Below are 108,644 nucleotides of genomic sequence, written 5' to 3'. Positions count from 1 at the left end.
TTTGCCAGATCGATGCCTATCGTCGTAATCTGCATGATGACGCTCCCCTCGGTTCAAGTGGTTGCTCGACACTTCCACTTTGGCACATTGATGCCGTTACGAGTGGGGGCGTCCATCCCATTGGGTAAGAGCGCACTCCTTCATCGCACAACCGCCGCATTTACGCTGCTTCGCCTTGGTCACGAGAGCTTCGCGGTGCGTTGCCCGCTCGCCCTGCACGGCAGCGCCTTCTATGCAGTTCTTGTCCATCGGCTCACGATTTACGCTCCACGCTTCCTCTCCACATTCGGTCGCCCTCATGCAGTTGCGCTTCACTTCATTCGCTGTGACCAGCTTATGGCGGGACTTGCACCCGCAGGAGTGCGCCCATGCTGGGCGCACAACGACAACGCGGCATGACATCGCTGTCATGCCGCGTTGCGCGACCCGTATTGCACGTCCGTTTCGCACGACGGCCGATGCAGCGCCGTCGTGCAGGTTCGGCCGGTTTCGGCCGCTTACCTCGGCAACGCGCCGGTCAGCGACTGGAGCAGCGTCGTCACCGGTGCGAGCGGGTTGTTCGGCGAGCTGTTGCCCGAATGCGGCGTCACCGACAGGCTCGGCGCGGAACCGAGCGCCGTGCCCACCGACGTGCCGACCGCGTTGACGACCGTCGCCGTCGAGTTGGCCCCCGTCGTCAGCAGCGAACCGACCGCGCCGGCCGTACCGCCGGCCGCGTTCGCGCCCGCGCCGAGCAGGCTGCCGCCCGCCGCTGCCGTCGAACCGGCCGCCCCCGACAGCGCGCCGGCCGCCTGGCCGAGTGCCGCCGGGCCGGATCCGAGTGCGCCCGTCACCGAACCGAGCGCACCGGTCAGTGCGCCGGCCGGGTTGCCGCCGCCCGTCAGGCCGCTCACGAGGTTCGTGATCGGCGCGATCGGGCTGTTGCCCGTGGCGCCGGACAGCGTGCCGACCATCTGGTTCACGACGCCTTGCACCGGCGCCAGCGGGTTGGAGCCGCCGAGATTGCCGAGGGCACCCGTCACCGAGTTCAGCGCGCCCGTCAGTGCACCGGCCGGATTGCCGCCGCCGAGCGTGCCGACGACCTGGTTCACGACACCCTGCACCGGCGCCAGCGGGTTGGTGCCGCCCAGTGCGCCGAGCGCGCCCGCCGCCGAGCCGACCGCGTTGCCGAGGGCGCCCGTGGCCGTGCCGATCGCGTTGCTCAGCGTGCCGGCCGGGTTGCTGCCGCCCAGTGTGCCGACGACCTGGTTCACGACGCCTTGCACCGGCGCCAGCGGGTTGGAGCCGCCGAGATTGCCGAGCGCGCCCGTCACCGAACCGAGTGCGCCGGTCAGCGCGCCGGCCGGATTACCGCCCGGCAGCGCATTCTGCAGACCGTTGACGAGGTTCGTGATCGGCGTGATCGGGCTGCCGCCGCCGGCACCGGACAGCGTGCCGACGACCTGGTTGACGACACCCTGCACCGGCGCCAGCGGGTTCGCGCCGCTGAGCGCGCCCGTCACCGAGTTCAGCGCGTTCGTCAGCGCACCGGCAGGATCGCCGTTGCCGAGCGTGCCGGCGAGCTGCGTGACGGCACCTTGCACCGGCGCGAGCGGGCTCCCGGCGCCGCCGACGTTGCCAAGCGTGCCCGTGATCGTGTTGACCGCGTTGCTCAGTGCGCCGGCCGGGTTGCCGCTGCCGAGCGTGCCCGTGACCTGGTTCACGACGTTCTGGATCGGGGTGATCGGGTTTGCGCCGCCGCCGAGGTTGCCCAGTGCGCCGGTTACCGTGCCGAGGGCACCGGTCAAGGCGCCTGCCGGATTACCGCCGCCAACGCCGCCCAGTGCGCCGGTTACCGTACCGAGGGCACCGGTCAAGGCGCCTGCCGGATTGCCGCCGCCAACACCGCCCAGTGCGCCGGTTACCGTACCGAGGGCACCGGTCAGTGCGCCTGCCGGGTTGCCGCCGCCAACGCCGCCCAATGCACCGGCTACCGTACCGAGGGCACCGGTCAAGGCACCTGCCGGGTTGCCGCCGCCAACGCCACCCAGTGCGCCGGTTACCGTGCCGAGCGCGCCGGTCAGTGCGCCTGCGGGATTGCTGCCGCCAAGTGCACCCGTCACGCCGTTCACTACGCCTTGCACCGGCGCCAGCGGGTTCGAGCCGCCGCCAAGGTTGCCCAACGCCCCGGTGACCGTGCCCACGGCGCCGGTCAGCGCACCGGCCGGATCGCCACCGCCGATCGTGCCCGTGAGCCCGTTCACGACACCCTGAACCGGTGCCAGCGGGTTCCCGCCACCGCCCAGATTGCCGAGCGCGCCGGTGACCGTACCCACGGCGCCGCTCAGTGCACCTGCCGGATTACCGCCACCGAGTGCACCTGTTACTTGGTTCACGACGCCTTGCACCGGTGCCAGCGGGTTCGAGCCGCCGCCGATGCCGCCCAGCGCGCCCGTTGCGGCGCCGAGCGCGTTGCTCAGCGTGCCGGTTGCCGTATTCACCGCGCCGGTCAATGCACCGGCCGGGTTGCCGCCGCTCAGGGCACCCGTTACTTGATTCACCACACCCTGAACCGGCGCCAGCGGGTTCGAGCCCCCACCGATGCCGCCCAGCGCACCCGTTGCCGTACCGAGCGCGTTGCTCAACGTACCGGTTGCCGTGTTCAGCGCGCCGGTCAGCGCGCCAGCCGGGTTGCCGCCGCTCAACGCACCCGTTACTTGATTCACCACACCCTGAACCGGCGCCAGCGGATTCGCGCCGCCACCGATGCCGCCCAGCGCGCCGGTGACCGTACCCACGGCACCGCTCAGCGCACCTGCTGGGTTGCCGCCACCGAGCGCACCCGTCACCTGATTCACCACACCCTGAACCGGCGCCAGCGGATTCGCGCCGCCGCCGATGCCGCCCAGCGCACCCGTTGCCGTGCCAACCGCATTGCTCAGCGCGCCCGTCGCCGTATTCAGCACCCCGGTCAGCGCGCCTGCCGGGTTGCCACCGCCGAGCGCCCCGGTCACCTGATTCACCACGCCTTGCACCGGCGCCAGCGGCTGCAGCCCGCCGCCACCGCCGAGTGCACCTGTCACCGCCCCCACGGCGCCGGACAGCACGTGTCCCGGATCACCGAGCGACGTCTGAATCGCCCCCGACCCGCCCGCCGTCACGGTGACCGAGCCCAGCGGCGACGTGCCCGTCGCGACCAGCCCGACCGACACGCTGTTCGTCGGCGGATTGACGATCACTTGCGGGATCGGCAGCGAGTCGAGCGCCCCCGCCATCGCGGAACCCGAAGCCAGCACCCCGAACACCGTCGCGACCGACAGCGCCACACCCGTCAATTTAAAATTCTGTCCCATCTTTATTTTCCCCATCTCGGTTGGCACTACGTTGACAAAGCATGGGGACGGATTGCACGAAGCGTGCCAATTCCAAAAAACGGGATTGATTCGTCTGCCCAATGACCGGCAATAACGTTTTTTAATCGATTTCAGGCGAAATTCCTGAATTGCGGAGCCTGAATCGTCTGATGAAAAAGGTCGCCGGAGCGCGGATGTAACGTAACGTTTGCGAGCCCCGTAGTAACGTGTTCCGGTACATTCCGCGTAACGTCGAAACACGCGGGCACGATGAGACCCCATACCGCCACGACGGACTGCCCATTACGCATTTCAGCAATATGAAAATGCATTGATAAATCGCGAATTTGCTGATTTTCTTTTATCGCGCGATTTTCTTTCTTATCGATTACGCAGATCATTTACGATTGCGTGGATTTCGATAATCCGGATAGCAGAATGAAAAACTGTGAAGCGTGCGCATGGCCACCGGCGCGTGCCGGCGGCCGAAGCCGCATCTGCGCGCCGCAGGCTCAGCCGAAGCGTGCGGGCCGGTACGGATGGGGATCGATATAGGTCGGCGCGCCCGTCATCATTTCGGCGAGCAGGCGGCCGGTCGCGGGCCCGAGCGTGAGTCCGTGATGGCAATGACCGAACGCGAACCACAAATGCCGGTGGCGCGGCGCGGGCCCGATCACCGGGCGCATGTCGGGCGTGCACGGCCGCATCCCGAGCCACGGCTCCGGGTCGAGCCGCTCGCCGATGCCGAACGCGTCGCGCGCCAGCGGCTCGGCGCGCGCAAGCTGCACGCCGGTCGGCGGCGCGTCGCGCGGCGCGATCTCGACGCCCGTCGTGAGCCGCAGGCGGCCGCCCTCCATCGGCGCGACGACGAAGCCTGCCTCGGTATCGCACACGGGCACGTTCAGCGGCGTGCGCGTCGGCCGGTAATGCATGTGATAGCCGCGCTTCGCGCGCAGCGGAATCCGGTAACCGAGCGGCGCGAACACCTGATCGGACCACGGGCCCAGCGCGACCACGGCCGAGCGTGCCGCGAGCGGCCCGTGTTCGGTCCGGACCTGCCAGCTGTCATCCACCTGCACGAGCGTCGTCGCGTCGCCGCGCACGAACGTGCCGCCGTCACGCTCGAACAGCCGCGCATAGGCCTTGGTCAGCCCGCCCGGGCTCGACACGGTCTTCGGGTCCTGCCAGTGAAAGGCGCCGCAGAAGGCGTCGCCGATACCGGGCTCGCGCGCGCGCAGCGCATGCGCGTCGAGCACGGTCATCCGCAGCCCGTGCGCATCGGCCACGCGCTGCTGCGCGCGCGCTTCCGCGTCGAACAACGCGGGCAAACGAAACGCCTCGATCCAGCCGCCGTCGTGCACGAGCGGCTGCGCGTCGGTGCGCGCGAGCAGCGCATCGTGCTCGACGACGCTCGCCGCAACGAGCGGCAGCAGGTCGCGCGCGGCGGCCGCGAGCCGCTGCGGCGACGATTCGCGCCAGAAGCGTGCGAGCCAGCCCGCATACGCGGGCAGCGCGCGGTAGTCCCAATAGAGATCGACCGAGCGGTTGCGCGCATAGCGCAGCAGCGTGCCGAGCCGGCGCGGAAACGCATACGGCACGACCGACGAGCGCTCGATCAGTCCCGCATTGCCGTGGCTGGTTTCCTCGCCGGGCGCGCGCCGGTCGACGAGCGCGACGCGCAGCCCGCGATCCTGCAGATGCAGCGCCGACGACACGCCGACGATGCCGGCCCCCAGAACGATCACGTCGAAATCCATGGTTCCCCGCACTGCGTCGAGATGGGATGCGCCGTGCGCCGGCCCCGCGGCCGGCACGCGGCGGCGCTTACTTCGCGATGATGTCGCGCTTGAAGTACTTCTGCGACAGCACGCTCAGCGTGCCGTCCTTCTTCAGCGCGTCGAGCGCGCTGACGATCTTCGCCTGCAGCGCCTTGTCGTTCTTGCGCATCCCGAAGCCGGTGCCTTCGCCGAGCGTCGCCGGATCCTTCAGCGGTTCGCCGACGATCTGGTAGTCGCGGCCGGCCGGCTTGTCGAGGAACCCGTCCTGCGCGGTCTGCGCTTCCTGCACGGCCGCGTCGAGACGCCCCGCGACGAGATCGGCATAGATCTGGTCCTGATCCTGGTACGACACGACGGCCACGCCCGCATTGGCCCAGTGCGCCTTCAGGAAATCCTCCTGCGACGAGCCCTGCAGCACGCCGACGTGCTTGCCGCGCAGGCTCGCGACGTCGGGCTTCAGCGGCGAGCCGTGCTTCGCGACCATCACGATCGGCACCACGTAGATCGCCGGCGTGAAATCGATGCTCTGCTTGCGCTTCGCGGTGATGTTCATCGCCGAGTTGATCGCGTCGAACTTGCGCGCCTGCAGCGCCGGGATCAGCCCGTCGAATGAATTCTCGACCCACACGCACTTCATGTTCAGCTTCGCGCATACCGCGTTGCCGACGTCGACGTCGAAACCCTGCAACTGGCCGGCCGGCGTCTTGCTCTCGAACGGCGGATAGGCGGCTTCGATCCCGAAGCGCAACGTGGTTTCCGCATGGGCCGTGACGGCCGCGCACGCGAGCGCCGCAGCGGCGCAGAGGGAAAGTTTCCAGTTCATGACGGTCCTTCTGTTCTGGAGTGTGGCGATGAAGATCGGGTCGTACGGCGCGCCGGGTCGGGCGCCGGGTCGGCATTCGACACAGGTGGCCGCCGCATGGCGACGTGTCGGGTCCCGCACGCAGAAATATAGACTTAAAGTCTACTATAGACCATAGGGGATACGAGGAGATCGCGCTGCTGCTTCACGTCGAAATTTCGTCACCCGCTCTGAATACCGTTGATTTCATGGCGTTTTTCATGACGACGGCAAAGAATCTCTGTCCCGAAAATAAAAATCCTCCCGATTTCATTTGTCTATATTAGACTTTTCATCCATAACAAACCCCACCGGACGCCGTCTTTCGAGACTTTCTGTCCAGCCCGAACCGGAGATGTCCTCATGACGCAAACCGTCCCTACCCTGCCGCTGACCGTCGACGAGGCCGCGGTGCGCGCGGCGCTGCCGTCGCTCGACGTGCTCGGCACGCTGCGCCGCATGTTCGCGTCGCTCGCCGCGGCGCGCGCGGTGCAGCCGCCGCAGACGCTCACGCTGTTTCCCGACCAGGCCGGCGACTTCATCACGTATCTCGGCGCGCTCGCCGACGCACAGGTATTCGGCGCGAAGCTGTCGCCGTACGTCGTGACGGGCGGCAAGCCCGACGGCAAACCGATCGTCACCGCGTGGACCGCGCTGATGTCGATGCAAACCGGCCAGCCGCTGATGTGGTGCGACGCCGGGTTGCTGACCGTCGAGCGCACGGCCGGCACGACGGCGCTCGCGGTCGACTGCCTCGCGCCGCGCGACGCGCGCCATCTCGCGATCGTCGGCGCGGGCGCGGTCGGCCTCGCGCACCTGAAGCACACGGCGGCGCTGCGCGACTGGGACACGATCCGCGTGTACTCGCCCGCGCTGGCCGGCAACGCGGCGCTGCAGGCGGGCCTCGCCGCGCTCGACCCGCGCACACGCGCGGCGGCGAGCGTCGAGGCTTGCGTGCGCGACGCGGACGTGGTGATGCTGTGCACGTCGTCGGGCACGCCCGTGCTCGGCGAGGGAATGCTCACGCGCCCCGCGCTCGTCACGTCGATCAGCACGAACGTCGCGCGCGCGCACGAAATCCCGCCCGCGTGGCTGCCGGACATGGACGTCTACTGCGACTACCGGCACACGACGCCCGCGAGCGCCGGCGAGATGCAGATCGCCGCGGCCGAGCACGGCTGGGATGCCGGCCGGATCGTCGGCGACCTGCCCGCGCTCGTCGCCGGCAGTTGCGCCGCGCCATCGCGCACGCGTCACGCGTTCTTTCGCTCGATCGGCCTCGGGCTCGAGGACATCGCGATCGCGCACGCGCTGTACACGCATCTGACGCGCGCATGAGCGGCACGCGCACGCGGGGCCGATACAATGGCGCAACCGCCGCGGCGGCCGCGCGCGCGCGCACGGGCATGCCGACCGACGGTACGCCGGCTCGCCGGCCCGGCACGCTGCCCGGCGCCCGCCCACCCGAGATCGCGACACCGATGCGCAAGAAGAAATCTCCCGTCAAAGACCTGCTGCTCACCCGCTATGCGCCGATCGCCGACGGTATCGCCGCGCTGTTCTTCCCGTACGCGGAAGTCGTGATCCACGACCTGCACGACCAAACCGTGCTGTATCTCGCGAACAACCTGTCCAAGCGCGAGGTCGGCGACGATTCGGCGCTCGAGGAAATCGATCATTCGGCGCGCGAGCGCGTGATCGGGCCGTACGAGAAGCTGAACTGGGACGGCCGGCGCATGCGCTGCGTCAGCAACGTGCTGTTCGACGACGAAGGCCGGGCGGCCGGGATGATGTGCATCAACTTCAACATCGCGGTGTTCGACGAGGTACGCGCGACGCTCGACCTCTTCATCAAGGGCGCGGGCGTCGTCGCGCAGCCCGACGAGCTGTTCCGCGACGACTGGCAGGAGCGCATCAACACGTTCCTGCACGGCTGGCTGCGCGAGCGCCAGGTCGGGCTGAACGGGCTCACGCGCGAACACCGGCGCGAGCTCGTCGAGGCGCTGTATGCGGAAGGCGCGTTCCGCGGCAAGAGCGCGGCGAACTACGTCGCGAACGTGCTCGGGATGGGGCGCGCGACGGTCTATAAGCACCTCAAGCATCTGAAGGAAACCCAAGGCGACGCCTGAACGCGACGCGGCGAGCGTAATGACGGCCGGCCCGGTCATCGGTACCGGGCTGGACTGCCGGTTTCGCGTCCATGCTTCGCGACAGGCGGGCGCGGCCCCTTCCGCACGGTCCCCCGGACGACGAAACGTCGAAACATAAAGTGATATAGTCTCGGTTACACTTTTTGCCGCCCCGGACCGCCCATGACGACCGCTCCTGCCCCGACTGCCCGCCCGACCCTGACCGTCGAAATCTGGTCCGACCTGATCTGCCCGTGGTGCTGGATCGGCAAGCGCCGCTTCGACGAGGCGCTGGCCGCGTTCGCGCATGCCGACCGCGTCGACGTCGCGCTGCGCGCATACCGGCTGATGCCCGGCCAGCCCGTCGAGCCGGTCGAGGCGATGTTGGCGGGCAAGTACCGGATGTCGCCCGCGCAGGTCGACCAGATGCTGCGCCAGGTGACCGAGGCGGCAGCGAGCGTCGGGCTGCGCTACGACCTGCCCGGCACGCTCGTCGGCGACACGCTCGACGGCCACCGGCTCGTCAAGCTCGCGGAAGCCACGGGTCGCGCGCATGCGCTGACCGAGCGGCTCTATCGCGCGTATTTCTGCGAACACGGCTCGCTGTTCGATCATGCCGCGCTGACCGAATTTGCGGTCGAAGCCGGGCTCGAGCGCTCGGCCGTCGAAGCGGTGCTGCACAGCGACGCGCACCGCGACGAAGTCGAGGCCGACATCGCGCGGGCCGCGCAGATCGGCGGGCGCGGCGTGCCGCTGTTCGTGTTCGGCGGCCGCTACGCGGTGTCCGGCGCGCAGCCGGCCGACGCGTTCGCGCAGGCGCTCGACCAGGCGTGGCGCGACGGCATCGTCGAACTCGGCGGCAGCGACGCGGCCGCCTGCGGCCCCGACGGCTGCGAACTGCCCCGGTCGTAACGCGCCTCCCGCTGCACGCGCGCCGGGCCGGGCGCCACTACGCGACGCTCCTGCCACAAACCGGCAGGAAGCCCGCGCCGTCGACGTCTACAATGCATCCTTTCAAATAACTATCAGAAGGCTGCAGGCCCATGACCCACGGGATTCACGGCGAGAAGCGCTGGTACGCGCTGATCGTGCTCTGTCTCGGCGTGCTGATGATCGTGCTCGACAGCACGATCGTGAACGTTGCGCTGCCGTCGATCAGCACCGACCTCCACTTCACCGAAACGGCCCTCGTGTGGGTCGTCAACGCATACCTGCTGACGTTCGGCGGCTGCCTGCTGCTCGGCGGCCGGCTCGGCGACCTGTACGGCCAGCGACGCATGTTCCTCGCGGGCCTCGTCGTGTTCACGCTCGCGTCGCTCGCCTGCGGCCTCGCGCAATCGCAGGCGATGCTGATCGCCGCGCGCGCGGTGCAGGGGCTCGGCGGCGCGGTCGTGTCGGCCGTCTCGCTGTCGCTGATCATGAACCTCTTCACGGCACCCGGCGAACGCGCCCGCGCGATGGGCGTCTACGGCTTCGTGTGCGCGGGCGGCGGCAGCATCGGCGTGCTGCTCGGCGGGCTGCTGACGAGCTCGCTGTCGTGGCACTGGATCTTTCTCGTCAACCTGCCGATCGGCGTCGCGGTCTACGCGATGTGCGTCGCGCTGCTGCCGCGCACGCGTGCGCCGGCCGGCACGGCGCGGCTCGACGTCGCCGGCGCGATCACCGTGACCGCGTCGCTGATGCTGGCCGTCTACGGGATCGTCGGCGGCAACGAGGCCGGCTGGCTGTCGACGCAGACCGTCGCACTGATCGGCGCGGCCGTCGTGCTGCTCGCGCTGTTCATCGCGATCGAGTCGCGCGCCGCGCATCCGTTGATGCCGCTCACGCTGTTCGCCGCGCGCAACGTCGCGCTCGCGAACACGATCGCCGTGCTGTGGGCGGCGGCGATGTTCGCGTGGTTCTTCCTGTCCGCGCTGTACATGCAGCGCGTGCTCGGCTACGGGCCGCTGCAGGTCGGCCTCGCGTTCCTGCCGGCGAACCTGATCATGGCCGCGTTCTCGCTCGGGCTGTCGGCCCGGATCGTGATGCGTTTCGGGATCCGCGGCCCGATCGCCGCCGGCCTGCTGATCGCGGCATGCGGCCTCGCGCTGTTCTCGCGCGCGCCGGTCGACGGCGGTTTCGTGTGGCACGTGCTGCCCGGCATGACGCTGCTCGGCATCGGCGCGGGCGTCGCGTTCAATCCGATGCTGCTCGCCGCGATGAGCGACGTCGACCCGGCCGATTCCGGGCTCGCGTCGGGCATCGTCAACACCGCGTTCATGATGGGCGGCGCGCTCGGGCTCGCGGTCCTCGCGAGTCTCGCCGGCGCGCGCACCGACGCGCTCGCGGCAGCGCGGGCCGCGCCGCTCGACGCGCTGAACGGCGGCTACCACGCGGCCTTCGCATTCGGCGCGGCGTTCGCGGCCGTGGCCGCGCTGATCGGGTTCGCGCTGCGGATCCGGCCGCCACGCGCGGTCGAAGGCGCCGGCCCGGCGCTGCACTGACCGTCGGCAGCCGAACCGGGAGCCTGCATCGAATCAGGGCGCGCAGTGTCGCGCCCTTTTTTGCGCGCGGCGGAGGCGCGCGGTTCGTCATACCTGTCAGGCTGACGACGATCCTCGCCCCCCGGCTCAAACGCCCGTTTCACATCCCGCCGGCCGCCGCCCGCGCGAGCCTTCCCGGCCGATTTTTAACGCGGTCGTACATTGACGCGCCACTTTTGCGACAATGGCGGACTTTGATGCGCGCCGCCGCGGCCGCGCGCCGTCGCCGAACGCCGCATAACCGCCTGCTTCCGATGTCGCTTCCCCATATCGATCTGCTGTACTCCCTGTCCGGCCTGTTCGTCGGCATTCTCGTCGGCCTGACGGGCGTCGGCGGCGGTTCGTTGATGACGCCGATTCTCGTGCTGCTGTTCGGCGTCCACCCCGCGACGGCGGTCGGCACCGACCTGCTGTACGCGGCCGCGACCAAGGCCACCGGCACGCTGGTCCACGGCCTGAAAGGCTCGATCGACTGGCGCATCACCGGCCGGCTCGCGGCGGGCAGCGTGCCGGCCGCGGCGCTCACGCTGTGGTGGCTGCACACGCACGGGATGAACACGCCGGGCACCGCGCGGATGATCCAGCTCGTGCTCGGGGTCGCGCTGCTGCTCACGTCGCTCGCGTTGATCTTCCGGCCGCAGCTCACGGCATTCGCCGCGCGCAACCCACTCGCGCCGAGCCCCGCACGCACGCTGTGGTCGACCGTGCTGACGGGCGCCGTGCTCGGCGTGCTCGTGTCGATGACGTCGGTCGGCGCCGGCGCGATCGGCGTGACCGTGCTCCTGCTGCTGTATCCGCTGCTCGCGACGACCCGCATCGTCGGTTCCGACATCGCGCATGCGGTGCCGCTCACGCTGGTCGCGGGCATGGGCCACTGGCTGCTCGGCTCGGTCGACTGGTCGATGCTGCTGTCGCTGCTGCTCGGTTCGCTGCCCGGCATCGTGCTCGGCAGCCTGCTGTCGGCGCGCGCGCCCGAGCGGCTGCTGCGCAACCTGCTCGCCGCGACGCTCGTCGCGGTCGGCGTGCGGCTCGTGCTGGCGTAACCAGCCTCTCACGCCTGCCGAAAAACGCCGCCTCAGTGAGTACCCCCCACAACCATCTGTCGCCTGTCTTGACGGACGACCAAGCGGTTTCACGACATACCGGTCAGCGCACGTGCAATAGGCAGGTATTTCTCCAGGATGCCCAGCATGGTGGCGGCCTCGGCTTTCGACACCGGCGGAAACGGCGAAACGTACGACGTGCCGTTGCGTCGCTCGTGGGCCTTCGTGATGAAGGCGAATTCCGGGGGGCTCACACCCAACGAGGTGGAAACGCGCTGGATAGCCAGATTGCGGCCGGCATCTTTGGCCCTCACCTCGTAGAACTCGAGAACAGCCTGTACGAGCTGGAAGTAGCCTTCGTAGGCCAAGGTAAATACCTGCAAATGCCGGGTGGGATCCAGTTCGTCGGCAGTGGCCTTGTAGTCCTCCGCATTGCGCAGGAAGCCCGCGATTGCCCCGGGCGTCGGCGCAACCGCCTCGAAGGCTCTCGTCTTGACGAGGTTTTCGTATTCGGTCGGACGCGGCATCACAGAATCCTCAAAGTCGGGCCCTGGGCGATCTGCGCGATAACGGGATCGCTATCGACCAGCGCGGCCCATTCGGCAGGTTCGTACAACGAGAAGTTGATGGGACGCCGCAGATCATGCTCGGCCGCGTGCAAGGCTTCGGATAGCTCGAGAAGTTGGGCGTCGCCGATGACGATCAGGTCGATGTCGCTTCGGCTGCTGTCGGTACCCTTGGCCACCGAGCCAAACACGAAGGCCGTGGAAATATGCCCGGCAAAAGGCAACAAGGCGTCCTTCAACGGCTCCGCGACAGCGAACGTCTTTCGCGCGATCTCGACGAGTTCCGGATAGAGGACGAAGTCCGTATTTGCGCGGATGCTCCGCTGCCGGCCTCGGCGCGCGTCCTCCTTGAGTACGCCGGCCTCAATCAGCCGGTCTATCTGCTTTTGAGCGCTGCCGTGTCCACTGCTTGCCAGACGCAGCAATTCCTGCAGCGTAAAGCAGCAGTCGGGTTCTAGCAGCGTGGCACCCAGCACACGTTGCATACCGGGTGTGAGGAGAAAGTCGGCGACGCCCACAAAAATCCTTGGATCGGGGATGACTGTCCTCATTATGAGGATTTTTCACCTAATCCTCAATAGAGGGATATCAATCCCTATTTCGAGGATTAAGTGTGCCATCACCCGCAACTTCCGGGGCGACGCCCGTCGAACACAAAAACCGATGCCCCGGGAGTCCATGACTCACGGGGCATCTGGAACAACAGCGACGCCACCAACGCACGAGACCGGAAGCACCGGCCCGCATTGCGCGAGTGCACTTTTTCGTCGCGTCGCGGCGGGCACCACCCGCCGCCCGCCGCGCTTACTGCCCCTGCTGCTGCAGTTTCTGCTGCTTCAACTGCTGCGTGCGCGCCTGCAGCTTCAGCACGCGCTGCAGCGCGGTGCGGTTCGCGAGGATGCCGTCGTAGAAGCTGGCGAGATCGCCCTTCAGCGCGGTCCGCGACGCGTCGTTCAGGTAGATCATGTGGCCCGACGGGTAGTTCTTGATCGTCAGGTTCTGCGCCTTGAGCGTCGGATCGAGCGGCATCTGCGCGAGCGTCAGCTCCGTCTGGTGGAACGGCGTGACGGCGTCGAAATAGCCGTTCGCCGACAGCACCTTCAGGTCCGGGTTCACGCTCATCGTCGACGCCAGGTCGCCGGCCGTGTACAGCGTATTGCCACCGCCCTTGTTCGCGCCGGTCGGGTCGATATGGCTGAAGTCCCAGTTGTTGAAGACCTGGTCGTTCAGGTCCACGAACGACGACGTCGACGTGTACTTGAGGTCGGTGTTGATGTAGCTGTTCCACAGCACCGTATAAGCGCCGCCGACGTTCGTGATCGACGGATCGTTGCTGCCGGAGTTCGGCAGGATGTACGGCGCGATGCCCTTGCCCGTGAAGTTCGCGCGACCGTCGTACTGGCCGATCTGCGTGCCCGGCACGAGCGTCAGGAAGAACGTGTACGGCGGGTTGTCGTCCGACGACGGCACGTTGCCGAGCGCGGCCGGGTTGCCGAAGGTCTGGATCAGCGACGTCGGGTCCGTGCCGATGTAAGCGCCCATCTGCTGCGCGGTCGCGAGCTTCAGGTTCAGCCGCACGTTCACGAAGCCGCCGTCCTGCGGGTTCGGCTTCTGCGCGAGCGGCGCGAGCGTGTTGTCCGCGTAGTTGCGGGCCTGGACCATGTACGCGTCGAGATCGGTCGGCGTCGGGTTCAGCGTCGTCTTCTTCCAGTAGAACGCGTCGGCCGCGAGCGTCGGGAACGTGCCCGGCGCGGACAGCGCGTTCGCATAGTCGAGGATCGACGACTGCAACGTGATCCCGTTCAGGTCGATGCCGTCCTCGTGCAGCACCCACGACACGACCGCGCTGCGCGCGGTGCCATACGACTCGCCGTACAGGAACTTCGGCGAATTCCAGCGCGAATACTTGGTCAGGTAGCGCTGGATGAAACGGTCGATCGAGCGCGCGTCCTGGTCGGTGCCCCAGAAGTCCTTGTTCTTCGCCGGGGCGATCGCCGTCGAGTAACCGGTGCCGACCGGGTTGATGAACACGAGATCGGTGCGGTCGAGCAGGCTGTCCGGGTTGTCGAGCAGCTTGTACGGCGCGGGCGGCGTGAAGTTGGGGAACGACGACTGCAGGCGCTTCGGCCCGTACGAGCCGAGCAGCAGGTAGACCGACGACGAGCCGGGGCCGCCATTGTAGAAGAACGTGACCGGGCGCGGCTTCGACGGGTCCGGATTGTCCTGCGTGTACGCGACGTAGAACATCTTCGCGTTCGGCGCCGACGTGATCGGATCGATCGTCGTCAGGTGGCCGGTGGTGGCCGTGTACTTGATCGTCTTGCCGCCGATCGCGACCTGCCGGTGCACGACCGCCGCGCCTTCCGTCGAGTCGGTGACCGCGTCGTTCGGCCCGGTGCCGTACACGTCGGTGTCGACGTACGGCTGGTCGGCCGCGGTGGCGGTCGTGGCGTCGGCGGTGGCCGACGTGCTGCCGCTGGACGTCGCGGCCGCGGTGGCGGCCGCCGCGCTCGGGCTCGGCCCGTCGTCGCCGCCACACCCCGTGACGAGCAGCGCCGCGGCCGCCGCGGCGGCGAGCGGTACGCTCAAGGTCGTTCCGAATAGCGCGAAACCGTCTTTCAAGGACTTCCGTGTCGTCATTATTGCCTCTCGAACAGAACGATAAATACCGCCGGTCGCAAAGGATCATTTGCGCCGGCGCTCCGCACCAGGAATGCATTCGTTATGCGACGCACTCCGAGTTTTTTACCGGATCGGCGCATACCGACCGGCACGATTTACCCCACCCATGCTTTTGCAACCGCACAATGGAATCAATTCCATTGCAAACGACCATTCAACGGTTCGCGGCAATATGAATTCATTTCTCGAATTCGCACGCGCACGAAATCGATGACAAAGAATCACCCCGTGAAGCCCGCCCACTGGGGCGCCTTCACTTCGAACGGACGAACGATTCCCGTCGGCGAGACACCGATTAATCGCGAAACGGCGATCAATCGCGACTCGAGCAGATTGAATAAAACCGAAAGGATCGATTAACTAAACGGAAAGGAATATTCTCGTATCAGTAATTTATTAAATTAAGTGAAAATACCGGCGCATATTAGGTTCCGGATTTATCGCCGTAAAGTAATAATTTGTTACAGCGCTCGCCATTCGGATGGAAGGCAGTACGGGACCGATTCCAGGCGACGTCGATAAAAAAGCCGGACGACTGTCCGGCTGGCGGGAGGGGGCGCGACGGCCCGGCCGTCAGAGCGGCACGTCGATCGTGCCGGCGCCGACGGAAATCGCGTTCGCGCCCGGCGCGGCCGAGATCGGCGGCAGGTTCGCGCTCGTCAGCGCGGGCGCGGCGCCCGGCGTGCCGCCGCGCGGCACCGTGCGGATCACCTGCGACGGCGGCAGCGGCGCGCCGTTCTTCAGGTGCTGCCACATCAGGTTCAACGCCTGCACGTTGTAGTAGTGAACCGGCACGAAGCGCGTGTCGAAGCCCGGCACCGACAGGAACGCGTCGAAGTGCTGGCCGTTGGTCACCTCGTAGAACACCAGCTGGCTGCGCCCGGCTTCGCTGATGCCGTTCTGCGCGACGTACGCACGCGACGCGTGGTTCACCGGCACGAGCGCGTCGCTGCGGCCCTGCACGATGATCGCCGGCTTGCCGTGCAGGTTCGCGTTCACGCGCACTGCATCGACGTTCGCGGGCATCCCGAGCATCCCGTTGGTCCACAGCTGGCGCAGGCACAGCGCGCCCGCGAAGCTCGCATCGGGCGTCGCGAGCCGGTGGTCGACACTGGCGCCGTTGTTGAACACGAGATTGATGCCGGCCGTCGGCGGCACGCCGTTGCCGGCGCCGAACACGGCCGGCATCGGCGACGCGGCGGGTGGCGCGACCGCGCCCGTCGCCGGGTTCGTCGTCGCGAAGCTGAAGTTGCACAGGTTGTCGGTGACGCGCGAGCGCGTGTACGCGTTCGCATAGGTGACCGCGATCGCGGGAATCGCCTGCGAATCCCACATCGACGCCTGCAACAGGTCGGAATCGGCCAGATAGCCGGCCGCGTGGAGCTGCGCGAGCGCGTCGGCCGCCTGGCTCTGCGTGTCGGCGCCCGCCACCAGCCCGGCCGCGGCGAGCGTCGCGCAGCGCTGCGTGCGGATCGACTGCGTGGTCGCGGCCGGCAGCGCGCTCAGGTACGGCGCGCCGGCGAGCGACGCCGACGCGGCCGCGCACGGTTCCAGCAGGTTCGCGAGCGTCGCGTAATCGGCCAGCGGCCGGCCGAACGACGGCACCGGCTGGCCACCCGCGCGGACCACCGCATTCGGCGCCATCCGCACGTTGATCTGCGGCTCGCCGACCACGACCGCGGTAATCCAGCCGCGGCTGTCCTGCTCGGCCGCCGCGAGCGACGCGCCGCCGCCGTTGCTGACCGACGCGGCGATCGTCGTGATGTCGCCCGCGCGATAGCGCACGCCGTGATGCGTACCGTCGATCACCGGTCCGAACTGCTCGTTGAGCGCCCAGTACGCAAATTCGACCGACTGCAGCGTCGCGCGCCCCCAGTCCTGCTCCGGGTTCTGCTGCGAATGCGCGTGCTTGAACGCGTAGCGGTTCGGGAAACGGCTGTTGAACGCGGCGAGATCGCCGCTCGTCACGTTCGCGGTGAACAGGCTCGCGGTGCCGGCCAGCACCGCGTTGGCGAGCGTGCCGTCGATCAGCGTGACGGTGTCGGAGCCGAGCTCATGCGCGCCGTTGCCGCCGCCCTTGTCGTTGTAGGCCACCGCGCAGCCGCGCTTGAGCGCCCACTCGCCGGCCGCGGAAATCGCGCCGTACACGCCGCGCGAGCCGGACGACGTCGCGGTGACGACGCAGGGCTGCGCGGGATCGAAGCGGGCGGGTACCTGCACGAGCAGCGTCACGTTCTTCGTGCCGCTGCCGTCATCGGCGTACGCGAGATATTCGGCGCCGGCGATCTTGCCTTCGCCGAGCGTATCGTTGCCGTCGAGGTCGACGTTCGGCCCCCAGAAGCGGCCGTAGCCGCCGTTCGCGCTCATGTCGACGAGCGCGCGGTAGTTCGACCAGATCGCGAGGCGGCGCAATTCCGCGCTGGTCGGCCGCGCCGGGTTCGCGAAGCCGGGCGCGCTCGCCGCGGCGAGGCCCGTCTTGCCGAGGCCGGCCGTCAGCAGGTCGTCGCTCGCGCCGTCGTAGGCCGTCGTGCGCACGCTGCCGGCCACGAAGCCGGGCAACCGGTTGCGCTCGGCCGAATCGTCGCCGTTGCAGGCGCCGAGCATCGCGACCGCGGCCAGCGCCGCCCCCCACACCACCCGCCTGCCCCACCCGAGCTTCGTCATCGCCGCCCTCTCGATATCGTTATCGGTCCGCCGCCGCGTCACGCGGCTTTCGGCCTCTGAAGCGCAAACGGGCCCCGGCATGCCGGGGCCCGCCTGGAACGGGCGTGCGCGGCGCTCGCGCGCCGCCGCCCGGCGTTACTGCTGCTGCACCGTCAGCTTGTTCGAGACCGACGTCACGCCCTTCACGCTCTTGGCCGCCTCTTCCGCCTTGTCGATCTGTGCCTGGTCGGGCACCGTGCCCTCCAGCGAGATCGCGCCGCCCTTCGAGCGCACGACGATGTTCGCCACGTCGATGCCGCCGGCCTTCGTAATGGCCTTGCGCACCGCGTAGCCGAGCTTGCGGTTCGCCTTCTTCGCGGTTTTCGCGGCGGCCTTCGGCGCGCTCGTCGCGGCCGCCGGCGCTTCCGTTGCCGCTGCGTCGCTCGACTGCGCATACACGCTGCCCGACAGACAGGCCGCCACGACGGCGACGCCCAACGCTCTCAACACGATCGACTTCATGCTATCTCCTTATCACTCCGGAACGGCCGTGCACAGTACGGCCGGATACCCCCAAAAACAGCCGGCCCGCGCGCGAACGGGCGGGACAGCCGGTGTTTTCCACGGCGATACGAGAGAGGCGTCACGGGCCGGCGGCCGGCGCACGCGAAAGCGGGCCGGCCGGGCCGGACAGCCGCCGGCCGGACGCGCCCGGTCTCATCACGTGCCGGGTCGCGCGCGAATCGGGCGCGGCTGCGTCGCACAATGTAATCCAGCGCCCGCGGAAGCGCAAAGTTTTTGACGCGGCGGCGCCCGCCGCCGTCGCCGCGCAGCCGCGCGAGCCCGCCCGACTCGCGCATGCGCGGAGAAACCGGTTACCATCGCCGCGAGAATCCGCGTCGTCCCGCGACGACCGTCACCGATGCGTCACGCCAGCGTCATCCGCCGATCCCATGAAGCCTGCCCGCCCTCGCCCGCCGCGCCGCATCCTCGCCCGCTTCGTCGCCGTCTCGTGGCGCGACCTCGCGCTGTCGATCGGCCCGACCGTGCTGCTCGCCGGCGCGGCCGTCTGGCTCGCGGTCAAGCTGATCCAGCCGGCGCCGCCGTCCACGCTCGTGATCTCGTCCGGGCCGCCCGGCAGCACGTACTGGAACGCCGCGCAGAAATACAAGGCGATCCTCGCAAAAAACGGCGTCACGCTCGACGTTCAATCGTCCGAAGGTTCCGCGCAGAACCTCGCGCGGCTGTCGAACCCGAACGCGCCGGTCGACGTCGGTTTCGTGCAGAGCGGCATCGGCCCGAAGGAGCGCGACGAGCATCTCGTGTCGCTCGGCAGCATCGGTTACGTGCCGCTCGCGATCATGTACCGCGGCCCGGTCGTCGCGCGCCTGTCCGACTTCAAGGGCAAGCGGCTCGCGCTCGGCGCGGAAGGCAGCGGCGCGCGCGAACTGAGCCTCGCGCTGCTGAAGATGAACGGCATCGTGCCGGGCGGCCCGACCGAGCTGTTGCCGACCGCCGGCGAAGACGCCGCGACCGCGCTGCTCGACGGCAAGATCGACGCGGCCTTCCTGTCCGGCGACTCGACGCAGATCCCGGTGATGGCGAAGCTGTTCCGCGCGCCGGGCGTGCACGTGTATTCGTTCACGCAGGCCGAGGCCTATGCGCGGCGCTTTCCGTACCTGACGGCGATCACGCTGCCGATGGGCGTCTACGACCTCGGCCGCAACCTGCCGCCCGCCGACATCCACACGGTCGCGCCGACGATCGAACTCGTCGCGCGCGACTCGCTGCACCCCGCGCTGTCCGACCTGCTGATCGAGGCCGCGCGCGAAGTGCACGGCCACGCGACGATCCTGCAGCATGCCGGTGAATTCCCGTCGTCCGTCACGCGCGGCTTCCCGCTGTCGGACGATGCCGCGCGCTACTACAAGTCGGGCAAGACCTTCCTGTACCGGCGGCTGCCGTTCTGGGTCGCGAGCCTCGTCGACCGGCTGCTGGTGGTGGTCGTGCCGCTGATCGTCGTGCTGATCCCGGGGCTGCGGCTCGTGCCGTCGCTGTACGGCTGGCGCGTGCGCTCGCGCATCTACCGGTGGTACGGCGCGCTGATCGCGCTCGAGCGCAGCGCGCTCGGCGAACATACGGCGGAGGAGCGCGTCCAGCTGCTCGACGAGCTCGACGACATCGAGGAAGCCGTGAACCGGATGAAGATGCCGCTCGCGTACGCCGGACAGTTCTACGTGCTGCGCGAGCACATCGGCTTCGTGCGCGAACGGCTCACCGCGCACGACCACGACGCGCCGGCGGGCCCGCCCGGCGCCGGCAGCGCGCCACAGGGGCGCACCGACCCCGCGCCGCCGGCCGGCGACGCCCCCCGGGCGACTCCCGGTTCCGCGTGAGCGGACGATCCGCGATCATTGCTGCATGCGCGTGCCGCCGCGTAACATGGAGGCCGCCGCCAGGCGCCGCACGCCCCACCTTCTGGAGAACGACATGACAACCGGCCTCGATACCGCCCAACCCGCCTGGTTCTTCGACTTCGTGTCGCCGTTCTCGTATCTGCTGCTCGAGCAGCACGACAAATGGCCGGACGTGCCGTTCGACCCGGTGGCCGTGTCGCTGCCCGACCTGCAGCGCCACTGGGGCCAGCGCTCGAGCGCCGACGTGCCGGCCAAGCGCGTGTTCACGTACCGCCACGCGCTGTTCCGCGCGGAACAGCTCGGCATCCGCTTCAAGATGCCGCCCGCGCACCCGTTCGATTCCGACAAGGTGCTGCGCCTCGCGATCGCGCTGCGCGCCGATATCGTCACGGTGCTGGAAATGTTCCGTTTCATCTGGCGCGAAGGCAACGATCCGTCGACGCCGGAAGGCTTCGCGGCGCTGTGCGAACGCGTCGGCGTCGGCCACGGCGACGAGCTGATCGAATTCGAGGAAACCGCTGCGCAGCTGTCGCGCAACACGGCCGACGCGATCGCGCTCGGCGTGTTCGGCGTGCCGACGTTCTGGATGAACCAGCAATTGTTCTGGGGCGAGGACGCGCTGCCGATGGTGCTGTACTGCGCACGCACGCCGAACTGGCTCGAATCGCGCGAGGTCAAGCGGATCAGCACGCTGCCGAAGGGACGTGCGTGATGGCCGGTATCACGCACGGCAACGCGCGGCTGCGGTAAGGTTACGCGTCACCCGAATCACCCTCCACGAATGGACGACGACCGTACCGCCTCGCTCGACATCTGGCTCGTGCGCGTGTTGCGCACGCTGCTGCTCGAGCGCAGCGTCACGCAGGCCGCGCTGCGGCTGAACCAGACCCAGCCCGCGATCAGCACCGCGCTGCGCAAGCTGCGCGAGACGCTGAACGACCCGATCCTCGTGCGCGGCAAGTCGGGCATGGTGCCGACCGAATACGGCGCATCGCTGCTCGAAGCCGCGTCGCGCGCGCTGCGCGAGGTCGACTTCATCGCGACGCCGCACGGCGACTTCGATCCGTCGTCCGCGCGGCGCACGTTCCGCGTCGCCGCGCCCGACTACCTGAACGATTTCTTCATGCCGACGCTGATCGAGCGTTTTCGCGACGCGGCGCCGCATGCCCATCTGGAAATCGATTCGCTGAATCCCGCGCTCGACCACGCGGGCGCGCTCGAATCGGGCGCGCTCGATCTCGTGATCGGCAACTGGCCGAAGCCCGACCCGCAGTTCGCACGCCAGGACCTGTTCTCCGACACGATCGTGTGCCTGATGCGCGACGCGCATCCGCTCGCCCGCGCACCGCTCACACGCGAAGCGTACGCGTCGGCCGCGCACGTCGCGCCGACGCCGTACACCGGCGACAAGCGCAACGCGATCGAGATCGGCCTGGCACGCGCGCGCCTCACGCGGCGCATCGTGACGACGCTGCCGTACTTCGGCATCGTGCCGCAGGTGCTGCTGCAGTCGGACCTGATCTTCACGACGACGCGCCGCTTCGCGACCCACTATGCGCAACTGCTGCCGCTCGTCGTCGCCACGCCGCCCGTGCCGTTCCCGCGCATCAAGAGCTACCTGCTCACGCACCCGCAACCCGATCGGCCGACCGACATCGCGTGGCTGTGCGCGCTGATGCAGAGCGTGTCCGACGAGCTGACGGTCGTCCGCACGCGCAAGCGCTGACGCCGCGGCCGGCGTGAAGCGCGGCTGGTCAGGCAGCGCGGCCGCTCAGGCCGTGCAGAAGGTTTCCTGCAGATGGGACCAGCGCACGACGCCCGCCGCATCACGCGTGAACACGGCGGTCGCGCGGCGCGCGGGCAGCTCGCCCGCTGCCGCGTGCTGCGCTTCGAGATAGGTGAGCACCGCATGCGCTGCGTCGGCCGCGAGCACGCGAATCTCCGACAGCGTGATGCGCAGCCCCGGCTTCGCGCCCGCCAGCTTCGCGAACAGCGCGCGCGTGCCGTCGTGGTCGACCACGCGGCCGTCGGTCAGGATCATCGTGAATTCACTGGAAAACGCCGCGAGCAGCGCGTCGAGCGCCGCCGGCGCGGTATCGACGCCGGACAGCCAGCGCTCGATGGCGACGAGGCTCGCGTCGAGCGCGTCGAGATAGACGGAGTGATCGGACATGGGCGCGTGCACGTTGAGATGAAGCGCGGCCCGCTGCCGCGCGTTGCCGTGCAGTGTAGGCAAAAACGCGCGGCCGTGCGCCGGCCGCGCGGGGTCGGCGTCTTATCGCATGCAACTCACATCGTCGCGTGCGCGCCCGGCCGCGACTGCCTTCGCAGCGGCCACCGGCATGCCCGAGCGGGCCTGCAGCAGCTCCGCGCAGACGGCCACCGCGATCGCGCCCGGCGCCTTGTCGACGATGCCCGCGACGCCGATCGGGCACACCATCTCCACGAGCCGCGCGGGATCGACGCCGCGCGCGGCGAGCCGGCGCTCGAACTTCACGCGCTTGGTGCGCGAGCCGATCATCCCGAAGTACGCATAGTCGCGCCGCCGCATGATCTGCGCGGCGAGCGAGAAGTCGAGCGCGTGGTTGTGCGTCATCACGAGGAAGTACGCGCCGGGCGGCGCCGCGTCGACGACGGCCTCCGGCGTGTCGGTCGGCTCCGGCTGCACGTTCGGCGGACATTCGTCCGGGAACAGCTCGTCGCGCGTGTCGACCCACTGCACGACGCACGGCAGCGCGCCGAGCAACGTGACGAGCGCGTGGCCGACGTGTCCCGCGCCGAACAGCACGACGTGCATCGGCGCCGGCGCGCCGGTCGCGCGGTTGCGCTGGCCGGTGCCTTGCGCGAACGGCGGGTTCGACGGCCGCGCGTTGCCGCACGCGCCGTCGCAGCCAGCGGCGAACGCGTGGGACGCGGGATGCGGTGGACGAGCGGGCCCGTTCACGTCAGCCTGCCCGCGTGGCGCTCGCCGCCCGCACCGCGCCGATCGCGCGCAGGATCGACTCGCCGGTGGCCGGCGCGTCGAGCGGCGGATTCACCCGGTAGTCGCCGACCGCGGCCACGGCGTCGCGCACCGCGAAGAACACCGAGAACGGCAGCAGCAGCGGCGGTTCGCCGACGGCCTTCGAACGGTGGATGCTGTCCTCGACGTTGCGGTTCTGGAACAGCCGCACGTTGAACTCGGGCGGCGTGTCGTTCACCGTCGGGATCTTGTACGTCGACGGCGCATGCGTCATCAGCTTGCCGCCCTGGTTCCACCACAGCTCCTCGGTCGTGAGCCAGCCCATCCCCTGGATGAACGCGCCTTCGACCTGGCCGATGTCGAGCGCCGGGTTCAGCGACGCGCCCACGTCGTGCAGCGCGTCGACGCGCAGCGTGCGCATCTCGCCCGTCAGCGTGTCGATCACCACTTCCGACACGGCCGCGCCGTACGAGTAGTAGTAGAACGGCCGGCCCTGCAGCTTCGACTGGTCCCAGTACAGCTTCGGCGTCGCATAGAAGCCGTCGGACCACAGCTGCACGCGCGCGAGGTACGCCTTCGCGATCACTTCGCCGAACGGCACGCCATGGCCGCCGACCCACACGACGTCGTTGCCGAACTTCACGTCGGCCGCATCGACCTTGCCGTCGCCGAACTGCTTCGCCGCGAACACCGCGAGCCGCTCGCGCAACTGGCGCGCCGCATCCTGCGCGGCCTTGCCGTTCAGGTCCGACCCGGTCGACGCGGCGGTCGCGGACGTGTTCGCGACCTTGCTGGTATCGGTCGCCGTCACGCGGATCCGGCCGAAACGGATGCCGAGCTCGTGCGCGACCACCTGCGCGACCTTCGTGTTGAGCCCCTGCCCCATCTCCGTGCCGCCGTGGTTCACGAGCACCGAGCCGTCGGTGTAGATGTGCACCAGCGCGCCGGCCTGGTTGAAGTGCGTGACGTTGAACGCGATGCCGAATTTCACCGGCGTGAGCGCGATGCCCTTCTTCAGCACCGTGTTGCGTGCGTTGAAGGCGCGCACGCCCGCGCGCCGCGCACGGTAGTCGCTCGTCGTCTCGAGTTCGCCGAGCAGCTCCTGCAGCACGTTGTCCTCGACCGTCTGCCCGTACGGCGTCACGTTGCGTTCGGTCTTGCCGTACAGGTTCGCGTAGCGCACGTCGAGCGGATCGCGGCCGAGCGAACGCGCGATGTCGTCGAGGATGTATTCGATCGCGAACGCGCCCTGCGGGCCGCCGAAGCCGCGGAACGCGGTGTTCGACTGCGTGTTGGTCCTGCCGCAGTAGCCGGCGATGTCGACGTCGCCGAGCCAGTACGCGTTGTCGAAGTGGCACACGGCGCGCGTCATCACCGGGCCGGACAGGTCGGCCGAGAAGCCGCAGCGCGACGTCATGTCGAGCGCGACGCCGTCGATGCGGCCGTCGTCGTCGTAGCCGACGTCGAAGCGGTAATGGAAGTCGTGCCGCTTGCCGGTGATCATCATGTCGTCGTCGCGGTCCGGGCGCAGCTTCACCGGGCACAGCAGCTTCCACGCGGCGAGCGCCGCGCAGCACGCGAACAGGCCCGACTGCGATTCCTTGCCGCCGAACCCGCCGCCCATCCGGCGGCATTCGACCAGCACGTTGTGCGACGCGACGCCGAGCACGTGCGCGACGAGGTGCTGCATCTCGCTCGGGTGCTGCGTCGAGCAATACACGTGCATGCCGTCGTCGTCCTTCGGCACCGCGTACGCGATCTGCCCTTCCAGATAGAACTGTTCCTGCCCGCCGAGCAGCATCTCGCCCGACTCGCGGTGCGGCGCGACCGCGAGCCGCGCGGCCGCATCGCCGCGTGCGAGCTTCAGCGGCGGGATCACGTAGGTTTCGGCCGCGCGCGCTTCCTGCGCGGTCAGGATCGCCGGCAGCTCCTCGTAGTCGACCTGCGCACGGCGCGCGGCGAGCCGCGCGATGTCGTGCGACGTCGCGACGACGATGAACATCGGCTGGCCGACGAACTGCACGACGCCCTTCGCGAGCACCGGATCGTCGTGGATGATCGGACCGCAATCGTTGACGCCCGGAATGTCGTCGGCCGTGAACACGGCGACCACGCCCGGCGTCGCGCGCACCGCGTCGAAGTTCATCGACACGATCTTCGCGTGCGGCTTCGCCGACAACCCGAGCGCCGCGTGCAGCGTGCCGGCGACGATCGGAATGTCGTCGGTGTAGGTGGCGCGCCCGCTCACGTGCAGATGGGCGGATTCGTGGGCGCGCGACACGTGCACCTGCGCGGCGTCGGCTTGCGGGTCGAGGGTGCTCAGGAACGGTTCTGCTTGCTGGTTCATGTTCGGTGTTCTCCGTCTTCAGACGCGCGCCGATGCATCGGCAACGTCGGCGCCGGCTTCGGCGGCCACTTCACGCACGTTCAGGGCTTGCGGCGGCAGCGGGTCGTGCGGACGCGTCTCCAGCCAGAACCGGTACACCAGGTTCTTCGCGGTATCGAGCCGATACGCGCTCGTCGCGCGCATGTCCGACAGCGGCTGGTAGTCGCGCTCGAGCGCCTGCATCGCGGCCTGCGCGGTGGCTTCGTGCCACTGCGCGCCGTCGAGCACCGCCTCCGTGTGGGTCGCGCGCTTGGGCGTCGCGGCCATCCCGCCGAACGCGATGCGCGGCTCGCGGATCGTGTCGCCGTCCGCGATGAACGCGAATGCCGCGCACACGGCCGAGATGTCGGAGTCGAAGCGCTTCGACAGCTTGTAGGTGCGGAACTGCAGCTGTTCGCGCGCGCCGGTGCGGGTCGGCACCTTCAGGCCGACGACGAATTCGTGCGGCGCCATGTCCTTCTGCTGGTAGCCCGTGTAGAGCGCCTCGAGCGGCAGCTCGCGCACCGTGTCGCCGCCGCGCAGCACCACGCGCGCGCCGAGCGCGATCAGTCCCGGCATCGAATCGCCGATCGGCGAGCCGTTCGCGACGTTGCCGCCGATCGTGCCCGCGTTGCGGATCGGCAGCGACGCGAAGCGCTTCCACATCTCGGTCAGCTCCGGATACGTGCCGGCCAGCGCCGCATAGGCCTTCTCGACCGTCACGCCCGCGCCGATCTCGATCCAGTCGCCACGCTCCGCGAGCCGCTGCAGTTCGGCGATCTGGCCGACGTAGATCAGATCGTCGAGCCGGCGCATCTGCTTGGTGACCCACAGGCCGATGTCGGTGCTGCCGGCGAGAATGCGCGCGTCGGGACGCTCGGCCTTCAGCGCGGCCAGCGCGTCGAGCGTGCGCGGCGCCGCGAAGCGTGCACCGTCGACCGTCGTGTAGTCGAACGTGTCGTCGCGCTTGAGCGACGCGAGCGTGCGGGCCAGCGCGGCCGTGTCGACCGGCGCCGACGGGGCCGGCGCGCCTTCGCCGGCCGCACCTTCGCCGGTCACACCTTCGCCGGCCGCGTCGAACATCCGCACCGCCGCATCGACGATCGGACGATAGCCGGTGCAGCGGCACAGGTTCCCGGTCAACGCGTCGGCGATCTCGGTACGCGTCGGCACGTCCTTCGCCTTCGCGCACGCGCTGCCGCAGCCTTCGTGGCCGTGCTTCTCGTACAGCGCCCACATCGACATCACGAAGCCGGGCGTGCAGAACCCGCATTGCGAGCCGTGGCAGTCGACCATCGCCTGCTGCACCGGATGCAGCGTGCCGTCCGGCTGGCGCAGGTCCTCGACCGTCAGCAGCGCCTTGCCGTCGAGCGTCGGCAGGAACTGGATGCACGCGTTGACGGCCTTGAACTCGACCGCGCCGGCGTCGGTCAGCTCGCCGACGACGACCGTGCACGCGCCGCAGTCGCCTTCCGCGCAGCCTTCCTTGGTGCCGGTGCAATGCGCGTCCTCGCGCAGGTATTGCAGCACGGTGCGGGTCACGTCCGCGCCGCTGACTTCGCGGATCGCGTGACGATGGTAGAAGCGAATCGGCTCACTCATGTCTCGATGGTTCTTCAAATGGGGGGCAAGGCGGCCTGCGCGGAGCGCTCGACCGACGTTTTTCTGACAGTTTGCACGCTATCACCGTCAAATTCCGCAACCCATAGCCCATCACGCATGCGGCCCATATAACTGCCGCGATATGCGCGCCGCGCCGGCCGACAGCCTTGTCGCACGGTGCGCCCGGGCCCGCCCTGGTCGCCCGCGACCGTCCGTGATCCGCCAGAACAAGGTTCGATTAACTAAATGGTACCTGCGGGAAAACCGGTTCCATGGGAAAATCCCGATTCCCTTTTCCGCCGTTTTCCGTTCGTTTCACCATTCGTTCCGACCCCATGTCAACCGATTCCGCCACACCGCCGCGCAGCGGGCTCGCGGTCACGCTGCAAATCGTGTCCGTCGTCTGCTTCACGTTCATCTGCTACCTGACCATCGGCCTGCCGCTCGCGGTGCTGCCGAGCTTCGTCCACGACGACCTCGGCTTTTCCGCGATCGTCGCGGGCGGCGCGATCAGCGTCCAGTACTTCGCGACGCTCGCGTCGCGGCCGCTCGCCGGGCGCCTCGCCGATACGCTCGGGCCGAAGCAGACGGTGCTGCGCGGGCTGATCGGCTGCGGCGTGTCGGGCGTGCTGCTGCTCGTCGCGCTGCTGCTCGCGCACTGGCCGGTCGCGAGCCTCGTGCTGCTGGTCGCGAGCCGGCTCGTGCTGGGCGTCGGCGAAAGCCTGTGCGGCACCGGCGCGATCCTGTGGGGCATCGGCCGGGTCGGCGTCGCGCACAACGCGAAGGTGATCTCGTGGAACGGCATCGCGACCTACGGCGCGCTCGCGCTCGGCGCGCCGGTCGGCGTCGCGATCGCGCATACGCTGAATCCGGCGCTGATCGGCGTGATCGTCATCGCGCTGGCCGCGCTCGGCTTCTACCTCGCCCGCCTGATCGATCCGGTGCCGCTCGTGCACGGCGAACGGATGTCGTACGCGAGCGTGTTCACGCGCGTGCTGCCGCACGGCCTCGGCCTCGCGCTCGGGTCGGCCGGCTTCGGCTCGATCGCCACCTTCGTCACGCTGTACTACGCGGCGCGCCACTGGCCGAACGCCGCACTGTCGCTGACGGTATTCGGCACGCTGTTCATCGGCGCGCGCCTGCTGTTCGCGAACACGATCAAGACCTACGGCGGCTTCCGCGTCGCGATCGTGTCGTTCGCGTTCGAATGCTCGGGCCTCGTGCTGCTGTGGCTCGCGCCGGTGCCGCACGTCGCGCTCGTCGGCGCGGCGCTCACGGGCTTCGGCTTCGCGCTGATCTTCCCGGCGCTCGGCGTCGAAGCCGTCGCGCTCGTGCCACCCGCGAGCCGCGGTGCGGCGCTGTCCGCGTACTCGGTGTTCCTCGACCTGTCGCTCGGCATCACCGGCCCGCTCGCCGGCTATGTCGCGGGCGCGTTCGGCTATCCGCAGGTGTTCCTGTTCGCGGCGGTGGCCGCCGCCGCGGGCGTCGCGCTGTCGATGATGCTGTACCAGCGGCAGGCGCGCGTGGCGGGCAGCGGCGCGGCGGCCTGATCCCGCCGGCACCGTGCCCGGCAGCCCGGCGGCCGGTCGCGAACGTCGCACCGCCGCCGGGCCAAAAGAAAACGCCCGCGCGATGCGGGCGTTTCGTCATCCGTCGACCGGGTACGGCGGCCGCGCGGCCCGATCAGGCCGTGCGCAGAAACAGCCGGCGCGTGAGGTCGAACGCGACGAGATTGCCGGCCACCACGAGCAGCAGCCCGATCACCGCCAGCGGCGACCACTGGTAGCCCTCGAACACCGTCGATACGGCCAGCGCGACGATCGGGAACAGCACCGTGCAGTACGCGGCGCGCTCCGGCCCGATCCGGCCGACGAGGGTCAGGTACGCGGTGAAGCCGATCACCGAGCCCGGCACGGCCAGGTACACGAGCGCGCCGAGATAGCGCGGGCTCATGTCCGGCGTGAACGGCATCCCGGCCAGCGCGCTGCCGCCGGTCAGGATCGCCGCGCCGATCAGCATCGCCCAGCCGTTGGTCGCGAGCGGGTGCAGCCCCATCGACTGCATCCGGCTCGACAGCAGGTTGCCCGCCGAGAAGCACATCGTGCCGGCGAACGCGATCGCGAGCCCCGTCCAGGTCGCGTGGTCGTCGAGATGGCCGGCCATCTGCTGCCAGAACAGGCACGCGATGCCGGTCAGGCCGAGCAGCGCGCCGGCGATCGCCGACGGCCGCAGCGGGCGGCCCATGAACAGCCGCCCGTTGATCGAGTTCAGCAGCGGCGCGGTCGAGAAGATCACCGCGACGAGCCCGCTCGGCACGACCTGCTCCGCGTAGTAGAAACACAGGAAGTTCAGGCAGAACAGCGCGAAGCCCTGCGCGACGAGAAAGCGCCACGCTTCGCGCGGCGGGCGCGCCGGCCGGCGCATCACGCGCAGCGGCGCGAACAACACGGCGGCCGCGAGCCAGAAGCGCCACGCGATCGATACGGGCGGCGGCACCGAGCCGAGCTGCCACTTGATCGCGATCCAGGTGGTGCCCCAGATCAGCACGGTGACGAAATAAAGCGACAGGTTCATGGCGGCAATCCGGAAAATCGGGTGAATCGGGATCCCGACTATGCCGCCGCACGGCGCGTGCCGATTGTCCGGAATTGCGGTCTTTTTCGGCGCGCCGCACGCGCCGCCGCGCGCCCGCTTATACTCGGCGCATCATGAGTTTCTCCCTCTGCGCCCCGCCCATCGACCGCGCCGCCGCCCTGGCCGGCGGCGATCTGCCGTTCGGCCTGCAATCGGTCTGCCGCACGCTCGCCGACGCCAACGCGACGCTCGAGCGCTTCGCGTGGCTCGGCGACCATCTCGCGATCGCCGAATGGACGCGGATCACCGACGAAAGCGAGACGGTCTACGAGCAGCCCGGCCACCACACGCTGTCGTGCTATCTCGACGGCGGCTACCGGACCGAGCGCCAGCGCGTGCCGCGCTACGGCGCGCCGAGCCTGCTGTGCGCGCTGCCGGGCGACCATGAATCGCGCTGGTGGGTGCGCGGCGAAATGCATTTCGTCCACCTGTATTTCCTGCCCGAGCACTTCACGCAGCGCGCGATCCGCGAGCTCGATCGCGAGCCACGCGAGCTGAAGCTCGCCGATCGCACCTACTTCGAGGATGCCCGGGTCGCCGCGCTGCTGCGCTCGCTCGCGCTGGAGGGCTGGGACGATGCCGACGAGCGGCTGCGCGTGAACGAGACCGCGCACGACGTGCTGAGCCTGCTGTTGCGCGGGCAGAGCACGACGCGCACCGATACGTCGTTCCGCGGCGGGCTCGCGCCGGCCGTGCGCCGCCGCGTGCGCGACTACATCGACACGTATCTCACGCAGCCGCTGACGCTCGGTGAACTCGCCGAGGTTGCCGCGCTGTCCGAATACCATTTCTCGCGAATGTTCCGGCTGTCGTTCGGCCGCGCGCCGCACGCGTGGGTGGCCGAGCAACGGCTCGCCCGCGCCCGCGAGCTGCTGCGCACGACGGCGCTGCCGCTCGCACAGATCGCGGCCGCCTGCGGCTACGCGAACGCCGGTCACTTCAGCCATCGCTTTCGCGACGCGCACGGCACGACGCCGAATACGTACCGGCGCGCGATGCAGGGCCGCTGAGCGCGGCCCGCTTCCTCGTTTCGTCGCGGCGTCGCGCTTACGCGCCGCGCCGCGACAGTTCCTGTTCGAGCGCCGCGACGCCGGCCGGCAGGTCGACCGGCACCTTCAGGTCGACCATCGTGCGGCCGAACGCATGCAGCGTGCGGAACAGGTTGTGTTCGCGGCACTGCTCGCCCATCTGGCCGATCCGCACGATCGGCAACCCGAACGAACCCGAGATCTCGACCTGGTACTGCTTCGAGATATGGCCGCAGACCATCCCGGGCGTGAGCCCTTCCGGCGTCTCGATCCCGACCACCGAATTGAGCCGGCAGTCCTTCGGCGCATAGAGCTTGAGCCCCATCGATTCGACGCCCGCCTGGAGCGCCAGCGAGCAGCGCAGATGGCGCGCGAAGCGGCTCTCGAGCGTCTCCGCGCAGACGAGCCGCAGCGCCTCGTGCAGCGCGAGCACGCCCGACACGGGCGCCGTGTAGTGATAGCCGGCGTTGTGCCAGAAGTTCTCCGCGAGCGCCATGTCGAGGCACCAGTGCGCATTCGGCTCGGGGCGATTCTTCATGCGCTCCCACGCGGCGTCGGAGAACGCGATCAGCGACACGCCCGGGATCGACGACAGCCCCTTCTGGCCGCCGGTGATCACCGCGTCGATGCCCCATGCGTCCATCTCGAGCGGCATCGTCGACAGCGTGCACACCGCGTCGACGACGACCAGCGCGCCGACCGCCTTCGCGAGCGCCGCGATGTCGCGCAGGTCGCGGTTCCACACGGTGTTCGACGTCTCGCCCTGCACGATCGTGACGATCTCGGGCCGCTCGCGCGCGATCGCGTCGGCGATCTCGTCGAGGCTCGCGACCGCGCGATCGGCCACTTCGAGCGTCGCGACGTCGGCGCCGACGCGCGTGGCCATCTCGGCCATCCGCGCGCTGAAGAAGCCGTTGCGGATCGACAGCACGCGCGTGCCGCGCCATGCGAGGTTCGAGATCGCCATTTCCATCGCGGCCGAACCGGGGCCCGCGACACCGAGCACCCACTTCGTGCGGGTCTGGAACACGTAACGCGCCATCTCCTTCACCTGCTCGATGATCTTCGCCATCGTCGCGCCGAGGTGGTTGATCACGATCGTGTTCGCCTTGGCCACCGCGGCCGGGATCGGGACCGGGCCGGCCCCCATCATCAGCAGCGGTTCTTCGGGCAGGATCGCGTCGAGCGGCACGACGACGGGACAGGGAATCGGCGAGTAATCGATGGACATGGCTGGAAAAAGATGAGGAAAGGAAGTGCCCGGACGCGCCGCGGCACTGCGCCCGCAGCACGGCGCCCGTGGCACGGCGCCCGTGGCACGGCGCAGCGAACTGATCGATCATTCCGCGTTCCGCCGTCTCGCGCAAGAGGCACGCACGTGCGGACAGCGCGACGCTGGCCCGGTCGCCGGACCGGGCCAGCCGGCCGCGCACCGCGCGCGCGATGGCCTTCCGGATTGAAAAAACGATTGGCTGCCGGGTGCGAAACGGTTCCATTCGGGTTCCGGACGCGCGATTTTCTCGGCCAATATCGAAACGATTCTTCGAAACCGATGGTTCAGCGCCTTTCGTGGATCGAACGAAATACACCGACCACCTGATACAAATCGCGGAGCGAATTCGATACACAAAATCCGAACGTGGAAAAAACATCCACCATTGCGGTATGTATTGGGGAACGACTCCCGAATTCGCCGTGCCCCGGCGCGCCGCAATTTACCCCAACCCATTGATTGGAATATGGAATCCTCGAAACATCGACGCATATTCGAATACCGCGACGGTTTTCCAGCGCACGTCCTTGCTGCATTGCAACCTTAAACCGGTACCCGCGATTTCGATTTTACGCAAGCCGCCCGTTTTCTCAGGTTGACGGATATCGGTTCCGCATTTAACAATTGTCTGCGGAATCGAAAAATCTCATTTTCGATACGAGAGCGAACTGGGGCCGCGCGATGCGTTTTCGACGTTGCGTGGCAAAAAATCACAACCAAAATCAATCAACCGGGCCAGAAATACGCAAGCCATGAACCAGATTCAGACCATGCGTGTATTCGTCTGCGTCGCCGAGCAGCAAAGCTTCCGGCGCGCGGCGCACCATCTCGGCGTGTCCAATGCGCTCGTCACGCGTTCGATCGCGATGCTCGAGGGCCACCTGAACACACGGCTGATCCATCGCACCACGCGCAACCTGTCGCTCACCGAGGCCGGCGTGCGCTACCTCGATGGTTGCCGCGCGCTGCTCGAGGAATTCGACCACCTCGAATCGTCCGTCGCGCATGCCGTGCGCGAGCCGGCCGGCACGCTGCGCGTCGTCGCGTCGGGGCTGCTGTCGCCGCTGGCGCTGACGCCGCTCGTCAGCAGCTTCCGGCACCGCTACCCGGAGCTGCGCGTGCAGTTGACCGTCGCCGAAGGGCCGCTCGACGTGCTCGATTCGGGCTACGACGTCGGCATCGTCACCGGCACCCGGCTCGACGGCAACCCGTCGCTGATCGGCCATGCCCTCGCGCCGAACCCGTTCGTCGCGTGCGCGGCGCCGGCCTATCTCGACCGCCGCGGCGAGCCGCGCGTGCCCGACGACCTCCCGGGCCACGACTGGGTCACGCTCGCGCCGCACCAGCACGCGCCGACGTGGCAACTGGTCGGCCACGACGGCGTCGCCCATTCGGTCACGGTGCGCCCCGCCTGCACGGTCAACCAGCTCGCGCTCGTCCAGGCGGCGGCCGTGGCCGGCGCCGGCATCGCGATCCTGCCCGAGCCGTGCGTGGCCGATGCCCTCAACCACGGCACGCTCGTGCGGCTGATGGCCGGCTACCGGATCGACGATCCCGACGCGCAGTTGTCGCTCGTCTATCCGAACCGCCAGTACGTGCCGGCCCGCACGCGCAGCTTCGTCGAGCACGCGCTCGAGCACTTCAGCGCGCCGTCCGCCCGCGACCACACCGACTACGGCTTCCTGCGGCCGGTGCGCGGCCCCGAACGTTCCGACATCGTCACGGGCCTGCAGTAAACTGCGCGCGTCAGCCATCGGAGGTGCAGCGTGCGCGTGATCCTGTTCAGCAGCCGGCAGTACGACGACGATTCGTTCACCGCCGCCAACCGGCCGTTCGGCTATCGGCTGCACTTCCAGCCGTCGCACCTCGACGCGGAAACCGCGATCCTCGCGCACGGCTATGACGTCGTCTGCCCGTTCGTCAACGACACCGTCGACGCGGCCGTGCTCGAACGGCTCGCCGACGGCGGCACGCGGCTGATCGCGCTGCGCTCGGCGGGCTTCAACCATGTCGACCTCGCCGCCGCCGAGCGGCTCGGCATCGCGGTCGTGCGGGTGCCCGCGTATTCGCCGCACGCGGTCGCCGAGCACGCGGTCGCACTGATCCTCGCGCTCAACCGCCGCCTGCCGCGCGCCGTCGCCCGCACCCGCGAAGGCGACTTCTCGCTGAACGGCCTGCTCGGCTTCGACCTGCACGGCAAGACCGTCGGCGTGATCGGCACCGGCATCATCGGCAGCGTGTTCGCGAAGATCATGATGGGCTTCGGGATGCACGTGCTCGCGCACTCGGTGCCGCCGTACAACGACGAGCTGATCGCGTTCGGCGCGCGCTACGTCGAGCTCGACGAACTGCTGCATCGTGCCGACATCGTCAGCCTGCATTGCCCGCTGCTGCCGTCGACACACCACCTGATCAACGAGCGGACGCTCGCGCGAATGAAGCACGGCGCGATGCTGATCAACACCGGGCGCGGCGGCCTCGTCGATGCGCAGGCGCTGGTCGACGCGCTCAAGAGCGGCCAGCTCGGCCATCTCGGGCTCGACGTGTACGAGGAGGAAAGCGGGCTGTTCTTCGAGGATCATTCCGACCTGCCGCTGCAGGACGACGTGCTCGCGCGCCTGCTGACGTTCCCGAACGTGATCGTCACGTCGCACCAGGCGTTCTTCACGCGCGAGGCGCTGGCCGAGATCGCGCACACGACGCTGCTGAACATCGAGGCGTGGCATGCGGGCGCGCCGCAGAACGTCGTGACGGCAAGTCGCTGAGAAACAGCCAATTCGACGGCCCGCAGCACATCCGCAATCGTTTGCTTGCGCCCCATGCCGCGCACCACCCCTTTCTTCGTCAACAATTCCGCGCATTGTTTCGAATGAAGTAACGTTTCGCGCGCGCCGTCTGCTATCGTTGCGCCGACGTCATCCCTGCCTTCGCCGCTCATGCGTTTCGACGATTCCGACATCGCCGCCGTCTACCGCGCCATCTTCGAACGGCGCGACATGCGCCACTTCACGCCGGCGCCCGTCGATCCGGCCGTGCTCGCGCGCCTGCTGCGCGCGGCGCACCACGCGCCGAGCGTCGGCTTCATGCAGCCGTGGCGCTTCATCCGCATCACCGATCCCGCCTTGCGCACCGCGATTCACGCGCTGGTCGAGGCCGAGCGCCGCGCGACGGCCGACGCGCTCGGCGAGCGCCAGGACGAATTCATGCGACTGAAGGTCGAGGGCGTGCGCGAATGCGGCGAGCTGCTGGTCGTCGCGCTCGCCGACGGCCGCGAACGCCACGTGTTCGGCCGCCGCACGCTGCCGGAGATGGATCTGGCCTCCGCCGCGTGCGCGATCCAGAACATGTGGCTCGCCGCGCGCGCGGAAGGGCTCGGCATGGGCTGGGTATCGTTGTTCGACGTCGATGCGGTGCGCACGCTGCTGCGGATGCCCGACGGCGCGAAGCCGATCGCCGTGCTGTGCGTCGGGCACGTCGATGCGTTCTATGCGAAGCCGATGCTCGAGGAAGAACGCTGGGCCGCGCGGATGCCGATCGAAGCGTGTCTGTTCGAGAACGGCTGGGACGCTCCGGCGGCCATCGATGGGGCCGATTCGGCTGCGTCGCCCGCAGGCCCGGACAGCGAAACGAAGCACACCCCGGACGCGATGCCCGACCGGTCGTCCGAACGCATCGCGTGATCGACGGCCGGCGGTCGCCATCATCCCGGCCCTGACACCGCCCAAATCCCACACTGTGAGCTTCCCGGTCGCCGCCTCGTCGCACGCCGGCAACAAGCATTCTGGCCCCAAGCATAGGGGTTTTCACTGAAGTAGAATCGCGGCTGACCTTCGCCTCATCCCGCCCGTCCCGCGCATCCTGCGCCTGGCTCGAGCGGCATCTTTTCCCGAGCCTACCGCGATGCCCCTGCCTCTTTTCGCCCTTGCCGTCGCCGCATTTGGAATCGGTACCACCGAATTCGTGATCATGGGCCTGCTGCCCAATGTCGCGCGCGACCTCGGCGTGTCGATCCCGGCCGCCGGGATGCTCGTGTCGGGCTACGCGCTCGGCGTGACGATCGGCGCGCCGATCCTCGCGATCGTCACCGCGAAGATGCCGCGCAAGCGTGCGCTGATGGCCCTGATCGGGCTGTTCATCGCCGGCAACCTGTTCTGCGCGATCGCGCCCGGCTATGCGGTGCTGATGGCCGCGCGCGTCGTCACCGCGTTCTGCCACGGTGCGTTCTTCGGCATCGGCTCGGTGGTGGCCAGCAACCTCGTCGCGCCGAACCGCCGCGCGCAGGCGATCGCGCTGATGTTCACCGGGCTCACGCTCGCGAACGTGCTCGGCGTGCCGCTCGGCACCGCGCTCGGCCAGGCGTTCGGCTGGCGCGCGACGTTCTGGGCCGTCACCGGCATCGGCATCGCCGCGGCCGCCGCGCTCGCGGTGTGCCTGCCGAAAAACCTCGCGATGCCCGATACCAGCATCACGCGCGAATTCAGCGTGCTGAAGCACCCGCAGGTGCTGATGGTGCTCGGCATCAGCGTGCTCGCGTCCGCGAGCCTGTTCAGCGTGTTCACGTACATCACGCCGATCCTCGAGGACGTGACGGGCTTCTCGCCGCGCCAGGTCACCTACGTGCTGCTGCTGTTCGGCCTCGGCCTGACGGTCGGCGGCACGCTGGGCGGCAAGCTCGCCGACTGGCGGCGGATGCCGTCGCTGATCGCGACGCTCGCGCTGATCGGCATCGTCCTCGCGCTGTTCGCGGGCACGATGCATCTGCCGTTCGCCGCGCTCGCGACGATCTTCGTGTGGGGCATCCTCGCGTTCGCGATCGTGCCGCCGCTGCAGATCATGATCGTCGACCGCGCGAGCGACGCGCCGAACCTCGCGTCGACGCTGAACCAGGGCGCGTTCAACCTCGGCAACGCGACCGGCGCATGGCTCGGCGGGATGGCGATCGGCTCGGGCGTGTCGCTCGTGAGCCTGCCGTGGGTCGGCGTCGCGATGGCGGTCGCCGCGCTCGCGCTCACGCTGTGGTCGGCGTCGCTCGAACGCCGCCCGGTGGCCGTGCCGACCGAATACGTGTGACGCGGCCCTGCCGCGATCGTTGCGTACGCAACTCCATTCGAACGTGACGGCCTTCATGGACCTTTCAACGGTCGCGGTGTAGCATCGCGGCCGATGAAAGCCATTCTCAATCGCGATTTCCTCGCGCTGATCCTGAGCGTCGCGGTCGTCGGCCTCGGGACCGGCGCCACGCTGCCGCTGACCGCACTCGCGCTCACCGAAGCCGGACACGGCACCAACGTCGTCGGCATGCTGACGGCCGCGCAGGCCCTCGGCGGCCTCGCGATCGTCCCGTTCGTCACCGCGCTCGCGCGGCACATCGGCGCGCGCCGCGCGATCGTCGTGTCGGTCGTGCTGCTCGCGGCCGCCACCGCGCTGATGCAGTTCACGTCGAACCTGATCCTGTGGGGCGTGCTGCGCGTGCTGTGCGGCGCCGCGCTGATGCTGCTGTTCACGATCGGCGAAGCGTGGGTCAACCAGCTCGCCGACGATGCGACGCGCGGGCGCGTCGTCGCGATCTACGCGACCAATTTCACGCTGTTCCAGATGGCCGGCCCGGTGCTCGTCAGCCAGATCGCCGGCGCGACGCACATCCGCTTCGCGCTGTGCGGCGCGCTGTTCCTGCTCGCGCTGCCGACGCTCGCGACGATCCGCCGTGCGCCGCTCGCCGGCGACGACGCGCATCACGAAGCACACGGCCGCTGGCTCGACGTGCTGCCGCGCATGCCCGCGCTGATCATCGGCACCGGCTTCTTCGCGCTGTTCGATACGCTCGCGCTGTCGTTGCTGCCGCTCTACGCGATGGATCACGGCGTCGCGAGCGCGACCGCCGTGCTGCTCGCGTCGATCATGCTGTTCGGCGATACCGCGATGCAGTTCCCGATCGGCTGGCTCGCGGACAAGCTCGGCCGCGAGCGCGTGCACCTCGGCGCCGGCTGGATCGTGCTGGCCGGCCTGCCGATGCTGCCGTTCGTGATCGCGAATCCGTGGCTGTGCTGGCCGCTGCTGTTCGTGCTCGGCGCGGCGGCCGGCAGCATCTATACGCTGTCGCTCGTCGCGTGCGGCGAACGTTTCCGCGGCGCGGCGCTCGTCACCGCGAGTTCGCTCGTGTCGGCGTCGTGGAGCGCCGCGAGCTTCGGCGGCCCGCTGGTGGCGGGCGCGTTGATGGAGCAACTGGGCAGCAATGCGCTGGTCGGCGTGCTGGTCGCTTGCGTCGCCGCGTTCGTCGCGGCGGCGTTGTGGGAGCGGCGCGCCGCAGTACAACGCGCGGTCTGACGCCGCTCGGCGTTGGCGTTGGCGTTGGCGTTGGCGTTGGCGTTGGCGTTGGCGTTGGCGTTGGCGTTGGCGTTGGCGTTGGCGTCGGCGTTGGCGTCGGCGTCGGCGTCGGCGTCGGCGTCGGCGTCGGCGTCGGCGTCGGCGTCGGCGTCGGCGTCGGCGTCGGCATCATGCACCGATACGCATCGGCCCGCTCGCGCCCCCTCCTCCGGTAAACGAAAAACGGCCCGCGCAATGCGGGCCGCCCTGTCCTTCCGGACTACGCGTGATCTACACGTGACCTACGCGTAACGTTTCGCGCCGCGATCCGTCACGCACTCCGCGCCGGCAAGATCCTGCCCGCACACGTGCCGAAGCCGACGCGATACCCATCGCCCTGGCACCAGCCGGCGAGCGTCAGCTCGTCGCCGTCCTCGATGAACGTGCGGCTGCCGCCGCCGTTCAGCGCGACCGGCTCCTTGCCGTTCCACGTCAGTTCGAGCAGGCTGCCGAACGAATCCTTCGTCGGCCCGCTGATCGTGCCCGAACCCATCAGGTCGCCCACGCGCGTGTTGCACCCGGCGACCGTGTGATGCGCGAGCTGCTGCGCCATCGTCCAGTACATGTGCCTGAAGTTCGTGCGGCAGATCGACGTGGCCTCGGCCGCACCTTCGGCGCGCAGCGTCACTTCCAGCGCGATGTCGAACGCATGCTTGCCCGCATGCCGCAGATACGCGAGCGGCTGCGGCGACTGCTCGGGCTGCGCGACGCGGAACGGTTCGAGCGCATCGAGCGTGACGATCCACGGCGAGATCGTCGTTGCGAACCCCTTCGAGTTGAACGGGCCGAGCGGTACGTATTCCCACTGCTGGATGTCGCGCGCGCTCCAGTCGTTCAGCAGCACCATCCCGAAGATATGCGCTTCCGCGTCCTCACACGCGATCGGCTCGCCGAGCGCGTTGCCCTTGCCGACGATGAAGCCCGTTTCCAGTTCGATGTCGAGCTTGCGGCACGCGCCGAACACCGGGCGCTCCTGGTCGGGCAGCTTCAGTTGCCCGTTCGGGCGCCGCACCGGCGTGCCGCTCACGACCACGGACGACGCGCGGCCGTTGTAGCCGATCGGCATCTCCGACCAGTTCGGCAGCAGCGCATTCTTCGGATCGCGGAACATCGAGCCGACGTTGGTCGCGTGTTCCTTCGACGAATAGAAATCGGTGTAGCCGGGAATCTCGACCGGCAGATGCAGCGTCGCGTCGCGCTGCGCGACGAGCACCTGCGCGCGCAGCGCCGCATCGTCACGCAGTGTCGCGTCGTCACGCGAGAACAGCGCCGACAGCTGCACGCGCACGCTGCGCCACGCGTCGCGGCCGAGCGCGATGAACGCATTGAGCGTCGGTGCGGCGAACACGTCGACGCCGGCCGGCAGCGTGACGAGGCCCGCACGCGCGAGCGCCGCGAGATCGACGATCTGGTCGCCCAGCGCGACGCCCGGGCGGCGCGCGCCCTTCGCATCGCTGAAGATGCCGAACGGCAGGTTCTGGATCGGGAAATCGCAGGCGGGATCGTTCGCGGTCTCGATCCAGCTCTTGCGAGCCGGGTCGAGCGTCGCGCGCCAGTCTTGGGTGTCGCTCATCGTTGCTCCGGATTGAAGTGTTTCTTGATGCCTTGCCAGCATTCGAAGTAATCGGCCTGCAGCTGCGCGGTGTCGAGCGCGTAGCGCGTCGGCCGGATCAGCGTGCGGGTTTCGAACATGAACGCCATCGTCGCGTCGACCTTGTGCGGCTTCGTCGTGTCGCTCGCGGACGCCTTCTCGAACGTGTCCGCATCGGGTCCGTGGCCCGACATGCAGTTGTGCAAACTCGCGCCGCCCGGCACGAAGCCCTCGGCCTTCGCGTCGTACGCGCCGTGCACGAGGCCCATGAACTCGCTCGCGACGTTGCGGTGGAACCACGGCGGGCGGAACGTATCCTCGGCCGCGAGCCAGCGCGGCGGGAAGATCACGAAGTCGATCGTGTCGACGCCCGGCGTGTCGCTCTGCGCCTGCAGCACGAGGAAGATCGACGGATCGGGATGATCGAAGCTGATCGAGCCGATCGTGTTGAACAGGCGCAGGTCGTATTTGTAGGGCGCGTAGTTGCCGTGCCACGCGACGACGTCGAGCGGCGAATGGCCGATGTCCGCGCGCCAGAGGCGCCCGTTCAGCTTCGCGATCAGCTCGAACGCGCCTTCGCGGTCTTCGTAGGCGGCCTGCGGCGTCAGGAAGTCGCGCGGGTTCGCGAGCCCGTTCGAGCCGATCGGGCCGAGATCCGGCAGGCGCAGCAGCGCGCCGAAGTTCTCGCAGATGTAGCCGCGCGCGTCGCCGTCCGGCAGCGCGACGGCAAAACGCACGCCGCGCGGGATCACCGCGATCTCGAACGGCTCGACGTCGAGCCGGCCGAATTCGGTCGCGATGAACAGGCGCCCCTGCTGCGGCACGATCAGCAGCTCGCCGTCGGCGCTGTAGAAGAAGCGGTCCTGCATCGAGCGGTTCGCCGCATACAGGTGTATCGCGCAACCGTTCATCGCGGCGGCCGACCCGTTGCCGGCCATCGTCACGAGACCGTCGACGAAATCGGTCGGCTCGACCGGCATCGGCAGCGGATCCCAGCGCAACTGGTTCGGCGGCGTCGGCGGCACGTCGGCCGAATCGCCGAACTCCGATACGAGCCGCTGCGCGCCCGCATACGGCTCGAACGGCCGGTGCACGGCAGCCGGGCGAATCCGGTACAGCCACGAGCGGCGGTTGTGGCCGCGCGGCGCGGTGAACGCGGTGCCCGACAGCTGCTCCGCGTACAGCCCGTACGGCGCGCGCTGCGGCGAGTTGCGGCCGTGCGGCAGCGCGCCGGGCAGTGCCTCGGTCGCGAATTCGTTCGCGAAACCGCTCAGGTAGCCGGCGGTTGCCGGTTTCGACAGGTCAAGCGTCATCTTTTCCTTTCTCCATCAATTCATCACGGTGTTCGGCGCCTGCGCGCCGCTGCGCCGCGTGACGCCTGCGAGGCCCAGCACGAACAGCGCCGAGCACAGCACGGGCACCGCGGCCGCATGGAACAGCGCGCCGTTCGACCAGTTGAGCGCAATCAGTTGTCCGCCGACGAGCGGCCCGAGCACCGAGCCGATCCGGCCGATGCCGAGGCTCCAGCCGATGCCCGTCGAGCGCAGCGACGTCGGGTAATACTGGCCCGCGAGCGCGTTCACGGCCGGCTGCCCGCCGACCACGCAGAACCCGCCCGCGAACACGACGACCAGCAGCCACGGCAGCGCATGCGCGACCGAGCCGATCAGCCCCACCGACACGGCCGCGCACGCGAAGCACGCGAACAGCACGCGCACGAAGCCGTAACGTTCGATGAACCAGCCGAGCGACAGCGTGCCGATCACGCCGCCCGTCTGCAGCACCGTGCCGACGATCACCGCAGTGCCCGGCGAATAGCCGGCGTCGCGCATCACGGTCGGCAGCCAGTTCGACAGGAAGTACAGGTCGATCAGGTTCATGAAGCTGATCGACCACAGCAGCAGCGTGACCGGCAGGCGGCCATGGCGGAACAGCTCGGCGACCGGCGCGCCGCTTGCCGCGGGTTCGCGCACGACGAGCCGCGTGTTCGCATCGATGCCGGCTTCCGGCGCGAACCGCGCGAGCCAGTCGCGCGCCTGCGCGACACGCCCTTTCAGCACCAGGAACTGCAGCGACTCCGGCAGCCGCGCGACCATCGCGATCGTCAGCACGAGCGGCACCGCGCCGCCGACGAAGAACACCGAACGCCAGCCGAGCGCCGGAATCAGCGCCGCGCTGATGAAGCCGCCGATCGCCGCGCCGAGCGTGAAGCCGCACGACACGATCATCATCCGCTTCACGCGATGCGCGGCCGGGCTGAACTCGCCGACCAGCGCCATCGCGTTCGGCATGATGCAGCCGAGGCCGAGCCCCGTGACGAAGCGCAACGCCATCAGCACGGGGATCGAGCCCGCGAACGGCGTCGCGAGCATCGTCACCGCGAAGAACAGCGTCGAGCCGATCAGCACCGGGCGCCGCCCGATCCGGTCGGCGAGCACCGACAGCCCGAGCGCGCCGAGCAGCATCCCGAACAGGCTCGCGCTGAACACGGGCCCGAGCGCCTGCTTCGGCACGCCCCATTCGGCGATCACGCTCGGCGCGACGTAGCCCATCGCCTGCGCATCGAAACCGTCGATCACGAGGCACAGCCCGCACAGCGCGAGCAGCATCCAGTGAAACCCGGGGCGATGAGTCTCGTCGATCACGCGCTCGACTTCGAGCACGCGCGCGTCGGCCGGCGCCGCGCTCATTGCGCCACCTCGGCGGCCGGATGCACGGGCGGCGTCACGCCCTGGCGTGCGAGCGCCATCGCTTCGCGCAGCACGTCGGCGTCGCCGACCTGGTTCGCGAGCAACAGGATCAGCTTCGCGTTGACGAGCTGGCTGTCGGCGTCGGACAGGTCGCGATGCATGTCGATCAGCGCTTCGTAGAACGCGTCGGGATCGGCCAGGCGCGGGCGGGTGTCGAGTGAGGGCATGACGGTGTCTCCGGTGTCTTGGTCGTATCAGCGTGCGCAGGTCGCGCGCGCCAGTGCGTCGGCAATCGCCTGACGGTCGAGCGTGCGCGTGCGGGCGCAGACGTGCTGGTCGGGACGCAGCAGGTAGAACGTGCCAGGCTGCGCGTCGTAGCGCCGCGCGGCGAGCCCGTCGACGTCCTCCACGACGTCGACGCCGGCGACCGGCTGCGCGTGCCCGGCCGGCACGACGAGCACGGGACGCACCGGCAGCGCGAGCCCGTCGACGGCCTGCGCCAGAGCGGCCGCATCGCCCGGCAATCCGAACAGCACGCCGGTGAAACCGTCGCGCAGATGCTGCAGCAGCCAGCCCGGCGCACCCTGCGCACGCACCGGCGCATCGGCCGCCGCCGCGCCCGGCCGCATCGCGCACGCGAATGCGTCGCCGCCGCGGTCCGGCGTGTTGAGCGGCGAATCGGCCAGCACGGCCGGCACCGACAGGCGCCCGCTGTTCACCAGCTTGCGCGCGAACTCGCAGTCGCGCGCGAGCTTCAGCGTCGCATCGCGGAACACGCGCGACACCGCGCTTTTCGGCGTGATGAAGTCGGTCGAGCGCGTCGAATTGCGAATGTTCTCGTCGGCCGCGAACTCGCGCTCGCTCGCATACGTATCGAGCAGGCGGTCGTGCGCGCGGCCGTCGAGCACCAGCTTCAGCTTCCACGCGAGGTTGTCCGCGTCCTGCACGCCGCTGTTCGCGCCGCGCGCGCCGAACGGCGACACGCCATGCGCGGAGTCGCCCGCGAACAACACGCGGCCGTGCCGGAACGACTCCATCCGCTGGCAGCGGAACGTGTAGACGCTCACCCACTCGAGCTCGAACTCGACGTCCGGCCCGAGCAGCGCGCGCACGCGCGGGATCACGCGCTCCGGCTGCTTCTCGGCGACCGGATCGGCATCCCAGCCGAGCTGGAAGTCGATGCGCCACACGTTGTCCGGCTGACGATGCAGCAGCACCGACTGATTGCGGTGAAACGGCGGGTCGAACCAGAACCAGCGCTCGGTCGGAAACTCCGCCTTCATCTTCACGTCGGCGATCAGGAAGCGGTCCTTGAAGGTGCGGCCGCGGCTCTCGAGGCCCATCATCGTGCGCATCGGGCTGCGCGAACCGTCGGCCGCGATCACGTACTGCGCGCGCAGCGTCGCGACGCCGTCCGGCGTCTCGATCGTCAGCACCGCATGTTCGGCCGACTGGTCGACGCCCGTCACCTTGTGCTTCCAGCGGATGTCGATGTTCGGCAGCTCGAACGCGCGGTCGGCCAGATAGCCTTCGACGTAGTACTGCTGCAGGTTGATGAACGCCGGGCGCGCATGCCCTTCCTCGGGCAGCAGGTCGAATGCGTAAAGCTGCTCGTCCTGCAGGAACACCTTGCCGACGTGCCAGCTCACGCCCTTGTCGACGAAGCGCTCGCCGCAGCCGAGCCGGTCGAAGATCTCCAGCGTGCGCTTCGCGAAGCAGATCGCGCGCGAGCCGGTCGACAACGTGTCGTCGTCGTCGAGCAGCACGACCGGCACGCCCTGTTGCGCGAGGTCGATCGCGGCCGCGAGGCCGACCGGGCCCGCGCCGACGACGACCACCGGGTGGACGGCCGCGTCGTGCGCGCGGGCGCGGTACTCGAACTTCAGCGTCTGGTAATCGATGCTCATGGTCGCCATCCGCGCGTCAACTCCGCCGTGCGCGCACCGCCGCGCCCGTCGTCCCGTCCGTCTCCTGCCGGCGCGCCCGCCCGCCTGTCCTGTCAACCGCCACGTCTCGCTCCTTGCTTCCTGTTGATTCGTGAACGGCGCCGTTTCGCGGCGCCCGCATGCCGCATTTCTTGATCGGCGACAAATCCTTGGATTTACGAATAGTAAAACCAATTACGAATAGTGAAATCAACGTAAACCCTAGGCGTTGGCGCGAGGACGGGATAACCATATGAGTGAAACGCCAAGCCGAGCGCGGCGCGCGCTGCTAATATCAAGTCATGAGGCGGCCCTTTCGGCCGCCATTTTTCCTTCTCACGCCGATGATTCCGCCTACCATCCCCGAGCTGGTCAGCCGTGCCGGGCAACTGCCGTATCTGCGGGAACACCTCGCGCTAGCCGAAGGCGGCACCGCGTGCGCGAATCTGCCCGAGCGCACACTCGCCAGTGCGTACGAGCCGATCTACGACGTGACGATGCCCGGCGCGCCGCAATCGACGTCGTTCGCCGACGCGATCGAGCGCTACGGCGACGAGCTCGGCTTCCAGGCCGTCACACTGGTCACGGGGGCGCAGCACGATCCGGTCGACGCGGCCGTCGACGACCAGACGCTGGTCGCGATCGACCGCCTGTCGCGCGCGCTGCATGCGATCAATTTCTTCGGCGCGCAACGCCACGGGCTGCTGTTCCTGCGCGTGCACGAGCGGCTGCTCAAGAGCGTGAAGTACGACCACGGCAAGCATTTCTCATCGGTGCTGCAGCGCTTCGGGCTGCCGCCCGAGCGGATCGTGATCGAGCTGCCGGCGGTCGCGGTCGCCCACAAGACGTTCCTCGGCTACCTGACGCGCAGCTACCAGCATCACGGTTTCAAGGTCGCGGACAAGCTGCCGGACCCGGGCCGCATCCTCGCGGTCGAATCGGACATGGCGCGCCCCGACTACATCAAGATGGATGCGGGCATCGCGTTGCGCGACGGGATGGTCAAGGCGCTCGTCGCCTATGCGCAGCGCGTGCGGATCCCGCTGATCTTCGACGGCGTCGTCGACGAGACGCAGTGCGAGCTGCTGCGCCAGCACGACGTGCGGTTCATGCAGGGGCCGGTGTTCGCGAAGGTCGTGACGGCCTGAGCGATTCGCGCGGAAGGCGCGCGCGGGGAGCGGCACGCTGGATCGCGGATTCCGGAGTCGTGCTGCTTCGGGAAGCGGGTTTCAGCACGCGGCGTCGCTCGACGCCGGCCGGTTCGCTGTTCGTTCACGCAGAAAGATCGACCGTGCCTGCGCGCGCGATCGACACCGGTGTATCGGCGCGGATGAGCCGCCTATTCTCTTCCACCGTCGTCGTACTTCGGCAAATCGTCGCCGATCTCGACACCCGGCAAACGATCCCGATACCAGACGTGCCACGCCGGACGCAACCGCGACGGTTCGTCGAGCGTCGCGTAGTTGATCTCGACCGTCTGCGGCGCGTCAGCGCGCCGGTATTCGAGTTGCGCGCCGCAACGGCCGCAGAAACGCCGCTCGCCCCATGCGCTCGACGCGTAGACGGTCGGTTCGCCCTGCAGGTATTCGAACGCGTCGATCGGCACCGTTGCCGACGCGACGACCGCCGCGCCGGTCGTGCGCTGACAGAGCCGGCAGTGGCAGAAGCCGGCATCGGTCGGAACGTCGGCGATACGGTAGCGAATCGCGCCGCACGCGCATCCGCCTTCCATCGGTTCGGGGTGCGCCATCGCAGACCTCGTCGTCGGTAAGCAGGCGAACGATGATGAGCGCGGTTCGCCCGTCGCGCAATACGCCACCGCGCCGCCTCTCCATCCGCCGCGCACGAGCCGATTGCCGCGCGGCGGCAACAGCCCACGCACGCGTGGCTCAGACCGTCTGGCCGAGCCGCTGCGCGAGCGCCTTCAGTTGCGGCCCGACCTGCGTGCGAAACACGCCCTCGTCCATCGACGACGCCGGGCCGCTGCAGCTCAGGATCAGCCAGCGTCCCTCGCGCGGCTCGCGAAACGGCACGGCCGCCGCGTTCACGTCCATGTGCCACGCACGGAACGAATAACAGCACCCGCCCGACGAAAATTCGGCCACCGCCTGCTGCGCGGCGGCGACGAGCGCATCGGCGTCGGCCGCGCCGCCGGCCGCACGATGCAGCTCGGCATAGAGCGCGCGGCGCACGTCCTCCGGCTGCACGGCCAGGTACGCGCGCCCCATCGAGCTCGTCAGCATCGACAGCCGCGAACCGGGCGCGAGCCCGAGCGTCAAGGCGGTCTCGCTGCGGATCGTCTCCAGATAGATCATGTCGAGCCCGTCGCGGCAGCCGAGCGACACGGCCGCGCCGATCTCCCGCGCGAGCGCCTGCATGTGCGGCCGCGCGAGATCGATCGTCCCGGAGCCCGACAGCAGCGCGTAGCCGAGCGACAGCACGCCGGCGTCCAGCGCATACTTGCCGAGCGTCTCGTCGTAGCGCAGATAGCCGAGCACGGTCAGCGTATAGGCGAGCCGGTTCACCGTCGCCTTCGGCAGCCCCGTGCGTTCCGCGAAATCGCGATTGCCCAGCATCGTCTCGCCGGGGCGGAAGGCGCGCAGCAGGTCGAGCCCGCGCGCGAGCGCGACGACGAACTTGCGCTCGTCGATCGTGGTGTCGTCGATGGTTGAAAGTGTCATCCGGTGCTACACTGGGTTCGATTTGCAAAACATTGTTCCGCACAGCGGAACGCGAGTCAAGCAAACTTTGACACGGGGCCGGCTCGAAGACCGGACCAACAGGAGATGAGACGATGAGTGCTGCAACTTTTCATTGGGACGATCCGCTGCTGCTCGACCAGCAACTGACCGAGGAAGAGCGGATGGTCCGCGATGCCGCGCAGGCGTATGCACAGGACAAGCTCGCGCCGCGCGTCACCGAAGCGTTCCGCCACGAACGCACCGACGCGGCCATCTTTCGCGAGATGGGCGAGGTCGGCCTGCTCGGTCCGACGATTCCCGAGGAATACGGCGGCCCCGGCCTCAACTACGTGAGCTACGGGCTGATCGCGCGCGAAGTCGAGCGCGTCGATTCCGGCTACCGGTCGATGATGTCCGTGCAATCGTCGCTCGTGATGGTGCCGATCTTCGAATTCGGCTCGGACGCGCAAAAGCAGAAATACCTGCCGAAGCTCGCGAGCGGCGAATGGATCGGCTGCTTCGGCCTGACCGAGCCGAACCACGGCTCCGATCCCGGCAGCATGGTCACGCGCGCGAAGAAGGTGCCCGGCGGCTATTCGCTGTCCGGCGCGAAGATGTGGATCACCAACTCGCCGATCGCCGACGTGTTCGTCGTCTGGGCGAAGCTCGAAGAGAACGGCAAGGACGCGATCCGCGGCTTCATCCTCGAGAAGGGCTGGAAGGGCCTGTCGGCGCCGGCGATCCACGGCAAGGTCGGGCTGCGCGCCTCGATCACCGGCGAGATCGTCCTCGACGAGGTGTTCGTGCCGGACGAGAACCTGATGCCGAACGTGAGCGGCCTGCGCGGCCCGTTCACGTGCCTGAACTCGGCGCGCTACGGGATCGCGTGGGGTGCGCTCGGCGCCGCCGAGTCCTGCTGGCACACCGCGCGCCAGTACGTGCTCGACCGCCAGCAGTTCGGCCGGCCGCTCGCCGCGAACCAGCTGATCCAGAAGAAGCTCGCCGACATGCAGACCGAAATCACGCTCGGCCTGCAAGGCGTGCTGCGCCTCGGCCGGATGAAGGACGAAGGCACGGCCGCCGTCGAGATCACGTCGATCATGAAGCGCAACTCGTGCGGCAAGGCGCTCGACATCGCCCGCCTCGCGCGCGACATGCTCGGCGGCAACGGCATCTCCGACGAATTCGGCGTCGCGCGCCACCTCGTGAACCTCGAGGTGGTCAATACGTACGAAGGCACGCACGACATCCACGCGCTGATCCTCGGCCGCGCGCAGACGGGCATCCAGGCATTCTTCTGATGATCCGGCCATGACGCACGCGGCAGCGTTGCCGCGCACGCGCACGCCGCCAAGGAAAAAGCCCGCCCGGCATCGCTGCCGGGCGGGCTTTTTTCAGCGGAGCCGCGGCTGCGGGCCGCCGATGCTTACTTGTTCGGCTGCGGCGTCAGGCGCAGATACGGACGCACCGCGTTGAAGCCCTTCGGGAAGCGCTTCTTCAGTTCTTCCGGATCCTGCAGCGACGGGACGATCACGACGTCGTCGCCATCCTTCCAGTTGCCGGGCGTCGCGACCTTGTAATTGTCGGTCAGTTGCAGCGAATCGATCACGCGCAGCACTTCGTCGAAGTTGCGCCCCGTGCTGGCCGGATAGGTGATCGTGAGCCGGACCTTCTTGTTCGGGTCGATCACGAACAGCGAACGCACCGTCAGCGTTTCGTTCGCGTTCGGGTGAATCATGTCGTACAGCTGCGACACCTTGCGGTCCGCGTCGGCGATGATCGGGAAGCCCACGACCGTCGACTGCGTTTCGTTGATGTCGTTGATCCAGCCCTTGTGCGATTCGACGCCGTCGACCGACAGCGCGATCACCTTCACGTTGCGTTTCTCGAATTCGCCCTTCAGCTTCGAGGTCAGCCCGAGTTCGGTCGTGCACACCGGCGTGTAGTCGGCCGGATGGGAGAACAGGACACCCCAGCTGTTGCCGAGCCACTCGTGAAACTTGATCGTGCCCAGGCTCGATTCCTGCTCGAAATCCGGTGCGATGTCGCCAAGACGCAGACTCATGATGTTCCCTCCTCGAACGATGCTGGTTGAAACCGCGCGCTGGACAGCGCGGGGCAGTCCATCAGCTTACGGGAAGCAATGGGCCGTGCGAACGATTATTCCGTTTGATATTCATACTTTTTTGTCATTTTTACCCGGCGTCGTGGCAGGACGGCGGGCTGGAGAGGAAACTTTTCAACCCGTTTGCCGCTCTGTTCATGATTACAAGTCGTTTACCATGCAGTCTTGCGCTGCCGCCGTGTGTCTTCCCGGCTCGCCAGCAGGCAGGGGTTTCGCTACGATGTGAACCTGCAGCATGACAGCACGAAGGGAGTTGCAATGTCGGAAATCAACAAGGAGAAACTGATGTCGGATATCAAAACCGTTCTCTCGGACGCCGAAGACCTGCTCAAGCAAGCTGCGAGCAGCACGGGCGACCGTGCGGCCGAGCTGCGCGAGAAGGCCATGTCGCGCCTCAAGCAGGCCAAGGAAAAGGCAGCCGACGTCCAGGTCGTGGTGGTCGAGAAAGGCAAGAAGGCCGCGCGCGCGACCGACGACTACGTGCACGAGCATCCGTGGACGTCGATCGGCGTGGCCGCCGGCGTCGGCGTGCTGATCGGCCTGCTGATCAACCGCAAGTAACGCGCTCTGCGCCGTTTCGTCCCGCAGGCCGCATGTGCGGCCCGCGGGCGTCGAAGCCTGCCGGTCTGCGCCGGCCGGCTTTGTCCTAGCTGCTCACTGCACGCGCAAGCACCTCATCCATGACGACAGACACCCACTCGCAGCCGTCCGGTCAAGGACCGCTGCGCCGCCTCGTCGGCTCCGCCATCGGCCTTCTGCAGACGCGCCTCGAACTGGTGGGCATCGAGCTTGCCGAGGAGAAGGAGCGCCTGATGGGCGTGCTGTTCCTCGGTCTCGCCGCGATGATGCTCGCGACGATGGCGCTTATCAGCCTGACCGTGCTGATCGCGATCGCGTTCTGGGATACCTACCGCTGGCAGGCGCTCGCCGCGATCACCGCACTGTATGCCGTTGGCGGCATCGTATGCGCGCTGAAGGCGCGTTCGGGCCTGCGCGACGCGCCGACCGTGTTCGAGGCGACGCTCGCCGAACTCGAGAAAGACCGCGACCTGTTCCGCGGCAAGCCGTGAACGCCCTCGCGCTCATCCCTCTCACCTACTTCGCCGACGCGCCATGAGCCAGAACATCACGGGCAATCCATCCCGCTCCCATTCGTCGCGATCGCACTGGAGTGCGTCGCAGCACCGCGCGCTCCGCAAGGAATTGCTGATCCTGCGATCCGAAGTCGAGCGGCTCGAACTCGCGGAAGCCGCCGCCGAAATGCGTCAGGCCGTCACGCGCTTCAGTTGGCTCAAGGTGTTCATCCCCGGCCTGTCCTCGCACAAGTTCGGCCAGTCGGCCAAGAACCTGAACGCAAGCCTCGGCCAGCTCGTCAACCAGTATCCGATGCTGAGTTCGCTCGCGTCGCTCGTGCTGGCGAAGCCCGTCCGCTCGCTGCTGCGCGCGAGCGCGGGCCCCGCGTTGAAGTGGGGCACGCTCGGCTTCGCCGCATGGGAGGTCTACCGGATCTGGAAGCAGTCCCGCGACGAGCGCGGGCTCGACGCACACGACGACTGATCGTCGGCACTTCGCGCGCACGGCCATGCGCCGCTCCGCGCCTTTCTTGCGAGCTCAGCGCACGCCCCAGCACGCAGCACCCGGTTCGTCGGCGCCATCGCTTCCTGCGTTGCCTTTCGTTCCGTCCGAGCGCAGCGTGAACGTGCCGCATGCATCGTCGCGCATCGGCCCGGTGTCGAGCGGCGTCGCCGTCAGTTCATAGCTCACCGGCGAACCGTCGCCGTCCGGCCGTCCGAGCGTCAATCGATACACGGCGTGCCCGTCCGGCGGCGCGTGTGCGAGCGCGTCCGGCAACGCCGCAGGCGGCGCACCGTCCAACGTTTCAAGATACTGGGCCGCACGGTACAGCGCGGACACCGCCGACGCGCGGTGAACGCGCACGACATGTTCGCGATACGACGGGATACCCCATCCGGCCAGCACGGCGACGATCGCAAGCACGATCATCAGCTCGATCAGCGTGAACCCTGCCGCGCGGCAGATAGGCAGGCGGCCGCTCATCGGAGCACCGTCGCGACACGACGCCAATGCAGCCCGACGATATGGCCGTCGCGTATCGCAACCTGGTGTTGCAGCCACACAGCGCTCGATGCGTGCGCGCCGACGCCACGCGCGGTAATCAAGTAAGCGCGGCCGCCGGCCTGCCCTGCCGGACGCCGCCATGCCTCGATCAGACATCGCGGCGGCTGCGCGGCCATCGGCCAGCCGGCAAATGGCGCGAACGCCTCGGGAGCCGCCAGCGGCGGCATGCGCCGCCATGCGTCGGGCTCCGCGTGCGATTCGCTTTCGTTCATATAAGGCGCCGAGCCGCGCAGCAATCGCGCGGTGCACGCGGCAAGCGCGGCATCGGCCGCGTGGAACGCGATCAATCGATCCGACAATGCGCGTGTGCGGCGCGACTCCGTCAGCGCGGCGTCGAACCATGTGCCGGTCAGTGCCGCGACCGCTGCGCCGACCGCGATCACCGCAGGCAACGCAAGGCCCGCATCGCGACGCCCGGCGCGGCGGGCGGGTCGGAGACGCATGTGCGGCTCGCGCGGGCTCGCCGCCGGAACGCCAACGCACGCGGTCTGCTGCCGTTCGTCGTCATTTGCGGCGGTGCGCTCATGGGCGTGGCCGGCCTTCGTGCGCCGGGAGAGGTCGTCCCGCGCGTGCTGCGCTGCTCCGCTCATCGCGCCGCCTCGCTTGCTTGAGTTGCGTCATGCAACGCAGCATCGGACGCGACAGCGACGTTCCGCACCGCGACGATGCGATCGAGCGTCAAACGTGCGTGGCCGTCCGGTGCAACGGCCACGCGACCGTCACAGTCGATATGCGGCGTCGGTTCGCGCACTGGTTCGCCGCGCGCCCGCACGCAGACATGCACGGCCACGACATCGCGCCAGTCGTCGGCACGCATCGCATCGGCATCGACGAACCGCATGGCGTCGCGACGCAAATAGCGGATGCGCAACTGATCGATTCCGGCCACCACGGGCTGTGGCGTACCCGGACGGCCGCTTCCTTCGCAATACAGTTCGGGCTCGCCCGTCGACGGGCTGACATGCGCGTCGAAGCGATTCTCCACCGGCGCAGGGTCACCCGGCACACCGACACCCTGCCCAAGGCAATCCGACGCCTGACCGCTCACCGTCGTCCACGTCGAGACGGCATCGCCGGCATACCGGACCAGCAACGCGTCCGACGACAGACGCGCGGGCTCGCAGCGCACCTGTGCGCCGCTACCGCGCACGCGCGCCATCGAGCAGCCGAACACCGATGGCAACGACGATGATGTCGCTTCGGCATCGAGCGGCCGGAATCCGGCCATCTGGATCTGCTGACCGATCAGCATCAGCGCGGTCGCGGCCGCGTCGCGCATCCTGAACCCGTCTTCCGCGCGACGCTGCGCAATGCGCTGCGCGTGGTACAGCGCACCGGCCGCCGCAAGCACGAGGAGCCCGACGGTCATCGCGATCAGCACTTCGAGCAGCGTATGGCCGCGCGTACGACGATCAGCGTTCATCCGCCACCCCGTCGCGAAACGGCATCCGGACACACGATGGCGGCTGCATCGACGTCCCCGTCGCCTCGCAGCGCGACGACGCACCTCCATTCCCGCCACGCCAGCCGACAACCGCGTAACGGACGCCACCCGGCCCGCCATCGAGCGTCATCGCGCCACCCGGCAACGATGCCGCCGCCAGCGCCGCGAGGCCGTCGTCGGCGGCCGCCGCGGCATGCAGACGCTCGATACGTGCATCGGCCAGCCACAGCGCGCGTTCGCGCCAGATCGTCGCACGCTGCGCGCGCGCCATCGCGAGCTGGCTGCCGACCACTGCCAGCATCACGGTCGCGAGCAGCGCGATGGCCAGTGTCGCCTCGATCAACGATGTACCGCGCATGGCATTGCGCATGGCGATCACGCCGCGCCGCAGCGGCCGGCGACCATCCGCGCGCGGCCGCCCGCAGCAATCCGCACGCAACGCGACACGCGCGTATCGTCGGCCGCGGACACACCGCGCCGCGGGCGCAATTCGAAACGCCGGATTCCGCCGATCGATTGACCGGCCGGTGGCGCAAACGCGAGCTCGTGCGCCGCGCCCGTGACGGCCACTTCGGAATCGCGCGGATAGCGGCGCAGCACACGCGAGCGCCCGTCGACCTGCCCGCTGACGATCCAGTCGCACGACCATTCGGCCGGATCGCACCGCTCGCCGGCACGCAGACAGGCGCCGTCGCGCCCGGCGCGGCACAGCGTGACGCGCGCGCCGAGACGCGTTGCCTCGGTACGCGCAAACGACAGCGCACCGAGCAGCGCGCGCGAGCGGGCATCCACGCGTTCGCGCATGCGCCACTGCTCGAACGTGGGCACCGCATAGAGCGCAAGCCCCGCTGCCAGCGACATGGCCACCATCAACTCGACGAGCGTGAATCCGCCCGCTCGTTGCACCACATTCTTCAAGGGTTGAGCGCCCCGTTCCATCGCAATCGTCCTCCGCCACGGTGATGCGACGACTGTAGCGGCGCGTGCAAACGCGCGCCATTTGCCGAACGGCCGACTGGCGACATGCGATCGCGACCGACACAATCGGCGCGAATCGAACCAACGGAGCAGACGATGAACGGACGCAGCGCGTCAGCGCTTACGTGGGGTCTTGGCGGGAGAGGCGCGACGGAACTCTTCGATCACGTCGGCAAATTCGGAAACGTCCTCGAACCGGCGATACACCGATGCGAAGCGGACATAGGCGATCGTATCGAGGCCGCGCAACTCGTTCATCACGAGTTCGCCCAGCTTCTCGCTACGCACTTCGCGCTCGCCGGTCGCGAGCAGTTGATATTCGATGCGGGCGACCGCCGCGTCGATCGCGTCGGCGGCAACCGGCCGCTTGCGCAGCGCGAGTTGCATGCTGGCGACGATCTTGCGACGGTCGAATTCGGTGCGGCTGCCGTCCTTCTTCACGACGAACGGCAGGGACAACTCGACCCGCTCGTACGTCGTAAAGCGCTTGTCGCAAGCCGAGCAGCGACGGCGCCGCCGGATCGCGGCGCCATCCTCGGACACGCGCGAGTCAACGACCTGCGTGTCGTCATGCCGGCAGAACGGGCAGCGCATCGGCGATCAGCGATAGACCGGGAAACGCTTGGTCAGCTCGGCGACCTGCGCGCGCACGCGCTCGATCGTCGCTGCGTCTTCCGGGTTCTCCAGCACGTCGGCGATCAGGTTGCCGACCTGCTCGGCTTCCGCCGGCCCGAAGCCGCGCGTCGTCATCGCCGGCGAGCCGAGACGGATGCCGCTCGTCACGAACGGCTTTTCCGGGTCGTTCGGAATCGCGTTCTTGTTCACCGTGATGTGCGCCGCGCCGAGCGCCGCTTCCGCCGCCTTGCCCGTGATGTGCTTCGCGCGCAGGTCCACCAGCATCACGTGGCTTTCCGTACGGCCCGACACGATCCGCAGCCCGCGCTTGACCAGCGTTTCGGCCAGCACGCGTGCGTTCTCGACCACCTTCTGCTGGTATTCCTTGAACTCCGGCGACAGCGCTTCCTTGAACGCCACCGCCTTCGCCGCGATCACGTGCATCAGCGGGCCGCCCTGGATCCCCGGGAAGATCGCCGAGTTGATCGGCTTCTCGTATTCCGCCTTCATCAGGATCACGCCGCCGCGCGGGCCGCGCAGGCTCTTGTGCGTCGTCGTCGTCACGAAATCCGCGTGCGGCACCGGGTTCGGGTACACACCCGCCGCGATCAGGCCTGCGTAGTGCGCCATGTCGACCATCAGGTATGCGCCGACCGACTTCGCGATCTTCGCCAGACGCTCGAAATCGATCTTCAGCGCGAATGCCGATGCGCCCGCGACGATCAGCTTCGGCTTGTGTTCGTTCGCCAGCTTCTCGGCCGCGTCGTAGTCGATGTCTTCGTTCTCGTTCAGGCCGTAGCTCACCACGTTGAACCACTTGCCCGACATGTTCACCGGCGAGCCGTGCGTCAGGTGGCCGCCGTGCGCGAGGCTCATGCCCATGATCGTGTCGCCCGGCTTGAGCATCGCGAAGAACACGCCCTGGTTCGCCTGCGAACCCGAATTCGGCTGCACGTTCGCCGCTTCCGCGCCGAACAACTGCTTCACGCGGTCGATCGCCAACTGCTCGACCACGTCCACGTACTCGCAACCGCCGTAGTAGCGCTTGCCCGGATACCCTTCCGCGTACTTGTTCGTGAGCTGCGAACCCTGCGCGGCCATCACGGCCGGGCTCGTGTAGTTTTCCGACGCGATCAGCTCGATGTGATCTTCCTGGCGGCGGTTTTCCTGCTCGATCGCTGCAAAGATTTCGGGATCGACGTTCGCGATGGTGCTTTGGGCTCTGTCAAACATACGGTTTCCGTTAAGTGTGTACAGGTTGACCGGAGTGGCCGAGTACGGTGCGCTGCTGGCGGGACCAGCTCGACGTGGCGGAGGAATCCGTATGACGCGAGGCAGGACAGCCACCGGCGATGCACGCGACGGCGCACAACGGCTGCCCAGGCGAACGGCAAAAACGGCGCCCCGCGCTTCACGGTGGGATGCTCCACCTTGAACCCGAAGGGTTCTATCGCCAGTCACGCAGGGGTGATGAGCGCATTAGTGTATTGGATGCGTCATGAATAGGCAACCGCACGGCAGTGCGCCCGAATCAATTGGGGCCAGACTCTACGCGCCCGTGCCGAAACGCTTTGCCGCCTTGCCGCGGTGCGGCATTCTCAGTAGGCTTGCGGGATTCCACCCGCTATCACGTTACCGACCAGGAGCAGCAATGATCGTGTTCGTCACAGGCGCGTCCGCCGGCTTCGGCGCCGCCATCTCCCGAGCCTTCGTCAAGGGAGGCCATCGCGTCGTCGCGACCGCGCGCCGCAAGGATCGTCTCGATGCGCTCGCCGCCGAACTCGGCGACGCCCTTCTGCCGCTCGAGCTCGACGTGCGCGACCGCGCGGCCGTCGAGGCCGTGCCGGCCGCCCTTCCCGCCGAATTCGCGGCGCTCGACGTACTGGTCAACAACGCCGGCCTCGCACTCGGCGTCGAGCCGGCCCACAAGGCCAGCCTCGACGAATGGCGGACGATGATCGACACGAACTGCGCGGGCCTCGTCACCGTCACGCACGCGCTGCTGCCCGGCATGGTCGAGCGCGGTCGCGGTCATATCTTCAATATCGGCTCGGTTGCGGGTTCGTACCCTTATGCGGGCGGGAACGTCTACGGCGCGACCAAGGCTTTCGTCAGGCAATTCAGCCTGAACCTGCGCGCCGACCTGCTCGGTACGCCGTTGCGCGTCACCGACATCGAGCCGGGCCTGTGCGGCGGCACCGAGTTCTCGAACGTCCGCTATCGCGGCGACGACGCGAAGGCGGCGAACGTCTACAACAATGTCCAGCCGCTGATGCCCGAGGACATCGCCGATACGATCTACTGGATCGCGACGCGCCCGGCCTACGTCAACGTCAACACGATCGAGCTGATGCCGATCGCGCAGGCGCCCGGCGGCCCGACCGTCCACCGCGGCTGAAACCCCGCGGGCCGGCCCCGGGCCGGCCCGCGGTGTGCCACGACGCACTACATTCCGTTACGAATCGGTTACGAATCGGGTCTTTGCCTTCCGGTAGAATGCGCGCCATGACTCAGCCTACCCGCTCCCCGGAAGCGCCCTCCGGCTTTACCTGGCCGGTGCGCGTGTACTACGAGGATACCGATGCAGGCGGCATCGTCTTCTATGCCAACTACCTGAAGTTCTTCGAGCGCGCCCGCACCGAGTGGCTTCGCGCATGCGGCGTCGACCAGCGCCAGCTCGCCGACGATACCGGTGCGATCTTCATCGTGCGCAGCACGTCGCTCGACTACCGCGCGCCGGCGCGACTCGACGACACGCTGACGATCACGAGCCGGCCCGGACGCATCGGCCGCGCGTCGGTGGAATTCACGCAGGAAGCCTGGCGTGGCGACACGCTGCTCGTGGCGGGGCACATCCGCCTCGGCTGCGTCGACCGTCACGGTATCCGGCCCGCGGCCATCCCGCCGGCCGTGCTCGACGCGCTGCAACGCGGGCCCGTCATCGACGCCGGGCAGACTGTATTGTCAACGAAGCGCGCATGAGCGCCGTTTAGACAAAGCCTATGAACTTGCCGTTCTGATTCGATACTAAGCAAGGTTCGGCGTCAGGCATGGCCGGCGCGCCGCGCCGCACGCACGCCGGACACCCTTGCCGGGCACCCCCGAAGGGACGTTACTCAAACCTCTATGAACACTTCTCAAGACCTGTCGATCATTTCCCTCGTCCTCAACGCGAGCGTGCTGGCCCAGGCCGTGATGGGACTGCTGCTGTTGCTGTCGCTGATGTCGTGGACCTTCATCTTCCGCAAGTGGTTCGCGATCCGCCGCGCACGCGCGCAGACCGAACGCTTCGAGAAGGATTTCTGGTCGGGCGGCGACCTGCAGGCGCTGTATCAGAGCGCGGCGAACAACCGCCACACGATCGGCGCGCTCGAGCGGATCTTCGAGTCGGGGATGCGCGAATTCCTGAAGGCGAAGGAAAAGCGCCTCAGCGATCCGGGCCTTGTGCTCGACGGTGCCCGCCGCGCGATGCGCGCATCGTTCCAGCGTGAAATGGACGTGCTCGAAGCCAACCTCGCGTTCCTCGCGTCGGTCGGCTCGGTCAGCCCGTACATCGGTCTGTTCGGCACGGTCTGGGGGATCATGAACTCGTTCCGCGGCCTCGCGAACGTGCAGCAGGCCACGCTCGCGAACGTCGCGCCGGGCATCGCCGAGGCGCTCGTCGCCACCGCGATCGGCCTGTTCGCCGCGATTCCCGCGGTGGTCGCATACAACCGCTACGCGCACGACATCGACCGCCTCGCGATCCGTTTCGAGACCTTCATCGAAGAGTTCTCGAACATCCTGCAGCGTCAGGCCCAGTAAGGAGCGCGCCATGGCAGGAAGCCCCATCCGATCCAGCATGCGCGGCGGCCGCTCGCGCCGCGCAATGGCCGACATCAACGTCGTGCCGTACATCGACGTGATGCTGGTGCTGCTCGTGATCTTCATGGTCACCGCACCGCTCGTCGCCCCGTCGATCATCAACCTGCCGACCGTCGGCAACGCGGCGCCGCAGGAGCAGACGCCGCCCGTCGTCGTCAACATCAAGGCCGACCGCACGATGAGCGTCAAGTACAAGGGCGACTCGGGCGCGACCCAGGAAGACACGATGACGAAGGCCGAGCTCGACAGCTTCATTTCGGCCCGGCAGGCCGACCACCCCGACCAGCCGGTCGTGATCGCAGCCGACAAGACGGTGCAGTACGATGCCGTCATGACCGTGATGTCCGATCTGAAGGCGCGCGGCGTCAAGCGCGTCGGCCTCCTCGTCAAATCGCAATGAACCGGCAGCAATCCACGCGCAGATCCGCCTACCCGCTCCAGCCGCCCCGCGAGCGCGGGACGTGGCGCGCGTTCGCGCTCGCCGCGCTGATGCATGTGCTGCTTGCGCTGTTCCTCTATCACGGCGTGCAGTGGCAGAACAGCACGCCGGCCGGCGCCGAGGCCGAGCTGTGGACCGAAGTGCCCGACGTCCCCGCGCCGCGGCCCGTCGTCACACCCGCGCCGCCCGCCAAGGTCGCGCCGCCCCCTCCCCCGGTGCGCGACGAGCAGGCCGACATCGCGCTGCAGCAGAAGAAGCGTCAGCAGGAAGCGGCCGCGCGCGAAGCGCTGCTCGAACAGCAGCGCCGTGCGCAGCAACTGAAGGCCCAGCAGGAAGAGGAAGCCCGGCGCGCGCAGCTCGCCGCGCAACAGGCCGCCGCGCTCGCCGCACAGAAAGCCGCGGAACGCGATAAGCAGAAGCAGGCCGAAAAACTCAGGCAACAGCAGCTCGCCGAGCAGCAGAAGCTCGAGCAGCAGAAACTCCAGCAGCAAAAGCAGGCGCAACTCGAAGCGCAGCAGGCGGCGAAGGCGAAGGCCGACGCGGCCGCGAAGGCCAAGGCGGAAGCCCAGGCCAAGGCGAAGGCCGAGGCCGCAGCGCGCGCGAAGGCCAGCGCGGCGGCGAACGCGAAGCTCGACCGCGAGCGCAGCGCGCGCCTCGCGCAGTTGCAGGGCCTGTCCGGCGCCGGCGAAGGCGGCGGCGAAGGCCTCGCGAAAAGCGGCACGGGTACGGGTTCCGGCGGCAATGCCGCCACGCCCGGCTATGCCGACAAGGTGCGCCGCCGCGTCAAACCGAACATCGTTTGGGGCGGCGAGCGGGCAGGCCTGACCACCGTCGTCAAGATTCGGTGCACACCGTCCGGTGACGTATTGAGCGCATCGGTCTCCCGCTCGAGCGGGAATTCGGGGTGGGATCAAGCCGTGGTCAATGCGATCCACGCATCGGTCCCGTTGCCGCCCGATTCTAACGGTCGTACCCCGTCTGACATTACGATTACCTTCAAGGCGGCGGAGTGAAAGGAAATGCGCTTACACTCCGGGCGTCGCTGTCAGGCGGGAACGAATCGGGTATTTTTACTGTCTCTGCGGTTGCGCAGCGATCCAAGCCATACGGGAAGCAAGAAGCATGAGTTTGATGACAAAGCTAGGTTTCAGGGCACTCGTGGCCTCGTGTCTGATTACGGCGGGCAGCGCCGCTAACGCCCAGGTCAACGTGCTGATCACCGGTGTCGGGTCGACCCAGTTCCCCATTGCCACCGCCAATTTCACGAACGAGGCGAACCTGCCGCAGCAGGTCACGTCGATCGTCCGCGCCGACCTCGCCCGCAGCGGCAAGTTCACCAACATCGACGCAGGCAGCACACCCGTGCCCGAGACCGCATCGGTCGATCTCGGCGCATGGAAGGCCAAGGGGGCGAATGCATTCGTCGCCGGCAGCGTGAACCGCGAGGCGAACGGCCAGTACAAGGTCAACTTCATCCTGTACGACACCGTGAAGCAGCAAAGCCTCGGCGGCCTGTCGCTGACGGCCACCGACACCACGCTGCGCACGGCCGGCCACAAGATCGCCGACTACATCTACCAGAAGCTGCTCGGCGTGCGCGGCGTGTTCGCCACGCGCCTGTCGTACGTGATCAAGACCGGTAACCGCTACCAGCTGCAGATTTCCGATTCGGACGGCCAGAACGCGCGCATCGCGCTGTCGAGCACCGAGCCGATCATCTCGCCGGCCTGGTCGCCGAGCGGCACGAAGGTCGCGTACGTATCGTTCGAGCGCAAGAAGCCGATCGTCTACATCCACGACCTGCCGACCGGCCGCCGCTACATGGTCTCCGACCAGAAGGGCAACAACAGCGCACCGGCGTGGTCGCCGGACAGCAACACGCTCGCCGTCGCGCTGTCGCTGACGGGCAATACGCAAATCTATACGGTCAACGCGAACGGCGGCGGCCTGCGCCGTCTCACGCAAAGCAGCTCGATCGACACCGAACCGTTCTACTCGCCGGACGGCCGCTGGATCTACTTCACGAGCGATCGGGGCGGTGCGCCGCAGATCTACCGGATGCCCGCGCAGGGTGAAAGCGCCGGTGCCGCGCAGCGCGTGACCTTCACCGGCAGCTACAACACCAGCCCGCGCGTGAGCCCGGACGGCAAGCTGCTCGCTTACATCTCCCGCACGGGCGGGGGCTTCAAGCTGTACGTTCAGGATCTGCAGACTGGCGCGGCGAACGCCATCACGAATACCAATCGCGACGAATCGCCGAGCTTCGCGGCAAACGGCCAGTACCTTCTGTACGCTACCCAGTCGGGTGGTCGCAACGTTCTGGCTGCAGTGCCCTCCGACGGCAGCGCGCCGCCGCAGATCCTGTCCGTCCAGGGCGGCTCCGTTCGCGAGCCGTCGTGGGGGCCCTTCATGCAATGACCACAAGGAGAGTAACCATGATGTCGAATAAAGCTCGTCTGGCCCTGGCCGTGATGATGATCAGCGCGCTTGCAGCGTGTAAGTCGGGCGTGAAGCTCGACGACAAGGCAAACAACGCGGGCGCAGTCAGCACGCAACCGAGCGCCGACAACGTCGCGCAAGTGAACGTCGATCCGCTGAACGACCCGAACAGCCCGCTCGCGAAGCGCAGCATCTACTTCGACTTCGACAGCTATTCGGTGAAGGACGAGTACCAGCCGCTGATGCAGCAGCACGCGCAGTACCTGAAGAGCCACCCGCAGCGCCACGTGCTGATCCAGGGCAACACCGACGAACGCGGCACGAGCGAGTACAACCTCGCGCTGGGCCAGAAGCGTGCGGAAGCCGTCCGCCGCGCGATGGCACTGCTCGGCGTGAACGATTCGCAAATGGAAGCCGTGAGCCTCGGCAAGGAAAAGCCGCAGGCAACGGGTCACGACGAAGCATCGTGGGCGCAGAATCGTCGCGCCGACCTCGTCTACCAACAGTAAGTAACGGAAGAATCGCCGTATGACGCACCGTTTAACCTGGCTGCGCGTTGCCGCAGCATTCTGCGTCGCGGGCGCGGCGTGGTCGGCCGCGCCCGCGCACGCCGGCATGTTCGACGACAACGAAGCGCGCCGTGCCGTGCTCGATCTGCGCAGCAAGAGCGACAACCTGTCGAGCCAGTTGTCGGCCGCCCAGCGTACGATCCTCGATCAATCCGGCCGTATCGACCAGCTGAACCAGCAGGTCGCGACGCTGCGCGGCGAGAACGAGGATCTGACGAACCGGCTGACGACGCTCGAGCGGCAGCAGAAGGAGTACTACCAGGATCTCGACACGCGGCTCAAGAAGTTCGAGCCGCAGCAGGCGACGATCGATGGTGTCGAAGGCACCGTGCAGCCGGGTGAAACGGATGCGCTCAGCGCGGCGCAGCAGCAGTTCCGCAACGGCAACTTCAAGGCGGCCGCGGCTTCGTTCCGCGCGTTCATCGCGAAGTATCCGCAGAGTCCCTATCAGCCGACCGCGCAGTACTGGTACGGTAACGCGCAATACGCGCTGCGCGACTACCGCGGCTCGACGGCGACGTGGCAAGGGATCGTCAGCAAGTTCCCGCAACACCCGCGCGCGGCCGACGCCCTCGTGGCGATCGGCACGAACCAGCTCGAGCAAGGCCAGAAGGCGGCCGCGAAGAAGACGTTCGAGCAGGTCGTGTCGCAGTACGCCGGTTCGAATGCGGCGCAGACGGCGCAGGGTAAACTCGAAACGATCAAATAATTATCGTGACGGGTTGTTGACAGCCCCGCAACCCGTCGCTATAATCTTTTGCTCTTTGGGTCGTTGCCCAAGTTGTTGAAGCAACGAACCAAAACAAGTTTCAAGAACGTGGGGTGGTAACTCAGTTGGTTAGAGTATCTGACTTTTAATCAGAGAGTCGAGGGTTCGAGTCCCTCCCACCCTACCAACTATCTTCGATAGTGCAAAAAAGCCTCCTTCATGGAGGCTTTTTTGCGTCTGTCGCCGAGTGGCGTATGCTGCTCATTCCCACTTCCCGGCTACACACCCTCGCCCCCTCGCCTTGATCGCATCGCTACCACGGTTAGCCCGGCTTCTCCTGGTCGACACCTGATATCGCGACGATCAGTCGCCGATCCAATACCGCCGCTCCAACACGACGCCCACCGCCAAAAAGCGGGATGAGCAACTATTGCGACGACCGTTCAGTAATTGCCTCTATCAGTGCCAAAATCACCTCGCGTTTTCGCGCGTCGAGCGCTCGAAATCCAGAGACGATCCGCTGCTCGTCTGGGTTTTCGAGCCGGGCGCCCTCTTCACCGGTAAGCACGTACCAGACATCGACGCCAGCAAGTGCAATCGCGCTCAAGTAGTCGGAGTTCGGGCGCCTCATGCCCTTTTCGTACTGAAATTGCGCGTGTTTCTGGACCCCTCCTAGCGCCGCCAGTTCAGTCTGATTGAGCCCCAAACGCAGTCGTTCCCTTTTTAGTCGCACTTCAAAATCATTCATTTGATATTTTTTTCCCTTGACAATATATCAAACGACTCTAAACTGGAATCCAGAAGTATCCGATTGCTAGCAAACCTCCCGATCGTGGGGCGTTTGTGCGGGCCGACGCTGGCCAGGATCCCTCGATGCGGAGGTTGCATGTCCCTCACCTATGAAATATGCGGCTCACTGTCTGTACGCGGCAATTTCCGGCACTACCATGCGCAGCAATTCGCTCGGAGCATTGCCGAGCCCGCAGACATCTACTTCGCGACCGATGCCGTCACGCGATCTCTCGTGATTCGCATTCGTGGCGCACTGACAGACGACGAAATGAAATCGGTGGACGGTGCATTGAATCAATTCTCCCAGAAATGGGCGCAGACCGGCGCAATCTTCAGGCGAGTGCGCTATGGCGAGGTGTCGTTCGTGCCTGTTGGATTCGCTTTGCATGCTGAATTGCTCCAGAAGCTCATTGATGAACAGACTCAACTGGAAGCCCTTCTACAGCGTCAAGCACGGATTCTCGAAAAGTTTTGGCCTACTGCGAGCTAGCGTACGGGCCCACCAACATTGGAGCGCCAACTGCAGCGGTATGGAATCAAACCAACGGAGGTTCAGCATGAAAGAGGTAGCGCCTTATGTCCTGACCGGCGCTCTGGCCGTGCAGGACGATTTGGAAGACGAGCAACTCGATCGCGTATCCCGCCATCTAGGGGGTATCGCCACGGTGTATGCGAAGCACGACAAGATTGCCCACACTGTCGCACTGCGGATCTCGGGCACGCTGGTGCGTGACGACGTGCGCTATATCGAGCAGCGCGTGGAGCGGTTTGCCGAGGAAAACGCCCGCGTCGCCGCGATTCTCATCAGCGAATGGAATGGTGTGACGAGCGAGCTCGTTGTCGGTATGAACTGGGACGCACAATGTCTGCTCAGGCTCGGCGCTGCACAGGAACAGCTCGGGAAGCTCACGGAACAGTACTTCGACTTTTTGCTGCGTATCGAACCCCCAAGTTCCCCTGTCAACGGTAGTCCGCTCGTGCGTGTCGCGATCGAAGCACAAAACGCTTAGTGTTCGATGAATGTTCGATGAACAGGTTCGCACCCTGACCCTGGCTCCGAGATCCCAGTTTGAAGGCCCCCGTTCAAGGAAGGCCGTGTCTCATTGAACCGTTACATGTAACGCTGTATCCTTCGTTACATGTAACAGGAGGCCACAATGGCAGCTACCACTTCCGAGCGTGTTCGAATTCACCGCGAGAATCTTCGTGCGGCCGGGCTACGTCCAATTCAGATATGGGTGCCGGACGTGCGCCAGCCGGGTTTCGCCGATGAATGCGCTCGGCAATCGCGCATGGTCCACCAGAGCATCGACGAGAACGATCTGCTCGATTTCATTGAACAGGTTACGGACCTCGGACACTCACAATGAATCGCGGGAGCATTGTCACAGTCGCGCTCCAAGGTGACTTCGGCAAGGCTCGGCCGGCGCTCGTGGTGCAGTCGGACCTGTTTGCCGAACATCCCAGCGTAACGTTGCTGCTAATGTCGAGCGCAATGGTCGATGCGCCCTTGATACGCATTACTGTTGTCCCATCCGAGCAGAACGGCTTGCGCATGCCGTCCCAGATTGCCGTAGACAAAATGTTCACCGTGCGCCGCGAGAAAATCGGTCGCCCCATCGGCCACCTCGAAGATGAACTGATGGTTGCCGTCAATCGTTCGCTACTCGTTTTTCTAGGACTAGCGTAACCGAGCCGCAAAAACAGCGGGCGGATTTCAGTACAAGACAAGGCCCCCTCTCCGATCACTGCATCAGTGACAGTCGGCACTTACCGCCCTTGATCGCGACCTTTTTGTTTGCCGGAGACAACTGCGCACTATGGTCGCCGTGCGTACGCCTGTCAACGCCAAACCTACCCAGTTGCCACGCTGGTACTCCCTCCGTAGATTCGAACCAATGCAGCGATCCATCTGCGTGCCTTGCAAGGTCGGGTAAGCGACGCGCTTGCAATACGTCGTCACCGTCGTCGCTATCCGCGCACCACACCGCTTCCAACATGCGCCGAACATGTGCAAACAAGCCCGAGCCAGACTAAGCGTTGAACTCGGCCCGCTAAAGCGGGAGTGGGACGCATATTGTGCACAGCGTGGCCTGACACCCAGCGAGGGTTTGCGGCAGTTCGTTGCGAAGGTCATAGCAAACGCTACAAATCAACCGCAGCCACATCAGCCTCTACCGCCACGACAAGGCCCATGCAAACAAATTGGGATCGCGTTGACCCACGCCGAGCTCGCACGCGTAAAAAGTGCGGCCTATCTTGACGGCTTCACGGCAAATCGATGGATTGTGGCACTGATCCGCGCATACCTGACGGACGAACCGCAGCTGGGTAACCGAGAATTGACGCTTCTCGCCGAATCAAACCAACAGCTCGCGGTAATTCGGAGGCAGCTGGGCGAGCTTGCAAGACACGTCAACGCAACCGGGTGTATAGACGGGCTCGATGGAGAGCAAATCCGTGCCACGATCGACGCCCATCTACGTACCGTGGCGAAGCTGCTGCGCAGAAACCTCGATCGCTGGAGCCGGTGATATGTCTTTTCCGAGAGTCTACGTCGACGAACTTTTGCTCAACTGGGGAGATCGCCTGTTTCACGATCCGCTACGGCATGTTCAGCCGCCGCGCCTTTCGGAGTGGGCGTTCCACCGAGACGCAATGCATCTGCGCGAGAAGCTGATGATGACACTTCGAGGCGCCCCCGAAGTGATGGTCAAGATCAGCAATAGGGCATCCGGTCCGCAAGGAATGAGCGTCGTCCGTCGTCACTTGAAGTACATTTCGCGCGACGGTTGTGTCGAACTGGAGGACCAGGACGAATGCCTGATTGCCGGAAAGCAGGCATTGGATGCTCTGATCGAACAATGGCATGTAGGCGGATGGGGCATCCCTCAAGAAAGCAAACGTCGAGAGACTCTCAACGTCTTGCTATCGATGCCCCCGGGTACCGACCGCCAGGCAGTATGGGACGCGGCACGGGCATTTGCACACGAAACTTTTGGTGACGGACGTCCGTATGTCTTCGCGAAACACGATGACGAGGCACATCCCCACGTACATATGAGCGTTCACACCCGTGGTCCGGACGGCCGGCGACTCAATCCACGCAAACGAGATTTGCATCAATGGCGAGAAGCCTTCGCCCAACAACTTCGCGCACGCGGCGTCGACGCAAATGCAACGCCCAGAATGGCACGCGGCCAAACGCGGCGTCTTTCGAAGCAGGCAGCTATTTGGGGGACGCTACAAGAGACCCCAATACGCTCTCCCGTAATCGACGACAGGATGCGCCATGACTTGTGGAAAGCACATATCGAAACCTTGAGCGCCTGGCACCAAATTGCACGCACATTGGCTAACTCCAATGCCCCCAAAGATCGGGCAATGGCGATAGGCGTCGTAGAGTTCGTACGGCAAATGCCCATTTGTTCATTGGGCCCGACGAACAGGCCGCAAGTCCCGGGCTCACTGCCATGGCCGCCCCAGTCGACGGAGCGAGGGCGTTCACCAGCGGTACCAGACCTGCAACTGGACAGAAGTCGCCTGCCATCATTAGATGTTGAGCGCTGATAGCTGACCGCCACAAGGGCACATGAACAAAGGACAGTGAACCCGCGGCACACCGACGAATGCGGCCATCGCGGACATCATCGCTCAGCAGACGGCTTCGGCGGCGCACGCCCCGCAAGTCGTCACTATTGAATTGACTGCGCGGAATCGGCGTCGGCGTAGCACGGCTTCGCGTTCTGCAGGTCGCGCGTGTTCTTCTGCACGGCCACCGAGCCGAACAGCGCGAGCACGAACGACATTGCGTAGAAGCCCTTCTCGCTCAGTTGCAGCGTCGCGTTGAAAAGGCCGACGATCAGCAGCGCGATCGACAGCAGCAGCGCGATCCAGCTGAGGCCGTAGTAGATGCCGGTGACGGGAATGCCTTCCGCGCGGTCGCGCACGCTCTTCTGCAGCGAGATCGCCGCATAGAGGCCGAACACCAGCACGGTGAAGTAGTAACCCTTCTCGTTGAGCTGCATGCCGGCGTTCCAGAGCCCGATCAGGAATGCCGCGAAACCGGCGAGCAGCGCGGCCCACGATGCGGCCACGAACGCGAACGACGGTTGCTGGATGGTGGTCTGGTTCATTGCTTTGCCCTCTCTTTCTTGTTGTTCGAAGTCGTTGTCATTGAACTGCGTTTTGCGCATGGTAGCAGCTTTGGCGCGCATCACGACGGGCACGATTGCATGCTCACGTTTCGCGCCGCGCGCGCCGCCAGCGCCCCGGCGTCGTGCCGAGCACCGCGCGAAACGCCTTGCCGAACGCGGCCTCGGACTGGTAGCCGACCGCCTGGCCGATTTCCGCCTGTCCGCGCTGCGTGTCCTGAAGCAGCGCGCACGCATGCATCATCCGGATCTGCGCGACGAACGCACCGACGCTCATCCCCGCCTTCTCGCGGAAATGCCGCGCGTAGGTCGCACGCGACATCGCCGCCGCGGCGCCGAGCGATTCGACCGTCCACGGTTGCGCCGGCGCCTGCAACACGGCCTGGACCGACGGGCCCAGCCGCGCATCGGCCGCGAGCGCGAGCCAGCCGGACGGTACGCGCGCACCGCGACCGTATGCGCGCAACGCATAGGCGAGCAGCGCCTGCCCGAGCGCATTCACGATCGCGCCAGCGCCCGGCTGCACGTTCGACGCCTCGGTACGCAGCACACTCGTCAGCAGTTGCAGCGGCACGGCCCCCGAGGTGTCGCGCAACCCGACGTGCAATACCTGCGGCAGCGTACGCATCAGCAGTTCGCCCGCGCCGCGTGCATAGACGAACCGCCCGCAGAGCAGATCCACGCTCGCGTTGCCTGTTGCGGCCGGATCGACATTCGACTTGACCGGCAGCACCGCACCGTCGCCGGCCCCCGAATCGCGCAGCGGCGCGAGCGGCTTCGACCGGTGGCCCGCTGCGTCGAGCAGGTCGTGCGCGCCGCCTGCAGGCAGCAGCACGAAATCGCCGTCGGCCAGTTGCAGCGTGCGCCCGTCGGCGGCGCGCAGCCGGCAGGTTCCAGCCAGCACCAGGTGGAACGCCGCCTCGCCGGGCGGCAGCGGATCGTGCGGCATCGCGAACGGGCCGTCGAGCAAGCACCGCACGTCGAGCTCGACATGGCTGCGCCCCAGCGACAGCAGTTGACTCAATGCATCCATGAGACGATTGCGCTAAAAATTGACACTCTAACGTATCGAAACCCTCAGCGCGAGCGATCAGAATAGCCTTGCATCGCACGAGATCGCGGCACCCGCCGCCCTCCTCACTCTTCTCGACAAGGACGCATCATGCTGAACTGGAACGAATACCGGAAGGAACTCTCGACGCGTATCGGCGACATCGCCAAGCTGTCGCCCGATACGCTGGCCGGCTACAAGGCGCTGTCCGGCGCCGGCGCCAAGACCGGCCATCTCGACGCGAAGACGCGCGAGCTGATCGCGCTCGCGGTGGCCGTCACGACGCGCTGCGACGGCTGTATCGCCGTGCATACGGCCGAAGCCGCCAAGCATGGCGCGACCAAGGAGGAAGTGGCCGAAGCGCTCGGCGTCGCGATTGCGTTGAATGCGGGCGCGGCGCTCGTCTATTCGGCGCGTGTGATGGACGCGCTCGGCGACTGAACCGGCGCGGTGCGGCGCGGCCCTCGTGCCGCACCGCGCCGCGCCGAACTGCTGCGTTGCGTGGCGACCTGCCACATGACCGAGCGGTTGCGCATCGCGCGCATGTGGCCGCCCTCCACGACGATTGCGGTGACTCGCCCGAACGCGACAACGTCGACGAGTCGGCTACCATGCGCGAACGATACATCGTGAAGGAGCGCTCCATGTGCCGCTGGCTCGCCTATATGGGTAATCCGATCCACCTGGAAACCGTGCTGTTCCGCGCGAAGCATTCGCTGATCGACCAGAGCCTGCATTCGGAGCTGGGCGCAACGACCACCAACGGCGACGGTTTCGGCATCGGCTGGTACGGTCACCCCGACGAACTCCCGTTCCGCTATCGCTCCGTGCATCCCGCGTGGAACGACCGCAACCTGCGCGAAGCCGCGCGTGCGATCCGCTCGCGGATGTTCATCGCGCACATCCGCGCGGCGACCGACACGCCCGTGCAGGAAACCAACTGCCATCCGTTCCGCCACGGTCGCTGGCTGTTCGCGCACAACGGGCTGATCCGCGACTTCCACAAGCTGCGCCGCGACTTGACGATGAAGGTCGATCCCGCGCTGTTCCCGACACTCGAAGGCTCGACCGATTCCGAACTGATGTTCCGCCTCGCGCTGACGTACGGTCTCGAGCAGGCGCCGTTGCCGGCGCTCGAACGGATGGTCGGCGTGGTCGAGGAAACCGCAGCGCGGCATCGCGTCGCCAACCCGCTCAACATGACGATCTGCGCGACCGACGGCGAACGGGTCGTCGCGGTGCGCTACTCGAGCGAACGGCAATCGCGCTCGCTGTTCCACAGCACGTCGTTCAAGCATCTGCACGAGTTGTATCCGCATAACCCGCGTATCGCCGAAGTCGGCGACGATGCGTTCATGGTCGTGTCGGAGCCGCTCGTCGACTTGCGCGGTGCGTGGGAGGAAGTGCCGGAGGGGATGGCGATCGTCGCGCAGGGCGCGGATGTGCAGCAGCGGCCGTTCGGGCCGCGGAACAAGTGACATGCTGTAGTCCCGACGAAATCGAACATATTCAGGGCACCGGATACTTCCACGCGATAAGACAATTGCGGCGATCCGGTTTTAAGGAGCGACGCTTGGGACTACCGATGCAATCAGAAGGGATGCCAATCGTCGCCCGACAAAGATAATCGGCCAGCACGCACCGAATAATCCCCATTCGATAATGAGCGACAGAGCCTCATCACGAAGCGAGCCCCGCACGCGCTCCCTCTCCGTGTTCGCCGAATAAAAAATTAATACTCTTGCGATTTCATACCCGCGAGGAACGGGGGCGATAATCGAAACACGGTCGACGAAATATGTGCCGAGCGATTCGGCCACACGTCGACGGGCGACCGTCGCCATTCTTCTAACGATTCCGACGCAAGCGATTCCCGCTTCCCTCATGGCATCGGGCCCGGCCACAACATACCCAAACTCGGGGGCCATGAAACGGGGCCGAGATTGTACGCGCCTTTTACCTCGGCGCCGACACCTGCTCATTTCAAATTATTACGACGAATCGGCAATCATTACCGGGCAGAGGGAAGCCGAACCACGTCGTGCCGCACGAAGGCGAGCGCTTATTCCTGATTAAAATATTCAAGTTACAAATTTAGAAAAGGCACGTTACAATCCGCCGACGGATGAATCCGCATCACAAAAAAGTACGACGCAGTTACCGGCACATCGAATCCGAGATGACTCAAGATCTCCAAAATTCCCTCCCTGTCATGCTGACGGGTAATCAATCCGTGCTTTCCAGCATGAAGCAGGACCATGCCTTCGCGGTATGGCTCACCGGCGTCTCCGGTGCCGGTAAATCGACGCTGTCGAACCTGCTGAAGGAACAACTCGATGCGCGCGGCCTGCGGACTTTTGTGCTGGACGGCGACCTGCTTCGCGAAGGATTGAATCAGGACCTTGGATTCAGCGACGCAGACCGCCACGAGAATATTCGTCGGACTGCCGAGGTCGCGCGCCTGATGGTGGATGCCGGGCTCGTCGTCATCGTTGCGCTGATCTCGCCGTTTCTGGAAGCGCGCGCCAAAGCGCGCGCGCGTTTCCCGGCGGGCATGTTTTTCGAAGTCTTTGTCGACGTTGCGCTGGATGTGGCGGAAGCGCGCGACCCCAAGGGGCTGTATGCGCTAGCAAGGCAAGGGGCCATTCGGCAGTTCACCGGCATCGAATCGACCTATGAAAAACCGGTATTGCCCGACGTGCACGTGCGCACGGGCGCAGCCAGCCCGATGGAATGCGTGCACGCAATCATGCAGAAATTGCCGTTGAACGGCTGATACCGATACTGGCGCGGCCACCGGCTCATCCGCGTCTCTACTACCCTCGTCTATTTCGGCGCGTCATTGCTGCGCGGGCGACGATTGAACCGTCCGCCTGACGCCACAGCGGCCCACGGTCATCGTTGGCCGCGACGCTCGAGCCGCATCCGGATCGAATCAAGCTCGCCCGGCAACCTGCGCGAACGCGCGCGCTGCCGCGGCAGCACAACGAACCCGAGGCGTTCGTACAGTGCACGAGCCCTCGCGTTGCGCGTCAGCACGTCGAGCACGACATCGCGACTGCCATCGACCGGCAACGCGCCAGTATCCAGCGCATCGCGAAACAGCGCGCTGAACACCCCCGTGCCGCGATGGCGTTCGTCCGTCGCGCAATGCGCGACGAGAATCTGCGAACGCTTCGGCGCCGGGAGTTCCGTTTCCAGGACCAACCCGCGCAGCAACTGGCCAACCGTGCGGCGCACGCCGAAGAAGCGCGCGAGCGCCCACACGACGTGCACGTCGTCGAACGTCGTCCGCTGTCCGTCGTGAATCGCCATCACCGCGAGCACCGCGCCATCGTCGGCGACTGCGACCCGATGCCGGCGCCACGAGAAGCGTCCGTGACGCGACCGGAACGCTTGCTGCAGGAAAGCGATGCAGCGTGCGTCGCTTTCGCCGAGAAAGAAGCCGAATTCGGCCACGCCGGACGCAAACACGAGCGGCGCGCATGCTGCCACATCATCCGCACTGGCCGCGCGAAACCGCACCGGCTCGCCCGCGCGTGGAACCGCTTGCGCGACCGCGGCGGCCTGCGTCACGCGCTGCGCCCCGCGAGGCGCGACAACACGCCCACCGTCCGGCTGATCTGCTCCGGCTCGTGCGTCGAGCAGATGAAGAAGCGCAGGCGCGCGGCCTTTTCCTCGACGGCCGGATAGAAGATCGGCTGCACGTTGATCCCTTCGTCGAACATCGCATTCGCCCACTGCGCGGCCTTCAGCGAACTGCCCGTGATCACCGGCACGACCGCATAGCCGGCGCTCGTGCCGGTATTCAGGCCGGCCGCACGCGCCTCGGTCAGGAACTGCCGCCCGCGCGCCTGCAGTTGCACGACGCGCTCCGGCTCGGCCTGCAGGCGTTCGAGCGCCGCCAGCGACGCTTCGGCGAGCGTCGGTGCGAGCCCGACGCTGTACAGGAAACCCGGCGCCAGATGGCGCAGCATGTCGACGAGCGGCTGGCAGCCGGCGATGAAACCGCCGCAGCCGGCCAGCGTCTTGCTCATCGTACCCATCCACATGTCGACCTGGTCGGGCGCGACGCCGGCATGCTCGCGAATGCCCTTGCCGGTCGCGCCGAGCACGCCGAGCGAATGGGCCTCGTCGACCAGCAGGAATGCCCCGTGGCGCGTCTTCACGTCGACGAAGCGCTGCAGGTCGGGGAAATCGCCGTCCATGCTGTACAGCCCTTCGATCGCGATCAGTACGTGCCGGTATTCGCGGCGCACGCGCGACAGCAACTCGTCGAGCGCCTGCCAGTCGTTGTGCGGAAAGCTCAGCCGCTTCGCGCCGCTCAACTGCGCGCCCTGGACGATGCTGTTGTGCGCGAGCGCGTCGTGGACCACCAGATCGCCAGGGCCGAACAGCGCGCCGATCACGGTCACGTTGGTCGCATGGCCGCTCACGAACGCGACGCAGTCGTCGGTCTCGTAGAACGCGGCCAGCGCGCGCTCGAGCGCGCGCTGCACCGGACGCTCGCCCGCGACCATCCGGCTCGCCGAAGCCGACGTGCCGTAGCGGTCGATCGCGGCTTTCGCGCGCGCGGACACCGCCGGATCGCCGGCCAGACCCAGATAGTTGTAGTTGGCGAAGTTCAGGTATTCACGGCCGCCGATCTGCGTGGTCGCCCCGGCGACGCCGTCGTGCACGCGGAAAAACGGCGACTCGACCCGCAGCTTCTCGCCCATCTCGCGCATGATGCGGACCTGCTGATACTGCGGCATCGACTCGAAGCGGCTGCGCGCCGACGCGGTCTGCGCAGCCGGCGTGCCGGGCACGCCGGGCGCCGCCGCGGCGTCGGTCGCGCGCTCCAGTTGCCGTTTCAGCGCTTTCGCCGCCAGTTGCTGGCGAAGATGCTCTCCCAGTGCCATTGCTTCCTTCGCTGTATCTCGAAAAGACGCTATGTTACGCCGCGTATTTTTAAAAGGCGTGGTGTCATGCGTCGGAAAAGTCGGCCCACTGCCACGCATCGGGCGTAGCCAGCAACGCATCGACCAGCCGGAAATTCATCTCGTGGCTCGGCCGCAGCGCGCTCACGCGCGCGAGCAGCGGCGCGCCGGCCAGTGCGAGATCGCCGACGAGATCGAGCACGCGGTGCCTGACGAATTCCTCCGGCAACCGCATCCCGCCCAGCACGCGATTGCCGACGATCGACGCGGTGCACGACGGCCGCGCGCCGCGCAGGATCGGCACGCCGCGCAAATAGCCGGCGACGATCGCCGGCACGGCCCACTTCACGCGGCCGTACGAGCGCGACGGCGCGATGTCGGTCGCGAATGCGGCCGGCGTCAGCGCGCCGTCCCAGTGCATGTCGCCGAAGCCGCGCAGGTCGTTGCGCACGCTCAGTTCGTAACGCGGCGCCGGCTCGATCCGCATCTCGCGCCGCTGGTCGCCGTCGCCGTCCGTGACGACGATCGGTCGCAGCACGCGAATGAAGCGTTTCGGCGCATCGAGCGCGACGCGGCCGCATGCGCGGATCGCGTCGACCCACGGCGTGGCGCTGCCGTCGAGGATCGGCACCTCTTCCGCGTCGAGCTCGACGATCGCGTGATCGATCTCGCACGCGAGCAGCGACGCGAGCAGGTGCTCGATCGTGCGCACGCCGATGCCGTCGGCATTGCGCAGCATCGTGCAGAGCGGCTGCGCGCGGCGCAGCGCTGGGTCGACTGGCAGCGTCGCGAGCGTGCGCCCGTGCTCGACCCGACGGAACACGATGCCCGTCACGCCGTCTTCCGGACGCGCGGGCAGAATCCGGACGCCGACCCGGCGCCCCGTATGCAAGCCATGCCCGTCGATCGTCAGCGGGCGCGCCAGCGTGCCCTGTCGCGTCGCCCAGCCGGTCGGCGCGTTCACCGCGCCACCTCCAGCGACGGCGATACCTGCTCGGCAACCGGCGCCGGCTGCGCATCGAGCATCGCGCGCGCTTCGCCGTCGATCGCATGCTTCGCGGCGAGTGCCGCGACGGCCTCCTGCGCGGCATCGGCCGCCGACGCGGCATCGCAGCCGGCATCCGCCGACGCGCCGATCGAATCGACGATGCGACCGGCCAGCGTCGTCACCGACGCGCCTTCCGCGATCGCCATCACCGACAGCTTGACCTCGAACGCTTCCTCGACCGCAAGGCCGAGCTCCATCCCCATCAGCGAATCCATGCCCATGTCGAGCACCGACTTGTCGAGCGCGATGCGATCGGGCGTCATGTGCAGAATCCGCGCGATCTGCGCCTGCAGCGTCCGCGCCACCAGCGCGATGGCTTCGTCGCGCGGCAGGGCCAGCACTTCTTCACGCAGTTGCGTGCCGCCGTCGCGCGCATCGCCGCCCTTCGCCTGCGATTGCAGCAGCGCATACCGGCGCGCCTTCGCGGCGGGCATCCCGCGTGCCACCGCATGCCAGTCGAGCCGCACCACCGCTTCGCCGGCCGCACCCGCCACCAGCACGCGCTCGAGCGCGGCCATCGCTTCGTCGGACGTGATCGACGCACCGCCGATCCGCGACTGCAACGCTTCGCGCGTATCGGCGTTGCGTGCGAGGAAGCCGACATCCTCGAGCGGCCCCCAGGCCATGAACGTGCCGGGCAAGCCTGCCGCGCGGCGATGTTCGACCAGCGCCTCGAGGAAGGCGTTGGCCGCGACGTAGTTCGATTGCCCCGGATTGCCGAGATAGGTGGTCGCCGACGAATAGACGACGAACAGGTCGAGCGGCAGCCCGCGCGTCGCGCGATGCAGGTTCCATGCGCCGGCGACCTTCGGCGCGAGCACCGCAGTCATCCGCGCATCGTCGAGATTGCGCACGAGACCGTCGTCGATCGACATCGCGGAATGCAGCACGCCCTTCAGCGGATGGGCACGCCGGACGATCGCGGCAACCATCGCGTCGACTGCCGCCGCATCGGTCACATCGCACGACACGACGTCGACGGTGACACCGAGCGTGTCGCGCCAGCGCGCGACCTCCTCGCGCGCCGCGGCGGCGAGTTCGCCGGAACGGCTCGCCAGCGTCAGCCGGCGTGCGCCGTGCTCGACCATCCAGCGCGCGCTCGCGAAGCCCAGGCCGCCCGTGCCGCCGACCACCAGGTAAGCACCATGCGGATCGAGCGCGAGCGCTTCTGCCCGCGCGACGCCGCGCGTCGGCGCAGGCGTGCCCGACGGATAGGTCACGAGCACCTTGCCGATCTGGCGCGCCTGCTGCATGTAGCGGAACGCATCCTCGGCCCGCTCGGCCGGGAACGCGCGATACGGCAGCGGATGCAGCACGCCTGCCGCGAACAGCGCCATCACGTCGCCGAACAGCCGCGCGGTCAGCTCCGGCAACGCGCCCATCAACTGGTCGGCATCGATGCCGAAATAGCTGATGTTGTTGCGGAACGGCCGCAGCCCGATATGGCTGTTTTCGTAGAAATCGCGCTTGCCGAGCTCCAGGAAGCGGCCGAACGGACGCAACGTATCGATGCTGCGCACCATCGCTTCGCCGGCGAGCGAGTTCAGCACGATGTCGATGCCCTCGCCGCCCGTCATCGCGCGGATATCGTCCGCGAACGCGAGGCTGCGCGAATCGAGCACGTGGTCGGCGCCGAGCAGGCGCACGAACTCGCGCTTCTCATCGCTGCCGGCCGTCGCGAACACTTCCGCGCCGAAGTGGCGCGCCAGCTGGATCGCGGCGATCCCGACGCCGCCCGCGCCGCCGTGCACCAGCACACGCTCGCCGCGGCGCAGCCGCGCGAGTTCGACGAGCGCGTAGTACGCGGTGAAGAACGTGGTCGGCACGGTCGCCGCTTCCTCGAACGACAGGCGCTGGGGTTTCTGTGCGATGGCCTGCGCGCGTGTCCTGACACGCGTCGCGAACGACGCCGGCGCGAAACCGAGCACCGCATCGCCCGCTGCAAATGCCGTCACCGCGCGGCCTACCCGGACGACGCGGCCGGACAGCTCCATGCCGATCGTCGCGCCCGCGAAGCCGGTTTCCACCGCTTCATCGGACAGGAGCCCCATCGCATACATCACGTCGCGGAAATTCAGGCCGGTGGCAACCGGCTCGATTTCCACCTCGTCGTCGCCCAGCGCGCTTTCCGGCAGCGCGAACCATTCGAGATTGCGCAACGAGCCCGGTGCGTCGAACGCCAGCACCGATGCGCGTGCGATCGCGCCGTCGCTGCGCGCCGCGGCCTGTGCGGCCGTCAGCATGCGCGGCACCAGCCGCCCGTGCGCGCTCAGCACGACTTCTTCCTCGACCGCCGCGCCGGTCAGCTCGCGAATCAGCGCATCGGGAATCCCGTGCGCCGAACGATCGACGTCGATCAGGCGACACGCGAGTTCGGGATGCTCGTTCGCCAGCACGCGACCGAGGCCCCACAGCGTCGCCTGTTCCGGATGCGCGTTCGCGGCCCCGGCGAACGGCGCGCCGCCGCGCGTGACGACGGTCAGCCGCGTGCGTGCGTTCGGTTGCGCGCCGAGCGCGCGCACGAGCGCCGCCAGCGCGATCACGCCGTGACGTAGCGCGGCCATCAGGTCGTCTCCCGTCGTCGTGTCGGCGAGCGGCGTTTCCGGCGCGCAGAACACGACATGCGCCGGTTGCCCCGCCGGCAACGACGCAATGGCATCGGCCGCATGCGCGAGGTCGACGATATCGGCCGGGTAGCCCGCGTGCGCGAGCGCGTCGGTCAGTTGCCCGCCGAAACCGCCGGCCGCGTCCGGTGCGTGCATCACGAGCCATTGTTCGCTGCGGGCAAGCGTATCGAGATCGGTCGCGTCGCTGCCGCGTTGCGCGGCCGCGGCGCTCGCCGGATTACGCGCGATGACGAACGTCGGCGTGCCGTCCAGATCGAGCGACTGCTCGACATGCCGCACGACGTCGACGAAACCCGCGCGCGCGAGCGTCGCCTCGAGATCCGCCGGCGCCAGCGGCGCAGGCAGGTCGACGCCCGTCGACACAGGTTGCGCGCCGAACACGATGTCGGAGAAGCGGCCGCGACGCGGCTCGGCCAGCAGCAGCAAGCCGCCTGGCGCCAGCCACGATCGCATCGCGTTCAGTGCATCGGCCGCATCGGGACGGCCGTTCAGCGCGCGGTTCGCGACGATCAGGTCGTACGGCCCGGCTTCGTCGGCGGACAGCGACAACCGTTCGCCCGGCTGCAACGCGGCCGTGCGCACCGCGGCTTCCGCATCCGTATCGAACCCGGCCAGCTGACCGGCCGTCGCGGCGATCGTGTGATCGCAGCGCGCGGCGGCGAAATGCATGCCGAGCGTCTGCAGCACGTCGCCGTCCGTCGCGCCCAGTTCGAGCACGCGCAGCCGGCGCGCCGGCTGCCACGCGTCGACCGCCTGCTCGACGCCGGCCGCCAGCAGCGCATGCACGTGCTGCCAGGTCGGCGATGCGGCAAGCAACTGCTCGACCAGGCTGTGTCCGGTCGGCGACAGCCAGCGTGCGCCGTCCTTCGCACCGCTCAGCACGTCGGGCAGCGCCGCGCCGCAATGAGCGAGCAGCGTCAGCTCGGCCACGTGTCCGGGCGATTCGGCCAGCAGCCCACGCCACAGATCGTCGAGCGGCGGCAGCGCCGCGCACGCCGCGTCGTCGCGGACGAGACGCGCGCCGTCACGCGCTGCAAGACCGTCCTCGACGAGCATGTCGGCCAGGCGTGTAGCCAGCGCCGCCTGCTCCGGTGCGGGCTGCCACGTACCGGCGAATACGCCGAGCGCATCGAACGCGCGCAGCACGTACAGGCTGGCCAGCACGTCGAGCAGCGGCAGGATCTCGGTCAAATGCTGCGTCCGACGGCCGTCGAGCTCCGCGGCGTCGACGCGTGCGACCGCTTGCGCGAGCAGCGCGTCGGGTGCCGGCAACGCGGCCGCGTCGACGTCGTTCGGCAACGGCATCTCTTCGAGGCGGTAGACGAAACGCGAAGGCAGATTCTGCCGCCGGCCGACGAGGTCCACGCGCCGGAACCGGCAGCCGCCGAGCCGCGCGACGATCGCGCCCTGCGCGTCGAGGAATTCGAAATGCGCGACGATCGAATGCGGGCTGCGCCGGTCGACCCGTGCGAGTACGCGGGCGACCGCGTCGCCGCGCAAATAGTCGACCCGGCCGATCTGCACCGGCACGTAGGCCGGATGCTCGCCATCGCGCGCCTGCGCCGCCAGCAGCGCGAACAGCGGATGAAAGCCGCTGTCCATCAGCGCCGGATGCAGCAGATACGCGGATAGCGCCCGCGCATCGCCGCACGCGGCCGGCGCGGCGACGTCGGCCAACGCGGCGTCCTCGGCCGCGGCGACCCACACGGTGCGGACCCAGCGGAACGCCGGCCCATAGTTGAGGCCGATGGCTGCCGTGTTCGCATACAGCGTATCGCCGTCGGCGGCCGGCAGCGCGAGCAGGCGTTCGAGCGTCGCGGCCGGCACGATGCTCGCGGCGCCGAGCGCATTGCCGCTTTCCAGCATCCGCCCCGTCACGTTCAGCGTCCATGCGCCGTCGGACATCCGGTCGCGCGTCTCGATCGTAAACGTCGCGGTGCGCGGCTCGATCACGAGCCGGAACAGCTTCGCCTGCTGCGGCTGGAACACGACCGGCGTGCGGATCTCAACGTTTTCGAGCGCCGCATCCGGCGTATCGAAGAAGGTGCGCGCCGCGGCGAGCGCCATTTCCACGTAGCCGGCCCCCGGGAACGCCACGCCCCCGTCGACGACGTGATCGGCCAGCATCGGCAGCTTCGCCGGATCGAGCTGGTTTTCCCAGCCGAATGCATGTTCGTGCAGCCGATAGCCGAGCAGCGGATGCTCGCGGCGGCGATTGACGAGACCGTAGCCCTCGACGGTCGGCGTGAGCCAGAAACGGTCGCGCTGCCACGGATACGACGGCAATGCCGCACGCGATGCGCCCGGCGCAAAGCGGTCGGGATCGACGCTCGCGCCATGCGCGATCGCCGCGAGAATCGCTTGCCGCAGCGTCGCCGCGCTGCCGTGATCGCGCTTGAGCGTCGGCAGCACCGCGCCAGTCACGCCGGCGCCCGTCAACGCCTGCTTCACGTACGTGCGCAGGATCGAATGCGGCGAGACTTCGATGAACAGCCGGACGCCCTGCTCGATCAGATACGCGATACCGTCGCCGAAGCGCACCGGTTCGCGGATATTGCGCCACCAGTAGCGCGCATCGAGTGCGTTGCCCGCGAGCGCGCCGCCGGTCACCGTCGACACGAACCTGCCGTTGCCCGGCTGGGGCCGCAGGTTGGCCAGCTCGGCCAGCACGACCGGCTCGATGCGGTCCATGTGGCTGCTGTGGAACGCATAGTCGAGATCGAGCATCTGGAAGAACTTGCCGCTGCCGCGCAGCGCCGCCTCCAGCGCCTGCAAACCCTGCAACTCGCCGGCGAGCGTCACTGCGTCGGGGCTGTTGATGCCGGCCACCTCGACCCGGCGCGCGAGCCCATGGCGCGCGATCAACTCGCGCGCGGCTGCCTCGCCGACGCCGACGGCCGCCATCCGGCCGCTACCGCGCGTCATCGCCTGCGCGCGGCTGCGGATCTTGATCACGCGCACCGCGTCGGCGAGCGACAGCGCGCCCGTCACCCACGCCGCGGCAATTTCGCCGACGCTGTGGCCGATCGCCGCGTCGTAACGCATGCCGCGTGCGTCGATCACGCGGATCATCCCGACCTGGATCGCGAACAGCAGCGGCTGCGCGTTCTCCGTCGCGGCGAGCCATTCGGCGCCCGCGCCGGCCAGCCATTCCGCGCCCGGGCCGCCGCGCATCACGTCGACGAGCGACGGGCTGCCGTCCTCGCACCACAGCGCGTCGACTTCGTCGAGCGCCGCACGGAAAACCGCGTTCTCCGCATAAAGTTCGTTGCCCATCCCGACCCACTGGCAACCGTTGCCCGAGAACACGAGCGCGGTACGCAATGCGTCGGCGGGTGCCTGGCCGGTCGCCACGCAGGCCGGCAACCCGTCCTGTGCCTGCTGGGCCAGTGCCGCAAGCGCCGCACGGCCTTCGGCCACGTCGGCCGGCGCGACGATCGCGCGACGTTCGAGCCACTGGCGCCAACGGGCGGCCGCGGCGGCCAGCGCCTGCCAGTCGCCGCCGTCGTCGAGCATGGCCAGATAGCGGCCCGCGAGTGCCGCGAGCGCATTCGCGCTGCGCGCGGTCAGCGCGAGCGGGGACGGTTGCGCTCGAGTCGGCTCGAGCGCTGCCGTCGATACGTCGTTTGCGACCGGCGCCTCGGTCAGCACGACGTGGGCGTTCGTTCCGCCGAAGCCGAACGAGTTGACGCCGACCGTCAGCGGCGCGTCGCCCGCGTCGAGCGGCATGTAGCGATCGACGACGCGCAAACGCCCGCCGTCGAAATCGATCCCGGGATTGGGCGTGATGAAGTGCAGCGAGCGCGGCACCGCGCGATGCTTGAGGCACAGCACGGCCTTCAGCAGGCCGGCCATGCCGGATGCCGTTTCGAGGTGGCCGATGTTGGTCTTCACCGAACCGATCAGCAGCGGCCGATCGGCCGGGCGCTCGCCCGACACGACGTCGATCAGCGCACGCGCCTCGATCGGATCGCCGACCGCCGTGCCGGTGCCGTGCGCCTCGAGATAGGCGAGCGACCGCGGATCGATGCCGGCGCGCGCATACACGCTGCGCAGCAGCGACGCCTGCGCGGGCGCGCCCGGCACGCTGATCCCGCCCGGCGAGTGGCCGACCGAGTTCACGCCGGAGCCGGCGATCACGGCGTGGATCGTGTCGCCGTCGGCCAGCGCGCGATCGAGCGGCTTGAGCAGCACGAACGCGCCGCCTTCCGAGCGAACGTAGCCGTCGCCGGTCGCGTCGAACGCGCGGCAACGGCCGCGCGGCGACAGCATCGACGCCTTCGAGAAGCTGACGAAGCCGAACGGGTGCAGCAGCAGGTTGACGCCGCCCGCGAGCGCCACGTCGGCCTCACCGGACTGCAGTGCCTTGACGGCCTGATGGAGTGCGACGAGCGACGACGAACAGGCGGTGTCGACCGTCATGCTCGGGCCGTGCAGGTCGAACAGGTAGGACACGCGGTTCGATGCGATGCTCAGCGTATTGCCGGTCGCCGAATACGGATCGATCACGTTCAGATCGTCCATGTTGCGGTTGCCGTAATCCATGCTGGCCGCGCCGACAAAAACGCCGCAGTTGCTGCCGCGCATGTCGGCCGGGCGCACGCCGGCGTCCTCGAACGCTTCCCATGCGAGTTCGAGCAGCAGGCGCTGCTGAGGGTCCATCTGGGCCGCTTCGCGCGGCGAAATGCCGAAGAACGCGGCGTCGAAGCCGGCGACGTTGTCGAGCACGCCGGCCGCGAACGTGTAGCTCTTGCCCGGTTCGCGTTTGGACGGGTGCTGGTAGAAATCGGTACCGAAGCGGTCGGCGGGGATTTCGGTTACTGCGTCGCGTTCGTCGCGCAGCAGTTGCCAGAAGTCGCCAAGATTGTTTGCGCCCCCGGGAAACCGACAAGCCACCCCAATTATTGCAATCTTACTGTTCATCTTTTATGTCGCTTTCTCGGATGCGTGCGGTTCTTCCGCGCGATTTCCGTCATCTTGTACCACATGCAGCAGTGCAACCCCAAGCTCTTCGGCTGCCAAATTCCGGCATTCTGGAGTATCTGCGCCGTAATTTCGCCAAATGAAGTAGTCGCTGGTTTGTGGAGAAACGCCCAGCTTTTCGAATACGTGAGGTAACGCGGGAACGTGGTCGCCGTAAAAGCAAACGACCGTTTCACGATCGCTGGCGCGTAAATGATCGAGCAAGCGGCCGATCATTGCGTCGGCGTTTTCAATGTGTCTCAGATAGGCAGTCAGATCGCGCCAGGATGCTCCCTCGCCCAAAGTATGCCGTGAAGAGGATTCTCCAGGCAAAACCTCCTCGAGATGCAACGGGCCGTGGTTTTCCATCGTCATTGCGAAGACGAAGCGCGGAGAATCGTCGCCCGCCCTCTCGAGTTCGGCAATGATCGATTCGGATACTGCGGCGTCCGCCACATACGGACCGGCACGGGACGCCGATGCAAAATGGCGGATATCGAGAAAGCGTGTAAAACCGAGCAGCGGAAATACCCGGTTCCGCCCGAAGAAATCGGCGTAATAGGGATGAATCGCGACTGTATCGTAGCCGCAACGGTCGAACCAGGATGCAAGCGACGCGACTTTATTTCTTACAAACGCGTAAGGATAAAAGCGTGCATATCCGAGCGAAAAGGATTCCGTGCCGGTCAGCACGGCGAATTCCGTTCGCATGGTATTGGCGCCCCACGCCGGCACCGTCATCTCGCCATGCGAGACGGCCTCACGGCGCGCCTCGTCGAAGCGCGCGAAAAGCGCCGGCTCGACCGCGTCACCGAGCCGGCGTGCATCGAAGAACGATTCGCTCTGGATCATGATCACGTCGGGACGTCGCGCGGACTTACCCGTTGCGAACGGCCCTGCCGCCATAATCTCGCGGAACCGCCGAAATGTCGCGGGACGCAGGCCGTTGAGCAGATAGGCAACGAACACCGCAAAAAAACCGTGGCGACGCTGGTCGGCATCGGGATCGAGCGTTAGCGGCACGCGGGCAGCCACAAACACGGCAAGCATGAACGGTAGTACTACCGCAAGCCAGGCCAGCGCGCGGGAGCCGGCAAGCACGGGGCGCTCGATCACGAAGCCCGCGATCACAAGTACGATGCCGGCGCCGATCGCGATGACCTTGCCGATGCTGAGGAATGGCAAGTAAAGACGGGGATGCGAAAACAACTGGCTGAACAGGCTGAGATCGGTAAATACGAACGGCTCGCGCAACGACTCGTACTTCGCATTGCTGACTGCGGCGACGAGACCGACGAGCGCAAGCGACGCGCAGGCCGAAAACAGCGATCGGCAGGTGGCGGCGAACACCAGGTCGAATACGAAGACTACGGCAACAATATGAAGCACTGACGACAGCAGCGGACGCCTCAGTGGCGCGCGCGGGACAGCGATCGTATCTACCGCAAATGACAGTGCAATGGTGGCCGTCAGCGTCACGGCAAGACGCGCGCTCAATTGGCTCGGTCCTTCGACGGAAGATACGACAGACGGTCAAGAATCGCATCGGCCAGCGCCGCGGGCAGCAGTGGCAGGAGGCGCATGCCGAACGCGAGCAATCCGGGAAACGCAATCTCGCTTCGGCCTGCATCGAGCCGATGGCGGATGTATGCAGCCGAACGCTCGGCGCTCCAGAGGAACGGCTTGTCGCCGGGGAATACGTCGCTCATCGCCGTCTTCACAAAGCCGGGCAGGATGATCGTGACGCCCACGCCGTCGCGCGCCAGCAGCGGGCGCACCGAATCGCCATAGGCCTTGATCGCCGCCTTGCTCGCGCAATAGGCCGGTGAGATCGCCATGCCACGCAATGCGGCGATCGAACTGATCATCGCGATACGGCCGCGCCGGCGCTCGCGCATCCGGTCGATGACTGGCAGGACCGTGTGCAGCGTGCCGTAAAGATTCGTATCGATGACGCGAGCCGTGCGTTCCAGGTCTTCCCAGTCGCTCGCATTGGCGATCGTGCTGGCCACGCCGGCGTTCGCAATCAGCAGGTCGATCGGGTGACGGGCGTCGAAGTCGCTTAACCAGTGGGACACGGCCGTCGCCTCGCGCACGTCTATCACGCCCGTTTCAACCGTTGCGCCACGTGCACGGCACGCGGCAGCCGTTTTCTCGACCTCGGCGAGATTGCGGCCGACAACGCCGAGCGTCGCGCCCGGTTGCGCATAGACAAGCGCCAGTGCGCGGCCGAGACCGGCACTTGCGCCGGTGATGACGATGTTTCGCCGCAGTTGATCAGGCATCCGCGCGATCCAGGCGCTCGACCGCCCCCGCGACCGCCATCTCAATGCCGGTTCGGGTGTAGAAATCGCCGTTGATTTGCGTGTGATACATCACGTAATCCAGGAAGGCGTGATAGAGGTGCATGTCCGGCAACTCGCCGCCATGCCAGAAATCGTCGAGTTTCCCCTGCCAAGTCAAGCCGGGCATATTATAAATGGCGGTCCCGAGCGCCACTAGCGGGCGCTCGTGGTGCAAAGCCGACAGCCCGACCGTGCTGTTCACCACGACCACGCCACGCGCATGCTCGAGCAGCGTCGGCAAATGGCCCGAATTGATGAAACGGACCCGATCCCCGACACCGACCTCGCGCGCAATCGACATCGCGAAACGGTGGTATTCGATCATGCCGGTATCGAGCGGGTGGTTCTTGATCAGCAGAGTCGCGTCGTGCGGCGCGTGTCGGGCGAACGAACGCAGGACGTAGTCAATCGCATCGCGCACCCCTTCGAATGGCGAATGCACGACGATCTGCGCATCGGAGTTGAGTTGCAGCGGGAACAGGTAATAAGGCCGGCCGGAGCCGAGCAATTCGCGCGTGACAGCTTCGGCCTCTCGTCGATGCTTTCCTTGCAACAGTGCCCGAACCGCGAGCCCCGTGTACTCGAACACACCGTTCTTCGGCCGATGGCTGCGATAAAGCGGAAACCGCCACATCAGCAGCGCATTGGCGACCCGGTACGTGATGTCATGAAATACTCGCTCATACAGGTTGTAGCCGGTTGGCACGCCGGGCTCTGCCGCTGGGATGACATCGCGCAGCCTCATGTATTCCTGCGGATCCACAGGCATTCGCGAACGACCGTTCACGCCGTGGCTCTCAAGCGTGATCCAGTGCGGACGCACGTAACCCTCTTCAAACACGTGCACGCGCAGACCGAATTGCTCGGCGACAGGATGCATGTGCCGGTGAACTTCGCGGCAATCGCCGAACATCAGAACGTCAGTGATTCTCTCGCGGCGGACGAAGTCGCCATACCAGGTAGAAAGCTCGGAAGCCCGCCCGGCATAGTTGACCGGATTGCGAGTCTTGCCGTAGAACCAGTCACCGCCACAGAAATTTATGCGACGTACCGCATGTCCCCGTTCGGCCAAAACATCGGCGAGCCGACTGAAAAACAGCGAAGCCGTGCCTTGCAGCACAAGAAATGAGCGAGGCATGGAAAAGTCAACCGGCTATGTAGCGTGGCCCTCACCGGCCCAATTGTTTTAAATACGGGCGAGGTCTAACGTCCCACCGCTCGCCTTTTCTGAGGAGCGGTGAATATAGCATCACGAATGTGACAAATATAGTCACTTCAAAAAAACACTGATCGAATTGTTGTAGAGATGACATACGATGTCCGAAGATGGCGGGGGCAGCGCCTAGTCGCTATAATCTTCCGCCCCGGTGCATGCTGCGGCCCGAGTCGCTCGTCGCTGCGGCAGCGGCAGGAAGGGCGATCGTACTCATCGATGTCTCGCTGTCGATCTGCCCCTCTGCCGTGTCCCGCAGATCTACCACACGACAATCAGTCTGGATGGAAATAAGTTGGAAAACGCAACTGGCATCACGACATCATCGTCGGCGCACGTAAAGAAAAGTCTGCGCGATCGGCTCCGCGGAATCAATAGACTCTTCGCGCTCACCGTGGTACTGCCCACTGCCATCGCCACCCTGTATTACGGACTCGTTGCTTCCGATATATACGTATCGGAGTCCCGATTCGTGGTACGCAGCCCGCAACGACAAAGCCAAACCAGTCTTGTCGGCATGCTGCTCCAAGGCACCGGATTTTCCAGGGCTCAGGACGACACCTATCCGGTCATCGACTATATTCAGTCCCGCGATGCGTTAACCGAGCTTAACCACGGCAACTACATCGCTGATGCATATGGCAATCACGGTGACTTTGTCAGTCGCTTCCATCGGTTCTTCGATAACAGCTTCGAAGCACTCTGGAAATACTATGGAAAGCACGTTGTCAGCGTTGAATTCGACTCCGCAACGTCAATCACAACGCTTCAGGTACGCGCGTACTCGGCTAAGGATGCTGCTCAGATCAACGAGAGCCTGCTGACACTAAGCGAGCGTCTGATCAACCGCATGAACCAACGTGCGGCGAACGATACCGTGAGCTTTGCCCAGCAGCAAGTCGACATCGCTGCGGCCAAATCAAAGGACACGGCGGCTTCGCTCGCCGCGTACCGCAACAGCTACGCTGTCTTCGATCCCGAGAGACAATCTGCCCTGCAACTGCAGCAGGTCGCAGGTCTACAAAGCCAGTTGTACGCGGCACAGGCGCAATTGCTACAACTAGAAGCCATTGCTCCCAAAAATCCGCAGATTCCAGTTCTCCGTACGAACATTGCGGCCCTGCAAAAGCAAATCGAAGGCACGACGGGCGGCGTGGTCGGCAGCAAAAACTCCCTTTCAGACAAGGCGGCCCGCTACGCACGACTTCAACTCGATGCTCAATTCGCAGAGAAGCAACTTGCATCTGCACTCACCAATCTAGAGAACGCAAAGGCCGAGGCGGAGAAAAAGCAACTCTATCTGGAACGCCTGGTGCAACCGAATACGCCAGATGTAGCCATCGAACCCAAGCGCCTGAAGTCGATTTTCGAAGTATTCGCCCTCGGGATGATCGCTTGGGGAGTGTTGAGCCTGCTGCTTGCAGGCGTACGCGAGCATCACGACTGAGCCACTGATCGTGCATCACGACACCCCCCTCATCCGATCGTTCCAAATTCAGTTGCGTGTCATAGGCGCGCTGCTGATGCGTGAAATTCTCACCCGCTACGGACGACACAACATCGGCTTCCTGTGGGTTTTCTTCGAACCGATGATGTTCACGCTGGGCGTTCTCGGACTCTGGACGGCAATGAAGGCGACGCACGGCTCCACCTTGCCGATCACATCGTTCGCGATCACCGGATATTCGTCGGTGCTGATTTGGCGCAATTGCGCCAATCGCTGCGCGCTTGCGATCTTGCCCAATCAAGCGCTGCTATACCATCGCAACGTCCGGGTAATCGACCTATTCTTTGCACGCATCCTGCTCGAAGTCGCCGGAGCAACCATGTCGTTTGTGTTTCTTACGACGCTCTTCATCGTTATCGGCTTGATGCAACCTCCGCAAGACATTCTGCTCGTGCTTGGTGGCTGGATCCATCTTGCACTGTTCGGCACTGGCCTTGGGTTGGTCGTCGGAGCGCTCAGTGAACGAAGCGAGACCATCGAACGGGTCTGGCACACAATTGCGTATTTGCTGTTTCCGTTGTCCGGGGCGGTATTCATGGTCGACTGGCTGCCATCTCAGTTCCAAAAGATCGTCTTGCTTTTGCCCACCGTGCATGGAACCGAAATGCTTCGTGGCGGCTATTTCGGTTCACTCGTCAAACCCCACTACGACATCAGCTACATGGTCTGGTTTGATATGACCCTGCTTCTGGTCGGATTGCTTCTTGTCCGAGATGCCGGCACACGCGTGGAGCCGGAATGATCGACCTCAAAGACATCTGTAAGGACTACCACACCCGGCAAGGCAAGCGCCGCGTGCTTGACAAGATCAATCTCCGCGTCCATGCCGGAGAAAAGATCGGCATTCTCGGCAGAAATGGGGCAGGTAAATCCACGATGATCCGCCTGATCAGTGGTGCCGAACTGCCCACCGAGGGAAAGATCCGCCGCAACATGAGTGTCTCGTGGCCGCTCGCCTTCGGCGGTGCATTTCAGGGCAGCCTGACCGGCATGGACAATCTGCGCTTCATTTGCCGTGTATACGGCGCCGATGCGAAGGCGGCTGAGCCGTTCGTACAGGAATTCTCCGAGCTTGGTTACTACCTTCGCGAACCTGTCAAGAGCTACTCTGCGGGGATGCGGGCCAGGCTTGCATTCGCCATCTCGATGGCAATCGAATTCGAATGTTTCCTGATCGACGAGATTATTGCCGTGGGCGACAGCCGTTTCCACGCGAAATGCCATCACGAGTTGTTCGAACGCCGCCGCGATCGCGCGCTCATCATCGTCAGCCACGATGCCGGATACATCCGGGAACACTGTGACCGGGCCGCCGTGCTCGCACAGGGCAAGTTGCACTCGTTCGAGCAGATCGATGACGCGTATGCGTTTTATCAGAACAGTGCGAACTGAAATCCAATGGTAAATCACTGCCCCGCTCGCGTCAGGTCCAGTACGTTCCGCGCATCAGCCTGGCAGTCCATCGCCATCTTCGGCATACCTCGCTGGACATTAACAGCGCGCCGCGCCGTCGCCGCCGTCAGACCGAAGCAACATGACACCGTGAAGCGACGCCGCCTGCTAATCGACGTATCGATTCTGGCAAACCACGACGCCGGGACCGGTATACAGCGTGTCGTCCGATCGCTGCTACAAGAGCTTGCCGTCTCGCCACCATCGGGCATCGAAGTCGTCCCGGTCAAGGCAACCCGTAGCGACGTTTATCGATATGCAATCGAGTGCGCCGCGCGATTCGGCATCCGGCTTCCGCACCCTGCGGGGGCGGAAGTACAAGTTAACGAAGGCGACATGTTCTTGGGCCTCGACCTCTGCAGCAGAATCGCGCCACGTCGACGTAATCAGTATCTCGACTGGCAAGCTCGCGGCGTCCGATTTGCATTCATCGTGTACGACCTTCTACCCGCCCTTAATCCGGACTGGTTCACGCCGAAGGGACGCAAGTCTTTTCGCCGTTGGCTCACGACGATTGCCATACATGCAGACTTGCTCGTGTGCATTTCCCAAGCTGTCGCTAGTGATCTCGAGCGCTGGCTGGCAGGCAAACTAGGGTTGACCGACGCAGGTCCCGCGATCCGGTGGTTCCATCTCGGCACCGATCTCGTCCCCGAAGAGCACCCTGCCAGCTTGTCTGCACCAGTCAGTATCGCCGGCAGCCATCCGCCCACCCGCTGGGCACTAATGGTCGGCACGGTCGAGCCTCGCAAAGGGTACGCCGCGGTGCTGGATGCATACGAGGTGCTCTGGGAGCAAGATTACAGCGTCGGATTAGTCGTCGTCGGTAAGCAGGGGTGGCATGTCGATGTGCTTGCTGAACGCCTACGTACCCATCCTGAAGCCGGCACGCGGCTCTTCTGGCTACCAGACCTCGACGACACACAGCTGGCTAACCTGTATCGTACGCTCGATGGATTGATCATGGCCTCCGAAGGCGAGGGGTTTGGACTCCCTCTGATCGAGGCCGCGCGCAATCAGATGCCGATCCTCGCTCGCGACCTGCCAGTATTCCGTGAGGTCGCCGGCGAACACGCCACCTACTTCTCGGCGAAAAATCGTCTCGAACTCGCTAACGTGCTTAGGCACTGGTTTGAAAGAATGCAAAGTGGAACATTGCCGTCCCCCGCGACACCTCTGACGTGGCAAGAGAGCGCCAACTTTCTGAAAAATATAATCGCGGAGTAGATCGGATCGGCAAATCCCCCACCAGATCATCGCGACAAAATCATTCGCATCAGGAATGAATGACGGTCCAGTAAAAAATCAACGGATCGGATCCGAGGCTGGCCAAGGATACCGGAATAATCGCCAGGATTTAAGAAACATAATAGGATAGCGACTCGTGGCAGAGTTATCTGTTACGCACCTTCCAGCCCGACTCAGAAACCGACACCGATTTCGCATCACGATGAAGAATGTTTGCCTCACTACCGTGGCAGTTGCAGCATGAGCATTACGTCATACGCCCAGAATTTCGAGGATGTCATGCTCTGGCGAGCGCTGGGCTTCGTCGAAAACGGCTTTTATGTCGATGTCGGTGCGCAGCATCCGACCATTGATTCGGTAAGCAAAGCGTTCTATGAGCACGGGTGGAGAGGCGTTCACATCGAGCCTACCGTCGCATACGCAACGCTACTGCGACGAGAGCGCCGCGACGAAACAATCCTGCAGGCTGCACTCGCCGCCAAGGCCGGCGTTCTGACGCTTTACGAAATTCCGGAAACCGGTCTGTCCACCGCAGACGCGGTGATCGCGGAACGGCATCGCAGCCAGGGCTTCACGGTCGAGCAGATCGAAGTTCCGTGCCTCACGTTGTCCGACCTTTTCGACCAAATTGGCCAACGCGATATTCACTGGATGAAGATCGACGTTGAAGGGTTCGAACGCCAGGTTCTCGAAGGGTGGACAAATCATCGGGCCCGCCCCTGGATCGTGCTGCTTGAAAGCACGCTGCCGTTAACAACGGACGAAGCCCACAGCAGTTGGGAATCGCTAATGCTGCAGCGGGACTACGAGCCCGTTTACTTCGATGGACTGAACCGCTACTACATCAGTGCAGCACATCCCGAGTTGCGGCAGGCATTTCGTGCGCCTCCTAACGTGTTCGACTCGTTCAATCTTGCGGAAGACACGCCGTTTTGCCGAGCAAACCGACATCGGCATGCGACCGAACACCAGCAAACAATCGCGCGGCTCAAGGACACCGAAGCTCGACAAGCATCCGAGCTGGCAAGCGCTGCGAGAGAGATCGCAGATCAAGGCATTCGCGCCGCAGAACGTGAAGGAGAGCTATCGCAAGCACTCGAGGCAGCCAATGCATCACTCGGAGAACTCAGGACGGCCGAGCGGCATATTCGCGCCGAACTGGAACACTTGTCACATACCAAAGCGAGCCAGGCAGCTGCCTTCGCGGCTCGTGAACAGGAATTCAATCGTGCACTCGACGATGCACGTACTTCGCTTGAGCAACTTCGCCTTGAACGGGATGCCATTGAAGCGCACGCGAAAGCCGATCTGCAGAGACAAGCCGAATCTGCAGCGGACCGCGAAATGCAATTCGTCGAGCGCGAGCGCATCCTCGGTCAAACGCTAATTGAACTTCAGCAGACCATCCGGGATCTTGTCGCCGATCAGTCAACGTTCAGGCAAAACGCCGCCGACGAACTTCGGCAAGCTATCCAGCACGCCCGCAGGGAGCACGATGCGCGACATGAGCAGTTTGTTGCCACCCATGCGACCGAAGTAAAGGTGCTCTCTGACGCGGTCGAGAGAATGACTGCCGACCGCAACGCCATTGCGACGCGCGAACAGGCGCTCCAGGCACGGCTGACGGCCACCCAGCAGTCGCTGGATCAGCTCACGATAGAAATCGACAATACACGGCTCGCCGCGAGAAATGAGCTTGAGCAGTCTTCACGGGCGGCACGGATCAAGGATCGCGTTGCATCCCGGCGAGAACATGCACTGCTGCAACGCATCGAGCAATTGCAGGCCGAGATCGCAACACTCGGCGAGCAACGAATCGTCGATGCCGAAGCCAGGAGAGCAGCCGATCTGACCGTTCAAAAAATGAGCGCCGAACTGCTATCCCAACAGCGGCTTGCCGATGAGCTTCGCAAGCAGGCCGCTGTACTACGCGACGAAACGCTGGCGCTTCTCACTCAGTCGAATCAGCGTGAGCGCGAATTCGCCCAGACGCTTGAGGAAGCACGGCAACACTCGGACGCGCGCATGGCCGCACTCGTCCAGCGACACGACACAGCTCTCGCCAATATGTCTCACGAATCGCAATTGCGCAGTGAGCAAAGCGAGGGCTTCATCAAACAACTGCTCGACAATCTCCGTCTTGCAGCCGAACGGGAACAACGTCTCCACGACAAACTTACCGAACAGGCAAGCGAGCACAAGGAGATGGAACGTCGCTTGGCCGAGCTGGTCCAGCAATTCGAGCATGAACGCGCCTTCCGAGCGACATTGCATTCGCATCTTCAGGTACAGGTGTCCCAAGCTGGCATCATCGCCGCCGAGATCGACCGAATGCAGCGCAGTCCGATCTGGAGACTGTCAACGCCACTCCGCATCCTACTGGGGTGGCGCGATCAGTGGTCGCCGTCATCCTACGTGCCGCCGCCCCCCGACCTGGGTATCCGGCAGCCCGACGACACAATGCCTTCTGTCGCCCCGGTTGCACTGAAGCAACCGGCAGATCTTAGCGGCATGTCGGATTCAAATTCACATCGAGGGCAAGATCAGTCTGCCCAATTTCGCACAACAACGGCTATGGACACAATCGAGCACGTGGATCAGCTTCTTGACATGCACGAAGGCGCTTTTGTACAAGCGGCCTATCGCGCCTTGTTAGGCCGGGAGCCCGACATCGAGGGCTTGCGCTACTACCTCGGAAGACTTCGGCAAGGGTACGAGAAGAGTGATCTGATCGCACAAATTGCGACATCGCCCGAAGCCCGATCCAATGGAAGGCCCGAGTTGCCTGGCGTATCTCTGATACTGGCGCGCAAACGCAGCGCCAATCGGTGGTACAAACGCCTTTTTACGGGCGATCGTCGTGCCGCGCGTCAAATCAATCGTCTTGAATCGGAACTCGACCGCGTGGGACGACAGATCACGCGCCTCGAATCTGAATGCCATTTGCGATTCGATCGACTCGACCGTGTCAGTGAGACCTTGCAGGCGACGCTTGACGAATACCGTCACCAATCAATGCATGCCTTTGACGCTATTCGGCAAATCGTTGCTCAAGTGCACGTTTCGGATCGGCACACGGCGTCATCGTCGACCGCAGTCCCGAGTTCGGACCTTCAACACGAACTTGATGCATTGATCGTCGGTGACCGACAGACATCCAGCGCGCCGATGCCTGAACATCCGCACGACTCCCGGCAGTTGGCAAATATGAGCCTCGCGGCAAAACGAATCTACGCAAATCTCTCGCGCGCGATTGATCAATCAAAACACGACGGGGCAAACTAATGCGCATCGTTATCGATATGCAGGGCGCACAGACCGGAAGCCGCTTCCGCGGCATCGGTCGCTACACGCTCGCACTCGCAAAGGCCATGGTTCGAAACAAGGGCGAGCATGAAATCGTGCTTGCCCTGAGTGCTCTGTTTCCGGAAACCATCGAGCCGATCCGGGAGGAATTCTCCGGCTTGCTACCCGATAGCAACATCAGGGTCTGGAATTCCGCCGGTCCTGTTCGTGAACTCGAATCGGAGAACCATCTGCGTCGCGAAATTGCAGAACGAGTCCGTGAGGCGTTTCTCGCCGATCTGAGACCTGACGCCGTGTTGATCACCAGTCTGTTCGAAGGGCTCGGCGACGACGCAATCGGTAGCGTCGGGGTGCTCAACGACAACATCCCGACGGCGGTCATCCTCTACGACCTCATTCCGCTGATCAATCCTGATGAGCACTTCCGTAACAGCAAGTTGCACCAGACATGGTACAACCGCAAAATTGCTTCGCTGAATCGCAGTCGAAAACTGCTCGCCATTTCGGAAAGTGCGCGTCGCGAAGCACTCGACGCACTCGATTTCGCCGAGCGCGACGTCGTCAACATTTCGGGGGCCTGCGACGAATCGTTCCGCATCCTGCAGCTGACAAACGCCGAACGGGGGGAATTCCTTGCCTCCATGGGAATTCGCAACTCGTTCGTCATGTACACCGGTGGAGCGGACGAACGGAAGAATCTGCATCGCCTCATTACGGCATATGCAAAGCTCCCGGGACGCATCCGTCAGACACATCAGCTCGTATTCGCAGGCAAGATGCCCGAAGGCAACGTACACGAGTACAAACGCACTGCTCTCAGCAACGGGCTGAGCGAGAATGAACTGCTGTTCACTGGCTATATAGCGGACGAAGAATTGCTGAAGCTGTACAACACGTGCTCGCTGTTCGTGTTCCCGTCTCTGCATGAAGGCTTCGGCCTGCCTCCTCTTGAGGCAATGGCGTGTGGCGCGCCCGTTATCGCGGCAAATGCCACGAGCCTGCCAGAAGTGATCGGCCTGAAGGACGCCTTATTCGATCCGGAGTCGGTCGATTCGATCAGCGCCAAGATGAAGCTCGCCTTGAGCGACAAGAAATTCAGGAATCGCCTGATCGCCCATGGTAAGGCACAGTATCGCAAGTTTTCATGGGACGACAGTGCTCGTCGGGCTCTGGCCGCCTTGCGGGACTTCTCCCGGAACCATGGCGTATCGACGTCGCCGAACCTCAGCGTCGAGAAGACCTCGATCTTTGAAAATCGTCAGCTCAAAATCCTCGCTATCAAGCTCGACCATCTCGGTGACTTCATTCTCGCAATTCCGGCATTTGCCAAGTTGCGCGCGCGATACCCGAACGCGCACATCGAGGTCATTACCGGCGGCTGGAACGCTCCCATTGCGGCCCAGACCGGCTTGTTCGACAAGATTCACACGTATGACTATTTCAAGCGGAAATCGTCTGAGCTTCCGTCCATCACGGAAGAGAAGCTCGATGCCCTGCTAAAGTCCCTGCCACGCTATGACATCGCGATCGACCTTCGCCGCCAACGCGATGCCCGCTTCCTGCTGGCACGCGTAAAGGCCGGCGTCAAGGTGGGGTATGAAACAACCGACACGGATATCGACAGTAGACTCGATGTCGCCATTCGCACGTTCCCGGACATTCCTTCGCGGGCCTCGGTACTGAACAAGACGTCGATATCGAAGCAGATGATCACCGTGGTCGACTCAATCCCCGGCGACATCAACGACTACATTTCGCTCCCCGATCTGCGTCGGGGTATTCGTCCCAATTCAGGGCATATCGCCATCTTCCCGAAGGCCGGTAACGACGCGCGCGAATGGGCTGCCCCGAACTATGAATCGCTCGTTCGGCAACTTCTCAAGCAACCGCTAGTCAAGCGCATCAACCTATACTTTGCCAATGCAGCCGAAGCGGATGAATTTGGTTTCCCCACCGATGACCGGGTCGCAATCCATCTTGGGTTGAATTTCGACGAGCTCACTACCTCTCTGTCAGAAAATGCGGTATGTGTTGCCAATAATTCCGGTGGCGTGCACCTCGCATCCTATCTCGGCCTTATCGTAATCGGCATCTATTCCGGGCATGAGTTGAGCTCCGAATGGGCGCCACAATTTCATCAAAGCTTCGTGATACATCGCGAGGCCCAATGCGCGCCCTGCCACGGAGCCAAACGATCCGACTGCGCATATTCGCTGTTCTGCCTTAACGACATTCAGGTCAGCGACGTCGGCAATCAGGTCGTCGAGGCACTTGAAAACTTCGACACGCTGACCGCCGTGCCCAACGAATTGCGCATCTCGCCAGTTGCGATTCAGCGCAGCAGCGTAGCAATTGTCGATGAACTGGTCGCGTCTCTCGCTACACTTATTCCGCCAGGCGGGGACGTCGATCTGGCAAATATCGCGACATACATCGCGCACAACCATCCCGACTATGCGCCACCGCCAAGCATCGATTTCGTCTATCCGAACAAGTCGGTCGACCACCACTCGATTCTGGTGGACTGGCACGGATTCAGCGATGCGGAGGCGCTGTTCCGCTGGACCAACGGAAGACACTCCAACTTGACCTTCGAATGTGCGGAAACGATGCCGGAATCCGGCGTTCTCACGCTTCTGTTCGATACGCTCGGGGCCCAGCGCGTCAAGCTCGCCTTGAACGGTATATCGGTATTCGAAGGGGTTCAGGAAGGGGCGCATCTCGAGCTACGCCTGCCGGTCAGCAATCTGCGCGTCGGAAAGAATCAGCTTTCAATCGCACTTCCCGACGCCAAGCAACCCGGGAACGGCGACGAACGCTATCTGGCTCTCGCCGTTCGCGGCTTTTGCATCGAAACGACGCATGACGTGATGGCGACAACGTAAATTCCGCGCACCGCCAACTACTGCAGGCGTCGCCGCATGATGTCGACGTGCGTCTGTCGGTCGACGACCTGACACATCATCAAACGAAAATCTCAAATGAAAACGACCATGAAAAGTGCAATTATCACGGGAATTACCGGGCAAGACGGGGCATATCTCGCCGAGTTTCTGCTCGAACACGGATATCAGGTTTATGGCACCTATCGGCGTACGAGCTCGGTCAATTTCTGGCGAATCGGCGAGTTGGGTATCACGAACCACCCCAATTTACACCTGGTCGAATACGATCTCACCGATTTGAGTGCGTCGATCCGCCTGCTCCAGTCGTCGCAGGCAACCGAGGTGTACAACCTCGCCGCTCAAAGCTTCGTAGGTGTGTCGTTCGATCAGCCCGTCACAACCGCAGAGATTACCGGGATCGGCCCGCTGAATTTGTTGGAAGCAATTCGTATCGTGAACCCTGCGATTCGTTTCTATCAGGCGAGCACCTCGGAAATGTTCGGCAAGGTACAGGCCATTCCACAAGTGGAATCGACACCGTTCTATCCACGCAGCCCGTACGGCGTAGCCAAACTTTACGCACACTGGATCACGGTGAATTATCGCGAAAGCTACGGCATCTTCGGTTGCAGCGGCATTCTCTTCAATCACGAATCGCCGTTGCGCGGTCGTGAATTCGTCACTCGAAAGATCACCGATACAATCGCGAAGATCAGGCTCGGCAAGCAAGACGTGCTCGAACTCGGCAACCTCGATGCGAAACGTGACTGGGGATACGCAAAGGAATATGTGCGTGGCATGTGGAAGATGCTGCAGGTCGACGAACCCGACACCTATGTATTGGCCACGAATCGTACCGAAACCGTTCGCGACTTCGTCACGATGGCCGGTAAGGCTGCTGGTTTCGATCTCGAATGGGAAGGTGCCGGCGAAAGGGAAATCGGCATTGATCGGGCAAGCGGTGCAACGCTCGTGCGAGTCAACCCCAAATTCTACCGCCCGGCCGAAGTCGACCTGCTCATTGGCGATCCGCAAAAGGCAAGCAATCTGCTCGGTTGGAAACCGGAGACTTCGCTGGAGCAACTGTGCCAGATGATGGTCGAAGCCGACATTCGTCGTAACGAGTCCGGGTTTTCGTTCTGATGCGATGATGGAGCGCACGTTGCAAGAGACCAAAGCATTCCCGGGGCGAGTCATTTTCGACCATCTGCCCAAAACCGCGGGCCAGGCGATCAATAACTGGCTCGCCAGATCGCTCGGCAGCGGGTGCGTGACGACCAATCTCGTCGGCGAGCATGCTGCCCTCGTCCGACAATATGGCGGTCGATATTCCATCATCTCTGCGCATGTGATTTTCCGTCACGGAGAGCAACTCGATCCGCGCTACCAGTACATCACGCTGCTTCGTGAACCACTTGATCGCGCGATCTCGTGGATCTATTTTCTGATCAACAACGTTCCTGAAGACTCGGAAACGCGCCCGCTGATCGAAGGTGCACGGAAATTCCTCGAATCAGAAGGCGAAGAGGCGACGCCGGAATTCTTCGATTCCGTACGCTCTCCGTACGTAGAACATTTCTCCAAGGTGGCCGGCCACCCGTCGGATAACGACCAGACCAAACTTGCCTGTGCGCTCGCTACGATCAGCCGCTACGAAGTGGTTGGCATGTATGAGCACATGTCGGAATTCATGCGCGATGTCGCACGTCTTGTAGGTATCGAGCCGCCTGAGCGACTTGGAAAAGTCAACGTCACGAGCACACGCCCTAAGGCAACCGAAATCAGCGATACGCTGCGCGAGCGTCTGGTCGAACTCAACCGGCTGGACCTGGAGTTCTACAGTCACCTATCCGAATTTCGTCGACAGTGGTCGGTGCCTGAACCGGCCGCACCTACCCTGCCGCTTCCTGGATGGCAAAAGTTCGACGAACCCATGCCTCGAATGCTCAACACCCCGGATGTCAGCGTAGCGTCCATTTCACTACAAAACGGAACTCGGGTTCGTCATGGCGTAGCGATGACCTTCGATATCGAGTTCCTGCTTACGCGCCCGATTGAGGATCTCGAGATTACCCTCTCGCTGATGGACGAGCATGACAGCTGCGCGTTCAGCATTAACAGCACGCAGATCGGCACACCGCTGCTGAACGCAGAAGCAGGCTCATATCGATTGAGCTTCAAGGTCGCGGCCATTTTGCCGGAAGGAAACTATTTCGCAGGATTCTCGTTTACCGAGCGATTGCCGGGACACTTGAACGAACTGTTCTGGCAAGACCATGCGTGCGAATTTAGAGTCTATCGGGACGTACCGATTCCGCACATGGGCTACATGTACCTGCCTACCGAGCTGTCCGTCAGTCGGGTCGGGTCTGTTCAGGACGATATTGTCGTCCAGCGTCCTCAGGGCTCGATCAGCACCGATATCACAACACTCGAAATCGTTAGCGGAAAGCGTAAATGCGTTCCTGTGCACATCTGGAATGAGAGCGACTCGATATGGATCGGCGACAAATTCCGTCCGGTCAAGATTGCATACCACTGGCGGCGCGATAACGGCGAGATAGCCGTCTTCGACGGCGCGCGTTCTTCACTGCCCGATGGCGGCATTCCTCCTCGTACCCGGACATCAGCGGACGCCTGGATCGAAGCCCCGGAATTGCCTGGCCGGTACATTCTGGAACTCACGATGCTCCAAGAAGGTATTTACTGGTTCGAAGAGCGAGGGTTCCGAACTGGATATGTCGAAGTCACTGTCACTTCTGCGGAATAACATGACACGCAAAGCACTCGTCACCGGTATCGCCGGCTTTACTGGTCGATATGTCGCAGCCGAACTGGAGAAGGCCGGCTATATCGTATGCGGCACGGCTCACGGGGCTCAAGAAGCAGGCTTATGGCCAACGTTCGCTTGCGATCTGCTGGACCGCGAACAAACAATTGACGTGATTGCACGCGAACGCCCGGACGTCGTCGTCCATCTCGCCGCGATCGCATTCGTTGCGCACGGTGACGCCGACGGTATGTATCGAACCAACGTGATCGGCACGCGCAATCTTCTCGATGCATTGGCCAGATCTTCACACGTTCCTACGTCCGTTCTTCTCGCAAGCAGTGCAAACATCTACGGTAACGCTGCACGTGATCCGGTGGATGAAACGGTTCTGCCGAGTCCCGCCAACGACTATGCCGTGAGTAAGCTGGCGATGGAACACATGGCTGCGCTCTGGATGGACAAGCTCCCTATCACGATCGTGCGTCCATTCAACTACACCGGCGTCGGTCAGTCAGTGGCATTCCTGCTTCCCAAGATCGTCGACCATTTCAGGCGGCGCGCGTCGGTCATCGAATTGGGCAACATCAACGTTGTGAGAGACTTTTCCGACGTACGCATAGTCGCTAGCGCTTACCGAAAGCTTGTGGAACACGAGATATGCGGTCAGGTCGTCAACGTGTGCTCTGGAATCGGACATTCTCTTGAAGATATCCTCGATACAATGCGGACACTTACCGGGTATGCCCCGGAGATTCGGATTAATCCGGCGTTTGTTCGATCCAACGAGGTTCATCGTCTGGTCGGCAGTAAGGCGCGCCTTGAGACGCTAGTCGGTTCATTGAATGCGATTCCGCTGAAAGATACACTGAACTGGATGCTGGAGCGCGACGAATGAACGTCGTCCTGTCAGTCGACGCCATCCGTCCGCCACTTACTGGGATTGGACGCTATGCATGGGAGTTGGCGACCCACTATCACCGCTCTCCCGACTTGGAAAGTGTCCGCTTTCTGTATGGCGATCGCTGGGTTGCAAACCCCATGAATCTTCTTGCTGCAACGGCCGGCGAACCACGTCGCAGACGCTTCTTCAGGCCTCTGGCGAAAGCATGGCACACATGGTCCGTCAAGCACCGGACATCACGCAGTCTATTTCATTCTCCGAACTATTTTCTACCCTCATTCATCGAACAAGGCGTGGTCACCGTTCATGATCTGTCCGTTTTTAAGTATCCGGAAACTCACCCGGCCGCACGCATCCGGCAGTTCGAATCGCAATTCTCCTCGACGCTCGCCCGAGCGCGCCACCTGATCACGGATTCTCGCGCCACCAGAAATGAGATCATTGAATATTTTGGGTGGCCGGAACAGTCGATCTCGGCTGTCGAACTGGGTGTAGCCCCCGAATTTCATCCCCGTACCACCGAAGAACTTCTCATTGCGCTGCGGCCCCTGAACTTGGGCCCCGGCACTTATACACTGTGTGTCTCGACGCTAGAACCGCGTAAACGTATCGACCGCCTGCTGACCGCTTATCGCGATATTCCAGCCGACCTTCGCGCCCGGTATCCGCTGGTACTCGCAGGCAGCGACGGATGGCTCAATGAATCTCTGAAAGCAGCAATCGCCAAGGGCGAACAAGAAGGATGGCTGCGCTACCTCGGGTTCGTGCCCGAAGCGATACTGCCGGTACTATACGCTGGCGCACGGGCGTTTGCCTTTCCATCAGTTTACGAAGGCTATGGGCTGCCGTTACTGGAAGCGCTCGCCAGCGGCATCCCTTCCCTTTGCTCAAATCGGTCGTCGCTTCCAGAAGTTGCCGACGGTGCAGCCTATCTTACCGACCCCGATCATCATGAAGCCCTGCGCGACGGAATCGAGCACATCCTGACCGACGATACCTGGCGCACCAATGCTCGCTCACGAGGCCTTGAGATTTCATCTCGACGTAGTTGGTCCAATTGCGCGAAACACACTATCGACGTCTATCGTCGGGTCGACTTTCGCTGAACGAGCACACCAGAAGATAACCGGCACATGCCGGGGTGCTAGTTCAAGTCCGGGTTGACCAGAGCAGTTTCCGAATTTTCGATGCCCGTCGCTGCTTAGCAACTGAGCAGCGACGGGCGATGAAATGCGTGCGTCACCGTCGCACGTTATACTTCCGATCATTAGACTGCTGTCATGCCCCATTCAGCGTTCTTGTAAATTCCATCGTTGCCGGCTGCAAACGTGACAGGCTCTCCAATAAAGTAGCCCTTCAATGGAAAAGTTTGACGAGCCTCTTAATACAACGATGGGTACTCGGACAAATGGACAATTTTGCACGTCGCATCAAGCTGGTGAAGTCGAGCCGATTACAGGGCGAACCCACCAGACTGTTCGATCAACGCACGGCGGAGGGTTTCTGGGAGCGATTCGTTCGCCCCGGCATTGTGATCGACGTCGGCTACAAAGGGGCCGCTGACTCCACCCCAATCTTCGAGGAAGCGCACGGGCTTGATATAGACACGCCAGGCTACGATGGCCGCAATCTTCCATATGAAAATGGCTCGTTAGGCACAATTCATGCATCACATCTACTGGAGCACGTCGCGGACTATGGTTATTTTCTTCGCGAATGCATGAGAGCGCTCGATTACGATGGCACGCTCATTTTGTTTGTTCCACTGATGGACGCATATGAGCGCCGGCGTTCGCCACCGTCAGCATTCAACGCAGATCATCGCCGTTTCTATACAGCAGCACGCCTGCTCCACGAAATCGAGTCCTCCATTCCGCGCGGTACATATCGAATCGCCCATTTGCGCGAGCGGTTCCGGACCGCGGATCTTTATCTACCGCCGGAGCAGCACGCGGAAGGACCTTACGAGATCGAATGCGTAATCGAAAAAATCAGGCCGGACGGCGTTTACTGATCCGATCCGGTCACATCACGAAGCTCGCTGAATGAGTTGAGGACCGTGTACATCGTTTGGACGGCACATGTCATACCAAGCGATGCATACGAATCCAAGCATCTCCACACTCGTTAGGCACGAACCAGTTCGTCGAGTGTAATGGGAGCGGTGCCGACCTTGCCCACAACTACGCCTGCGGCCCGATTCGCAAGACGCGCAGCATCCACAAGTGTGTACCCGTTCGCAAGTGCTACTGCCAGCGTGGCGATTACCGTATCGCCCGCACCTGACACGTCGTACACCTCGCGCGCCTGCGCGCTGATTTTTGTGTGATGCCCGTCGACGAAGAGGCTCATTCCTTCTTCTGAACGGGTGACGAGCAACGCACGCAGGTCGAGATTTGCGCACAGAGCAAATGCTCTCTGCTCAAAATCCTCCTCGGAGGACCACCTGCCGGCAACCTGTGCGAACTCGTCCCGATTAGGCGTCAGGAGAGTCGCTCCACGATAGGCAGAATAATCCGTCCCCTTGGGATCCACGAGGATGATCTTGTCGCGCTCGCGTGCAATGCGCATCATGTCGAGCAAATGCGACAGTCCGCCTTTGCCGTAATCCGAAAACACCACTGCCTGATGCGCGTCAAGGTGCGCGTCGAAGAGATCGACGATCGGAAGCAGCAACTCGTGATCCGGCTTCTGTTCGAAATCAGCGCGTACGACCTGCTGGCCACGCGCCAGCACACGTAGTTTGACCGTGGTCTGAAAGTTTGCGTCGCGTAGAAACTCACATCGAACCCGGGTCGCCTGCAGCACCTCGAGCAAATCCTGCCCCGCCGCATCGGTGCCGATCACGGAAATCAGGCTGCTCGTCGCACCGAGATTCGCGATATTGACCGCGACATTCGCCGCACCGCCAGCTGTACTGTGGACCTTCGACACATGCACTACCGGTACCGGTGCTTCAGGAGAAATGCGCGTGGTATCACCGAACCAGTAGCGGTCTAGCATCACGTCGCCAGCAACGAGGACTGCCGCGTTTGAAAGATTCAGGCTCATATTGTTGTTTGCGATATGTTCGGGAACACAGCCAACCATGGGCGATCCAGGCTGCGTTACGGGAGTGCTGCAAAAGCCGTCGCCAGATGATAAGGCGTCGTTGAAGGCATTTCCGCTCTCACGACTGCACCTCGCGGCGACAAGCACTCGTGCCAGCCTTGCGAATGCAGGAAGCGGCTGCGAAAACGCTCAATGTCCCGCCGCAACAACGCCTCGCCCTCGATCGAATCGTGAGCCGCAAGCGCGCGCAAGTACTCGGTTTGCGCCCAGATGCGTTGGGTCGCATCGAGCACCCCGCCCTGTTCATCGACCGCTGCGGAGACACCACCGGTATCGGGATCAACGCCATACCGACACGCGAACTCAAACGCAGAAGAAAGCGACGCATGCAATCCGGACGTGACGAACGCCGGATGTGCACTACCGACCGCCAAAAAATACCACTCGAACTGATGCCCCGGTTCGAGTCGATTGCCTGCACTACCGACAGGCAATTCTGCGATGCAGCCGGTCGTCGGCTCGACAAAAGTGCTTGAGATTGCGGTCGCGAGTACGTGCAGGCGCTTATCAAACTCGTCGGAACCGGTTGTCGCCCCGGCGGCAAGCCAAGCCTCCGTCAGATGCATTAGCGGGTTCTGCAAGGGTGTGCCGACGACGCCCGAAAAGTCCTCGGACATCGTCGCATTTAGCAAGCCGGGTACCTGCTCACCCACTGCAAAGCGCGTATCGACCAGTTCTGCAGTTCGCTCCAGCACGGCAAGGGCCTCCCGCGACCCTGACCGACGCACATATTCAGCGGTGGCGAAGATTACGAACGCGTGCGTATACAAATCCTTTTCGCGCTCCTTCGGTTTGCCGTTGATGTCCACGCTGTAAAACCAGCCACCGTGTCGCCGGTCCTCGAAATAGCGCCGCAGCGAATCGAACAGCCGCTCAGCATGTACCATGTCGCCAGCCTGCGAGAATATAAAGAGCTGCCTCGCACATGCCATCGCCCGATACCGAGCGGGAGGCAACGGACTGTGATCACGAGGAGAAACAGCTTCGAACGGTAGCTGCAACTCCGGGTTGAAGCCCGGTCCGCGCCAAATCGGCAGAATCCTTTCGGAATAGTGAACCCTAAGCGACGCGCCCGCGTCACGCAACGCGGCGCTCGACTCCAGATCGCGCATTCGACGTAGTTAGTTTGAGTAATGAAAACACACGGAGGACGAGAACGCGTGGTCCCGCCCCAAAATCGTGTGCGCGCCCATCTAAACCGCCCCCAACATTGTTCTTACTTGAACGATTGCACTCCGTTGACAATCGGGTAAGCAACCGAGAACACGACATTCAAAAACTTCTGCAACTCAGCAACCGGCGCATTCGACACATAGAGTAAATCCTTGTTGTCGATCATGAAGCTCTGTGCGACGAAGAACGAGTTAGGGTCTCTCAGATTGATCCGGTACACGACAGGGACCTTCCCTCCGATCGTCGTACGCACGGGCTGGTCAGGCCACTGCAGCGCATTCGCATCCTCAAGCCGGAAGATGAACACGCCCTGCGCATCCGAACGTGTGTCCTGTAGACCGCCGGCACGCGCCAGAGCCTGAGCAAGCGTGATACCTTGGGCCTCAAAATTGACTTCTTCATTCTTGCCCGTGGCACCCAGCGCGGTAAAGCTGAACGGTTGATACAAAGCCGTTACCACATCGCCGGCCCGCAGCGAAACGTTCTGACGTGGGTCCTTGATGATCGTTTCGAGCGGCTGCGACGCGACTTTGTCACCACGCGTAATTTGGATCGTGATCTTGTCAACCGGTTGCCGGACCCCGCCAGCGGACGCCAACGCATCGAGTACGCGCTCGCCGCGCGCACTGAGCTGCATGCGATTGCTGCTCGCGACGTCCCCGACAACGGTCACATACGAAGTAACGTTGCGCGACAGTCTGACGAGTACCTGCGGATCATGTGCGATGTTCTTCAACCGGGTGGCGATGTCACGCTGCAGCTGTGCGGGCGTACGCCCGACCGCCCTCATCTGCCCCGCAAACGGAATGTTGATCGTGCCGTCACCATCGATCACTTGTTCCGGCAATACCGTTACCCGCGCATTCGTCGCGGCCGCTACAGCGCCGCTCACTTGCTGGCCAGCGCCGAAAAGTGTTGCGGGCGGCGCCTCCCAGATCGAGACTTCAATCGTGTCGCCGACACCCAATTGTTCGCTGAACCGTGTACCGCCACCGAGCACATTGGCAAAATCCGACGTTCGTCGCTCACTGAACAGCTGGCGCGCGACGGCATCCGTCACGTCCACGATCTGGATTCCACTTGGATTCGCGGACTGCGGTACCTGCTGAATCTGGGACCGGCTAGGCCCCGATGTCGGGATGCTGGAGCAACCCGTAAGGAATGCCGCCGTCAACATGAAAGCGGACAGAGTGGAGCCGAGATACGGACGGGACATTTATTACGCTGATGGTCTAAAAAATCAGCGGAGATTGTCGCATGTTGTCGAGTAAAATGGCACACATCCAATAAAGATCCGGCCGAACTTACCTGTTCAGGCTATCGTTTTTCTTCTTCTACTTGTCACCATTTCAGTGCCGACGATTCTCCTGGACGTCACGCGCCTCGTCGACCGGCTTTACGCCGGCCTCGTCCCTACCGGGATCGACCGGGTCGGTCTTGCCTACATCGAGCGATACGGTGCAAGCGCTCGAGCCGTTCTGAGTGAGCGAGGATTCGTCACCATCCTAAATCAAAAGGATTCGCAGCGTGTATTTTCGTGGCTGACGATTACGAATCGCAATCGGCGTGCTATCCGCAACCTGATCGTCCGGGCAGTGCTACAGCATCCATGGGAAAAGCCTGTGACCGACGGCATCCTGTTGCACACCAGCCACAGCGGTCTGGAATACCGGCGTTACTACGAATCGATGAAAAGACGTCGAATTCGTACAGTATTTATGGTGCACGATCTCATTCCGCTTACCCACCCTGAATACTGCCGGCCGGGTGTCGACGCCATTCATCGCCGACGCATGCATACAGCCTTCGCCCATGCCGATGGACTCATCGCCAATTCCCAAGCCACCTTGACCTCCATGGCAACCGAGGCGAACCAAGCAGGAATCCCACTTCCTGCCAGTGTCGTTGCTCCTCTCGCGACGGGATTTGCCCGCAGCACCAAGCCACTCACACCGCTTCTGGACAGCCCCTATTTCGTCATGCTCGGCACCATCGAACCACGCAAGAACCATTGGTTCGTGCTGCATCTGTGGCGCCAGCTTACGGAAAAATACGGAACGGCCACACCAAAGCTCGTTGTGATTGGACGCAGAGGCTGGGAATGCGAGAACGTGGTCGATATGCTTGATCGTTGCAATTGGCTTCGTCAGACAGTCGTAGAAGAAAACAATTGTTCCGACGAGAAACTCGATCAATGGCTCCAACACGCACGAGCATTACTGTTCCCGTCGTTCGTCGAAGGGTACGGAATGCCGTTGGCCGAGGCACTTGCTGCGCGCGCACCAGTCATCGCCAGCGATCTTGCGGTATTTCGCGAAATTGCCGACGATATCCCGGACTATCTCGACCCGCTCGACGGCCCTGGGTGGATCTCTCGGATCGAATCATACAGCCGTGACAACAGTGCCGAGCGGAACGCACAACTCGCTCGAATCCGGCGATTCCGTGAGCCGACATGGGCGGAACATTTCCGCAGCGTCGACAGCTTGATCGAGGCACTGCGTCAATGATCTTCTTTTCGAACCTGGACAGTCCGCGTCACAACGACAGCCGCGACAGGAATACGATCCGGTCGACTGGAGATGCGCTGCCCCAAACGAATTGCGAGCCGGAAGGAAGCACTCGAAGCGACGCAACACGCGTCAATGGACGCGTGAACGTTACGTGGCCGGGACCCTTTCAATCGCATTCAAGCCGTAGAGTTCCGCGACTATCTTGGTTCAGTGCCCAGTTCCCGAGGTCCGACCAACGCTTGTTCGCCGATGCTCTGAGCGAGACGCTACGGGGCACCAATGAGTGCGACGCCAGCTCGAACTTGCTACTCCGACGTGTCGCAGCACTCTGTACATGCGCCCTTCCGCCGCTCTCGAACGCAGAGCCACATCGTTCGATGGAGCATGTTCTGATCATCGATGAGCGCGTAATCTCGACACAAGGTGAGAAATCGCCACGCCGAAACGATCCAGAAGTTTTCAGGCGCATGGTCGCAGCGGTCCGCGCGAATCATCGCTACGCTGACATCCGCATCCTCCGTTCCAAGGATCGGGCGCACGGTGAATGGTTGTCGGTAGTAACGGATTCACCGCTTCCCGTCATGGATGCCAGTACGCTGCCATTCCCTATGCTTCCCAAGGTCGATCACATTTATGTGCTGGGAGCGACGGAAGGTCTATTCGGCCTGTTAGCGGGTGCGTCGATACATGTTTACGGCGAGCCGTTCTATGCGGGATGGGGGCTTACGCTAGACGAACGCGCTTTTCCGGAGCGCCGTTCGCGACCGACACTCGTCGGATTTTTTAACGCGGTCTTTCTCCGTCATTGCCACTATCTCGATCCCGTAACACATACGCCGGGACGTTTGGACCAGTTGCTGACGCATCTCGAGCTTCAGCGTGCTGTCCGCTCGCGCTTCGCAGATCTTCCGTACGTCGCTGGCTTCCGGTTTCAATGGTGGAAACGACCATTTGCAACACCGTTCCTTGTCGCCGGGGGCGGTGCGCTGCGGTGGACAACCCGACCGGACATCCGTGATGCGACAGAATGCGCAGCGCTATGGGGGGCAAGAAATGCCAACGAACTTTCACCGGCGACACGCCACGTCAGAATCGAAGACGGCTTTATACATTCCGACGGCCTAGGCTCAGACATATCCCCCCCGGCAAGCCAAGTAATCGACAAACGCGGCATCTACTTCGACGCGAGCCGGCCCAGCGATCTCAGCGAATTGCTGAATACAGCCGAATTCTCAGCGGAGGAACTTTCGCGAGCAAAAAGCTTGCGCGTGAGCATCGTCTCTGCCGGCATCAGCAAATACAATCTCGGACGGCGGCGGCCGTCGTGGCGCGCGCCTTCGGGCACAACGGTCGTGCTCGTGCCTGGACAGGTAGCAGATGATGCATCCATCAAACTAGGCACCGGCAATATACGGGATGCCGAAGCATTGCTTCAAGCAGTACGCCTCGCAAGACCGTCCGCGTTCATCGTCTACAAGCCGCATCCCGATGTCCTATCCGGTAACAGAAAGGGGCTCGTACACGCAACACAGCTCGCCGACATCGTCGACACTGATTCGGATCTGCTGTCGCTCATCGATGTCGCTGACGAAGTTCATACGATGTCGTCGCTGGCGGGCTTTGACGCCCTCCTGCGGGAAAAAGCTGTTTTTACCTATGGCATGCCGTTCTACGCGGGCTGGGGACTAACTCAAGACCATCTGCCGATTCCGTGGCGGCGTCGGATGCTCACGCTTGACATGCTGGTTGCCGGAGCATTCGTTCGCTATCCGATCTACTGGGATTGGAAACTTCGTCTATATACTACCCCGGAAGCTGCGATCCATCGGCTGACGGCAGCAGCTGCACGCCCTCTGACCGATATCGGACGCAATCCGTCACGCCCGATGCGCAAGATTTTTCGCTGGATCCGTAACGTGGCCAACCACTTTGTCTGGCGCCTCCGAGCGAAGCGGCAAACCGGTTTCCGAAATTCGATCGACACCGCATTGTCTGTTGCAATCGTCGACTCGATCGGACCGCATGAACAACGACACTCGTGACTGAGAAGAAATGACAATTTTCCCGATTATCCTTTGCGGCGGCAGCGGCACCCGCCTTTGGCCCATGTCGCGGGGCGGCTATCCGAAGCAATATCTGAAACTGACAGGCGACCATACGCTGGTCCAGCAGACGGCCGTCCGCCTTCAGCACGTCCCCAACGTCACGGCCCCCATCGTCGTCACCAACAACGACCAACGCTTCCTGGTCGCGGAACAACTCCGCCAGGTCAACAT

The 108,644-nt window shown here is 65.1% G+C and carries 94 protein-coding genes, 1 tRNA gene and 1 riboswitch (1 of these 96 running past the window's edge); of the genes, 52 read left to right on the top strand and 43 right to left on the bottom strand.

Annotation, left to right across the window (positions count from 1 at the left end):
- Positions 1-497: 497 nt before the first annotated feature.
- From MMB92_RS08265 to MMB92_RS08250, 4 genes are all read right to left on the bottom strand, one after another.
- Entirely contained in the window at positions 498-3,332 is a 2,835-nt protein-coding gene (locus tag MMB92_RS08265; RefSeq protein ID WP_277562641.1) for a hypothetical protein, read from the bottom strand.
- A 131-nt stretch (positions 3,333-3,463) separates the two neighbouring features.
- Positions 3,464-3,733: a hypothetical protein gene (locus MMB92_RS08260; RefSeq protein WP_277562640.1), complete on the bottom strand. Its 270-nt coding sequence runs from the start codon at positions 3,731-3,733 to the stop codon at positions 3,464-3,466.
- A gap of 111 nt (positions 3,734-3,844) precedes the next feature.
- Positions 3,845-5,089 carry an FAD-binding oxidoreductase gene (locus tag MMB92_RS08255; RefSeq protein ID WP_265221818.1) on the bottom strand — a complete coding sequence of 415 codons (1,245 nt, stop codon included), beginning with the start codon at positions 5,087-5,089 and terminating at the stop codon, positions 3,845-3,847.
- Positions 5,090-5,156: 67 nt separating this feature from the next.
- The gene (locus tag MMB92_RS08250) at positions 5,157-5,933 is read right to left on the bottom strand and encodes an ABC transporter substrate-binding protein (protein WP_265221819.1); all 777 of its coding nucleotides are present in this window, start codon (positions 5,931-5,933) and stop codon (positions 5,157-5,159) included.
- A gap of 381 nt (positions 5,934-6,314) precedes the next feature.
- Here MMB92_RS08250 and MMB92_RS08245 point away from each other — a divergent pair, with 381 nt between their 5' ends.
- The 5 genes from MMB92_RS08245 to MMB92_RS08225 all read left to right on the top strand — a co-directional run bounded on the left by MMB92_RS08245 (position 6,315) and on the right by MMB92_RS08225 (position 11,645).
- Positions 6,315-7,289: an ornithine cyclodeaminase family protein gene (locus MMB92_RS08245; protein ID WP_265221820.1), complete on the top strand. Its 975-nt coding sequence runs from the start codon at positions 6,315-6,317 to the stop codon at positions 7,287-7,289.
- Positions 7,286-8,080: a PAS domain-containing protein gene (locus tag MMB92_RS08240; RefSeq protein ID WP_006496684.1), complete on the top strand. Its 795-nt coding sequence runs from the start codon at positions 7,286-7,288 to the stop codon at positions 8,078-8,080. Before MMB92_RS08245 ends, MMB92_RS08240 begins: the two co-directional genes overlap by 4 nt.
- 183 nt (positions 8,081-8,263) lie before the next feature.
- The gene (locus tag MMB92_RS08235) at positions 8,264-8,992 is read left to right on the top strand and encodes a DsbA family oxidoreductase (RefSeq protein ID WP_006496685.1); all 729 of its coding nucleotides are present in this window, start codon (positions 8,264-8,266) and stop codon (positions 8,990-8,992) included.
- A 131-nt stretch (positions 8,993-9,123) separates the two neighbouring features.
- Positions 9,124-10,563 carry a DHA2 family efflux MFS transporter permease subunit gene (locus tag MMB92_RS08230; RefSeq protein WP_006485880.1) on the top strand — a complete coding sequence of 480 codons (1,440 nt, stop codon included), beginning with the start codon at positions 9,124-9,126 and terminating at the stop codon, positions 10,561-10,563.
- Between the two features lie 293 nt (positions 10,564-10,856).
- The gene (locus MMB92_RS08225) at positions 10,857-11,645 is read left to right on the top strand and encodes a sulfite exporter TauE/SafE family protein (RefSeq protein ID WP_043205476.1); all 789 of its coding nucleotides are present in this window, start codon (positions 10,857-10,859) and stop codon (positions 11,643-11,645) included.
- An 89-nt stretch (positions 11,646-11,734) separates the two neighbouring features.
- Here the strand turns inward: MMB92_RS08225 and MMB92_RS08220 are convergent, their stop codons facing one another.
- The 5 genes from MMB92_RS08220 to MMB92_RS08200 all read right to left on the bottom strand — a co-directional run bounded on the left by MMB92_RS08220 (position 11,735) and on the right by MMB92_RS08200 (position 18,058).
- The gene (locus MMB92_RS08220) at positions 11,735-12,172 is read right to left on the bottom strand and encodes a hypothetical protein (RefSeq protein WP_277562639.1); all 438 of its coding nucleotides are present in this window, start codon (positions 12,170-12,172) and stop codon (positions 11,735-11,737) included.
- Positions 12,172-12,762, bottom strand: coding sequence for a nucleotidyltransferase domain-containing protein (locus MMB92_RS08215; RefSeq protein ID WP_346828516.1), 591 nt, complete (start codon positions 12,760-12,762; stop codon positions 12,172-12,174). Before MMB92_RS08215 ends, MMB92_RS08220 begins: the two co-directional genes overlap by 1 nt.
- A 253-nt stretch (positions 12,763-13,015) precedes the next feature.
- Positions 13,016-14,851: a peptidase S1 gene (locus tag MMB92_RS08210; protein WP_048986311.1), complete on the bottom strand. Its 1,836-nt coding sequence runs from the start codon at positions 14,849-14,851 to the stop codon at positions 13,016-13,018.
- 615 nt (positions 14,852-15,466) lie between these two features.
- Positions 15,467-17,557, bottom strand: coding sequence for a D-(-)-3-hydroxybutyrate oligomer hydrolase (locus MMB92_RS08205; RefSeq protein ID WP_277562637.1), 2,091 nt, complete (start codon positions 17,555-17,557; stop codon positions 15,467-15,469).
- Between the two features lie 135 nt (positions 17,558-17,692).
- On the bottom strand, positions 17,693-18,058 hold the full coding sequence (locus tag MMB92_RS08200; protein ID WP_124550304.1) for a BON domain-containing protein: 366 nt from the start codon (positions 18,056-18,058) through the stop codon (positions 17,693-17,695).
- Positions 18,059-18,489: 431 nt separating this feature from the next.
- Here MMB92_RS08200 and MMB92_RS08195 point away from each other — a divergent pair, with 431 nt between their 5' ends.
- The 3 genes from MMB92_RS08195 (at position 18,490) to MMB92_RS08185 (ending at position 21,679) form a co-directional block, all read left to right on the top strand.
- The gene (locus MMB92_RS08195; protein ID WP_034200941.1) at positions 18,490-19,932 is read left to right on the top strand and encodes a TAXI family TRAP transporter solute-binding subunit; all 1,443 of its coding nucleotides are present in this window, start codon (positions 18,490-18,492) and stop codon (positions 19,930-19,932) included.
- Positions 19,933-20,026: 94 nt separating this feature from the next.
- Entirely contained in the window at positions 20,027-20,665 is a 639-nt protein-coding gene (locus MMB92_RS08190) for a DsbA family protein (protein WP_006496694.1), read from the top strand.
- 69 nt (positions 20,666-20,734) lie between these two features.
- On the top strand, positions 20,735-21,679 hold the full coding sequence (locus tag MMB92_RS08185) for a LysR family transcriptional regulator (protein ID WP_006484931.1): 945 nt from the start codon (positions 20,735-20,737) through the stop codon (positions 21,677-21,679).
- A 45-nt stretch (positions 21,680-21,724) separates the two neighbouring features.
- On the opposite strand, the gene MMB92_RS08180 is transcribed toward MMB92_RS08185, so the two are convergent.
- The 4 genes from MMB92_RS08180 to xdhA all read right to left on the bottom strand — a co-directional run bounded on the left by MMB92_RS08180 (position 21,725) and on the right by xdhA (position 26,882).
- Positions 21,725-22,126, bottom strand: coding sequence for a hypothetical protein (locus MMB92_RS08180; RefSeq protein ID WP_006496695.1), 402 nt, complete (start codon positions 22,124-22,126; stop codon positions 21,725-21,727).
- A gap of 102 nt (positions 22,127-22,228) precedes the next feature.
- Positions 22,229-22,897, bottom strand: a complete 669-nt coding sequence (gene xdhC, locus MMB92_RS08175; protein WP_277562636.1) for a xanthine dehydrogenase accessory protein XdhC — start codon at positions 22,895-22,897, stop codon at positions 22,229-22,231.
- A 1-nt stretch (position 22,898) separates the two neighbouring features.
- Complete coding sequence (gene xdhB, locus MMB92_RS08170) at positions 22,899-25,262, bottom strand: xanthine dehydrogenase molybdopterin binding subunit (protein WP_277562635.1); 2,364 nt, start codon at positions 25,260-25,262, stop codon at positions 22,899-22,901.
- An 18-nt stretch (positions 25,263-25,280) separates the two neighbouring features.
- Positions 25,281-26,882: a xanthine dehydrogenase small subunit gene (xdhA, locus tag MMB92_RS08165; protein ID WP_277562634.1), complete on the bottom strand. Its 1,602-nt coding sequence runs from the start codon at positions 26,880-26,882 to the stop codon at positions 25,281-25,283.
- Positions 26,883-27,217: 335 nt separating this feature from the next.
- On the opposite strand from xdhA, the gene MMB92_RS08160 reads away from it, so the two are divergent.
- On the top strand, positions 27,218-28,432 hold the full coding sequence (locus MMB92_RS08160; RefSeq protein ID WP_077055908.1) for an MFS transporter: 1,215 nt from the start codon (positions 27,218-27,220) through the stop codon (positions 28,430-28,432).
- A 133-nt stretch (positions 28,433-28,565) separates the two neighbouring features.
- On the opposite strand, the gene MMB92_RS08155 is transcribed toward MMB92_RS08160, so the two are convergent.
- A complete protein-coding gene (locus MMB92_RS08155) occupies positions 28,566-29,456 on the bottom strand; it encodes an EamA family transporter (protein ID WP_277562633.1) in 891 nt (296 codons plus the stop codon).
- A 134-nt stretch (positions 29,457-29,590) separates the two neighbouring features.
- Here MMB92_RS08155 and MMB92_RS08150 point away from each other — a divergent pair, with 134 nt between their 5' ends.
- Complete coding sequence (locus MMB92_RS08150; protein ID WP_006484916.1) at positions 29,591-30,526, top strand: AraC family transcriptional regulator; 936 nt, start codon at positions 29,591-29,593, stop codon at positions 30,524-30,526.
- A gap of 37 nt (positions 30,527-30,563) precedes the next feature.
- Here MMB92_RS08150 and MMB92_RS08145 read toward each other — a convergent pair whose 3' ends face one another.
- Entirely contained in the window at positions 30,564-31,775 is a 1,212-nt protein-coding gene (locus tag MMB92_RS08145; protein ID WP_277562632.1) for an alanine--glyoxylate aminotransferase family protein, read from the bottom strand.
- 794 nt (positions 31,776-32,569) lie between these two features.
- On the opposite strand from MMB92_RS08145, the gene MMB92_RS08140 reads away from it, so the two are divergent.
- The 5 genes from MMB92_RS08140 to MMB92_RS08120 all read left to right on the top strand — a co-directional run bounded on the left by MMB92_RS08140 (position 32,570) and on the right by MMB92_RS08120 (position 38,141).
- On the top strand, positions 32,570-33,553 hold the full coding sequence (locus MMB92_RS08140) for a LysR family transcriptional regulator (protein WP_006484979.1): 984 nt from the start codon (positions 32,570-32,572) through the stop codon (positions 33,551-33,553).
- 30 nt (positions 33,554-33,583) lie between these two features.
- Complete coding sequence (locus MMB92_RS08135) at positions 33,584-34,582, top strand: 2-hydroxyacid dehydrogenase (RefSeq protein WP_277562631.1); 999 nt, start codon at positions 33,584-33,586, stop codon at positions 34,580-34,582.
- A gap of 171 nt (positions 34,583-34,753) precedes the next feature.
- Positions 34,754-35,497: a 5,6-dimethylbenzimidazole synthase gene (gene bluB / locus MMB92_RS08130; protein WP_006484990.1), complete on the top strand. Its 744-nt coding sequence runs from the start codon at positions 34,754-34,756 to the stop codon at positions 35,495-35,497.
- Between the two features lie 220 nt (positions 35,498-35,717).
- Entirely contained in the window at positions 35,718-36,887 is a 1,170-nt protein-coding gene (locus MMB92_RS08125) for an MFS transporter (RefSeq protein ID WP_006484914.1), read from the top strand.
- 93 nt (positions 36,888-36,980) lie between these two features.
- A complete protein-coding gene (locus MMB92_RS08120; RefSeq protein WP_006484903.1) occupies positions 36,981-38,141 on the top strand; it encodes an MFS transporter in 1,161 nt (386 codons plus the stop codon).
- 310 nt (positions 38,142-38,451) lie between these two features.
- Here the strand turns inward: MMB92_RS08120 and fahA are convergent, their stop codons facing one another.
- The 5 genes from fahA to MMB92_RS08095 are packed head-to-tail and all read right to left on the bottom strand — an operon-like array spanning position 38,452 to position 44,377.
- The gene (gene fahA, locus MMB92_RS08115; RefSeq protein WP_006496704.1) at positions 38,452-39,753 is read right to left on the bottom strand and encodes a fumarylacetoacetase; all 1,302 of its coding nucleotides are present in this window, start codon (positions 39,751-39,753) and stop codon (positions 38,452-38,454) included.
- Positions 39,750-41,084 carry a homogentisate 1,2-dioxygenase gene (gene hmgA, locus MMB92_RS08110; protein ID WP_027807440.1) on the bottom strand — a complete coding sequence of 445 codons (1,335 nt, stop codon included), beginning with the start codon at positions 41,082-41,084 and terminating at the stop codon, positions 39,750-39,752. The genes fahA and hmgA overlap by 4 nt, the downstream gene beginning before the upstream one ends.
- 15 nt (positions 41,085-41,099) lie before the next feature.
- Positions 41,100-42,461 (bottom strand): MFS transporter, encoded by a 1,362-nt coding sequence (locus tag MMB92_RS08105; protein ID WP_277562630.1) that lies wholly within the window; start codon positions 42,459-42,461, stop codon positions 41,100-41,102.
- Positions 42,458-42,688 carry a DUF2783 domain-containing protein gene (locus tag MMB92_RS08100; protein WP_006484941.1) on the bottom strand — a complete coding sequence of 77 codons (231 nt, stop codon included), beginning with the start codon at positions 42,686-42,688 and terminating at the stop codon, positions 42,458-42,460. The genes MMB92_RS08105 and MMB92_RS08100 overlap by 4 nt, the downstream gene beginning before the upstream one ends.
- A 27-nt stretch (positions 42,689-42,715) precedes the next feature.
- Positions 42,716-44,377, bottom strand: a complete 1,662-nt coding sequence (locus MMB92_RS08095; protein ID WP_212066667.1) for an FAD-dependent oxidoreductase — start codon at positions 44,375-44,377, stop codon at positions 42,716-42,718.
- A 353-nt stretch (positions 44,378-44,730) separates the two neighbouring features.
- Between MMB92_RS08095 and MMB92_RS08090 the strand changes: the two genes are divergently transcribed.
- A complete protein-coding gene (locus tag MMB92_RS08090) occupies positions 44,731-45,534 on the top strand; it encodes an EAL domain-containing protein (protein WP_006484944.1) in 804 nt (267 codons plus the stop codon).
- Positions 45,535-45,725: 191 nt separating this feature from the next.
- On the opposite strand, the gene MMB92_RS08085 is transcribed toward MMB92_RS08090, so the two are convergent.
- Positions 45,726-46,136 (bottom strand): GFA family protein, encoded by a 411-nt coding sequence (locus tag MMB92_RS08085; RefSeq protein WP_034200949.1) that lies wholly within the window; start codon positions 46,134-46,136, stop codon positions 45,726-45,728.
- Positions 46,137-46,275: 139 nt separating this feature from the next.
- Positions 46,276-47,067, bottom strand: a complete 792-nt coding sequence (locus tag MMB92_RS08080) for an IclR family transcriptional regulator (protein WP_006496710.1) — start codon at positions 47,065-47,067, stop codon at positions 46,276-46,278.
- A gap of 113 nt (positions 47,068-47,180) precedes the next feature.
- Between MMB92_RS08080 and MMB92_RS08075 the strand changes: the two genes are divergently transcribed.
- Complete coding sequence (locus tag MMB92_RS08075; RefSeq protein WP_006484906.1) at positions 47,181-48,368, top strand: acyl-CoA dehydrogenase; 1,188 nt, start codon at positions 47,181-47,183, stop codon at positions 48,366-48,368.
- Between the two features lie 125 nt (positions 48,369-48,493).
- Here the strand turns inward: MMB92_RS08075 and MMB92_RS08070 are convergent, their stop codons facing one another.
- Positions 48,494-49,132, bottom strand: a complete 639-nt coding sequence (locus MMB92_RS08070) for a peroxiredoxin (RefSeq protein ID WP_006476788.1) — start codon at positions 49,130-49,132, stop codon at positions 48,494-48,496.
- A gap of 318 nt (positions 49,133-49,450) precedes the next feature.
- Between MMB92_RS08070 and MMB92_RS08065 the strand changes: the two genes are divergently transcribed.
- From MMB92_RS08065 to MMB92_RS08055, 3 genes are all read left to right on the top strand, one after another.
- Positions 49,451-49,753, top strand: coding sequence for a YqjD family protein (locus tag MMB92_RS08065; RefSeq protein WP_006494044.1), 303 nt, complete (start codon positions 49,451-49,453; stop codon positions 49,751-49,753).
- Positions 49,754-49,872: 119 nt separating this feature from the next.
- Positions 49,873-50,262, top strand: coding sequence for a phage holin family protein (locus tag MMB92_RS08060; RefSeq protein WP_006476790.1), 390 nt, complete (start codon positions 49,873-49,875; stop codon positions 50,260-50,262).
- 43 nt (positions 50,263-50,305) lie between these two features.
- Complete coding sequence (locus MMB92_RS08055; RefSeq protein WP_006484985.1) at positions 50,306-50,749, top strand: DUF3318 domain-containing protein; 444 nt, start codon at positions 50,306-50,308, stop codon at positions 50,747-50,749.
- 54 nt (positions 50,750-50,803) lie between these two features.
- On the opposite strand, the gene MMB92_RS08050 is transcribed toward MMB92_RS08055, so the two are convergent.
- The 7 genes from MMB92_RS08050 to glyA all read right to left on the bottom strand — a co-directional run bounded on the left by MMB92_RS08050 (position 50,804) and on the right by glyA (position 55,601).
- On the bottom strand, positions 50,804-51,250 hold the full coding sequence (locus MMB92_RS08050) for a type IV pilin protein (protein WP_006496711.1): 447 nt from the start codon (positions 51,248-51,250) through the stop codon (positions 50,804-50,806).
- Positions 51,247-51,774, bottom strand: a complete 528-nt coding sequence (locus MMB92_RS08045; RefSeq protein ID WP_185716422.1) for a pilus assembly protein — start codon at positions 51,772-51,774, stop codon at positions 51,247-51,249. The genes MMB92_RS08050 and MMB92_RS08045 overlap by 4 nt, the downstream gene beginning before the upstream one ends.
- Positions 51,775-51,917: 143 nt before the next feature.
- Positions 51,918-52,754: a PilW family protein gene (locus MMB92_RS08040; RefSeq protein ID WP_264835351.1), complete on the bottom strand. Its 837-nt coding sequence runs from the start codon at positions 52,752-52,754 to the stop codon at positions 51,918-51,920.
- Entirely contained in the window at positions 52,744-53,133 is a 390-nt protein-coding gene (locus MMB92_RS08035; RefSeq protein WP_265205138.1) for a hypothetical protein, read from the bottom strand. Before MMB92_RS08035 ends, MMB92_RS08040 begins: the two co-directional genes overlap by 11 nt.
- A 17-nt stretch (positions 53,134-53,150) precedes the next feature.
- The gene (locus MMB92_RS08030) at positions 53,151-53,714 is read right to left on the bottom strand and encodes a GspH/FimT family pseudopilin (RefSeq protein ID WP_196432892.1); all 564 of its coding nucleotides are present in this window, start codon (positions 53,712-53,714) and stop codon (positions 53,151-53,153) included.
- A gap of 153 nt (positions 53,715-53,867) precedes the next feature.
- Positions 53,868-54,347, bottom strand: coding sequence for a transcriptional regulator NrdR (nrdR, locus tag MMB92_RS08025; RefSeq protein WP_006476792.1), 480 nt, complete (start codon positions 54,345-54,347; stop codon positions 53,868-53,870).
- A 6-nt stretch (positions 54,348-54,353) separates the two neighbouring features.
- A complete protein-coding gene (glyA, locus tag MMB92_RS08020; RefSeq protein WP_006485003.1) occupies positions 54,354-55,601 on the bottom strand; it encodes a serine hydroxymethyltransferase in 1,248 nt (415 codons plus the stop codon).
- Between the two features lie 137 nt (positions 55,602-55,738).
- A riboswitch (ZMP/ZTP riboswitch) is annotated at positions 55,739-55,839 on the bottom strand.
- Between the two features lie 180 nt (positions 55,840-56,019).
- Between glyA and MMB92_RS08015 the strand changes: the two genes are divergently transcribed.
- The 9 genes from MMB92_RS08015 (at position 56,020) to MMB92_RS07975 (ending at position 62,575) form a co-directional block, all read left to right on the top strand.
- Positions 56,020-56,766, top strand: coding sequence for an SDR family NAD(P)-dependent oxidoreductase (locus MMB92_RS08015; RefSeq protein ID WP_006497456.1), 747 nt, complete (start codon positions 56,020-56,022; stop codon positions 56,764-56,766).
- Positions 56,767-56,864: 98 nt separating this feature from the next.
- On the top strand, positions 56,865-57,350 hold the full coding sequence (ybgC, locus tag MMB92_RS08010) for a tol-pal system-associated acyl-CoA thioesterase (RefSeq protein ID WP_077189952.1): 486 nt from the start codon (positions 56,865-56,867) through the stop codon (positions 57,348-57,350).
- Positions 57,351-57,494: 144 nt separating this feature from the next.
- Positions 57,495-58,172 carry a protein TolQ gene (gene tolQ / locus MMB92_RS08005; RefSeq protein WP_006484959.1) on the top strand — a complete coding sequence of 226 codons (678 nt, stop codon included), beginning with the start codon at positions 57,495-57,497 and terminating at the stop codon, positions 58,170-58,172.
- 10 nt (positions 58,173-58,182) lie between these two features.
- Complete coding sequence (gene tolR, locus MMB92_RS08000; RefSeq protein WP_006484943.1) at positions 58,183-58,632, top strand: protein TolR; 450 nt, start codon at positions 58,183-58,185, stop codon at positions 58,630-58,632.
- Positions 58,629-59,684, top strand: coding sequence for a cell envelope integrity protein TolA (gene tolA, locus MMB92_RS07995; protein WP_058902190.1), 1,056 nt, complete (start codon positions 58,629-58,631; stop codon positions 59,682-59,684). The genes tolR and tolA overlap by 4 nt, the downstream gene beginning before the upstream one ends.
- 109 nt (positions 59,685-59,793) lie before the next feature.
- Positions 59,794-61,089: a Tol-Pal system beta propeller repeat protein TolB gene (gene tolB, locus MMB92_RS07990; RefSeq protein ID WP_012492927.1), complete on the top strand. Its 1,296-nt coding sequence runs from the start codon at positions 59,794-59,796 to the stop codon at positions 61,087-61,089.
- Between the two features lie 17 nt (positions 61,090-61,106).
- Positions 61,107-61,619 (top strand): peptidoglycan-associated lipoprotein Pal, encoded by a 513-nt coding sequence (gene pal, locus MMB92_RS07985; protein WP_006484980.1) that lies wholly within the window; start codon positions 61,107-61,109, stop codon positions 61,617-61,619.
- A gap of 19 nt (positions 61,620-61,638) precedes the next feature.
- Complete coding sequence (ybgF, locus tag MMB92_RS07980) at positions 61,639-62,388, top strand: tol-pal system protein YbgF (protein WP_011544679.1); 750 nt, start codon at positions 61,639-61,641, stop codon at positions 62,386-62,388.
- A gap of 110 nt (positions 62,389-62,498) precedes the next feature.
- Positions 62,499-62,575, top strand: a tRNA-Lys gene (locus MMB92_RS07975).
- Positions 62,576-62,815: 240 nt separating this feature from the next.
- Here MMB92_RS07975 and MMB92_RS07970 read toward each other — a convergent pair.
- Entirely contained in the window at positions 62,816-63,136 is a 321-nt protein-coding gene (locus tag MMB92_RS07970) for a helix-turn-helix transcriptional regulator (RefSeq protein ID WP_012492928.1), read from the bottom strand.
- A gap of 138 nt (positions 63,137-63,274) precedes the next feature.
- Between MMB92_RS07970 and MMB92_RS07965 the strand changes: the two genes are divergently transcribed.
- The 6 genes from MMB92_RS07965 (at position 63,275) to MMB92_RS07940 (ending at position 66,750) form a co-directional block, all read left to right on the top strand.
- Positions 63,275-63,670, top strand: a complete 396-nt coding sequence (locus tag MMB92_RS07965; protein ID WP_277562629.1) for a hypothetical protein — start codon at positions 63,275-63,277, stop codon at positions 63,668-63,670.
- 67 nt (positions 63,671-63,737) lie between these two features.
- A complete protein-coding gene (locus MMB92_RS07960; protein ID WP_006484947.1) occupies positions 63,738-64,190 on the top strand; it encodes a hypothetical protein in 453 nt (150 codons plus the stop codon).
- A gap of 147 nt (positions 64,191-64,337) precedes the next feature.
- Positions 64,338-64,550 (top strand): antitoxin MazE family protein, encoded by a 213-nt coding sequence (locus tag MMB92_RS07955; protein ID WP_012492929.1) that lies wholly within the window; start codon positions 64,338-64,340, stop codon positions 64,548-64,550.
- Positions 64,547-64,870 carry a type II toxin-antitoxin system PemK/MazF family toxin gene (locus MMB92_RS07950; RefSeq protein ID WP_006484901.1) on the top strand — a complete coding sequence of 108 codons (324 nt, stop codon included), beginning with the start codon at positions 64,547-64,549 and terminating at the stop codon, positions 64,868-64,870. The genes MMB92_RS07955 and MMB92_RS07950 overlap by 4 nt, the downstream gene beginning before the upstream one ends.
- A gap of 526 nt (positions 64,871-65,396) precedes the next feature.
- Complete coding sequence (locus tag MMB92_RS07945) at positions 65,397-65,714, top strand: hypothetical protein (protein WP_226245292.1); 318 nt, start codon at positions 65,397-65,399, stop codon at positions 65,712-65,714.
- A gap of 1 nt (position 65,715) precedes the next feature.
- Complete coding sequence (locus MMB92_RS07940) at positions 65,716-66,750, top strand: relaxase/mobilization nuclease domain-containing protein (RefSeq protein ID WP_277562628.1); 1,035 nt, start codon at positions 65,716-65,718, stop codon at positions 66,748-66,750.
- 125 nt (positions 66,751-66,875) lie between these two features.
- On the opposite strand, the gene yiaA is transcribed toward MMB92_RS07940, so the two are convergent.
- Together yiaA and MMB92_RS07930 are read right to left on the bottom strand one after the other, a co-directional pair.
- Positions 66,876-67,316 carry an inner membrane protein YiaA gene (gene yiaA, locus MMB92_RS07935; RefSeq protein ID WP_277562627.1) on the bottom strand — a complete coding sequence of 147 codons (441 nt, stop codon included), beginning with the start codon at positions 67,314-67,316 and terminating at the stop codon, positions 66,876-66,878.
- A 103-nt stretch (positions 67,317-67,419) separates the two neighbouring features.
- Positions 67,420-68,367 (bottom strand): AraC family transcriptional regulator, encoded by a 948-nt coding sequence (locus MMB92_RS07930; RefSeq protein ID WP_077055919.1) that lies wholly within the window; start codon positions 68,365-68,367, stop codon positions 67,420-67,422.
- A 129-nt stretch (positions 68,368-68,496) separates the two neighbouring features.
- On the opposite strand from MMB92_RS07930, the gene MMB92_RS07925 reads away from it, so the two are divergent.
- The 3 genes from MMB92_RS07925 (at position 68,497) to cysC (ending at position 71,161) form a co-directional block, all read left to right on the top strand.
- Positions 68,497-68,826, top strand: coding sequence for a carboxymuconolactone decarboxylase family protein (locus MMB92_RS07925; RefSeq protein ID WP_006484989.1), 330 nt, complete (start codon positions 68,497-68,499; stop codon positions 68,824-68,826).
- A gap of 203 nt (positions 68,827-69,029) precedes the next feature.
- Complete coding sequence (locus MMB92_RS07920; RefSeq protein WP_212268620.1) at positions 69,030-69,863, top strand: class II glutamine amidotransferase; 834 nt, start codon at positions 69,030-69,032, stop codon at positions 69,861-69,863.
- Between the two features lie 734 nt (positions 69,864-70,597).
- The gene (gene cysC, locus MMB92_RS07915; RefSeq protein ID WP_054927404.1) at positions 70,598-71,161 is read left to right on the top strand and encodes an adenylyl-sulfate kinase; all 564 of its coding nucleotides are present in this window, start codon (positions 70,598-70,600) and stop codon (positions 71,159-71,161) included.
- A gap of 119 nt (positions 71,162-71,280) precedes the next feature.
- On the opposite strand, the gene MMB92_RS07910 is transcribed toward cysC, so the two are convergent.
- The 7 genes from MMB92_RS07910 to MMB92_RS07880 form a co-directional block, all read right to left on the bottom strand.
- The gene (locus MMB92_RS07910; RefSeq protein ID WP_212268279.1) at positions 71,281-71,961 is read right to left on the bottom strand and encodes a GNAT family N-acetyltransferase; all 681 of its coding nucleotides are present in this window, start codon (positions 71,959-71,961) and stop codon (positions 71,281-71,283) included.
- A complete protein-coding gene (locus MMB92_RS07905) occupies positions 71,958-73,286 on the bottom strand; it encodes an aminotransferase class I/II-fold pyridoxal phosphate-dependent enzyme (RefSeq protein ID WP_212268277.1) in 1,329 nt (442 codons plus the stop codon). The genes MMB92_RS07910 and MMB92_RS07905 overlap by 4 nt, the downstream gene beginning before the upstream one ends.
- A 64-nt stretch (positions 73,287-73,350) precedes the next feature.
- Positions 73,351-74,268: a UDP-3-O-acyl N-acetylglycosamine deacetylase gene (locus MMB92_RS07900; protein WP_212268275.1), complete on the bottom strand. Its 918-nt coding sequence runs from the start codon at positions 74,266-74,268 to the stop codon at positions 73,351-73,353.
- Positions 74,265-81,902 (bottom strand): type I polyketide synthase, encoded by a 7,638-nt coding sequence (locus MMB92_RS07895; RefSeq protein WP_212268273.1) that lies wholly within the window; start codon positions 81,900-81,902, stop codon positions 74,265-74,267. Before MMB92_RS07895 ends, MMB92_RS07900 begins: the two co-directional genes overlap by 4 nt.
- A gap of 3 nt (positions 81,903-81,905) precedes the next feature.
- Positions 81,906-83,438 (bottom strand): LTA synthase family protein, encoded by a 1,533-nt coding sequence (locus tag MMB92_RS07890; RefSeq protein ID WP_062884082.1) that lies wholly within the window; start codon positions 83,436-83,438, stop codon positions 81,906-81,908.
- Complete coding sequence (locus MMB92_RS07885; RefSeq protein ID WP_062884083.1) at positions 83,435-84,226, bottom strand: SDR family NAD(P)-dependent oxidoreductase; 792 nt, start codon at positions 84,224-84,226, stop codon at positions 83,435-83,437. Before MMB92_RS07885 ends, MMB92_RS07890 begins: the two co-directional genes overlap by 4 nt.
- The gene (locus MMB92_RS07880; protein ID WP_062884084.1) at positions 84,219-85,424 is read right to left on the bottom strand and encodes a capsular biosynthesis protein; all 1,206 of its coding nucleotides are present in this window, start codon (positions 85,422-85,424) and stop codon (positions 84,219-84,221) included. Before MMB92_RS07880 ends, MMB92_RS07885 begins: the two co-directional genes overlap by 8 nt.
- A 388-nt stretch (positions 85,425-85,812) precedes the next feature.
- On the opposite strand from MMB92_RS07880, the gene MMB92_RS07875 reads away from it, so the two are divergent.
- The 11 genes from MMB92_RS07875 to MMB92_RS07825 all read left to right on the top strand — a co-directional run bounded on the left by MMB92_RS07875 (position 85,813) and on the right by MMB92_RS07825 (position 101,585).
- Positions 85,813-86,946, top strand: a complete 1,134-nt coding sequence (locus MMB92_RS07875) for a hypothetical protein (protein ID WP_249216115.1) — start codon at positions 85,813-85,815, stop codon at positions 86,944-86,946.
- A 7-nt stretch (positions 86,947-86,953) separates the two neighbouring features.
- A complete protein-coding gene (locus tag MMB92_RS07870) occupies positions 86,954-87,748 on the top strand; it encodes an ABC transporter permease (RefSeq protein WP_196217736.1) in 795 nt (264 codons plus the stop codon).
- A complete protein-coding gene (locus tag MMB92_RS07865) occupies positions 87,745-88,398 on the top strand; it encodes an ABC transporter ATP-binding protein (RefSeq protein WP_062884086.1) in 654 nt (217 codons plus the stop codon). Before MMB92_RS07870 ends, MMB92_RS07865 begins: the two co-directional genes overlap by 4 nt.
- 150 nt (positions 88,399-88,548) lie before the next feature.
- Positions 88,549-89,685 carry a glycosyltransferase family 1 protein gene (locus tag MMB92_RS07860; protein WP_230391243.1) on the top strand — a complete coding sequence of 379 codons (1,137 nt, stop codon included), beginning with the start codon at positions 88,549-88,551 and terminating at the stop codon, positions 89,683-89,685.
- 261 nt (positions 89,686-89,946) lie between these two features.
- Entirely contained in the window at positions 89,947-92,991 is a 3,045-nt protein-coding gene (locus tag MMB92_RS07855) for an FkbM family methyltransferase (protein WP_062884088.1), read from the top strand.
- Positions 92,991-95,897 carry a glycosyltransferase gene (locus MMB92_RS07850; protein ID WP_062884089.1) on the top strand — a complete coding sequence of 969 codons (2,907 nt, stop codon included), beginning with the start codon at positions 92,991-92,993 and terminating at the stop codon, positions 95,895-95,897. Before MMB92_RS07855 ends, MMB92_RS07850 begins: the two co-directional genes overlap by 1 nt.
- A gap of 108 nt (positions 95,898-96,005) precedes the next feature.
- Entirely contained in the window at positions 96,006-97,040 is a 1,035-nt protein-coding gene (gmd, locus tag MMB92_RS07845; RefSeq protein ID WP_062884732.1) for a GDP-mannose 4,6-dehydratase, read from the top strand.
- A 19-nt stretch (positions 97,041-97,059) separates the two neighbouring features.
- Positions 97,060-98,667, top strand: coding sequence for a sulfotransferase family 2 domain-containing protein (locus MMB92_RS07840; protein WP_196217734.1), 1,608 nt, complete (start codon positions 97,060-97,062; stop codon positions 98,665-98,667).
- Between the two features lies 1 nt (position 98,668).
- Positions 98,669-99,565, top strand: coding sequence for an NAD-dependent epimerase/dehydratase family protein (locus tag MMB92_RS07835; protein WP_212268263.1), 897 nt, complete (start codon positions 98,669-98,671; stop codon positions 99,563-99,565).
- Complete coding sequence (locus tag MMB92_RS07830; RefSeq protein ID WP_277562626.1) at positions 99,562-100,677, top strand: glycosyltransferase family 1 protein; 1,116 nt, start codon at positions 99,562-99,564, stop codon at positions 100,675-100,677. The genes MMB92_RS07835 and MMB92_RS07830 overlap by 4 nt, the downstream gene beginning before the upstream one ends.
- Before the next feature lie 302 nt (positions 100,678-100,979).
- Positions 100,980-101,585, top strand: a complete 606-nt coding sequence (locus MMB92_RS07825) for a methyltransferase domain-containing protein (protein ID WP_062884092.1) — start codon at positions 100,980-100,982, stop codon at positions 101,583-101,585.
- A 113-nt stretch (positions 101,586-101,698) separates the two neighbouring features.
- On the opposite strand, the gene rfaE1 is transcribed toward MMB92_RS07825, so the two are convergent.
- From rfaE1 to MMB92_RS07810, 3 genes are all read right to left on the bottom strand, one after another.
- The gene (gene rfaE1 / locus MMB92_RS07820) at positions 101,699-102,622 is read right to left on the bottom strand and encodes a D-glycero-beta-D-manno-heptose-7-phosphate kinase (protein ID WP_080465483.1); all 924 of its coding nucleotides are present in this window, start codon (positions 102,620-102,622) and stop codon (positions 101,699-101,701) included.
- 56 nt (positions 102,623-102,678) lie between these two features.
- Positions 102,679-103,785, bottom strand: coding sequence for an AGE family epimerase/isomerase (locus MMB92_RS07815; RefSeq protein WP_062884733.1), 1,107 nt, complete (start codon positions 103,783-103,785; stop codon positions 102,679-102,681).
- Between the two features lie 113 nt (positions 103,786-103,898).
- Entirely contained in the window at positions 103,899-105,071 is a 1,173-nt protein-coding gene (locus MMB92_RS07810) for a polysaccharide biosynthesis/export family protein (protein WP_062884094.1), read from the bottom strand.
- A 136-nt stretch (positions 105,072-105,207) separates the two neighbouring features.
- Between MMB92_RS07810 and MMB92_RS07805 the strand changes: the two genes are divergently transcribed.
- The 3 genes from MMB92_RS07805 to MMB92_RS07795 form a co-directional block, all read left to right on the top strand.
- Positions 105,208-106,365 (top strand): glycosyltransferase family 1 protein, encoded by a 1,158-nt coding sequence (locus tag MMB92_RS07805; RefSeq protein ID WP_212268259.1) that lies wholly within the window; start codon positions 105,208-105,210, stop codon positions 106,363-106,365.
- A 380-nt stretch (positions 106,366-106,745) separates the two neighbouring features.
- The gene (locus tag MMB92_RS07800; protein ID WP_230391244.1) at positions 106,746-108,410 is read left to right on the top strand and encodes a capsular biosynthesis protein; all 1,665 of its coding nucleotides are present in this window, start codon (positions 106,746-106,748) and stop codon (positions 108,408-108,410) included.
- Between the two features lie 10 nt (positions 108,411-108,420).
- On the top strand, positions 108,421-108,644 hold the beginning of the coding sequence (locus MMB92_RS07795) for a mannose-1-phosphate guanylyltransferase/mannose-6-phosphate isomerase (protein ID WP_212268257.1). Its footprint extends 1,204 nt past the window's final position; the window shows 224 of its 1,428 coding nt (coding positions 1-224); the start codon lies at positions 108,421-108,423; the stop codon falls past the right edge of the window.

Origin of the sequence: Burkholderia sp. IO2, assembly GCF_029522185.1 — a bacterium.
Classification (GTDB): Bacteria; Pseudomonadota; Gammaproteobacteria; order Burkholderiales; family Burkholderiaceae; genus Burkholderia; species Burkholderia cenocepacia.
Note: the sequence above shows the minus strand (reverse complement) of the source record. Positions and strands in the feature narration are given on the sequence as shown.

Bases quoted from the DNA above. Each gene is read 5' to 3' on its own strand.
- MMB92_RS08265 (WP_277562641.1), bottom strand. From the start codon at position 3,332: ATGGGACAGAATTTTAAATTGACGGGTGTGGCGCTGTCGGTCGCGACG.
- MMB92_RS08260 (WP_277562640.1), bottom strand. From the start codon at position 3,733: ATGATCTGCGTAATCGATAAGAAAGAAAATCGCGCGATAAAAGAAAAT.
- MMB92_RS08255 (WP_265221818.1), bottom strand. From the start codon at position 5,089: ATGGATTTCGACGTGATCGTTCTGGGGGCCGGCATCGTCGGCGTGTCG.
- MMB92_RS08250 (WP_265221819.1), bottom strand. From the start codon at position 5,933: ATGAACTGGAAACTTTCCCTCTGCGCCGCTGCGGCGCTCGCGTGCGCG.
- MMB92_RS08245 (WP_265221820.1), top strand. From the start codon at position 6,315: ATGACGCAAACCGTCCCTACCCTGCCGCTGACCGTCGACGAGGCCGCG.
- MMB92_RS08240 (WP_006496684.1), top strand. From the start codon at position 7,286: ATGAGCGGCACGCGCACGCGGGGCCGATACAATGGCGCAACCGCCGCG.
- MMB92_RS08235 (WP_006496685.1), top strand. From the start codon at position 8,264: ATGACGACCGCTCCTGCCCCGACTGCCCGCCCGACCCTGACCGTCGAA.
- MMB92_RS08230 (WP_006485880.1), top strand. From the start codon at position 9,124: ATGACCCACGGGATTCACGGCGAGAAGCGCTGGTACGCGCTGATCGTG.
- MMB92_RS08225 (WP_043205476.1), top strand. From the start codon at position 10,857: ATGTCGCTTCCCCATATCGATCTGCTGTACTCCCTGTCCGGCCTGTTC.
- MMB92_RS08220 (WP_277562639.1), bottom strand. From the start codon at position 12,172: ATGCCGCGTCCGACCGAATACGAAAACCTCGTCAAGACGAGAGCCTTC.
- MMB92_RS08215 (WP_346828516.1), bottom strand. From the start codon at position 12,762: ATGAGGACAGTCATCCCCGATCCAAGGATTTTTGTGGGCGTCGCCGAC.
- MMB92_RS08210 (WP_048986311.1), bottom strand. From the start codon at position 14,851: ATGACGACACGGAAGTCCTTGAAAGACGGTTTCGCGCTATTCGGAACG.
- MMB92_RS08205 (WP_277562637.1), bottom strand. From the start codon at position 17,557: ATGACGAAGCTCGGGTGGGGCAGGCGGGTGGTGTGGGGGGCGGCGCTG.
- MMB92_RS08200 (WP_124550304.1), bottom strand. From the start codon at position 18,058: ATGAAGTCGATCGTGTTGAGAGCGTTGGGCGTCGCCGTCGTGGCGGCC.
- MMB92_RS08195 (WP_034200941.1), top strand. From the start codon at position 18,490: ATGAAGCCTGCCCGCCCTCGCCCGCCGCGCCGCATCCTCGCCCGCTTC.
- MMB92_RS08190 (WP_006496694.1), top strand. From the start codon at position 20,027: ATGACAACCGGCCTCGATACCGCCCAACCCGCCTGGTTCTTCGACTTC.
- MMB92_RS08185 (WP_006484931.1), top strand. From the start codon at position 20,735: ATGGACGACGACCGTACCGCCTCGCTCGACATCTGGCTCGTGCGCGTG.
- MMB92_RS08180 (WP_006496695.1), bottom strand. From the start codon at position 22,126: ATGTCCGATCACTCCGTCTATCTCGACGCGCTCGACGCGAGCCTCGTC.
- xdhB (WP_277562635.1), bottom strand. From the start codon at position 25,262: ATGAACCAGCAAGCAGAACCGTTCCTGAGCACCCTCGACCCGCAAGCC.
- xdhA (WP_277562634.1), bottom strand. From the start codon at position 26,882: ATGAGTGAGCCGATTCGCTTCTACCATCGTCACGCGATCCGCGAAGTC.
- MMB92_RS08160 (WP_077055908.1), top strand. From the start codon at position 27,218: ATGTCAACCGATTCCGCCACACCGCCGCGCAGCGGGCTCGCGGTCACG.
- MMB92_RS08155 (WP_277562633.1), bottom strand. From the start codon at position 29,456: ATGAACCTGTCGCTTTATTTCGTCACCGTGCTGATCTGGGGCACCACC.
- MMB92_RS08150 (WP_006484916.1), top strand. From the start codon at position 29,591: ATGAGTTTCTCCCTCTGCGCCCCGCCCATCGACCGCGCCGCCGCCCTG.
- MMB92_RS08145 (WP_277562632.1), bottom strand. From the start codon at position 31,775: ATGTCCATCGATTACTCGCCGATTCCCTGTCCCGTCGTCGTGCCGCTC.
- MMB92_RS08140 (WP_006484979.1), top strand. From the start codon at position 32,570: ATGAACCAGATTCAGACCATGCGTGTATTCGTCTGCGTCGCCGAGCAG.
- bluB (WP_006484990.1), top strand. From the start codon at position 34,754: ATGCGTTTCGACGATTCCGACATCGCCGCCGTCTACCGCGCCATCTTC.
- MMB92_RS08125 (WP_006484914.1), top strand. From the start codon at position 35,718: ATGCCCCTGCCTCTTTTCGCCCTTGCCGTCGCCGCATTTGGAATCGGT.
- MMB92_RS08120 (WP_006484903.1), top strand. From the start codon at position 36,981: ATGAAAGCCATTCTCAATCGCGATTTCCTCGCGCTGATCCTGAGCGTC.
- fahA (WP_006496704.1), bottom strand. From the start codon at position 39,753: ATGAGCGACACCCAAGACTGGCGCGCGACGCTCGACCCGGCTCGCAAG.
- hmgA (WP_027807440.1), bottom strand. From the start codon at position 41,084: ATGACGCTTGACCTGTCGAAACCGGCAACCGCCGGCTACCTGAGCGGT.
- MMB92_RS08105 (WP_277562630.1), bottom strand. From the start codon at position 42,461: ATGAGCGCGGCGCCGGCCGACGCGCGCGTGCTCGAAGTCGAGCGCGTG.
- MMB92_RS08100 (WP_006484941.1), bottom strand. From the start codon at position 42,688: ATGCCCTCACTCGACACCCGCCCGCGCCTGGCCGATCCCGACGCGTTC.
- MMB92_RS08095 (WP_212066667.1), bottom strand. From the start codon at position 44,377: ATGGCGACCATGAGCATCGATTACCAGACGCTGAAGTTCGAGTACCGC.
- MMB92_RS08090 (WP_006484944.1), top strand. From the start codon at position 44,731: ATGATTCCGCCTACCATCCCCGAGCTGGTCAGCCGTGCCGGGCAACTG.
- MMB92_RS08085 (WP_034200949.1), bottom strand. From the start codon at position 46,136: ATGGCGCACCCCGAACCGATGGAAGGCGGATGCGCGTGCGGCGCGATT.
- MMB92_RS08080 (WP_006496710.1), bottom strand. From the start codon at position 47,067: ATGACACTTTCAACCATCGACGACACCACGATCGACGAGCGCAAGTTC.
- MMB92_RS08075 (WP_006484906.1), top strand. From the start codon at position 47,181: ATGAGTGCTGCAACTTTTCATTGGGACGATCCGCTGCTGCTCGACCAG.
- MMB92_RS08070 (WP_006476788.1), bottom strand. From the start codon at position 49,132: ATGAGTCTGCGTCTTGGCGACATCGCACCGGATTTCGAGCAGGAATCG.
- MMB92_RS08065 (WP_006494044.1), top strand. From the start codon at position 49,451: ATGTCGGAAATCAACAAGGAGAAACTGATGTCGGATATCAAAACCGTT.
- MMB92_RS08060 (WP_006476790.1), top strand. From the start codon at position 49,873: ATGACGACAGACACCCACTCGCAGCCGTCCGGTCAAGGACCGCTGCGC.
- MMB92_RS08055 (WP_006484985.1), top strand. From the start codon at position 50,306: ATGAGCCAGAACATCACGGGCAATCCATCCCGCTCCCATTCGTCGCGA.
- MMB92_RS08050 (WP_006496711.1), bottom strand. From the start codon at position 51,250: ATGAGCGGCCGCCTGCCTATCTGCCGCGCGGCAGGGTTCACGCTGATC.
- MMB92_RS08045 (WP_185716422.1), bottom strand. From the start codon at position 51,774: ATGCGTCTCCGACCCGCCCGCCGCGCCGGGCGTCGCGATGCGGGCCTT.
- MMB92_RS08040 (WP_264835351.1), bottom strand. From the start codon at position 52,754: ATGAACGCTGATCGTCGTACGCGCGGCCATACGCTGCTCGAAGTGCTG.
- MMB92_RS08035 (WP_265205138.1), bottom strand. From the start codon at position 53,133: ATGCGCGGTACATCGTTGATCGAGGCGACACTGGCCATCGCGCTGCTC.
- MMB92_RS08030 (WP_196432892.1), bottom strand. From the start codon at position 53,714: ATGGAACGGGGCGCTCAACCCTTGAAGAATGTGGTGCAACGAGCGGGC.
- nrdR (WP_006476792.1), bottom strand. From the start codon at position 54,347: ATGCGCTGCCCGTTCTGCCGGCATGACGACACGCAGGTCGTTGACTCG.
- glyA (WP_006485003.1), bottom strand. From the start codon at position 55,601: ATGTTTGACAGAGCCCAAAGCACCATCGCGAACGTCGATCCCGAAATC.
- MMB92_RS08015 (WP_006497456.1), top strand. From the start codon at position 56,020: ATGATCGTGTTCGTCACAGGCGCGTCCGCCGGCTTCGGCGCCGCCATC.
- ybgC (WP_077189952.1), top strand. From the start codon at position 56,865: ATGCGCGCCATGACTCAGCCTACCCGCTCCCCGGAAGCGCCCTCCGGC.
- tolQ (WP_006484959.1), top strand. From the start codon at position 57,495: ATGAACACTTCTCAAGACCTGTCGATCATTTCCCTCGTCCTCAACGCG.
- tolR (WP_006484943.1), top strand. From the start codon at position 58,183: ATGGCAGGAAGCCCCATCCGATCCAGCATGCGCGGCGGCCGCTCGCGC.
- tolA (WP_058902190.1), top strand. From the start codon at position 58,629: ATGAACCGGCAGCAATCCACGCGCAGATCCGCCTACCCGCTCCAGCCG.
- tolB (WP_012492927.1), top strand. From the start codon at position 59,794: ATGAGTTTGATGACAAAGCTAGGTTTCAGGGCACTCGTGGCCTCGTGT.
- pal (WP_006484980.1), top strand. From the start codon at position 61,107: ATGATGTCGAATAAAGCTCGTCTGGCCCTGGCCGTGATGATGATCAGC.
- ybgF (WP_011544679.1), top strand. From the start codon at position 61,639: ATGACGCACCGTTTAACCTGGCTGCGCGTTGCCGCAGCATTCTGCGTC.
- MMB92_RS07970 (WP_012492928.1), bottom strand. From the start codon at position 63,136: ATGAATGATTTTGAAGTGCGACTAAAAAGGGAACGACTGCGTTTGGGG.
- MMB92_RS07965 (WP_277562629.1), top strand. From the start codon at position 63,275: ATGTCCCTCACCTATGAAATATGCGGCTCACTGTCTGTACGCGGCAAT.
- MMB92_RS07960 (WP_006484947.1), top strand. From the start codon at position 63,738: ATGAAAGAGGTAGCGCCTTATGTCCTGACCGGCGCTCTGGCCGTGCAG.
- MMB92_RS07955 (WP_012492929.1), top strand. From the start codon at position 64,338: ATGGCAGCTACCACTTCCGAGCGTGTTCGAATTCACCGCGAGAATCTT.
- MMB92_RS07950 (WP_006484901.1), top strand. From the start codon at position 64,547: ATGAATCGCGGGAGCATTGTCACAGTCGCGCTCCAAGGTGACTTCGGC.
- MMB92_RS07940 (WP_277562628.1), top strand. From the start codon at position 65,716: ATGTCTTTTCCGAGAGTCTACGTCGACGAACTTTTGCTCAACTGGGGA.
- yiaA (WP_277562627.1), bottom strand. From the start codon at position 67,316: ATGAACCAGACCACCATCCAGCAACCGTCGTTCGCGTTCGTGGCCGCA.
- MMB92_RS07930 (WP_077055919.1), bottom strand. From the start codon at position 68,367: ATGGATGCATTGAGTCAACTGCTGTCGCTGGGGCGCAGCCATGTCGAG.
- MMB92_RS07925 (WP_006484989.1), top strand. From the start codon at position 68,497: ATGCTGAACTGGAACGAATACCGGAAGGAACTCTCGACGCGTATCGGC.
- MMB92_RS07920 (WP_212268620.1), top strand. From the start codon at position 69,030: ATGTGCCGCTGGCTCGCCTATATGGGTAATCCGATCCACCTGGAAACC.
- cysC (WP_054927404.1), top strand. From the start codon at position 70,598: ATGCTGACGGGTAATCAATCCGTGCTTTCCAGCATGAAGCAGGACCAT.
- MMB92_RS07905 (WP_212268277.1), bottom strand. From the start codon at position 73,286: ATGGCACTGGGAGAGCATCTTCGCCAGCAACTGGCGGCGAAAGCGCTG.
- MMB92_RS07895 (WP_212268273.1), bottom strand. From the start codon at position 81,902: ATGAACAGTAAGATTGCAATAATTGGGGTGGCTTGTCGGTTTCCCGGG.
- MMB92_RS07885 (WP_062884083.1), bottom strand. From the start codon at position 84,226: ATGCCTGATCAACTGCGGCGAAACATCGTCATCACCGGCGCAAGTGCC.
- MMB92_RS07880 (WP_062884084.1), bottom strand. From the start codon at position 85,424: ATGCCTCGCTCATTTCTTGTGCTGCAAGGCACGGCTTCGCTGTTTTTC.
- MMB92_RS07865 (WP_062884086.1), top strand. From the start codon at position 87,745: ATGATCGACCTCAAAGACATCTGTAAGGACTACCACACCCGGCAAGGC.
- MMB92_RS07855 (WP_062884088.1), top strand. From the start codon at position 89,947: ATGAGCATTACGTCATACGCCCAGAATTTCGAGGATGTCATGCTCTGG.
- MMB92_RS07850 (WP_062884089.1), top strand. From the start codon at position 92,991: ATGCGCATCGTTATCGATATGCAGGGCGCACAGACCGGAAGCCGCTTC.
- gmd (WP_062884732.1), top strand. From the start codon at position 96,006: ATGAAAAGTGCAATTATCACGGGAATTACCGGGCAAGACGGGGCATAT.
- MMB92_RS07835 (WP_212268263.1), top strand. From the start codon at position 98,669: ATGACACGCAAAGCACTCGTCACCGGTATCGCCGGCTTTACTGGTCGA.
- MMB92_RS07830 (WP_277562626.1), top strand. From the start codon at position 99,562: ATGAACGTCGTCCTGTCAGTCGACGCCATCCGTCCGCCACTTACTGGG.
- MMB92_RS07825 (WP_062884092.1), top strand. From the start codon at position 100,980: ATGGACAATTTTGCACGTCGCATCAAGCTGGTGAAGTCGAGCCGATTA.
- rfaE1 (WP_080465483.1), bottom strand. From the start codon at position 102,622: ATGAGCCTGAATCTTTCAAACGCGGCAGTCCTCGTTGCTGGCGACGTG.
- MMB92_RS07810 (WP_062884094.1), bottom strand. From the start codon at position 105,071: ATGTCCCGTCCGTATCTCGGCTCCACTCTGTCCGCTTTCATGTTGACG.
- MMB92_RS07800 (WP_230391244.1), top strand. From the start codon at position 106,746: ATGGAGCATGTTCTGATCATCGATGAGCGCGTAATCTCGACACAAGGT.